Here is a 111,768-nt window from a genome sequence, read left to right as displayed (position 1 = left end):
GGATGGCGCGGTACCGGCGGCGCACTTCCGGCACCGGTGGCTGAATCGCCTCAGCCTGGCAGGTCGCACTTCATCTTGCCGTCCACGTAGTACGGCTTGGGTACGTTCGGGTTTGGGCTGGTCTTCTCGAAGACCACCTCGAACGAGGCAGCATCGGGCGTGCCCTTGCGCTCGGTACACGCGTCCTGCAGCTTCTTCCTGACCGCAGTGATACCGGCATCGCGGTTGGCACCCTCGGCGCTGTTGGTCAGATTCACGGTCTCGGCCGAGGCCAGTGGGCTCAGCGCAAGCAGGGCGCCGGTCAGCATCAGGGTGTGCAGCTTCGTCATGGTTCGTACCTGGCAGGTCTCCAATGAGTGCCCCAGCATAGGGCCGGGCCGTCAACGGCATGTGCCCGGCCGGGCGAGGCAGGGGGGGCGCGGCGCCACGGCGTAACCCGCGATGGCTGACAGCTGTCACTGGCTGCAACCCGGGCGGACGCGAATAGTGAGCGCCAAGGCGAGGGCACCTCGCCACCACTCAGCCACCACTCACCAAGGGGACCGCTCATGAACATGCTCCAGCACCTCGCCTCGCAGACGCCGATCTGGGTCTGGCTGCTCCTGGCCTTCCTGATCACCCGTGGCATCGCCGCCATGAAGCCGGCCGAGACCTCGTTGCAGAAGCTGGCGATCGTGCCCGCCCTGTTTGCCGTCTGGGGCGCGTGGTCGATCAGCCATCGCTTCGGCGCGTCGCTGATCGCCTGGAGCGAGTGGCTGGCCGGCATCGCCACGGGCGCGGCGCTTGCCTGGCTGCTGCTGAATCGATTGAAGCTGACCCTGGACCGCAGCACCCGCAAGCTCTGGCGCAGCGCCGACTTCAGCCTGCTGCCGCTGCTGCTGGTCACCTTCCTGGTGAAGTACGGCTTCGAAGTCGCATTTGCGGTGTCGCCGTCGCTGACCGCCCACGCCGGTTTCAGTGCGGCCTACCTGCTGCTGACGGGCGGGTTCACTGGCATCTTCATCGGCAAGTACGCCCGGTACCTGGCCTCGCTGCGGGTGGATGCGGCGGGCAAGGGACTGGAAACCGCAGGCTGATTGACCTGGTCGTGCCGGCCGCTGGCCGGCTTCCCCAGGCAGGGTTGTGCGGGGCCGGCGCAGTCGTCACGATGAACTGTGCATTGGGCGGGTTGTACTTCGCAGCCTGGCACGTCAGCGTAGTGGGTACCGCCAAGGTTCAGACAGGTCAAATGAAGGCTCCAGAATGAAGATGCTGACCTCTTCCCTCATGTTCCTGGGCTTGGTGGTTGCGGCAGGAATCGTTTGGATAACGTATCCGACCTCTCTCGAATCTGAGCTCAGAACATTCCGCTCACTTCCACCAGAAGCATTCAAGATGCTTCGTGACGATGCGATCGCCTTCGCTCGGGCGAACGCATCGAAAGGCATTACCATCGAAGCAGGCCCCCCGCAATCGAGCGTGTTCGAACTGCGGTGCAGAAAGGTTCCATTGCTCCTGGTCGAGAACGGGCATGACCTGCTCACCCTCGATATCTTTGGATACGCAGACCGACGTGCGCCAGGCATTGCCAAGCTTCAAGATCAGATGACATCGAGACTGATCCCGGAGGGTCAGCCCGGCAAGCCCGGCCCGATTTCTGGAGAGCCCTCGGGACTGGAAGCGCTCATCATGAAGCATCGAGACGGTATCGATATCACGCAGCAGTGCCATTGAATCCAGGGGCGATTGAAGTGCGCCAAACGCATTGATCTCCTGACTTCGAATCCGTCGCACCTTATGCACGCCGCCTGATCGACCAGGTGGGCGTGCCCGGCGTCGATGCCACCGATGGGCCGCCACTGGCGGTGGCTCTGCAGCAACAGCGCGGTGCCAGCAATCCGCGATCATCGGTGGGTAGCGTGACCACCCTGTTCAGCCTGGTGCGCATGATGTACTCGCGCGCAGGCGCCTACCCGGCCAACCAGCCCATGCTGTATGCCGAGGACTTTTCGCCCGATACGCGGCAGGGCGCCTGCAGCACTTGCCACGGCCTGGGACATGTCTACGAAGTGACCGAGGCGCATATCGATGGGGACCTGGCGAAGATCAGTATCAGTGGCGCACGCTTGCCCCAGGACAGATCGCTGTCCGACGCTTCGGTGACCAGGCAGGGTGCATCGCGGAAGCCCAGCCTGCGCAGCAGCCCAGTCAGACGTCCAGCGCCTTAGACGTTCCCACGCCACTGGCTCATCAGCATCTGAAGGAATCGCTCCGCCGTGGGCGAGAGCAGGGCGCCGCGTCGGCGGACGATGCCGATCGTGCGCGACACCACCGGGTTGCCGATCGCGCGTGTCACCAGGGTGGGATGATCCCCGTCCGGCGTGGCCATCTTCGGCAGCACCGACACGCCGATGCCGGCCTCGACCATGCCCAGTGACGTGGACAGGTGCGTCACTTCGTAGTGCCAGCTCAACTTGAGGTTCTCGCGCGCCAGTGCACCGTCCAGCAGCGTGCGGTTGCCGCTGGTGCGATGCACGGTGATCAACTGGTGCTCGGCCAGGTCGGCCCACTCCACCTTTCGCTTTCGGGCCAGCGGATGGTCACGCCGGCAGGCGAGCACGAAGGGGTCCTCCGCCAGTACGTCGAAATCGAGATTCGGGTCATTGGCGCCCATGAAGTTGATCCCGAACTCGACTTCGCCACGTTCCACGGCCTGCAGACCCTCCGTGGCCGGGATATCCAGAATGCGGAAGCGCACGTTCGGGTGCGCGTCGTGGAAACGCGCCATCACGCTGGGCAGGAAGTAGAACGCCGCCGTCGGCAGGCACGCGATGGTGACGGTGGCGCCGCGGGTGTCTTCGCGGCCGCGCAGCGAGAACAGCGAACCATCGAATTCCTCCAGCATGCGGCGCACCAATGGCAGCAGGTTCTCGCCGACAGCGGTGGTACTAACGCTGCGCGTGGTGCGCTCCAGCAGCGGCGAACCCACGGCCTGCTCCAGCTTCTGTATCCGCCGGCTGAGCGCCGGCTGGGAGACGTGCAGGATTTCAGCGGCGCGATGGAAGCTGCGTGTCTCCGACACCAGCAGGAATGCACGCAGGTCCAGGATTTCGCAATTGATGCTCATGGGGTATCAATCATCCAAAAATCAGCAATTCACAGATCAATTGAGGTCATGCCAGTATCGAATCACAGAGGGGTCATTCATCCCCTATACGCATCAATCTAGCACACGTATGACCAACGATCTGCTCAGCATTCCCTGCGTGCTCATGCGCGGCGGCACCTCCAAGGGCCCGTTCTTCCTGGCCAGCGACCTGCCGGCCGACACCGCCGAACGCGATCGCCTGCTGCTGGAAGTGATGGGCTCGGGCCATCCGCTGCAGATCGACGGCATCGGCGGTGGCAACGCGCTGACCAGCAAGGTGGCGATCATCGACCGCTCGAGCCGGGCGGACGCCGACGTGGATTACCTTTTCGCCCAGGTCCGGGTGGAGCAGCAGGTGGTGGATACCTCACCCAACTGCGGCAACATGCTGGCGGCCGTGGGCCCGTATGCCATCGAGCGTGGGCTGGTGCAGGCGCAGGATCCGCAGACTGAAGTGCGCATCCACAACGTCAACACCGGCAAGCTGATCATCGCCACGGTGGAAACGCTGGGCGGCCATGTGGTCTACCGCGGTGATACGCGCATTGCCGGCGCGCCGGGCTCGGCCGCGCCGGTCAGGCTTTCCTTCCTTGATGCCGCAGGTGCCCGCACCGGCAAGCTGCTGCCCAGTGGCCACGCGCAGGAAACCATCAATGGCGTGCCGGTCAGCCTGGTGGACTGTGCCATGCCGATGATGCTGGTGCGTGCCGAAGACCTGGGCGTGCACGGGGATGCCTCGCCCACCGAACTGAACGCGGACGCCGCGTTCATGCGCCGGCTGGAAGCGCTGCGCATCGAGGCGGGCGCCCGCATGGGCATCGCCGACGCCGGCAACAAGGTCATCCCCAAGCCGGTGCTGCTGTCGGCGCCGCAACACGGCGGCGATCTGCAGGTGCGCTACTTCATGCCGCACCAATGCCACACCGCACTGGCGATCACCGGCGCCGTCGGCCTGGCCACCGCCGCCGTTACGCCGGGCACGCTGGCCCACACTTTGGTCGGATGCCTGTCCGTTCCCGGCCGCATTACCCTCGAACATCCGAGCGGGGCCCTGGAGGTGGGCCTCAGTCGCAGTTCGGACGATGCGCCGGTGATTGCCAGCGTGGTCCGCACCGCGCGCCGCCTGTTCGACGGCCGGGTATATGCAACCTCGCCCGCGCCCGCCCGGGCCAGTACCACCCAAGACCGCCAATGGACGTCAGCGGCATGATCTGAAACCGGCCGGGTCGGCACAGGCGTGCCTGCCCGCCACCACAACGTAGATGCTTCACTCCTGGGAGGGATGATGTACAAGCAGTTCCTGATGGCCGCGCTGTGCGCGGCCGGCCTGGCCGCGGCCGGATGCAGTAACAGCGGGCGCACCGAAGGCGCGTCCGCCGGCGGTGGTGACAATGCACCGGTACGCATCAGCGTCGGCTCCTACAACCTCAACAACCTGCCGTTCTTCATTGCCGACGCCAAGGGGTATTTCAAGGACGTCGGCCTGCAGGTGAAGACCGAGAACTTCGCGCAGGGCGGCTCCAAGGTATTGCAGGCGCTGGTGGCCAATTCCACCGACGTGGCCGTCGGCTTCTACGACCACACCATCCAGATGCAGGCCAAGGGCAAGGACGTGGTGGCCTTCGTGCTGCTCTCGCGCAACTCCGGCCTGGTGATGGCCGGCCGCGAGGATGCCACCTTCGATCCGGCCCGCCCGGAGACCATCAAGGGCCAGAAGGTCGGGATCACCGCACCGGGCTCATCGTCGGATTTCTTCGTCCGTCACTTCCTCGCCCAGCACGATATTCCGGCTGACAGCATCTCGTTGATCGGCGTCGGCTCGGGCGCCGCAGCGGTGGCCGCGCTCGAGCAGGGCAAGATCGACCTGCTGGTCAACTACGACCCGGCCGCCACCCTGATCACTGAACGCAAGGTCGGCAGGATCCTGCTCGACGCGCGCAGCGACGACGGCGCCCGCCAGGTCTATGGCGGCCTGTACCCGACCTCGGTGATGTATGCCAATCAGAGCTTCCTGGACACGCGTCCCGAAGCGGCCGAGAAGATCGCCCGCGCCGAGCAGATGGCCTTGAAGTTCATCGCCGACAACAGTGCCGAAGACATCGTGGCGGCGCTGCCGGACAGCTACGTCTCTGGCGACCGTGCCACTTATGCGCGCGCAGTGGAGAACGCCCGCGCGATCTTCACCCGCGACGGTCACTTCACGCCGGCCGACCTGGAAACGCCGTTGAAGGTGCTGCGCGAGTTCAACACGGATGTGGCCAAGGCCAACATCGATCTGTCCAGGACCTACACCAATGCCTTCGTCGAGCGTGCCAACGCTGCGGCGCCGGCTGCCCAACCGTAAGCGGAGGTAACCCCATGGCCCTCAATGCCACTGTGCGCCAGCTCAATGGCGCGCCGCAGCTGGAGCCTGCACAGACCATGGTCGCCATCAACAAGGTGACCATGTCCTTCGGCGAATTCACCGCCGTTCGCGATGTCGACATCCAGGTAGGTGACGGCGAATTCCTCGCCATCGTCGGACCCACCGGCTGCGGCAAGAGCACCATCCTCAATTCCGTGGCGGGCCTGCTGAAGCCGTCGTCGGGCCAGGTCAGCATCGATGGCCGTGCCGTCAGCGGCGTGCAGGAGTCGGTCGGCTACCTGTTCCAGCAGGACGCACTGTTGCCGTGGAAGACGGCGTACCAGAACGTTGAACTCGGCCTGCGCTTCCGCGGCGTGCCCGAGGCCGAACGCAAGGCCAAGGCCAACGCGTGGCTGGCCAAGGTCGGCCTGGCCGGCTTCGAGCATCGCTACCCGCACCAGCTGTCCGGTGGCCAGCGCAAGCGCGTGCAGATGGCGCAGGCGTTGATCGTCGAACCGAAGGTGATCCTGATGGATGAACCGTTCTCGGCGCTGGACATCCACACCCGGCACCTGATGCAGAACGAGCTGCTGCGCCTGTGGCAGGAGGACCGGCGCTCAGTGATCCTGATCACCCATGATCTGGAAGAAGCGATCGCCCTGGGCGACCGCGTCGTGGTGTTGTCCTCCGGCCCGGCCAGTCGTGTGGTGCGCAGTTTCGACGTGGATCTGGAACGGCCGCGGAACGTGGCCGAAATCAAGCTGGATGACCGTTTCACCGACCTGTACCGCGACATCTGGGCCTGCCTGCGCGGCGAAGTGGAGAAGAGCTATGCACGCCAAGACTGACAAGTTCATCCAGCTGGCCCTGGTGGTCGCCGTGTTCGGGGGCTGGGAGGGGGGTATCGCGCTGGGCGTGATCGATCCGTTCTTCTTCCCGTCGCCGACGGCGATCGTGCAGCAGGCCTGGACCTGGCTGTCCGATACCTCGTTCTACCAGCACGTGTACATCACGCTGACCGAAACCGCGCTGGGCTACATCATCGGCACCGGCCTGGGCGTGGCGGGCGGCGTGTGGCTGGGCCTGAGCCGGCGCTCGGCGCGCATCCTCGATCCCTTCATCAAGGGCTTCAACGCGATTCCGCGCGTGGTGCTGGCGCCGATCTTCGTGCTGTGGCTGGGCCTGGGCCTGTGGTCGAAGGTGGCGCTGGCGGTCACGCTGGTGTTCTTCACCACGTTCTTCAACGCCATGCAGGGCGTGCGCGAGGTGAACCCGGTGGTGCTCGCCAATGCCCGCATCCTGGGGGCGAGCCGCAGCGACCTGCTGCGCCACGTGTATTTCCCGGCGGCCGCGAGCTGGATCCTCTCGTCGCTGCGTACCTCGGTCGGCTTTGCCGTGGTCGGCGCGATCATCGGTGAGTACCTCGGCGCCTCGGCGGGCCTGGGCTACCTGATCGCGCAGGCAGAAGGCAACTTCAACGCTGTGGGTGTGTTCGCCGGCATCATCATCCTGGCCGCCTTCGTGCTGGTCATCGACGCGCTGCTGGACGTGGTCGAGAACAAACTGATCACCTGGCGTCCCAACGCGCAGGCACAGGCCACCAGCTGACCCGGACGGGCTGAGCCCGTCTGCCGCGCCGCCGGACCGATCCGGCGGCGCGTGCTTCCTTCCCCGATCTTCCCCCGCACCACCGCAACGGGCCAGCGCCAGGCCAGGGGGCCGGCTGGCCGGAGAGAGCCCATGAACCCTCCCACCGTGCTGCCGCTGGCAGCGCTGTCGGTCGCGCTCGGCCTGCTGTTGGCCAGTGGCCAGGCCGACGCACAGTCCACGTCCTCGCTGCCCGCGCCGCTGAGCCAGGCCGAGCTGTCACGCCTGGTCCAGCAGCAGGCGCTGCAGATCCAGCAACTGGAAGCCCGCCTTCGCGCTGTCGAAGGCGGGCAGGGCAGTGCGACCGCACCGTCCACGCCGCCCGCGCCTGCGCTGGAGGCGCGGGTAGCCGCATTGGAATCCGGCCAGTCCAGGCTGCCGAAGGTCTCCTGGGGCAAGGGCGCACCGGAGTTCAGCAGCGCCGACGGCACGACGGTGTTCCGTCCCCGTGGCCGCCTGTTCGTCGATGCCTCCAGCACCGACGGTTCGGCGGTCGCCGACCGCAACGTTTCGGGTACCGAGATCCGTTCGGTGCGCCTGGGGGCCGAGGGGCGCTACGGCACCCTGGGCTGGGTCGTGGAGGGCGACTTCGCCGACAACGCGGTGGCGTGGAAGTCGGTCTATGCCACGCTGGACCACACGCTGTTCGGCGTGCCGGCCGACCTCACGATCGGCAACCGCTTGAATGATCGCGGTATCGACGGCTCGAGCAGCACCTCCAACACGCCGTTCCAGGAACGCAACGTGGTCGGCACGCTGCTGCTGCCACAGCGCGGCCTGTTTGGTGTCGGGCTCACCGAGCGGGTGTATGGAAAGGGCTGGCATGCCAGCCTGTCGGTGGCCGGCAACGATGTCAACAACGCCGGCACCGACAACGACAGCCAGACCTGGGCCACGCGCGTCCACTGGAACCCGCTGGACACCGCGGGCGCCACCCTGCATCTGGGTGCATGGGCCTTCCACGAGGAGATTCCCGCCGGCGCCAGCAGCGTGGTGCGCAGTTCGGCCATCGCCGGTCATTTCAATGATCTGGTCAGGATCACGCCGGGCACACTGCTGGGGGCCGAGCGCAGCACCGCCTACGGTGCGGAACTGGCCGGCTTCTTCGGCCCGGCATGGGCGACCGGTGAATGGGGTACGCGCAGTCTGCGGGGCAGCGATGCCAGCGGTCGCTATGACCGCGATCACGAAGCGTGGGCGATCTCGGCCGGTTGGTTCGTGGCGGGCGCCCAACCGTCCTACGTGGGCAAGACGGGTACCTGGGGAAAGGTGAAGGTTGGCGATCCGGTGACGCGCGGCGGCAGCGGCGCGTGGGAGCTGAAGGGCCGCTACGAGGACGTGGACTATGCCGAGCTGCCCAGTGGCGGTACCGGCCACGCGTGGACACTGGGCGCGAACTGGTACCTCAACGACTTCAGCCGGGTGATGTTCGAGGCGGTCCGCTGGCAGACCCGCCACCGCAACGGCAGTGCAGCGGGCAAGGACGAGGGCACGACGTTCAACACCCGCCTGCAGCTGGCCTTCTAGCGCCGGGTGCCGCCTGCCTTCGGGTCACAGCAGCAACAGTGCCCCGATCAGGGCAGGCGGCATCACCAGCGCGCCGACGCGCAGGAAGTCGAGCGCGCTGACATGCTCGCCCTCGCGACGCAGCGCCACCAGCCACAGCATCGTGGCCAGCGAGCCGGTCACCGACAGGTTCGGGCCCAGGTCCACGCCGACCAGCAGTGCAGCACGGGTCTGCGCCGGCAGGTCTGCCATCTGCCCCAGCGAACCGGCGGCCAGGCCGACCGGCAGATTGTTGGCCACGTTGCTGAGCAAAGCCGCCGCACCGCCTGCCAGCCAGCTGGCCTGGTGGGGCGACGCTTTGGCCATCGCCTGCAGCGCGCCGGCCGCACTCTGGATGACACCGGTCTGCGCCACCGCCTCCACCAGCACGAACAGACCGGCCACCAGCGGCAGCACGCCCCAGGAGACATGCCGCAGCAGCGGCAGCGGGCTATGGCGCTGGCGGATCACCACGATCGCCACGCTCAGCGCACCGGCACAGAAGGTCGCCAGGCCCAGCGGTCCGTTCAGTGCGGAGGTCACCAGCAGCACGCTGCCGGTGAACAGCACGCCCAGTGCGCTCAGCCGCCCGCCTGCCGTCAGCGGGCGATGCTCCGGCGCGGCCACCAGTGGCTGCGCGATCTCGCGCCGGTGCACCCAGCGCAGCACCAGGTAGGTGGCACCGATCGCCGCCGCGGAGGGCAATGCGAACTGCGCCAGCCACTGCAGCAGCGGCGGCATGTGCTGGCCGTACACCACCAGGTTGGCCGGGTTGGAGATGGGCAGCACGAAGCTGGCCGCATTGGCGATGAACGCACAGACGAACAGGTAGGGCAGGGGATTGGCGCGGGCGGCCTTGCAGGCGGCGTAGACGGCCGGCGTCAGCACCACGGCCGTTGCATCGTTGGACAGGAACACCGTCACCAGCGTGCCGACCAGGAACACCAGGTCGAACAGGCGTCGCCCCGATCCGCCGGCATGCCGCACCGCATACAGCGCCAACCAATCGAACAGCCCTTCGCGGCGCGCCAGTTCGGCCAGCACCATCATGCCGACCAGGAACAGGTAGACGTCGCGACCTTCGGCGACGGCGCCCCAGACAGTGTCCAGCGATACCGCGCCCAGCAACGGCAACAGCGCGGCAGCAGCCAGCGCCCACACGTACTCGGGGATGCGGAAGGGGCGGAACAGCAGGCCGACGGTGGCAACGGCGACCGCTGCCCAGATGACGAGGGAGGAATGGGAGGCGAGCATGGGGGTGGGGGCTTCAGCGGTGCCTGCAGCGACCCCGGCGCGAGGGGGCCTGGCGCGCGCGATCAGCGGATGGACGGCCGCTGCGGTCATCGCAGGTTCCGGGATCGCGGCATCATACCGTGCGGACCGGTACAGCGAACGCCGCTGCCCGGCACGTTCCGTGACAGCGGCGGTCCGCGACGGGCGCGCGGGCATCCGGGGGCCTGCAGGACGTGGCAGGCGCGGGGCGAAGCACAGCGTGCCCACGCGCGCTGAACGCCTTCTTGGAGCGTTCTTCACCTCCGGCCTGCCTAAAGTGGGGCCATTCCCAGGCAGGCCGTTTTTCGACGATGTTTGATTATCAGGACTGGACCTTCCATGCCAACGGGCGCACGGTGGTGGCGCGGGTGGAACTGGACGGCGACGGCGGCGGCATCATCAACCGCTACCAGGTGACGCCGGGGCCGGCGCAGTCCGGCCTGTGCATCAAGGTTGCGTCGCAGGACGAAGCCGCACAGAAGCTCGAGGCCGAAGTCAACAAGCTGCTGGGGCCGGAGTGGTAGCACCTGCGCGCTGCGATGCCGATCAATCGCCACGCGCGTGCGCGGTGGTACGTGCTGCCCTGCGCTTCAGTCCGAACAGGGGCCGCAACCAGGGGGACCGGCGGATGACCCCCTCATGCAGCAGCAGGCAACCGGCGATGGTGCCGGCGAGCAGCAGCGTTGGCTCCAGCCACGGCCCCAGCTGCAGCGGCTTGAGCCAGAACAGCAGTGCGATCAGCAGGCTCTGGTGCAGCACATACCACGGGTAGACGGCTTCGGTGCAGTACGGCAACCAGCGGAACGGCCTGTCCAGATAGTGCTTGCCCCAGCCCAGCACGGCCAGCAGCATGGCCCAGGCGTACAGCACTTCGCAGTACTGCGACTGCAGGCCCCAGAACCGCGGCGGCCAGCGCCGCAGCACCGAATCGACGGGCAGCCAGTGCCCCAGCGCTTCCAGCAGCAGGTACCAGGCCACCGCACCCGCAGCGATGCACAGCGACACCCGGCGAAGGGCCTGCACGCGTTGCCAGAAGCGTGGTTCGCGGCCCAGCAGATAGCCGGCCAGGAACACGGTGCCGTACTTGGCGTGCTGGTAGAGGTCCTCCACGAAGGTGTTGGTGGGCGGGTGGTCGGGCGCCAGCCAGGCCAGCCAGAGCAGCAGCACCAGCGCGGGCGTGCCGATCAGCACAGCGGCGGGTGCGCCGGCCAGCCCGGCACTCAACCGCCGCAGCGGCGCCGAATCCAGCAGCGGCAGGGCTGCCACCAGCGCCACCGTATAGGCCCACAGATAGGCCAGGTACCACAGGTGGTTCCAGGTGATGCCGAAGCGGTCCCCCGCGAAGCTACCGTCCGGCCACGGCCGCACCTGCCAGTAGCGCAGCAGGAAGTCCCAGAAGCCTGGCGCGACCATGCCCCGGCTGACACCCTCGCAGTAGGGTTGGATCGGCACCACCACAAACATGCCGAACAGCAGCGGCAGCAACAAGCGCCAACTGCGGATGAGGATGAACCGCCCCCGTTGCAGGCGCGGCCGCACCAGCGCGATGGCGACGCCGGAGATCAGGAACAGCAACGACATGCGCCAGCCGTTCAGCAGCCGCATCGGCCACTGCAGCGCGTCGGTGGTGAAGCTGCCTTTCAGATGGAAGCCCCAGTCACCCACGTACGCCATGCCGGTGTGATACAGGATGAGCAGTGCGAAGGCGAAGACGCGGAGCGCGTCGATGTCGTGGCGTCGGTTCATGGCAGGGCAGCAGCGGACAGGGGCAGCCAGCCTGCCGCCGCGACATGGTCCCATGGGGTGGGAAGGGCCTGCCTGCGGCCCGGTAGTGACCAACGGCAGGCGATCAGGGACCAGCGGCATCCCTAGAATGGCCCCTTCGTCGCGCGTTGCGCGCGTGGTAGGGAAACCGCATGCCTGTAGCTTCGACGCCGCCCTGGCGGCTCACGTTCCGCCTGGCCGTGTGGGCGGCGCTGCTGCTGTTCATGGCCCTGGCCAACAGCGCCGTGGAAGTGATGGACGCGCAGCGGCGCGGCGACGCCCTGGCGTTCTGGGAGCCGCTGACCTGGGAGCTCAGCAGCGTCGGCGTGATCCTGATCACGCTGCCGGCGATCTGGTGGGGGTGCAGGCGCTGGCCCCTGCATGCAGAGACCTGGCGGCGCCGCCTTCCGCTCTATCTGCTGGCCAGCATCGGCTGGTCGCTGCTGCACGTACTGGCCATGATGGCGCTGCGCAAGCTGGTCTACCTGGGTCTTGGTGCCAGCTACGTGGATGGTGCCGGCTGGGTCTCGCGCCTGGGCTATGAGTACCTCAAGGACGTGCGCGTGTTCTTCAGCATCGTGCTGCTCGAACACTTGATGAGCTGGTTCGGACGCCGCCAACAGGGTGAGGCGCATCTGCTCGCGGCGCCGGAAGACACGGCGCCGGTGGAGCCGGTTGAGCGGCCACGGCATTTCCTGGTGCGCAAGCTGGGCAAGGAATTCCTGGTGGCCACCGACGATGTGGAATATGCGCAGGCGTCCGGCAATTACGTGAACCTGCACGTGCGCGGGCATGACTATCCGTTGCGTACCACGTTGGCGGCGCTTGCGCTGCGGTTGGATCCGTCGGTGTTCCTGCGCTGCCACCGCAGCTGGCTCGTCAACCGCCACCAGCTGCGCTCGATCGAGCCTGCCGATGGCGGCGACGCGGTGCTGCACATGGCCGATGGCGCACGGGTGCCGTGCAGCAGGCGGCAGCTGCCCGTGCTCCGGCAGGCGCTGGCGGCAGGCTAGCGGGTGGGGCGCGGGACGGCTGGCATCGATTGCATCGGTGCGCGGTCGATTTGCTGCGCTGCATGGTGACAACGGTGAACCTGGGTGATTACTCTCCGCTGCAACGCGATGGTAGCGCTACCAGTGGGACGGGGATCCAAGGTCCTGGGGCTGCCTTCTTTGCCGCGTGTTTGTCCTGGCAGGCTTGAAAAGCAAGTGTAAGTCGCGGCGTGCTCCAGCACCCGCGCTGTTCGGTTTGGAATGCGGGCCACGCCCGTGCGTGCCCCTGGGAGGGGGCGGTACATCCATTCGATCGTATGTCAGAGGGGACTTTCATGAGCACTTGCAGTTTCCGTGGCACCCAAGGCCCGAGGATCGGTTCATGAGCCGCACGTTGGCGAAGCTCCGGTCCAGGGCGATGTTCACCTTCGTGGGCGGTGCCCTGGTCATCAACCCGGCCTTTGCGCAGGACGCTGCACCGGCAACCGGCCAGCCACCGCAGAGCCCGTCGCAGCCCACCCAGCTCGATGCCGTGCAGGTCACGGGCATACGCAACAGCCTGAGCCAGGCCATGGACATCAAGCGCGACTCGGCCGGCGTGGTCGACGCGATCAGTGCCGAAGACATCGGCAAGTTCCCCGACACCAATCTTGCAGAGTCGCTGCAGCGCATCACCGGCATCTCCATCGAGCGCCGTGATGGCGAGGGCGCACAGGTCACCGCGCGTGGCTTTGGTCCCCAGTTCAACATGGTCACGCTCAATGGCCGGCAGATGCCGGGTGCCGATGCCTTCGGTGCGTCCGGGCAGGTGGCCATCGGCGGTGTGGACGGCGGTACCCGCGCCTTCAATTTCGCGCAGCTGGCCGCCGAAGCGATCAATGGCATCGAGGTGTACAAGACCAGCCAGGCACAGGTGCCCAGCGGCGGCATCGGCGCGACGATCAACATCCTGACCGCCCGTCCGCTGGATCACGCTGGCATCGTGGCCAACGCCGGCGCGAAGCTGGTGTCCGACCGCAGCCAGCCGTTCGACAATGACCTGACCCCGGAGCTGTCGGGCATCTTCAGTTACAGCAACCCGGAAAAGACCTTCGGCGTCAGCCTCAGTGCCAGCCAGCAGAAGCGCAAGGGCGGTTCGGTGCAGGCCACGGAGAACTACTGGAACGTGCAGCCGTGGACGGGGTCGATGCCTGGCAACCCGGCCGTGGTGAATGCGCCGGCCATCGGCCAGCTCTACGCACGTCCCAACGACCTGCGTTATGCGTTCTCCGAGTTCGAGCGCGAACGCGTCAATGGCCAGGCGGTGCTGCAGTTCGCACCGACAGACAGCCTGACCCTGACCATGGACTACACCTACTCGACCAACGAGATCACCGAGAATCGTGGCGAGCAGGGCATGTGGCTGCAGAACAGCAACTACACCAATGTCCAGTTCGACACCTCCGGCGCGGTCGCCACCCCGGTCTACATCCGCGAGATCGCCGGCACCAAGGACTTCGGGCTGGAACAGCAGCGCAGCATGCAGGAGTACAAGCTGGGCTCGCTGGGCTTCAACGCGGTCTGGAATGTCAGCGACCGCTTCAAGCTCAGCTTCGATGCGCACAATTCGAAGAATGAAAGCCGCCCCAATGACCCGCTGACCGGCGGCGGCTCCATCTTCATGAGCATTGCCGGCACCAACAACTGCACCCGTGGCCCGCATTGCGGTGGCTCCTGGGTGCAGGAGCTGAACTTCAACAATGGCCTGCCGGTCGGCACCCAGGTCTGGTATCCCAGTACTGCCGATGCGATCGCCGGCACCAATGGCGTGGTCAACCCGGGCTTCCAGGAAGGCGAGATCGGCACCCAGGTGCTGCGCGTCAACGCGCAGACGCAGATCAGCGAGATCAAGCAGGCGCGTGTCGACGGCGAATGGAACTTCGACCACGGGCGCTTCCAGTTCGGCGTGGATGCCAACAAGTCCACCACCCACCGCATCCAGGCGGCCGAGGCTTATTCGACCCTGGGCGACTGGGGCGTGGCCAACGTGGACCGGGATACCGCCGGCGGCCTGATGGACCTGCTGCAGCCGGTCAGCATCGTCGGCCTGTTCGACGACTACAGTGCGAACAGCTGGCCGGCCTGGCGCGGCAATGCCGGGCAGCTGGCGCAATGGGCATCGCGCGAGTACGGCGTCGGCCTGGGCGTGAACCCGCAACGCGCGGCCGACAACTTCGTGGAAGAGAAGACCAAGGCGGCGTACTTCCAGGTGGAGCTGGACGGGGAACTGGGTGGCATGCGCACCAACACCCGCCTGGGCGTGCGCTATGAAACCACCGACGTGGTGTCGACCTCGGTCATTGCCGTCCCCGAGTCCATCGAGTGGCAGGCCAACAACGATTTCCGCATCGTGCTGTCCGATGAGCAGCAGCCCTTCACCGAGAAGGCGCGCTACAGCTACATCCTGCCCAACCTCGATTTCAGCATCGACCTCACCGAGGAACTGAAGGGCCGCGTTTCGTTCGGCAAGAGCATCGCCCGCGCGCCGTACGGCAACCTGTATGCAGGGCCCGGGGCGCAGCAGCCGTTCGGTTCGGTGCTGATCGATCCGTCGTCGCGCGCCTCGGGCAACTCGCAGAATCCGAGCCTGAAGCCGCTGGAATCGGACAACCTCGACCTGGGGCTGGAGTGGTACTTCGCCGACGCCAGCTATGTGTCATTGACCTATTGGAACAAGTCGGTCAGCAACTTCATCGGCAACACCGTCGTCCAGGAAAGCCTGTACGGCCTCACCGATCCGACCTCCGGGCCGGATGCGCGGGCGGCGCTGGACTTCCTGACCAGCGGCGCCTGCGTCGCCCAGGTCGGGCCGGCCAATGCCGCTGCCTGCTCGGCCAACGACACCTCGCTGTTCACCGCACTGGCGTTGCTGCGCAACAATCCCGCCGGCCTGGGTGCCTACAACGGCACCGATGCGCAGGTGCTGGCCACCGAGGCAGCCTACGACCTGCATGGGCAGGCCAACGATCCGCTCTACCAGTTCAACGTCAATCGCCCGATCAACCAGAACAAATCCAAGCTGCATGGCTGGGAGCTGGGCGGCCAGTACTTCTTCGGTGACACCGGCTTCGGCGTGCTGGCCAACTACACCGTGGTCAAAGGTGATGTCGGCTACAACAATGGCGGCGATCCGGGTATCGACCAGTTCTCGCTCACCGGCCTGAGCGACACTGCCAACGCTATGCTGATGTACGAGAAGTACGGGTGGTCGGTGCGCCTGGCATGGAACTGGCGCGACCAGTACCTGATCCTGGCCAACCAGGGCTCCAGCCGCAATCCGTACTATGTGGAGCCGTACGAGCAATGGGATCTCAGCGTCAACTACGCGCTGGATGACCACTGGTCCTTCAGCCTGGAGGCGATCAACCTGACCGGCGAGGATGTGCGGTGGCGCTCGCGCACCTCGCAGATGATCGTCAAGCTGGCCGACCAGAGCCCGCGCTACATGCTGGGCGTACGCTACAAGTTCTGAGCCTGGTTGCCGATGCGCCCGGCACGGCACCGCTGCCCGCCAGCGGTGCCGCGCCGGGACGGTGTCGCCGCACCTGTCGCGCCTGCGCTACTCTGCCGGCCAGCCACCCCGCACTGGACTGGATACCCTGATGGCCCGCTATGAAATGCTCAACAACATCGCGCATCGGGACCTGACGGTCGCCACCGGATTCGGGCCACAGTTCGGCGATGCGGTGGGCATGGTGCCCGCCTATCCCAGCGAGTTTGCCGAACTGCAGCGCGAGTATCCGATCTTCCTGCGCCGGGAGACCGGGACCGGGGCGTGGCAGTCCGTCGCCCTGCTGGGTTTCGAGCAGCACGAGAACCTGTACCTGCAGGACGGATGCTGGAATGCCTCCTACCTGCCCGGCGCGGCCGCAAAAGGGCCGTTCCTGATCGGCTTCCAGGAGCACTACGTGGACGGCCTGCTCACCCAGGACGCGGTGATGCACGTCGACCTGGACCATCCGCGTGTCACCTCCGGCGGCGGTGAGCCGGTGTTCCTGCCGCAGGGTGGAAACACGCCTTACCTGGACCACATCGCCGGGGTACTGCGCGGCATCCACGAGGGCAGCGCGTACGCGGCCGCAATGTTCGCGATGCTCGACGACAGCGGCCTGATCCAGCCGGTCACGCTCGACGTGCAGGTCGCGCCGCATCACCGGGTGAGCGTGAGCGGACTGCATGGCATCGACCGGGAGCGCCTGGCGACGCTGGACAGCGCACGCCTGGCTGAACTGAACCGCGCCGGCTACCTGGAAGGCGCGTACCTGATGCTTGCGTCGTTGCACAACATGCGCCGCCTGATTGCCGAGAAGCAGCGCCGCCTCCGCGCCCAGGACGGCGCGGCGCAACCGGCCAGGAACTGACCGGTGCGCGCGAACCTGCCGTTGCCGGTTCTGGAAGGCGTCGATCCTGCCGAGCTGCCGCTGGCTGCCCTGGCGGAGGCGGGTGAACCGGTCGTGCTGCGGGGCATTGCCAGCGGTTGGCCACTGGTGCAGGCGGGCGTGCGCTCGGCGCAGGACGCGATGGCCTACCTGCGCAGCGTCGATGCGGGCGGGCCCATCCAGTATTCGTTCGGCGGCGCCGAGATCGAGGGCCGCCCGTTCTACAGCGCGGACTACACCCGGCTGAACTTCGACGTGCGGCGCGGCGCGCTGGCGCAGGTGCTGGAGGAGATCGCCACCACGCTGCAGTCCCCGCGGCCGCCGACCTATTACGTGGCCTCGCTGCCGATCGAGCGGGCACTGCGGCCGGCATTCGCGCAGGTCAACGACGCCGGTCTGGCGAAGCAGGGCATCGATGCCACGGCCAGCATCTGGATCGGCAACCGGGTGACGGCCTCGTGCCACTTCGACACACCCGACAATCTCGCCTGCTGTGCAGTGGGGCAGCGCGAGTTCACCGTGTTCCCGCCCGAGCAGATCGACAATCTGTATCCGGGCCCGCTCGACCCCACGCCCGGTGGCCAGGTGGTGAGCGTGGTGGACTTCGAGCGCCCCGACTTCGAGCGGTACCCGCGTTTCCGGGAAGCGCTGGCGAACGCGCGCAGCGCCGTGCTTGGGCCCGGCGATGCGATCTTCATTCCGGGCATGTGGTGGCACCATGTGCGCAGCCTGGCGCCGTTCAACGTGCTGGTGAACTACTGGTGGCGCCGTTCGCCGGCCTGGCTGGGATCTCCACTGTCGGCGCTGCACCACGCGATGTGGGCCGTGCGCGACCTGCCGGCGCGCGAAAAGCAGGCCTGGGAAGGGCTCTTCCGGTACTACGTATTCGGCCCCGGCGAGCGCGCCGGGCAGCACCTGCCTGACGCCGCGCGCGGGGATCTGGCACCGTTCGACGAGCCGCGCGCGCGCCGCATGCGCGCGATGCTGCTGGGCAGGCTCAACCGTTGAGAAGGAGCGCCATAGTGGATACCGAGAGCACCCCCGCAGGACGCATCCGCAAGGTGGTCATTGCCGGCGGCGGCACCGCGGGATGGCTGGCCGGCTGTGCGCTGGCGCACCAGTTCCGTGACCAGCTGGAGATCACCCTGGTCGAGTCCGAGCAGATCGGCACCGTCGGCGTCGGCGAGTCCACCGTGCCGCCCATCCGCACCTTCCACCGCTTCCTGCAGATCGACGAGCAGGACTTCCTGCGCGCGGTGGCCGGCACCTTCAAGCTGTCGATTTCATTCGAGAACTGGCGCCTGCCGGGGGACCGCTTCTTCCACCCGTTCGGCACCATCGGCCACGGCACCTGGGCGGCACCGTTCCATCACTTCTGGCTGGACAGCCTGCGCCGCGGCATGCCCTCGGACCTGGGTGACTTCTGCCTGGAGAGCATTGCCTCGCGGGGCGACCGCTTTTCGTTGCAGACCCAGCCGCAGGCCAGCTACGCCTACCACTTCGATGCCGGGCTGTATGCGCGGTTCCTGCGCCGCAGGGCCGAGGGCCACGGCCTGCACCGGATCGAAGGCAGGATCGCCCAGGTCCGGCAGCATGCGCATGACGGATCGGTGCAGGCGCTGGTGCTGCAGGACGGGCAGGTGATCGAGGGGGATCTGTTCATCGACTGCACCGGCTTCCGTGGCCTGCTGATCGAGCAGACGCTGGGCACCGGCTACGAGGACTGGCACGAGTGGCTGCCGTGCGACCGGGCCGTGGCCGTGCAGACCGAAGCGGTTGCGCCCCCTGTGCCCTATACCCGGGCGATCGCCCACGAAGCGGGATGGCGCTGGCACATCGCGCTGCAGCACCGGGTCGGCTGCGGGCTGGTGTATTCCAGCCGCCACCTGTCCGATGACGAGGCCACAGCGAAGCTGCTGCGCGATGTGGTGGCACCTCCCTTGCGCGACCCGTGGCAGGTGCCGTTCCGCAGCGGGCGTCGGCTGAAGGCCTGGAACAGGAACGTGGTGGCCCTGGGGCTGGCGAGCGGTTTCATCGAGCCCCTGGAATCGACCAGCATCCACCTGACGATCAGCGCGGTGGTGCGCCTGATCCAGTTGTTCCCGTTCGATGGCATCCGCGCGTCGCTGGTGCAGCTGTACAACGATGTCAGCCGGCAGGAAATGGAGCACGTGCGCGACTTCATCATCCTGCACTACCACGCCACGCAGCGCACCGAGCCGATGTGGAAGGCATGCCGCGAGATGCGCGTGCCCGAATCGCTGCAGCAGCGGTTGCAGGCGTGGCGCGAGCGTGCGCACGCTTGGCAGGACCCCGGCGAGCTGTTCCGCGTCGAGTCCTGGACCAGTGTGCTGCTCGGGCAGGGCATTCCGCCAGGCCCGCCGCATCCGCTGGCGCGGGCGGTGAGTGACGCCGATCTGCGCACCCTGTTGAAGGGCATCCAGCAGCCGGTGCAGCACGCCGCGGCGCAGATGCCGACCCAGGCAGAGTTCATCGCGCAGTACTGCAGGTCCGGCGCAGACGTGTGGCGTTCGATGGCGACGCCCGCATAGCAGGGTTTTGCGTTGCAGCACGCTTTTTCCGCTGCAGCTGGTTACAGTGCGGAAACACCGCAGGCGATGACGCATGCGGTGGCAACGCGGGGGCCGGACAGCACGCCCCCTTTTTGAGTCCACGGAATGTTAGCGCTACCTTTTTGTTGATCGGAGGCGGTTTCGATGGGTCTGGTTGCAGGGATCGATGCAGGGACGCAGAGCCTGAAGGTGCTGGTCTACGACCCGCAGGCGCAAACGGTGGCCGCCGCCACCAGCGCGCTGCTCACGCTGGACAGCGCGGCCGACGGCAGCCGCGAGCAGGCGCCCGCCGATTGGGTAGCGGCCCTCCATGATTGTTTCGCCCGGATCGATCCCGCGCTGCGCGCACGCATCGTCGCGATGGCGGTCTCCGGCCAGCAGCATGGGTTCGTGCCGGTGGATGCGGCAGGCGAGGTGCTGGCGCCGGCCAAGCTGTGGTGCGACACCAGCACCTCGGCCGAATGCGCGCAGATCATGGACGCCGTGGGTGGGGTACGCCGCACCATCGCGCTCGCGGGCAACCCGATCCTGGCCGGCTATACCGCATCCAAGCTGCCCTGGACCCGGACCCACCGTGCCGACGCCTACGCACGGCTGGCGACCATCCTGCTGCCGCATGACTACCTCAATTTCGTGTTGACCGGCCAGCGGTTCTGCGAGCATGGCGATGCGTCCGGAACCGGTTGGCTGGACGTGCGCACACGCACGTGGTCGCAGGCGTTGCTGCGCGCGACCGATCCTGATCGCGACCTGGCCGCCTGCCTGCCGCCCATCGCATCACCCGATGCGCTGTTCGATATCGCGCCTGCTGCGGCAGCCGCGCTGGGGCTGCCAGCGACGGTGAAGGTTGCCGTTGGCGGCGGCGACAACATGATGGCCGCGATCGGCACGGGCTGCGTCACCGAAGGACGCCTGGCGATGAGCCTGGGAACGTCTGGAACGCTGTTTGCCTACTCCGGATCGCCGGTGATCGATGCCGACGGCGCCTGGGCCGCGTTCTGCTCGTCCACGGGGGGATGGCTGCCGCTGATCTGCACCATGAACTGCACCGTGGCGACCGAACAGGTCGCCCGTGCCTTCGGCTTCAGCACGCGCGACGGCGATGCGCACCTGCGCGCGACGCCACCGGGAGCAGGCGGGCTGGTGATGCTGCCCTTCCTCAATGGCGAACGCACGCCGGACCTGCCGCTCGGCAAGGGCGTGCTGGCCGGCCTGGACACCGCCAATTTCACCCCGGCGCACCTCTACCGCGCCGCCATGGAGGGCGCGACCTACAGCCTGAAGTACGGCTACGACGCCTTCGTCCGCGCCGGCATGCAGTTCGATCGCATCGTGCTCACCGGCGGCGGCAGCAACAGCGCGGCCTGGCGTCAACTGGTGGCCGATGTGTTCGGCCTGCCCGTGGAGGTCCCGGTGCAGTCCGAAGGCGCGGCGTTTGGCGCGGCACTGCAGGCGCTGTGGGCGCTCGCCCGATCGCAGGGCAACCCCAGTTCGATCAGCGACATCACCGCACGGCACGTCACCGTCGATCCCGCGCTGTCCGCGCGCCCGGATCCGGATCGCAGCGATGCCTATGCACGGGCCTACGCACGCTTCCTCAGTCATCTTGATGCCATCACGCCGCTGCAGCGCGGCTGATGGCTCCTCCACGACACCCCGTACAACGACAGGAGCACGCACCATGAGCACGCAGCTCTTCATCGGCGCCAAGGAATACTTCCCCGGCATCGGCCGCATTCCGTTCGAGGGCAAGGGCTCGGACAATCCGCTTGCCTTCAAGGTCTACGATGCCCACCGGGTCATCGGCGGCAAGACCATGCAGGAGCACCTGCGCTTCGCCGTGTGCTACTGGCACACCTTCTGCAATGCCGGGCACGACCCGTTCGGCCCGGGTACCCGGCAGTTCCCGTGGGAGGCGGGCTCGCCGCTGGCCACGGCCGAAGCGAAAGTGGACGCGGCGTTCGAGTTCTTCACCAAGCTGGGCGTGCCGTACTGGTGCTTCCACGACATCGACCTGGCGCCGGATGCCGATGACATCGGCCAGTACCAGAAGAACCTCATGCACATGGTGGGCCTGGCCAAGGCGCGCCAGGACGCCACCGGCGTCAAGCTGCTGTGGGGCACGGCCAACCTGTTCTCGCACCCGCGCTACATGAACGGTGCATCGACCAATCCCGATTTCGCCGTGGTCGCGCGCGCCGCGGTGCAGGTCAAGGCTGCACTGGAAGCGACGGTCGAGCTGGGCGGCGAGCATTACGTGTTCTGGGGCGGACGCGAGGGCTATGCATCGCTCGCCAATACCCAGATGAAGCGCGAGATCGAGCACTTCGCGCGTTTCCTCACCATGGCCCGCGACTACGGTCGCAGCATCGGCCTGAAGGGCAACTTCCTCATCGAGCCCAAGCCGATGGAGCCGATGAAGCACCAGTACGACTTCGACAGCGCCACGGTGGTGGGCTTCCTGAAGGAGCATGGGCTGGACAAGGACTTCAAGCTCAACATCGAGGCCAACCACGCCACGTTGTCCGGGCACACCTTCGAGCACGATCTGCAGGTCGCCTCGGATCATGGCCTGCTCGGCAGCATTGATGCCAACCGCGGCAACGCGCAGAACGGCTGGGACACCGACCAGTTCCCCAGTGATCTGTACGACACCGTGGGCGCGATGCTGGTCGTGCTGCGCCAGGGTGGGCTGGAGGGCGGGTTGAACTTCGATGCCAAGGTGCGCCGCGAGTCGACCGACCTTGAGGATCTGTTCATTGCCCATATCGGCGGCATGGACGCCTTCGCACGCGGGCTGGAGGTCGCCCATGCACTGCTGACCGAGTCGCCGTGGGAGCAATGGCGCAAGGAGCGCTACGCGAGTTTTGACAGCGGCGCCGGCCAGGAGTTCGAGCGCGGCACGCTCAGCCTGCCGGACCTGGCGGGCCTGGCCGCCCGCCTCGGCGAACCGCGCCAGGCCAGCGGCAAGCAGGAGCGTTACGAAAACCTGCTCAACCAGTACCTGCTGCGCTGAGCGTGGCAGGCAGGCCAACGGCGGCAACGGTGCACTCAAGGGGACGGGGATGAACCAGGCAGCAGGCAGCGGGGAGAACACCCGGCTGATCGTACTGATCAGCGTGGTAGCGACGATTGGCGGTTTTCTGTTCGGCTTCGACAGCGGTGTGATCAATGGCACCCAGGATGGCCTGCACCAGGCGTTCCGGTCCGGCGAATGGATGCAGGGGTTCGAGATCGCGTCGATGCTGCTGGGCTGTGCGGTGGGCGCGTTCAGTGCCGGCCGCCTGGCCGACCGCCTCGGCCGTCGCAACGTGCTGATCCTGTCGGCGGTGATGTTCCTGCTGTCGGCACTCGGTGCCGGGGCGGCGGTCTCGTCGGGCTGGTTCATTGCGGCGCGTGTGGTGGGCGGATTCGCGGTCGGCGCGGCGAGCGTGATCTCGCCGGCCTACATTGCCGAGGTCGCTCCGGCCCGCTATCGCGGCCGCCTGGCCACGGTGCAGCAGATCGCCATCATCACCGGGCTCACCGCTGCCTTCCTGTCCAACTACCTGCTGGCGGCCGCAGCGGGCGCGTCGACCGAGCCGCTGTGGGCCGGGCAGGCCGCCTGGCGCTGGATGTTCTGGATGCAGGCCGCGCCGTCGCTGGTGTTCCTGCTGCTGTTGCTGACCATTCCTGAGAGCCCGCGCTACCTGGTGGTGAAGCGGCGCAAGGACGACGCGCTGCGCGTGCTCACCCGGCTGCTCGGCAGTGACAAGGCCCGCGCCACGCTCGAAGAGATCGATGCCTCGCTGTCCAACGACCACCATCGCCCGCGCCTGTCCGACCTGAAGAGCAGGGCGACCGGGCGGATCCGCCCGATCGTGTGGGTCGGCGTCGGCCTGGCCTGCTTCCAGCAGCTGGTCGGCATCAACGTGGTGTTCTATTACGGCGCCGTGCTGTGGCAGGCGGTCGGGTTCTCCGAGAACGACGCACTGCTGATCAACGTGCTGTCCGGCGCGCTGAGCATCGGTGCCTGCGTGGTCACGGTGCTGCTGATCGACCGGATCGGCCGCAAGCCGTTGCTGTGGTTCGGCTCGGCCGGGATGTCGCTGTCACTGGCACTGGTGGTGGTGGCCTTTGCCAGCGGTTCGCTGGCCGACGGGCACCTGCAGCTGCCCGGTCGCATGGGCACGCTGGCACTGGTGGCGGCCAATGCCTACGTCGTGTTCTTCAACCTGTCCTGGGGGCCGGTGATGTGGGTGATGCTGGGCGAGATGTTCCCGAACCAGATCCGCGGTTCGGCCCTGGCGGTCGCCGGCGCGGCGCAATGGACGTCCAACTTCGTGGTGACGGTGACGTTCCCGATGCTGCTGGCTGCGGCCGGGCTGGCGGCCACCTACGGCATCTACCTGGTGGCGGCGATCATTTCGGTGATCTTCGTGGTCCGGCATGTGCACGAGACCAAGGGCAAGGAACTGGAGCAGATGGAAGGATGAGCACCATGGCATTGCAGACCTCCGTATCCCGCACCGGCGCCCTGGTCGCCGTGCTGGCGCTGGCATTGCTGGGCTGCCACGGCCAGGACCGGCCCGCCGCCACTGCGGCAACCGGCAGCGACCCGTGGCCGCAGGTCACCTGGCCACTGGCCGAGGATCCTGCCCTGGAGAAGCGGATCACCGACCTGATGGCCGGCATGACGGTGGAGGAAAAGGTCGGCCAGCTCGTGCAGGGCGACATCGCCAGCCTCACTCCCGATGACGTGCGGCGCTACCGCCTCGGTTCGATCCTGGCCGGTGGCAATTCCGACCCGGGTGGCCGCTACGACGCGTCACCGGCCGAATGGCTGGCGCTGGCCGATGCGTTCTATGACGCGTCCATGGATACCTCCAACGGCGGCAAAGCCATTCCAGTGCTGTTCGGCATCGATGCCGTGCATGGGCAGAGCAACATCATTGGCGCCACGTTGTTCCCGCACAACATCGGGCTGGGTGCCACGCGCAATCCGGAGCTGCTGCGGCAGATCGGTGGCATCACCGCCCTGGAGACCCGCGTCACCGGCATGGAGTGGACGTTCGCGCCGACCGTTGCGGTACCCCAGGATGATCGCTGGGGCCGCACCTACGAGGGCTACTCGGAATCGCCCGAGGTGGTGGCCAGCTACGCGGGGGCCATGGTGGAGGGATTGCAGGGCAGGGTAGGGACGCCCGAGTTTCTCGATGGCCGTCATGTGATCGCGTCGGTGAAGCACTTCCTCGGCGATGGTGGCACCACCGGCGGCAAGGACCAGGGTGACACGCGCATCAGCGAGCCCGACCTGGTGCGCATCCATGCGGCCGGATATCCCCCGGCGATCGCCGCCGGCGCGCAGACGGCCATGGCCTCCTTCAACAGCGTCAACGGTGAAAAGATGCACGGGCACCGGCATTACCTCACCGACGTGCTCAAGGGGCGCATGCAGTTCGGTGGCTTCGTGGTCGGTGACTGGAACGGCCATGGCCAGGTCAAAGGCTGCACCACCACGGACTGCCCGGCCACCATCAACGCTGGCCTGGACATGGCGATGGCGTCGGACAGCTGGAAGGGCTTCTACGAGACCACGCTGGCAGCGGCGAAGGACGGGCGGATTTCATCGCAGCGCCTGGATGACGCGGTGCGCCGCATCCTGCGCGTCAAGTTCCGGCTCGGCCTGTTCGAAGCGGGCCGGCCGTCGTCGCGGGCCGTTGGCGGCCAGTTCGCACTGATCGGCGCGCCCGAGCATCGCGCGGTGGCCCGCCAGGCGGTACGCGAATCGCTGGTGCTGCTGAAGAACCAGAACGGCCTGCTGCCGCTGTCGCCGAAGCAGCGGATCCTGGTGGCCGGCGACGGCGCCGACGATGTCGGCAAGCAGGCCGGCGGCTGGACGCTCAACTGGCAGGGCACCGGTACCACCCGCAAGGACTTTCCCAACGCGGACTCGATCTACGAGGGCATCGCGCGGCAGGCCACGGCGGCCGGCGGTGAGGCCGTGCTTGCCGTTGACGGCCGCTACGCGGTGAAGCCCGACGTGGCCGTGGTGGTGTTTGGCGAAGACCCCTATGCCGAGTTCCAGGGGGACCGGCCCACCTTGGCCTACAAACCGGGCGACGAGACGGACCTGGCGCTGCTCAGGCGGCTCAAGGCCGAGGGCATCCCGGTCGTTGCGGTCTTCCTGAGCGGGCGGCCGCTGTGGGTGAACCGGGAAATCAACGCCGTCGATGCCTTCGTGGCCGCCTGGCTGCCGGGCTCGGAAGGCGGCGGCATCGCCGATGTGCTGCTGCGCGGGGCCGATGGCCGCGTGCAGCACGATTTCAAGGGCAGGCTCAGTTTCAGCTGGCCGCATACCGCCACGCAGTACGCCAACAACGTGGGCCAGAAGGACTACGACCCGTTGTTCGCATTCGGCTTCGGCCTGACCTATGCCGACAAGGGCGACCTGCCCGTGCTGCCCGAGGCGTCGGGCCTCACCGGCAACGAAGGCGCGTCCGGCGTGTTCTTCGCGCGCGGTGACGCGGGCCCCGGCATGGCGCTGCGGATCGAGGATGCGGCAGGGCAGGGGTTGAACGTGACCCGCGTGCCGGATGCCTTGCCCGACGACCGGTTGAAGATCACCGGCGTGGATCACCTGGCCCAGGAAGACGGGCGGCGGCTGGCGTGGTCGGGCAACGGCGAGGCTGTCGTCGCGCTGCAGTCGCACACGCCACTGGACCTGCAGCGCGAGGCCAACGGTGACCTGATGCTGTTGACCACGTTGCGCGTTGATGCGGCGCCGCGTGGCCAGGCATGGCTGTCGGTAGGCTGTGGTGCCGGCTGTTCGGCGCGGATCGCCATCGCGGCCACCTTGGCCGCCATGCCGGCGGGCCAGTGGACGCGGGTGGGTGTTCCGCTGAAATGCCTGGCCGCGGCCGGTGCGAAGCTGGATGCGCTCGACCGGCCCTGGGCGCTGGCCACGGCCGGCGCCATGACGCTCTCGGTGTCCCGCGTCGCCCTGGGGGCATTGAACGAGGCGCAGGTCACGGTGCGCTGCGATGCGCGATGATCATTCGCACCGCAGCCATCGCTGCCGGTACATGCACCGCGAGGCCGCGCGCGTGAGCCAGGCGCGAGCGCTATCGGGGCTTGGGCGGCGCGGCGACCGAATCACGTGCGATCAACCGGTGCGGCACCACGTGGTCGCGCAGCACGGGCGTGTCGCCACTGGGACGGCGGATGGTGCGCAGCAGGATGTCGATCGCCGCGTTGGCCATGAAGGCGATCGGCTGGTGGATCGTGGTCAGTTCCGGCCACACGGTGGTTGCGGCCGAGGTGTCATCGAAGCCGACCACCGACAGGTCGCGCGGGACGTCCAGTCCGCGCCGATGCGCCACCGAAATGGCGGCCGCGCCCATGTCGTCGTTGCTGGCGAAGATCGCCGTCGGCGGCCGGCGCTGGGACAGCAGTTTTTCAGCCGCGGCCAGGCCGGACCGGTAGGTATAGTCGCCTTGCTGGACCAGGCCGGGTTCCACCGCCAGCCCCGCCTCGCGCAGCGCCGTGACGAAGCCGTCGTAGCGCAGCGCACTCGCGCTCAGGTCAGTGCGTCCGCGGATGAAGCCGATACGGGTGTGCCCCTGGCGGAGCAGGTGCTCGGTCATTTCCCTGCCGGCGCTGAAATCGTCGATGCGGACACAGGACAGGGCGTCGCTCAGGCGACCCGATGCGATGGCCACCACCGGAATGCCTGCCTTGACCAGTTCGCTTACCGCGGCCTGCGATTCGCACAGGGGCGGCGGCAGGATCACCCCGTCGACGCGCCCGGCAAGCGCACGCGCCGCCTTGCGCTCGGACTCGGCATCCAGGTTGTCCCAGTAGTCGATGACCAGCTGGAGCGCGGAACTGGACGCGACGCGCAGCAGCCCCACCAGCAGCTCGCGCAGGTAGGCGCCGCTGGGGTTGGTATAGATCAGGGCAATGCGCGTGTGCTGCGCGGCGGCCAGCGAACTGGCGGCAAGATTGGGCGTATAGCCCAGCTCGCGCACGGCGCGCAGCACGCGCTCGCGGGTGACATCACGCACCTTGCCCTGGTTGATCACCCGCGACACGGTCATCGGCGAAACGCCGGCAAGGGCCGCAACCTCGTCGATGGTCACGCCTGCGGTTCTGCGGCGAACCGACTTCTTCGGCTTGTCCAATGCACGATCCCTTTGGTCTTGGTGGCGCTGCCGCGCCGGTGCGCGGGACGATGATGAACCGTCGCGGGCCCGGCCGTAGTCTACAAAGGCGCATGTTAACGCCGTTGTTCCGCGCTGTCGGCAAGCGGCTGTGCGCCCTCCTGGCGCTGCTGGCGTGCGCCGGCGGCGTGCACGCGGAGGACGGCTACGCGTTGTGGATGCGTTACGTGCCGGTTGCCCCGGCGGTCGCCGCCGAGTACCGGCTGCAACTGTCGGAGGTGGTTGCGCCGGACCGCACGCCGGTCCAGCGTGCCACCCGCGATGAGCTGGCGCGCAGCCTGCCAGGCTTGCTGGGATCGGCTCCGCCGATGCGGACGGCGATCAGCGCCGGCCATGCGCTGGTGCTGGGTACGCCGCAGTCCTCGGCCCTGGTCGCCGCGTTTGGCAAGGAGATCGCCACGCTGGGCGACGACGGGTTCCTGATCCGGCGGGTCCGGATCGACGGACGCGATGTGCTGCTGGTGGCGGCGCGCGGGGACGTCGGCGTGTTGTATGGCACGTTCCATCTGCTGCGCCTGCTGCAGCGTGGCACGTCGCTGCTGGGGCTGGAGGTGCGTGAGTCGCCACGGGTCGCCCTGCGTGTGCTCGACCATTGGGACAACCTGGATCGCTACGTCGAGCGCGGCTATGCGGGCAGCTCGCTGTGGGACTGGCAGACCCTGCCGCACTGGCAGGATCCGCGCTACACCGATTACGCGCGGGCCAACGCCTCGCTCGGCATCAACGGCACCGTCCTGAACAACGTCAATGCCAGCGCCCTCAGCCTGTCGCCGGCCTATCTGGCCAAGGCGGCCGCGTTGGCCGACCTGTTCCGTCCCTACGGCATCCGGGTGTACCTGAGCGCGCGTTTCAGTGCGCCCATCGAGTTGGGCGGGCTGGCGACCGCCGATCCATTCGATCCAGGTGTACAGCGCTGGTGGCGCGACAAGGTCGATGAGATCCATGCGCTCATTCCGGATTTCGGCGGCTTCCTGGTCAAGGCAAACTCGGAGGGGCAACCCGGCCCGCAGGACTACGGTCGTTCCCACGCCGACGGTGCCAACCTGCTGGCCGACGCACTGGCGCCGTACAACGGCGTGGTGATGTGGCGGGCCTTCGTGTACTCGCACGAAGTGCCCGATGATCGCGCCAAGCAGGCCTACAGCGAATTCGTCGGGCTCGACGGTGCCTTCCGCCCGAACGTGATCCTGCAGGTGAAGAACGGCCCCATCGACTTCCAGCCGCGCGAGCCGTTCCATCCGCTGTTCGGCGCCATGCCACGCACGCCGCTGATGCTGGAACTGCAGATCACCAAGGAGTACCTGGGCTTCGCGACACACCTGGTGTATCTGGGAACGCTCTACCAGGAAGTGCTGCAGGCCGATACCCATGCCCGCGGCGAAGGCTCCACGGTCGCCCGCGTGGTTGATGGCTCGCTGGAGGGGCATGCGCTGACCGGCATCGCCGGCGTCGCCAACATCGGCGTGGACCGCACCTGGAGCGGCTCGCATTTCGACCAGGCCAACTGGTATGCGTTCGGGCGACTGGCCTGGGATCCACGGCAGTCCGCGCGCGGCATCGCCGAGGACTGGGCCGCGCTGACCTTCTCGCCCGACCCGCAGGTGACCGGCCCGATCGTGCGGATGATGATGGACTCGCGCGAGGCGGCGGTGGATTACATGACGCCGCTGGGCCTGCATCACCTGATGGCGCGCGGCCATCACTACGGCCCTGGCCCCTGGGTGGACGGGGGCCCGCGCGCGGACTGGACGTCGGTGTACTACCACCGCGCAGGCCGCGACGGCATTGGTTTCGACCGCAGCGCCCGCGGAAGCAACGCGGTGGGCCAGTATGCGCCGCAGGTGGCCGAGGTCTATGGCGACCCGGCGCGGGTGCCCGAGCCGCTGCTGATGTGGTTCCATCATGTGCCGTGGGATCACCGCATGCGCTCGGGCAGGACGCTCTGGGACGAACTGGTCGGGCGCTATTCGCGCGGCGTGCGCCAGGTGCAGTCGATGCAGGCGACCTGGGCAGGCCTGCGCGACCGGATCGATCCGCAGCGGCATCGGCACGTTGCTGCGTTCCTGCAGATCCAGCGCGACGAAGCGCAATGGTGGCGTGATGCCAGCGTGGCGTACTTCCAGTCACTCAGCGGACGGCCGCTGCCAGCCGGCGAACGGCCACCGCCGCATCCGTTGGCGTACTACCAGGCGTTGCAGTTTCCTTTCGCACCCGGGGATGGGCGATGAGCCGGATCGGATGGGCCGCGCGTGCGGCGGCGATGATGGTGCTGGCGTGGCCTGCCGTGCCGGCCGCGGCCGCTGAAACGGCAGGGTTGCTGGACCCGCTGTTCCAGGACCACGCGGTCCTGCAGCGTGACCAGCCGATCGCCGTCTGGGGCCAGGCCCGGGCCGGGGAGGTGGTGTCGGTGACCTTCGCCGGCCAGGCGGTGACCACCCACGCCGACGCCACGGGCCGCTGGCAGGCGACGCTGCCTGCCACCGGCGCAGGCGGGCCATACACCCTGGAGGCCGCCGCCGGGCCCCGGCGTGAGTCAGTGCGCGATGTGCTGGTCGGCGACGTCTGGTTGTGCGCGGGCCAGTCGAACATGGAACTTCCGGTGTGGCGCTCGCTCAACGCAGCCAGCGAGATCGCCGCGGCCACGATCCCACGCATCCGGCTGTTCACTGTGCCGCACGCCGCGGCCGTGCAGGCACAGGCGCATTTCAATGGTCGTGTCGCATGGTCGCCGGCAACGCCCGATGCGATCCGCGACTTCTCGGCAGCCTGCTTCTACTTCGCCCGCGAGCTGCAGCGCACGGTCGACGTGCCGATGGGGCTGATCCAGGCGGCGTGGGGCGGCTCGCGGATCGAGGCCTGGACCCGTGCCGATGCACTTCGAGGGCAGGGCGGCATGGACGAGTCCCTTGATATCCTCGCGCGGTCCGCGCGTGATCCGCTGGCGGCACGCGCAGCCTGGGGCCGCTACTGGCAGCACTGGTGGGCCACGCGTGAGGGCGCGCTGCCCGGCGACGCGCCCTGGCGCGCGGACACCGATGACCGCGGATGGTCGCGCGCACCGGCGGCGTTGGGGGCGTGGGAGCGGTGGAACGTGCCCGCGCTTGCCGACTACAACGGCATGGTCTGGTATCGAACGCAGGTGATGCTGAGCGCTGGACAGGCTGCACGCGGCGCGACCCTGGAGCTGGGATCGGCCGACGAGGCGGACGTGACCTGGGTGAACGGCGTTGCCGTGGGCAGCCAGTACGGCGCCGGCGAGAGGCGCTACCCGTTGCCCCGCGGCCTGTTGAAGACAGGCTTGAACAGCGTTGCGGTCAACGTGCTCGACACCTACGGCGAAGGTGGCCTGGCGGGCCCCGCGACGGCACACGGCCTGCGGCTCGACAACGGTGAGCGGGTGGTACTGCAGGCGCCGTGGAAGTACCGGGTGGCGCCGGGCCAACAGGCGCCGCCATTTGCCCCCTGGCAGGCCGCCACCGGGCTGTCGACGCTGTACAACGGGATGATCGCGCCGCTCGGCGGCGTCGGGCTGCGCGGCATGCTCTGGTATCAAGGAGAATCGAACACCGGCGAGGGCGCGACGTATGCGCTGCGCCTGCGTGCGCTGCGCGACGACTGGCGGCGGCAGTTCGGCGCACGCCTGCCCCTGTTGCTGGTGCAGCTGGCCGGTTATGGCCAGCCACCGGTTGCGCCGGCCGACAGCGGCTGGGCGCAGGTGCGCGAGGCGCAGCGGCGGGTTGCGGCCGAAGATGCGCAGAGCGGGCTCGCCATCGCCATCGACATCGGCGATGCCTACGACATCCATCCACCGAACAAGCAGGAGCTCGGGCGCCGCCTCGCGCGCGTGGCGCGCCACGTCGTATATGGCGAGCAGGACGTGGCCCCTTCAGGTCCGCGAGCGGTCACCGCGGTGCGGACGCCCGCGGGCGTGGCCATTGCGTTCGAGGACGTCGACGGCGCACTCACCGCGACCGGCGCGGTGGGTCCGATCGGCTTTGAATTCTGCGGGTCGGAGCGCGATACCCGCCACTGCGAGTACGGCGACGCTGCACTGGAGGGGCACCGGGTGCTGCTGCGCGGCCCGCTGTCGAGGCGTGCAACGCATGTCCGCTACTGCTGGGCCGATGGCCCGGTGTGCACGCTGCGCGATCGCAGCGGGGCGCCGGCAGGCCCCTTTGAACTTCCCATTGCCGAAGCCGAGACGCGACGATGATGACGTTGTCCAAGCAGTCCCCTCCGGCCCGCGACAGGGCCGGCCTGAGGTCACTGGTGCGCCCCCTGCTGGCGGCGGCACTCCTGCTGTCGGCCGCAACCAGCCCGGCCAGCGCGCCGGCGGACGCACCGCCGGTGTACTTCGACTGGTTCGAATATCGCGGCCACGACGCGGCGTTCGACACGCCGCTGCCGGCCGGCCACTACCGCAATCCAGTGCTGGCCGGCTTCCATGCCGATCCCAGCATCGTGAGCGCGAACGGCCGGTTCTACCTGGTCAATTCCAGCTTCACGTACTTCCCGGGCATTCCGGTGTTCGAGAGTGCCGACCTGGTGCACTGGAAGCAGATCGGCAATGTGATCGAGCGGCCGACGCAGCTGGACTTCGACGGGTTGAGCGTCTCCCGCGGCATCTTCGCCCCCACCATCGAGTACCACGATGGGGTCTTCTACGTGGTGACCACGGCCACCGACAGTGGCGGCAACTTCATTGCCACCGCGCGCGACCCGGCCGGGCCATGGTCGGACCCGCACTGGCTGCCCGGCATCGACGGCATCGATCCATCACTGTTCTTCGATGACGACGGCAAGGTGTACCTGATCAACAACGACGCGCCGCCCGGCACACCCCGCTATGACGGCCACCGCGCGATCTGGATGCAGCAGATCGATCTGGCCGCCTTCCAGCCGGTGGGGCCGCGACGGGTGCTGGTCGACGCGGGCGTGGAGCCGGCGAAGAACCCGATCTGGATCGAAGGCCCCCACATCTACAAGCGCCAGGGCTGGTATTACCTGTCCGACGCCGAAGGCGGCACCGGGCCGCAGCACTCGCAGGTGGTGCTGCGCAGCCGCACCGTGTGGGGCCCGTATGTCCCCTACGCGGGCAATCCGATCCTGACCCAGCGCGAGCTGCCCGACGACCGACCGCTGCCGATCACCAATGCCGGCCATGCCGACCTGGTCGAAGGCCCGGATGGTTCGTGGTGGGCGGTGTTCCTGGCCAGCCGCAACTATCAGAAGCGCCACTACAACACCGGGCGCGAGACCTATCTGCTGCCGGTGCGCTGGCAGGACGGCTGGCCACGGATCCTGCCGACCGACGAGGCCATCCCCTACGTGGTCAAGGCGCCGTCGTGGATGCAGGGCGAGGCATCCCAGGCTCCCTCGACCGGCAACTTCGTCGAGCGCGACAACTTTGATGGCCCGACGCTTGATCGGCAGTGGCTGCGCGTGCGGGTGCCCAAGCATGCCTGGGCCGACCTGGCCACGCGTCCGGGAATGCTGGCCGTGCACCCGCTTGCCGAGGACCTGGACACGCTGCGCAATCCGGCGTTCCTTGGCCGACGCCAGCAGCACCTGCAGTTCGAGGCGAGCACCGCGATGAGCCGCCCCGGGCCTGGCGTGGCGGCCGGCCTGGCCGCGTTCCAGAGCGAGGCGTACTGGTATTTCCTGGGCGTTCGCAGCCTGCCGGACGAGCGGCTTGCGCTGTTCCTGGAAGTCCGTGACGGCGGTGGCAGTACGCGCACACTGGCCACCCGCGAAGTGCGGGCACCGGAGGCGTTGCGGCTGAAGATTGCCGGCAACGAGGGTGACTACACGTTCTCGTTCGACACCGGCGACGGGCAGGGCTGGCAGCTGCTCGCAGGCAAGGTGGATGGCACCGTTCTGAGTACGGACCGGGCAGGCGGCTTCGTAGGCGCACTGCTGGGTCCCTTTGCGCGCGATGAGCGCACCGGGAGGAGCAAATGAAGTTGCCGTCACTGTCCATCGCCGCCCGTCGCTGCAGGTTGCACGGCCTGCCGGTCCTGGCCGTCCTGGCATGCATGGCGACCGTCGCGTCGGCGGCATCGCCGCAGCCCTGGCTGGATCCTTCGGCCAGCTTCGAGCAACGGGCCGCCGCACTCGTCGCGCAGATGACGCTGGAAGAGAAGGCCGCGCAGATGCAGAACGCTGCGCCGGCGATCGAACGCCTGGGAGTGCCCGCCTACGACTGGTGGAACGAGGGACTGCACGGCGTGGCACGGGCAGGGCAGGCCACGGTGTTTCCGCAGGCAATCGGCCTGGCCGCGACCTTCGACGTGCCGTTGATGAGGCAGGTGGCCACGACCATCAGCGACGAGGCCCGCGCGAAGCACCACCAGTTCCTCCGCGAAGGCGCGCACGGGCGTTACCAGGGGCTGACCTTCTGGTCGCCGAACGTCAACATCTTCCGCGACCCGCGCTGGGGTCGTGGACAGGAAACCTATGGCGAGGATCCCTACCTCACCGCCCGCATGGGCGTGGCCTTCGTGCGCGGCCTGCAGGGCGACGATCCGGTCTACCGCAAGCTGGACGCCACCGCCAAGCATCTGGCGGTGCACAGCGGCCCGGAAGCCGACCGCCATCACTTCGACGCACGCCCGAGCCGTCGTGACCTCTACGACACCTACCTGCCGGCGTTCGAAGCGCTGGTCAAGGAAGGCGATGTGGATGCGGTCATGGGCGCCTACAACCGCGTGTACGGCGAGTCCGCCAGCGCCAGCCGCTTCCTGCTGCGTGATGTGCTGCGGCGCGACTGGGGCTTCAAGGGCTACGTGGTCTCGGACTGCTGGGCCATCGTCGACATCTGGAAGCACCACCATATCGTCGCCACGCGCGAAGCCGCCGCGGCGCTGGCGGTCAGGAACGGCACCGAGCTGGAATGTGGCCAGGAGTACGCCACGCTGCCTGCCGCAGTGCGCCAGGGGCTGATCAGCGAAGCGGAGATCGACGATGCGGTGACACGCCTGTTCACCGCACGGATGCGCTTGGGCATGTTCGATCCGCCGGAGCGGGTGCGCTGGGCGCGCATTCCGGCGTCGGTGAACCAGGCCCCGGCCCATGATGCGCTGGCTCTCAAGGCCGCGCAGGCGTCGCTGGTGCTGCTGAAGAACGACGGCATCCTCCCGCTGTCGCGCGACCTCAAGCGCATTGCCGTGGTCGGACCCACCGCCGACGACACCATGGCACTGCTCGGCAACTACTTCGGCACACCGGCGGCGCCGGTCACGATCCTGCAGGGCATACGCGAGGCGGCCAAGGGCGTCGAGGTGCGCTATGCCCGCGGCGTGGACCTGGTGGAAGGGCGCGACGATCCCGGTGCCACGCCGCTGATCGAGCCAACCTTCCTGCGGCCATCGGCGGACTCGCCCGAGCGTGGCCTGCGCGGCGAGTACTTCCGCACGCCAGACCTGTCCGGCACTCCGGCCCTGGTGCGTACCGACGCGCAGATCGGCTTCCGTTGGGACCGCGGCTCGCCGACCGACAACCTGCTGGCGCGCGGCGAAGCGGCACCGGGGCAGGGGATCCCGAACGACCGCTTCAGCATCCGCTGGAGCGGCCAGCTGCTGCCGCCGGTGTCCGGCCGCTATCGTCTGGAGGTGGCCGGCGACGATGGCTACCGGCTGTATCTGGACGGCAAGCGCGTGATCGATCACTGGGTAAACAGTGACCGGCTGCATGCCGAGGGCATTGAACTCGACCTGCAGGCGGGGCGGGCCTATGAGCTGAAGCTGGAGTACTACGACGACCAGCGCGATGCCGGCGTGCGCCTGGGCTGGCGCATGCCCGGCGCCAAGGCGCCGTTCGATGAAGCGCTCGATGCCGCACGCGATGCCGACGTGGTGGTGTTCGTCGGTGGCCTTACCGGCGATGTCGAAGGCGAGGAGATGACCGTCAACTATCCCGGCTTTGCCGGCGGTGACCGCACCGATCTGCGGCTGCCTGCGCCCCAGCGCACCCTGCTGGAGGCCCTGCACGGCACCGGCAAGCCGGTGGTGATGGTGCTCACCGGCGGTTCGGCCATCGCCGTGGACTGGGCGCAGGCACACCTGCCGGCGATCCTGATGAGCTGGTACCCGGGCCAGCGCGGCGGCACTGCCGTCGGCCAGGCGCTGTTCGGCGACATCAATCCGGCGGGTCGCTTGCCGGTCACCTTCTACAAGGCCGGCGAAGTGATGTCGGCGTTCGACGACTACGCCATGGAGGGCCGCACCTACCGCTACTTCCGCGGTACCCCGCTGTATCCGTTCGGCCACGGGCTGTCGTACACGCGGTTCGAGTACGGAGGCCTCCGCCTGGATGCGGATGCGATCCGCGCCGACGGCCACCTGCGCGTGCAGGTGGACGTGGCGAACGCCGGCAGCCGCGCCGGTGACGAGGTGGTGCAGCTGTATGTACGTCGCGAGCGCGGCAGCACGGGCGACGCCGTGCAGGAGCTGCGCGGCTTCCAGCGTGTCCACCTGGCTCCGGGCGAACGCCGCACGGTGGCATTCACCCTGGAGGCGCCGCAGGCGCTGCGCCACTATGACGACGCCCGCGCCGCGTACGTGGTGCGGCCGGGTGCCTACGAGGTCAGGGTCGGGGCGTCCAGTGCGGATGTGCGTGCGCAGGGCAGGTTCACGGTGGTGCCCACGCATGACTGATCGTCACCGCCGGCCACTCCCATCCGTTCAGATCCCTTTTCCAGGACGTCCGCTGCATGGCAAGCACTGAACACGCGCTATCGGTACGCGAAAAGCTCGGCTACAGCCTGGGCGATCTCGCGGCCAACCTCATCTTCCAGACCCTGATCACCTATCTGGCGTTCTTCTACACCGACGTCTATCGCCTGCCGGCTGCTACGGCGGCAACGATCATCTTCGTGGTCGGCCTGCTTGGCGCATTCGTGTTCACCCCATTGATCGGCATCGCGGCCGACCGCACGTCCACGCGCTGGGGGCGCTTCCGCCCGTGGATCCTGTGGACGGCCATTCCGTTCGGCGTGCTGTCACTGCTGGCGTTCAGTACACCGGACCTGGGCGAACGTGGCAAGGTGGTCTACGCGCTGACCACCTACGCGCTGCTGGTCTGCGTCTACGCTGCGAACAACCTGCCGTACTCCGCGTTGAGCGGTGTACTGACCGGCAGCATGGCCCAGCGCAACAGCCTCTCGGCCTACCGGTTCGTGGCCGTGATGATCGCGCAGTTCATCATCCAGGTGCTGTTGATGCCACTGGTGCTGATCCTGGGGGACGGCGACCGGGTGCGCGGCTTCGAACAGGTGATGACCGCGTTCGCCATCATCGGCACGTTGTTCTTCCTGATCACCTTCGCCACCACCCGTGAACGCATCGTGCCGACCCGCGAGCAGAGTGGCGGCGTATTGCAGGACCTGTCCGACCTGCTGCACAACCGGCCGTGGCAGGTGATGCTCGCGCTGACCGTGCTGGTGTTCATCAACCTGGCGCTGAAAGGCGGCAGCTACATCTATTACTTCCAGTACTACATGAGTGAGGCGGCACTGGCCGCATTCCTGCAGGGTTCGGGTTTCAATGGGCTGATCAGCGGCTTGAACGCCGGCCTGGCCCGTGCCGGCTTTGCGGCATTCACCTGGCCCACGGATGCCGCCACCTCGGCTTTCAGCCTGTTCAATGCCTGCGGCATCCTCTGCATGATCCTGGGCATCGGCCTGTCGCGACGGCTCGCCGACCGCTTCGGAAAGCGCGATGTCTTTGGCGGCGCGCTGTTCGTCTCGACGTTGTTCCTGCTCGCCTTCTACTTCTTCCCACCCACTGCGGTCTCCGTGGCCTTCGGCGCCTTCATGCTGCATGGCTTCTGCTACGGCATCACCATCCCGCTGCTGTGGGCGATGATCGCGGACGTAGCGGATTACTCCGAGTGGAAGAACCACCGCCGCGCCACTGCGATCATCTTCTCGGCGATGCTGTGCGGCCTGAAGATCGGCCTCAGCGTGGGCGGTGCACTGGTGGCCGCCATTCTTGCCCACTACGGCTACCAGGCGGGCCTGGCACAGCAGCCCGAGGCGGTGGTGGAAGGCATACGGCTGACCATCAGCGTCTACTGCGCCATTCCTTTCCTGCTCGCGGTGGCGCTGCTGTTCGCCTACGAGATCGACAAGCGTGCCGAAACCCGCATCGAACAGGATCTCCTGCTGCGTCGCCGCTCCGCCGACGCCTCCGCTTAACTCCAAGATGACGACCATGATCGACCTCTCTGCCGGTGAAGACGGCCGGGCCCGTGAAGCCCGTCTGGCGCAGCTCGCCACGCATGCCATTTCGCAACCGTTGGTGACCCACATCTACACCGCCGATCCCTCGGCACATGTATTCGAGGGGCGCGTATACATCTATCCGTCGCATGACATCGACGGCGGGCAGCCGTTCGACGATGAGGGCGGCCATTTCGGCATGCAGGATTACCATGTGCTGCGGATGGATACGCCCGACAGCGCCGCCGTCGATTGCGGCTGCGTGCTGCACGTGCGCGACGTGGCCTGGGCCCGCAAGCAGATGTGGGCGCCTGATGCCGCCTGTCGCGACGGCCGCTACTACCTCTACTTCCCGGCCAAGGATGCCAGCGGTCGCTTCCGCATCGGCGTGGCCATCGGTGAGCGTCCCGAGGGACCGTTCGTTGCCCTCGCAGAGCCGATGAAGGGGGCCTACTCGATCGACCCCGCCGTGTTCGAGGACGACGACGGCAGCCACTACCTGTACTTCGGCGGCATCTGGGGCGGGCAGCTGCAGAAGTATCGTGACAACCAGTACGACGACGCCCACCAGGAGCCCCAGGGCAGCGCACCGGCCCTGGGCCCGCGCGTGGGCCGGCTGGACGCGGGCATGACCGAGCTGGCCGAAGCCACGCGCGAAGTACAGATCCTGGATGAGCATGGCCAGCCACTGCGCGCGGATGATCACGCGCGACGCTTCTTCGAGGGGCCCTGGCTGCACAAGTACCATGGCCGGTACTACCTCTCGTATTCCACCGGCAATACGCACCTGCTGTGCTATGCGGTGGGCGACAGCCCCTACGGGCCGTTCACCTATGGCGGCGTGATCCTCACGCCCGTCGTGGGCTGGACCACGCACCACTCCATCTGCCAGTTCGAAGGGCAGTGGTACCTGTTCTATCACGATGCCCTGCTGTCGGGCGGCGTCACCCACCTGCGCTCGGCCAAGTGCACGCCGCTGCACATGGAGCCGGACGGCAGCATCCGCACGATCGATCCCTATGGTGCGTGAGCGCGTGCCGGCTGTGGACGATGCGCTCGCCGCGCTGCCGGCCGGTGAGCTGCACTGGCTGAGGTGTGGCGACCTGGAGGTCGCGCTGGCGACAGGAGCAGGCGGGCGCGTGGCGCACCTGCGCTACCGCGGCATGGAGTGGCTGGTGGATGCGCAGCAGGCGGGTCCGGCCGCAATCGCGTGGGGCTGCTACCCGATGGTGCCGTGGGCCGGGCGCATCCGCCGGGGAAAGTTCCGCTTCGATGGCGCGCCGCACGCGCTGCCGCTCAATTTCGGCGGGCATGCCATCCATGGCGTGGGCTTCACGCGGCCCTGGCAGGTCGAGCGCATGGAGGCGGCCACGGCCACGCTGTCGCTGGCGCTGCCGTGCGACAGGTACTGGCCGTTTGGCGGCATTGCAACGCAGGAGGTCGCTCTGCAGCCTCACCGCCTGCAGCTGCGTCTTTCGGTCCAGGCAGGCGAGCGCGCGATGCCGGCGGTGCTGGGCTGGCACCCCTGGTTTCTCAAGCCAGAGCGGCTGCTGTTCTCGCCCCGCGCGATGTACCCGCGGGACGGGGAGGGCATCGCCACGCTGCCCGCAGTCGATCCTGTTCCCGGTCCCTGGGACGATTGTTTCATCGCCGACAGTGACATCACCCTGCTGCGTGGTGGCCAACGACTGCGACTGCGGTCGGACCACGACCATTGGGTGGTCTACGACGGCGCGTCACACGCAACCTGTGTCGAGCCGCAGAGTGGCCCGCCGGATGGCTTCACCCTGGCGCCGCATCGGCTGGAGCCGGGGCAGCGGCTGGCGTTGACGTTCGAACTGGCGTGGTCGGTCGACGGCGCTTGAGCCGGGCGCACGGACGGATATGGCGGGGTCCTGCAGGGTCTGGTACATACTTCTGTGACCTCCAGCAGCAGACCGGCCACCATGAATCCTGCCAACAGCGGGCGCTCGACCGCGCCGCCGCGTCGCCTCTTCCCGATGTGGGCACTGGGTCTTGCCTGCCTGTGGGCAGGCAGCGCATCGGCGGCCGCGGCCCCGCAGGCACGTACGTGGTTCGTCACTGGAAGCGAGCTGGTGTCGCTGTTGCAGGGAAACGCGGCGGACGGATTCTGCGCCGGCGAGCAGTGCCGCTCCCAGTCCAGCGCCCGCGCCAGCGCGTATATCCAGGGTGTCGCCGATGCCAGTCGTGGGCATTGGTGTGGACAGGGCCAGATCCTGCCGCACGAACTGGTGGATCGCGTTGCCACGCACCTCCGGCAGCTGCCGCAGCGCCGTCTGCATGAGGATGCGTCGGTGCTGGTGGTGGAAGCGCTCGAGCAGGCCCTCCCCTGCGGCCCGGCAGCGAAGTGAGCCGGTGCAGCGTCCGGCCGGCCGTGCCCGGCGCAGCTGTCAGCCGCGCGCAGGCATCCTGAAGCGCTCCACCTGCGCCGCACCGGAATTGGCGAGCAGGGCCATGGCACGCCGTTTCGCGGCAGGCAGCCCGGCAACGGCCTCTGGCGCCACCCGCACCTCGAATTCCCTGGCGTTGGCATCCAAGGCGGTGGCCAGGACACAGGAGTCCGCCGTCATCCCGCTGAGCCAGAGGCGGCGCACGCCCAGTTTGGCCAGCAGGATCGGCAAGGGGCTGGCCAGGAAGGCAGAGTGCTTGGGCTTGAGCACGAAATAGTGGTCGGCAGTGGGAGACAGCATCGTGGCAATCCGGGCGGCCGGGCCGCCATCCTGCACGCACTGCGCCACCTGCTGGCGGAAATCCTGCTTCCACTCCGAAAAGTTGTCGTTGGCATAGATCACCGGCCACTGCCGTGCGTCGAAGCGATCGCGCAGGCGCCGGATCTGGCTGGCCGCCGCCTCCGCGCTGGGGACCAGCTGCGCTGCCCCGGGAAAATCAAAACGACTGAACATGTCGATGATCAGCAACGCGGTCGCTGGGTGCGTCTGCATGGCTCAATCTCCGGTCTGCGCATGCGGCGCCTCGACCGCCTTGGACTGCGGTGAATCCTTTTGGCGCAGGAAGATCGTCAGCACCACCAGGGACAACACGGCCAGGAACTCACTCTGCCAGTTCTGCATGGATTCGAACCAGAACGTGCTGCTGGCCAGGTGTTCGAGGAAGCCGGGCCCGGGTAGGCCCTGCAACTGCTGTTCGGCTTGTTCGGCCCGCCAGCTCCCCAGTGCATGCAGCGTAAAGCTGAGCAGGAACAGCAGCCCGAATGCAATGGCCAGCGAGTGGCCGTAGAGAACCTTCCACACGCCACCGCGCCTGACCGGCCATGGCGTGGGACCTGGCTCGACGCGGCTGTGTTCCTGCGCCGGATCGAACGGCCGCGACTCGGCCGAGCCCCGCTGGCGCAGGCTGACCGTGAGCAGCACGTACATCCCCATCTGCAGGAATTCGCTTTCCCAGTTCTCGAACGTGGCGCTGACGAAATGACCCGTGGCCAGGTAGTGCCAGAGATCGAGCGGCGCGCGGCCGTGCTCGACCAGCTCCTGGTTGTGCACGTGGTGCCCCGCTATCGCCTGCCCGATGATGAACACTGCAGTGAGCGCAAGCAGTACCAGCGACAGACCATTGCGTTTCCACATGCAGCACCTCGTTCAGGTCACTCCGGAAGGCATGTCATGGAGCGTGCTCGGGTCGCGGACAAGCATCCGTGAATCCTGCGCATCCAGCGCGTGAGACGGACTCAACGCCGCCCGGTGGGATCGGGATCGGGCCGCTCGTAGTCTTCCGGCACGGCCTTGGGGCCATCGCCATCGTCAGGCATGTCGTGGTCCTTCCACCTGGCGTGGTCATTGCGCGGCTTGTCCGGCGTATGCGCCTTCGACTGATCGTCCACGTCTGTGGTTGGATTGAAAGGCAGTTTGTCGTTCATGTGCAGTTCCTGCGGCGGGAACCTGAAGCCTGCCGCAGGCCGGGTTAACGCGACGACGCTGCGCAATGAACACCGTGCACACCCGGATGTCACTGCCACGGGATGAGGGCATTGCGATGCTGGACCCCCGACCTCCTGGAGCAGCACGATGCAGGCATTGACCTACCACGGCCGCAAGGATGTGCGCGTCGAGACTGTGCCCGACCCGGTACTGGCCGCCGAAGATGACCTGATCCTGCGGGTGACCGCCACCGCAATCTGTGGGTCGGACCTGCACCTCTACCGGGGCAAGATTCCCGATCTGCACGACGGCGATGTCCTCGGCCACGAATTCATGGGCGTCGTGGAAGAGGTCGGCAGCGGCGTGACCCAGGTGAAGCCGGGCGATCGGGTGGTGATCCCGTTCGTGATCGCCTGTGGTGAGTGCTTCCACTGTCGGCTGGCCGAGTATGCTGCGTGCGAAACCACCAATCCGGGCAATGGCGCGGCGCTGAACCAGAAGGGCATACTGCCCCCGGCGGCACTGTTCGGATACAGCCACCTGTACGGGGGCGTGGCCGGCGGCCAGGCGGAATTCGTCCGCGTACCGAAGGCCAACGTGGGCCCGTTGCGCATTCCGGACGGCGTGGCCGACGAGCAGGTACTGTTCCTGTCCGACATCCTGCCCACCGGCTACCAGGCTGCACTGAACGCGGGCGTCAAGGCAGGCTCGACCGTGGCGATCTTCGGCGCAGGGCCGGTCGGGTTGATGAGTGCCGCCTGCTGCCGCCTGCTGGGCGCCGAAACCATTTTCATGGTCGATCACCTGCATTACCGCCTGGACTACGCGCGGCGTGCCTACGGGGTGACGCCGATCGACTTCAGGGAGATCGAGGATCCGGCCGACTACATCCTTACCCAGACCAGCGGCCGGGGCGTGGATGCCTGCATCGAGGCGGTGGGCTTCGAGGCCGAGGGCAGTGCGCTGGAGTCAGCGTTGACCGCTGTAAAGCTCGAAGGGAGCAGCGGTGTTGCGATCCGGCAGTGCATTGCGGCAGCACGTCGCGGCGGCGTGGTCAGCATTCCGGGGGTCTATGCCGGTTTCATCCATGGATTCCTGCTGGGTGATGCGTTCGACAAGGGGCTCACGTTCAAGATGGGGCAGACCCATGTGCAGGGCCTGATGCCCGAGCTGCTTGACGCGATCATGGAAGGAAAGCTGGACCCGGGTGACATCATCTCGCACCGGATGCGCCTTGCCGATGCAGCGCAGGGGTATGCCCTGTTCGATGCCAAGGATGACGACTGCCGCAAGATCGTCTTGACGCCCTGAGCCCGGGGCGATGAGCGCGATCATCATGGCCGGCGTCTACGCTCTGTGGCTGGCGGCCGGTGCGCTGGACTTCCATTTCCACCGGCGCACCGACCTGCCACATACCTCGGGGCTGCGCGAGAGCGTGCTGCACGGGGTCCAGCTCGTGCTGATCGGCAGTGGCGTACTGGCCTGGCTGCTGCTGGCCAACACCTGGTCACTTGCCGCCCTGCTGGCCGTGCTGGTCCTGGCCCACGCAATCGCCGGCTACCTGGATACGGCCAGCGCTGACCGGCGGCGGCGGATCAGCCCGGCCGAGCAGCATGTGCACAGCGTGCTGGATGCCGCGCCGTGGATTCTGCTGGTCTGGGTCGGCTGGCACGCGCAGCCGCAGTGGGCATTCCGTGCGCAACCTGCGGCGCCCGAAGTGGCGGCGCTGCTCGTAGTGCTGGCGCTGGGCCTGGTGGTCCTGCCGTGGCTATCGGAGTTGCTGCGCTGCATCCGCGCCCGGCGAGACCGTCGGCAGGCGGGTGCGTGAGGATCGTCGCGCAGAGTATTCATGCGCCGGCCACACCTCCAAGACAGTGATGTGACCGCCTGCCGCCTACGGTCATTGCCTGTCCCCACTGCAGATCCCTTCATGCAGGATGTGTCATCGCCTACGCCGCTGGCCAACCGCGCCCGCCAGGTGCTGGTCCAGCAGCCCGAACTGCCGTTGCCGGGAAGCGGCCGCACGCTGCAGCGCTGGCAGGCGCTGGCCGCCTGGGGGGCAGAGGACCTCTGCCTGGCCAAAGTGCTGGAAGCGCACCATGACGCGCAGGCGATCCTCGCCGAACTGAAGGCGCCTTCCGCAGCAGAGGGCAAACTGCTGGCGGTATGGGCAGCCGAGGGGCCGGCCAACACGCTCCGCATTGACAGCGAGGGCAGGCTGCGCGGCGACAAGCCGTGGTGCTCCGGAAGCGCCTGGGTGGACGCGGCGCTGGTAACGGTCCGCAATGCGCAGGGCGTATGGCTGTGCCAGGTGTCGGCCGGGCAGTGGAACACGCTGGAGGGCGAGCCGTGGCCGGCCGTCGGCATGGCCGGCATTCCGTCCACCACGGTGCGGTTCGACGGTGCGCAGATGGCGCTTGTCGGCACGCGCGACGACTACCTGCAGCGCCCCGGTTTCTGGCACGGCGGCGCGGGCATCGCCGCGGTCTGGCTTGGTGCGGCCGTCGCCCTGGCCGAGCGCATGCGGCCGGCCTGCAGCAGGGGACACCGCGCGCGGTTGCTGGGCGAAGTGGACCTGGTCCTGGGCCCGGCCACGGCGCTGCTGCGCGAACTGGCGGCGCGCATCGATGCGGAGCCGGGATCAGCGCATCGGGAGGACGTGGTGCGCGTGCGCTGCGTGGTCGAGCGCGCGGCGACGCGCGTGCTCGATCTGGCAGGTCGGGCGCTGGGGCCGGCGCCGATGTGCCTGGAGCAGGCGCATGCCCGTCGCTGGGCCGACCTGACGATATTCATGCGGCAGAGCCATGCCGACCGCGATTGGGAATGGCTGGGTGAGCGGCGCGCCACCGAGGAGGCAACATGGGCGCTGTAGCCAGCACGCCCCTGCAGGGGGCCGGCACACAGGAGCAGGCCTGGTTGCGCTGCCAGTGGCTGTGGCAGCATCCGGCCACTTCGGCGGCCACACTGCTGGCCGGCTATGAGCGGGTGGTGGTGGTCGCACCCCATCCCGACGACGAGATCCTTGGCTGCGGCGGCCTGCTTGGCCACGCCGCGGGCCAGGGCATGCAGGTCCGCGTCGTCGCGGTAACCGATGGCGAGGCGTGCTATCCACACGAGCGCTGGTGGACGCCGGAGCGCCTGCGCTCGGCACGGCGCGCCGAGCTTGCCTCAGCGCTGGGCGAGCTCGGCATCCAGGCCGGCTCCGCGTTCCACCTTGGCATTGCCGACGGCGCGGTCAGTGCGCACGAACAGGGCCTGGAGGACTGGCTGCAACAGTACCTGCAGCCGCGCGACCTGGTACTGGCACCCTGGCGCTTCGATGGGCACCCCGACCACGAAGCGGCAGGCCGTGCTGCCTGCCGGGCCGCGCGTACGGTGGGCTGCCGGCGCCTGGAGTATCCGGTGTGGGGCTGGCACTGGCTGGACCCGGCCTGTGCGCACATGGCCTGGGAGGCGCCCGAACTGCTCGACATCACCGACGTCGTGGCCGCCAAGCGCAACGCGATCGCCCACTTCCGCACCCAGACCGGCGCAGTGCCGAGGCTGCACAGCCCGCCGGTGCTGCCAGCCCATGTATTGACCCGATTCTTCCGGAACCACGAGGTTTTCCTGGCATGAGCGCGCAACCGTACTTCGACGAACTGCATGAGCAGGAGGACCCCTTCGGCTACCGCAGCCGATGGTATGAGGAGCGCAAGCGAGCGCTGCTGCTGGCCAGCCTGAGCCAGCGCCAGTTCCATCGGGGCTGGGAGCTGGGGTGCTCCAACGGGGTGCTGACCGAGGCCCTGGCGGGCCGCTGCGAGCGGCTGCTGGCCACCGACATCAGCCCGCGTGCGGCCTTCCGCGCCCGCCGCAACCTGGCCCACCTGCCGCATGTCCAGGTCCACTGCGCCAGCCACCCCGAGCAATGGCCGCCGGGTCGCTTCGACCTGATCGTCTGCGGGGAGATGGGCTACTACCTCGGCACAGGCGCACTGCAGGCGCTGCGCGCGGGCATCGGCCAGGCACTGCGCGATGACGGGCTGCTGGTGGCCTGCCATTGGCTGCCGTCCTTCCCCGGACGCGCGAGCCGCACCGAAGTCGTGCATCGATGCCTGGGCGAGGGGCTGCAGGAGGCCTTCCACTATCGTGACGCGGACTTCCTGCTGCAGGGCTGGACGCGCGGCGCGCTGTCGCTGGCCCGCAACGAGGGACTGCGGTGATCGGTGTCCTGGTGCCGGCACACAACGAGGCGGCCAGCATGGCGCGCTGCCTGCAATCGATCCGAAGGGCGGCGCTGCATCCCGGGCTGCGCGGCGAGGCGGTGCAGGTGGTGGTTGCACTGGACGATTGCTCCGATGCGACCGGGTCCATCTGCCGGCAGCAGCGGGTCGATACAGTGCGGCTGCAGGCACGCTGCGTCGGTGTTGCCAGGGCAGCGGCTGCGGCCCAGTTGCTGCAACAGGGAGCGCGCTGGCTGGCCAGTACCGATGCCGACAGCGAGGTGCCTCCGGAATGGCTGGTCGCCCAGCTGGAGGGCCGCTGCGACGCCTTCTGCGGACTGGTGGACATCGCGAGCACTTCCCGGGACGGCAGGCGCCTGCGTCGCGCGTTCCGGAAAGGGCAGCCTTGGGGCGACGATCACGGGCGCATCCACGGCGCGAACCTCGGTGTCTCTGCCCGCGCCTATCGTGCCGCGGGGGGCTTTGCGGCCCTGCGCTGCGGTGAAGATGTCGCGCTGGTCAACCGGCTGCAGTGCCTGGGCGCCGACGTCCGCTGGGCCGGTGCGCCCGTGGTCATGACCAGCGCGCGCCTCGTGGGGCGCGCCACCGGAGGATTCGCGACCTACCTGTCCGGGATCGAGGGGGCGCGTGCCGACGTGCCACTCGGAACCCTGCACGCGCATGAAGAGCTGGTCAACACGGTGCTGAATTGGGGATAGCGTGAGGCCTGCACGCCTGTCCTTTACGGCCCCGCGACGCCGCGGGCCCTAGAGTGAAGGGCTGAGAGAGCAGGAGTGCCGCCATGCCGAACAGAGCGATCGTCTACGTCAGCGAGGCCGTCGACGGATTCACGCCGGAGCGCCTGCACACCCTGATGGAGGATGCCGCCCGCTTCAATCGGGGCGCAGGCGTGACCGGCGTGCTGCTGTTCGACGGGCAGCGCTTCCTGCAGTACATGGAGGGCCCTGCCGACGGGCTGGATGTGGCCTATTCCCGCGTCACCGGTGCCAGCAGCCATACCCACCTGATCGAACTTGCGCGTGGCCGCGTCGGCCAGCGGCGGCTGCCGTTCTGGCCAATGCGCTGCCTCTCCGTTACCGCGGACCAACTTCGCGTGATCGCGGGCGCTGACTGGACCAGCTTCATCCAGCGCGCAGCATCGGAACAGTCCGACGCGACGGCGATGGACAAGCTGCTGCTGATCGTCGAACCCTACGCGAAGGCCGCCTGAATCCAGCGGGGTGTTACTGCGGCGTGCGGCCGGGGAGAGGGTGGAGCGAGCCGGGTTGTGAATCGCCTCATGCCCGCCTACAGCGCGCCCGGCATCCTGCAGGCGCAGGACATTTCCTGCGCCAGAAGGAATCAACGTGCCCCTCCGCGCAATCGCCTACGCAAGTGAGGCGATACCGGGGCTTTCCATGGACCATGTGGACGACCTCAGCAGGGCCGCTGCCCGCTTCAACCTTGAAGCAGGCGTGACGGGAGTGCTTCTTTACGATGGGCACCGCTTCCTCCAGTACATCGAGGGACCGGAAGACAGCATCAACGTGGTGTACAGCCGCATCCTCCGTGCCCGCAGCCATTGCGAACTGCTTGAGCTGGGCCGGGGCAGGGTGTCCGGCCGGTTCTTTCCGTACTGGTCGATGCGGCTGCTCTGGACCGACCCCGCCGACATCCGCAGCGTCGCCCGCGGCAACTGGAGCGGGCTCTCCCGTGGCGGGGCGCTGCGTCAGCTGGGCCAGGTGGTAGCTCCACACCTGGCGTGACCGCGGCGTTTGCCGCTCAATGCGTGGTCGGGGGCGCGCAGGCGTCACCCACCACCTGCTGGACGGCTTCCTGCAACCGGTCGATGTGGAAGGGTTTGGCCACGAACGTTGCGCGGCGGTGGCGCAGCGGTACCAGCTGGTCATAGACCGCAGACACGAACAGGTAGGGAATGCCGAGTTCCGCCAGCCGATCGGCAACCGGGAACACCACGCCATCGCGAAGCTCCACATCCAGCACCGCGCCATCGAACCGTTGCGTATCAAGCAGCCCCAGCGCATCGAACACGCTGTAGGCGTGGGTCACCCGGCCGCCGCCGTCTTCCAGCGCCTGTTCCATCAGTGCAGCAAGGTCGAGCTGGTCTTCAACCAGCAGCAGGTTGCACCTGCGCTGGTTCATTTCCGATTGCATGCGCGCATGCCTGTATTGCCGTGGGAACTGCAGTGTGTGCTGTGGCGCATCAACGGCGCGCGTGGAGCGTGTCAGCCCGGTGCGAAGCCGCCTTGCGCAGGTTGCCCGGTGCGTCGATGCGGCGTGGAAGGCGCTGCGCCTTTCTTGACAGCGCGTTGGCGGCGGGCATGGATACTGCCGCCGTCCCCCAGCACTGGAGCCACCACCATGCCCCGATCTGCAACCCATGCCACCGCCCCCTGCGCATTGCGCGTGGAATGCATGTCCCTGGATTGCGGCGGCGCTGCGATCGTCGTGGAGCTGGATCGCATCCCCGAACGGGCATGGATGAAGTCGCTGAAGCGCACCCTGCAGGAGGATGACGTGCTGGAGGGTGCCCAGGCCAAGTTCGATGGGCGCTTTGTCTACGTCGTGGGCGTGGAAGGTGGCGCGCACCGTGCGCAGCATCGGGTGATCCAGGCATTGAAGGCGTCCGCAGGCGGGCGCGCACCCGCAGCAAGCCCCCGTCGCGACGGCGGCAGTGCAGTAGTGTCCGGCGCGATGCCCGCCTGAGTGCGCGGCAGGCGTTGCCACGCACCAGCGGATGTTATGACGGCATCAGCGCCAGGTGCAGCGCGCACGCCCGGCGGCTCACGCCGGCCGACGAGGCAGTGATTGCGGCCTCGCCACCATGGTCTCCGGAGGCATGTCGCCCCACTACCGGAGACCGTGATGGCAGACCAGAACACCGTCCGCAGCGAGCGCCTGCTGAAATGGCTGCAGGACGCCTACGCCATGGAGCAGGAGGCGGAGACCATGATGAAGGCCATGGCTTCGCGCATCCAGAACTATCCCCATCTTGCCGCACGTATCGGCCAGCACGTGCAGGAGACGCAGCAGCAGGCCGCCTCCCTGCGCGAGTGCATTGAAGCACTTGGCGGCAGCGTGCCCACCGCCAAGGGGCTGTTCGCGAGCATGACCGCAGCGATCCACGCCGCCGGCAATACCCTGATGGAAGACGAAGTCGTCAAGAGCGTCGGCATCTCCTTTGGCTTCGAAAACACCGAGATCGCCACCTACCGGGCGCTGGTGATCGCGGCCGAGCGGGCCGCCGCGTCGGATATCGCGGCCGTGTGCGGCCAGATCCTGCAGGAAGAGATCGCCATGGCGCGTTGGCTGGAAGACCACCAGGACAGCCTGGTCGGCGCCTTCCTCAACCGTGACGAAACGCCCGGCGCCCAAGCCAAGCGTTGATCCCGATCCCGCCTGCCAGACACAGGAGACAGTCCCATGTTCTTCCACCACAAGAAACTGATGTACACCGTGCGCGTGCGCGAATCCAACCCGCAGCTTGCCAGCCTCATGCTGGAACAGTTCGGCGGCCCACAAGGTGAACTGGCCGCCGCGATGCGCTACTTCACCCAGGGGCTGGGCGAATGCGATCCTGGACGCAAGGACCTGCTGATGGACATTGCCACCGAAGAGATCAGCCACCTGGAGATCATCGGTACCATCATCGCCATGCTCAACCGCGGCCCGAAGGCCATCCAGTCCGAGGGGCTTGCCGAAGCCGAGGACATGCGCCTGCTGGGCCAGAACAGCACCAGCCATACCGAGCAGCTGCTGTACGGGGGCGGCCCGGCACTGGTCAATTCGAGCGGTGTTCCCTGGACGGCGGCCTACGTCGATTCGATCGGGGAGCCCACCGCCGACCTGCGCTCGAACATCGCCGCCGAAGCCCGCGCCAAGCTGGTCTACGAACGACTGATCACGGTGACCGATGATCCGGGCATCAAGGACGCACTGTGCTTCCTGATGACGCGCGAAATCGCCCACCAGAAGTCCTTCGAAAAGGCATTGCACAGCATCCAGCCCAACTTCCCACCGGGCAAGCAGCCGGGTGACCCCGCCTTTACCGACCTGTACATGGACATGTCGCAGGGCGACGGCGCTGATGACCTGCTGGGCAGCTGGAACAGCGGCGAGCTATGGGAGCGGGTCAGCGACCGCGAGGCACAGGCCGCTGTGGACGGCGGTGACGGCAGCGCCACGGTGGGCCTGGACCCACGCGAGCAGGCGGCGGTGCAGGCCATGACCCTGCGAACGCTTTCCGATCCCGAAGCACGGCCGACAACCGGTGCCGAACTGGGCGCCGGGCCGGGCGCCGGCGCGCTCGACCTGCCGCCACGGGAGCCTTGACGCAGAACAGGCCGGGGCGGGCGTCCGCCCCGCGCCTCGCAAAAAAAGTGGGCGGACACGCTGTCCGCCCACTTGGGGTGCAACCGGTCAGTCTCGATCAACGCTGCTGGCCACCGCGGTTGTTGTTGCCGCCACGTTCCTGCTGTTGCTGCCGCCCCCCCTGGTTGCCCCCCTGGTTGCCGCCGCCATGGCTGTTCTGGCCGCCTTCGCGGCCGATGTCGGCCATGTGCTGGCGATCCTGGCTCACCGCTTCGCCGCCCTTGCGACCGGCTTCGCGCGCTTCTTCAGAGCTGAATTCATGGGCGTTGCCCGATTCATGCGCGGCGCGGCCGCCCTTGGCGGCGATCTCGCGCTGCTTGTCTTCGTCCATCGAAGCGAAGCCGCGGTTGCTGCTGCCCTGGTTCTGGTTCTGGTTGGCCATGGAAAGTCTCCTTGGAGTGAGCCGCCCGATTGGCGGCAGCGACCATCTTCCAGATCCGCCGCTAGACGGCGGTGGCACCACCGCCAACGTCGTGTCATGCACAGGCGCGTGCTTCCTCATGCGTTCTCCACGAAAGGACATCCGTCAGCAGGCGACACGGCATGCCGGCCGTGGTGCCGTTGCCGGGTGTCAACGCAGCGCGGCGTTGGCACGTCCAGGTTCAACGCCGCCTCCACGCCAGTGTCACCACGCGTTTGATCGGCCTCGCTAAGGTAGAGCCATCTGCAACAACCCGGTGCTGTCATGCCTCTTCGTGCCATTGCCTATGTAAGTGAAGCCACCCGAAACCTGACTGCAGAGCGGCTGCAGCAGCTTGTCACGGACGCGATGCTGTTCAACGAGTCGGTTGATGTGACCGGCGTCCTCCTGTTCGACGGCACGCGCTTCCTGCAATACCTCGAAGGCCCGGAGGCCGGTGTCGGCGCGGCGTACACCCGCATCCTGGCGGCCAGCAGCCACAACGGACTGGTCGAACTCAACCGGGGCAGGGTGGGGCGGCGGCAGTTCCCGCACTGGCGCATGCACAGCGTGCGCGTGGATGAGCTGGCGCTGGGGAAGATCGCGATTTCCGACTGGACCGGCTTCGTGCGCAGCGCCTCCGCGCTCGCGCCTGGCACCAGTGCGCTTGATCGATTGCAATCGGTGGCGCAGGCGCCGGCAGGTGCCGGCGATGGCCGGTTGCTGGAACCGGACGGACCGGTGGCACGATGAGCGCAGCCGATGCCCCGGGCACGCCAGGACAGGTACGCATCGGCTGCGCAGGCTGGTCGCTGTCGCGGGCGGCGCAGGCGGCGTTCGGCGCAGGCGACAGCGTGCTGCAGCGCTATGCCACCCGCCTGTCGATGGTGGAGATCAATTCCTCGTTCTACCGCCCGCACCAGGCGGCGACCTACGCCCGTTGGGCGGCCAGCGTGCCCGCGGGTTTCCGCTTCGCGGTGAAACTGCCACGCGTGATCAGCCATGAACGCCGGCTGCGCGACACGATGCAGCCGCTGGCGCTGTTCCTCGATGGCGTGATGGCGCTGGGGGACAGGCTGGGCCCGCTGCTGCTCCAGCTGCCGCCCAGCCTGGCGTATGAGCCGGCAACCGTGACCGAATTCCTGCACGGACTGCGCGCACGCACCTCGGTTGATGTCGCCTGCGAACCGCGCCATCCCAGTTGGTTCACTGCGGACGTCGATGCGCTGCTGAGCGACCATGGCATCGCACGGGTCGCGGCTGACCCGGCCCGGGTACCCGCAGCAGCGGTCCCGGGCGGTGACCGCACGTGGAGCTACTGGCGCTGGCACGGGCAGCCGCAGATCTATCGCAGCGCCTACAGCGAACAGGCGCTGGCGGGGCTGGCCCAGCACCTGCATCGCGAAGCCGCCGCACAGCGCCGTGCCTGGTGCGTACTGGACAACACCGCGCTGGGCCACGCCACCGGCAACGCCCTGCACCTGCAGGCACTGCTGCAGGAGAACGCGAATGCCTGAGGGCCCCTCCATTGTCCTGCTGCGCGAGGCCGCCAGCCACTTCAAGGGTCACGTCGTGCGCGGCGTCTCCGGCAACAGCCGCATCGACCTGTCACCGCTGCAGGGACGCAGGGTCAAGGCGATTTGCAGCTGGGGGAAGCACTTCTTGCTGGAGTTCAGCCAGGTCACGCTGCGCATCCATCTGATGATGTTCGGCAGCTGGCGCATCGACGAACGGAAGCCGACCCCTGCACGGGTGTCGCTGGCATTCGACAACGGCGAACTGAATTTCTATGCGTGTTCGGTGCGGATGATCGACGAGCCGTTGGACGACGTCTACGACTGGCGGGCGGATGTGATGAACGACGCCTGGGATCCAAGACTGGCCCGGCGCAAGCTGAAGGCACTGCCGGACACCCTGGTCTGTGATGCGCTTCTGGACCAGACGATCTTCGCCGGCGTCGGCAACATCATCAAGAATGAGGTGCTGTTCCGGATCGGCGTGCATCCGGCCACGCGACTGGGCGACCTGCCACCGCGCAGGCTCACCGCCCTGATCACCCAGGCCCGTGCCTACAGCTTCGACTTCCTGGAGTGGAAACGGCGCTTCGAGTTGAAGAAGCACTGGCAGGTGCACACGCGCAAGGTGTGCCCGCTCTGTGGTGGCCCGATCAGAAAGCTGTACATGGGTACAACGCGGCGGCGCACGTTCTTCTGTCCAAACGACCAGGTGCTCTACCCACCCTGAGGCCGCCTTCCGTGGCAGCCGCGGGGCGTGCGATGCGACTCAGGCGGCCTGCGCGGCCTTGGCATTGCCGCCGCCCTTGGCCAGCAGGGTCAGCTTCTCGTCGGTCGCCTTTTCTTCCTCCAGCGTCTCCAGCAGCAACGGCAGGGCATCCTTGTAGCCCAGCTGCTTGGCCAGCGCGGCGATGGTGCCGTAGGAGGCAATTTCGTAATGCTCGACCTTCTGCGCGCCACCGATCAGGGCAGCGTCGCGCACCGGCCCCTTGTCGATGCTGTCGATCACCTCCTTGCCTTCCTCGACCAAGCCTTCCATCGCCGCGCACTTGATGCGCTTCAGGCGGATGCCGAGCACCTCGACCACCTGGTCGATGCGTTCGATCTGCCCCTGGGTCTCCTCCAGGTGTGTTTCGAACGCTGCCGCCAGATCCGGATTCTCGGCCGCACGGGCCAGGCGCGGAAGCGCCTTGGTCAGCTGCTTCTCGGCGCTGTAGATGTCCGAGAGCTCGTGGATGAACAGGTCTTCCGCCGTCTTGATAGCCATACTGGGCTCCGCAGTGAGTGGAGTAGCCAGCGTAGGGTCTGGCCGGTTGCGATCAGGCGGGGAAGGAGTGAAGGCGGCATGTGAACGCCCCCGCGGACCCTGCGCGCTGCCTTCACGAAGCGGCGTCTTTCGCGCAGGGGTGCAGCGCCGTGCCGGCGGCCTTCGCCATGGCTTCACAGCGGCATCGCTCCGTGCGCATGGAATGGCCGGTACGGTCAGTCCACCCCCGATCACGCTGGAGACTCCCAATGAGCGATGACAAGAACAACGCCGGCAGCCCGGACCGGGACCGCATCAACGTCAATGAGGATTACGAACTGCGGTACTGGACCACGACGCTGGGCGTGTCCGCCGAAGAGCTTCGCGCGGCCGTCGCGGCGGTCGGGCCCACGGCGGTTGCTGTCCGCAAGCACCTGGGCAAATAGCGCGGAGCTGGCCATGTCGCTGGTCGAGTATCGCCGCAAGCGTCGTTTTGACCAGACCCAGGAGCCCGAGCCGGGCAAGACGCTGCCGAAAGGCCAGCGCGCCATTTTCGTGGTGCAGCTGCATCATGCCAGCCGCAGGCACTATGACTTCCGCCTGCAGGTTGGCGATGCGCTGAAGAGCTGGGCCGTGCCGAAGGGCCCCAGTTACGACCCGAAGGTCAAGCGCATGGCGGTGGAAGTGGAAGACCACCCGGTGGACTACGCGGCGTTCGAGGGTGAAATTCCCAAGGGCCAGTACGGCGGCGGCCATGTCGCCCAGTTTGACCATGGTGTATGGGCCACGCAGGGCGATCCGGAAGCCCAACTGGCCAAGGGCCATCTTCGCTTCGAACTGTTCGGTACCAAGCTGAAAGGCGGCTGGCATCTGGTTCGGTCGGGAAAGTCCGCGCGCCAGCCGCAGTGGCTGCTGTTCAAGGAGGACGATGCCTTCGCCAGCGACCTTGAGGCAGACGACCTGCTGGCCGATGTCGCTGCGCCGCCACCGGAGGATCTGAAGCGCGCCGGGGCCGGCAAGGCCGCGAAGAAGCGGCTGACGGCGGTGCCTGCCACACGCACCCGGCGAAAGAACTGGTCGAAGAAGGCCCTTGCGCTCAGCAGGGCAAGGAGGGCAGCGGCGCCATCCGGGCCGTTCGAACCGCAGTTGGCCAGGCTGGGAGAGGCGCCGCCCCAGGGCGAGCAGTGGGTCCACGAGATCAAATGGGACGGATACCGGATCCTTGCCACTGTCGTCGAGGGCAACGTGCAGCTGTGGTCACGGAACGCGCTGGAATGGACCGACAAGCTTCCCGAGATACGTGACGCAGTCGCGGCCCTGGGCCTGACGTCGGCGGCGCTGGACGGCGAGCTGATCGCCGGCGCCGGCACCAAGGAGGACTTCAACCTGCTCCAGGCGACGCTTTCCGGCGAGAAGCAGGGCGTCCTGACGTATGCACTGTTCGACCTGCTGCATCTTGATGGCGTGGACGTCGCCGATGCGCCCCTGCTGGAACGCAAGGCCTTGCTGCAATCGCTGCTTGAGGGGCGGGGCAGTCCCCTGGCCTTCAGTTCGCATGTGCAGGGAGAGGGTGAGGAGGCCTACCGCCTGGCCGGTGAGCAGCACTTCGAGGGCATCATTTCCAAGCGCGGCGATCGCAGCTACCACAGCGGCCGCAGCGAGGACTGGCGCAAGACGAAGCAGCTGGCCAGCGACGAGTTCGCGGTGGTGGGCTACACCGCACCCAAGGGCAGCCGCACCGGCTTTGGTTCGCTGCTGCTGGCCCGGCCAGACGCAACGCATGGCTGGCTCTACGCCGGTCGCGTCGGGTCCGGGTTCTCGGATGAACTGATTGGCGACATCAGCAAGCGCATCAAGGGCGGCGGCGGCGGCAGGCCGACCGCGCATGTGCCCACGCAGGACACCGACCTGCGCGCCGCGACCTGGTTCGAACCGCGTTTCGTGGTCGAGGTCTTCTACCGCGGGATCGGTGGGCAGCAGCTGTTGCGCCAAGCGTCGCTGAAGGCGGTGCGGACGGACAAGGACGTCGCCGACCTCGCCGATTCCGACCGCGCCGGAACGGTCCCGGCCGCAGGGCGGTCGCATGCGCCCTCGCGGCGGAGGCGCCAGGTGGAAAGGGCGCCGGCAGCGGACCGCGCGCCACCCGGGCTGTCTTCTCCCGGCAAGATCCTGTTTCCCGGCGACGGTTACACCAAGCAGGATGTATGGGATTACTACGCGGCAGTGATGGAGCACCTGCTGCCCGAAGTGATTGATCGTCCGCTGTCGATCATCCGATGCCCCAGTGGCACCGCAAAACCCTGCTTCTTCCAGAAACACCATACGGCAGGGCTGGCGCTGGTCGATTCGGTAAGGCTGAAGGAGGAAAGCGGCATCAACGCCCATTACCTGGTGATGCGGGACGCAGCCAGCCTGCTTGAACTGGTGCAGTTCAACGCGTTGGAGTTCCACCCTTGGGGCAGCCACGCCGAGGCGCCCGACAGGGCCGACCGGGTGGTGTTCGATCTGGATCCCGGACCGGATGTTCCCTTTGCCGAAGTCAAGAAAGCGGCAACCGACATCCGAGAACTGCTGGCGCAGCTGGAGCTGGAATCGTTCCTGCGCGTCTCCGGCGGCAAGGGCCTGCACGTGGTCGTGCCGCTCAACCCAGGGTGCGATTGGGACCTGACCAAGCGTTTTGCGAAGGGTTTCGCCGATGCATTGGCACAGTCCGAACCGCAGCGGTTCCTGGCAACCGCCACCAAGAGCCTGCGCAACAAGCGGATCTTCGTCGACTATCTGCGCAATGGGCGCGGTGCAACGGCGGTCGCGTCCTATTCGTTGCGTGCCCGGCCGGGCGCGCCGGTGGCGCTGCCGATCGCCTGGGGCGATCTGTCGAAACTCCAGCGCGCCGATGCGTTCACAATCAAGGACGTGCCCGCAAAGCTCAGGCGGCGACGCAAGGATCCTTGGGCCGGCATCGCGGGAGTGAAGCAGAATCTCGCGCGATGGGCACAGGCCGACCCGTAGCCGGGCCGCGCTGCATACCGTTTGTCTGCCAGAAGCCGACCCATTCGCAGAATACACAGGGCCGGAACATTTCGTCGGCGTGGTTGGCCTATGCTTGCAATACGGAATCTGGGGGGATTCGCTACCGGAGCAGCCAATGCCTATCAGGGCAGTCGCATACGTAAGTGAAGCGGGCCCAGCCGTGGCCGGTGACCCGTTGGGCCTGCGCAGCGGCAAACTGGACGATCTGGTCGACGATGCCGCCCGCTTCAACCGGAACGCCGGCGTCACCGGGGTCCTGCTGTTCGATGGCAGCCGCTTCCTGCAGTACATGGAGGGGCCCGAGGACGGCTTGCGCGTGGCGTACTCGCGGGTACTCGGCGCTACCAGCCATACAGGGCTGATCGAGTTGCAGCGCGGCAGGGTGGGTAACCGGCGTCTGCCATTCTGGCCGATGCGCTGGCTGCCGACACAACCGGCGGAGTTGAAGCGCCTGGCCTGCGCAGACTGGCTGGGATTTGTGCAGCATGGCGACGACGACGGGGTGGCTGAGACGGCGATGAATGTCCTGGCCAGGTTGGTCGAGCCCTACGCCATCGCGGCCTGAGGTTCGGTCTATCGCCCGCCATAGCGCGCTGCCCAGGGAATCTCGCCGCTGCACGAGTCGAGGTGCCCGGTGCGCATCACGCAATACAGGCGGGCATCCGGGTCCGCACTGGCTGCAATGTAGTCCAGTGCCTCGGCGAGCATGAGGATGAACTGCGGCTCGGGATAGAACGCTGCCCAGGTGGGCAGCATTTCCTCCAGTTGCGCGATCATCAGGTCGATTTCCAGGTGCGTGCTCACTGCCTGATCCTCCGTGCAGCCACGTTAGCGACCCTGCTGCAAGCCGATGGTCGCGGTTCGCACCGGCGACGCAGGCATCGCGTCCATGCCGCACTCACGCGGTCTTGATGCCCGCCGCGGCCCTGCCAGGTGCGTGAGCATTGCCTGCACGGGCACGCCACCGTTGTTTCACCCGGCAGGGCGTATCAGGAAAGGCTCTCCGCTGAACCTGACAAGGATCGATTTCATGACCGACCCATTCCCGCGTGCAAGCTTGTGGTCAGCGGATTCCGATCCGCACGGCTTCCGCCCCCTGGCCGGGACCACGCAGGCGGACGTGTTGGTGGTCGGTGCAGGCATGACCGGCCTGTTGACCGCCGCCCGCCTGGCCGACAGTGGCCTGGACGTGGTGGTGGTCGACGCCGGCCCGATCGGCGGGCGAAACACGGTGATGTCGACCGGCAATCTTTACGCTCCCGTCTCGCGGCTGGCAGACCTGATCGCGCGTTGGGGCGGTGACACGGCACGCCGTGTCGTGCAGTGGCGGCAACACGCGCTGCGCGCCATCGAAGCACTGGTGCACCGCTACGATCTGCGCTGTGGTTTCGAGCGCGTGGCGATGCAGTACGGCATGCAGGAGCGTTCGCGCGAGGTCACGGCACAGTTCGAGCGCGAGCTCCAGGCCTACCAACGCGTCGGCCTGCATTGCGAGCACCGCCAATCCGGGCTGCCGTTCGCCTTGGGTCACGCCTTCCGAGTTGCCGACCAGGCGCAGTTCGATCCGGCGGCGTTCTGCAGGGAATTGGCCCGTCATCTGGTGGGCCGCGTGCGCATCCACGACGGGACGCGGATCACCCGCATCGAGGCCTCGGCGGGCGTTGCGACGGCCCCTGGCGCCCGCATCCATGCCAAGCACTTTGTGCTCGCCACCCATTCGCCAGCAGGATTCAACCTGGTGCAGGCCGAGATGGAGGTGTACCGCGAGTACGGCGTAGCCGTACCGGTGGCCAATCCGCCTGCGGCAGGCATTCACTGGATCGCCGACCGGCACCGCTCGCTGCGCGGGGTGCATGGCGCTGATGGCCGCGACTGGCTGGTGCTGGTCGGTGAGACGCACCGCACCGGCGAAACCCCGGCGATGGACCCGGCCCAACAGCTGATCGCCGACGCGCGCCGCAACTTCAGCGTGCAGGGCGAGCCGCTGTGCTGGTCCGCGCAGCAGTTCCGGGCTGCGGATCAGCTGCCCTACATCGGCAGCAGCGCGCACGACAATGTATGGGTCGCTACCGGCTATGGGCCGGACGGCTTGACCTGGGCGGGCGTGGCCGCGCGCGCGATCACGCAGGGGATCACCGGAACGACCAGCGAGATCGAGCAGCTGCTCAGCCCGATGCGTTTTACTCCGCTGCGCTCGGCTGCAGGCTGGGCCCGCACCAACGCCACGGTCGCGCGGCACATGGTGGGCGATCGCCTTGCAACGGCGCCGTCGCGCGCTCCCAGCGAGCTGGGCCGCGGGTGCGGTGGGCTGCTGGACGTGGACGGAGAGCGCACCGCGGTCTATCGCGATGATGACGGCCAGCTGCACGCAATGTCGGCGCTGTGCCCGCACCTCAAGTGCGTCGTCCAATGGAATGGCCATGAACGCACCTGGGACTGCCCGTGCCACGGCAGCCGCTTTTCCGCCACCGGGGCGCTGCTGGAAGGCCCCGCCACGCAGGGCCTCACACCGGCATCGCTGTAGGCCGATTGGGCCGCAGCGGTTGCCTCAGGCTTCGGCGGCTGCATCCGCTTCGCAGGGCATGCAGCGCTCCTTCTTGGACTTGATGTCTGCAGCGGTCTTCGCCAGTGCCTCGTAGCGCTGGCGTATTTCTTCAAGATGGGCCGGCTCCATCGATTCCAGGTTCAGCAGCTCCTGGTTGGCGTCCTTGCTGACCCGGATCAGCTCATCCAGCTTGATGTGCAGTGCAGCGGTGTCGGCGTTCTGCGTATGCTGGATCAGGAACACCATCAGGAACGTCACGATGGTGGTGCCCGTGTTGACCACCAGCTGCCAGGTGTCATTGAAGTGGAAGGCCGGCCCGCTGGCGGCCCAGGCGATGATCACCCCCAGTGCCGCGACGAACGCCCCAAGACTGCCGGACAACCGCGCCGTGGCCGCCGCGACGCGCGCAAAGCCGCGCCGAATCACTGCTCACCTCCGCCGGCCTCCTCATCCGTCCGGCGGTCTGGCAGTTTGACCCGCTCGCCCAGGCGCGCGGCCTGCTCATCGGGCGTCGGGGCCGCGACGAAGGGCGAGATCGGGTCGCTAGCCGGGAACGTCTCCTGCAACGCCTCTTCATGATTGCGGTGGTTATGCAGCTTGGCCTGAAGCGGGCTGACCCGATCGGTGCGCTGTGCTTCCGGGTCCGGGTGGGGCAGGTCTTTCTGATCGCGTTGCATGATGCATCTCCAGGTTGAGCGCCACTGTGGAAGTGGCGCGCCAAGCATAGGAACCGGGCCGTGAGCGGCCCCATCAACGACGCGGCAACGTGACGTCAACCCTTCAGCCAACAGGCGTTAACAATCAGGCGCAGTGCGGGGTCGGGGATCCGCGACGCGCTGCTGCCGAGCAGAACGGGAGTGAAGGATCCTCACCCCGTTCACCCCGTCGCGGCGACAATGGGGCCTCGGTGCGCCGTTGCGCGTGCCGCTCACTGCCAGCAGGATCACGAAGATGTCCCACACTCCCTTTGGCGAATCGTCATGTGCGGCCGCGGCCAGCGGCTGCATCGAGGTCCGCGGCGCGCGCGAGCACAACCTGAAGCATGTCGATGTTTCCATTCCGCGCAACGCCCTGGTGGTGTTCTCCGGGGTGTCCGGGTCCGGCAAGTCATCGTTGGCGTTCGGCACGATCTTCGCCGAAGCCCAGCGCCGCTATTTTGAATCCGTCGCACCCTATGCGCGCCGCCTGATCGACCAGGCGGGCGTGCCCGACGTGGATGCCATCGACGGCCTGCCGCCGGCGGTGGCCCTGCAGCAGCAGCGTGGTGCCAGCAGCGCACGTTCATCGGTGGGCAGCGTGACCACGCTGTCCAGCCTGGTACGCATGATGTATTCGCGTGCAGGCGCGTACCCGGCCCATCAGCCCATGCTGTACGCCGAGGACTTCTCGCCCAACACGCCGCAGGGGGCCTGCAGCACCTGCCATGGGTTGGGCCACGTCTACGAAGTGACCGAAGCGCTGATGGTGCCGGACCCGTCGCTGAGCATCCGCGAGCGCGCCATCGCCTCCTGGCCGCCGGCCTGGCATGGCCAGAACCTGCGCGACATCCTGGTTACCCTGGGCTACGACATCGACGTGCCGTGGAAGAAGCTGCCGAAGAAGGACCGGGAGTGGATCCTGTTCACCGAGGACACGCCGACCGTGCCCGTCTATGCCGGCTTCACGCCTGCCGAGACGCGTGCTGCACTCAAGCGCAAGCTGGAACCCAGCTACATGGGCACCTATACCGGCGCCCGCCGCTACGTGCTGCACACCTTCGCCACTACCCAGAGCGCGCTGATGCGCAAGCGTGTATCGCGCTACATGGAAGGCAAGCTGTGCCCCGCCTGCCAGGGCAAGCGCCTGAAGCCCGAAGCGCTTTCGGTCACCTTTGCCGGTCTGGACATCGGTGAATTCATGCGGCTGCCGCTGGATCAACTGGCCGGGCTGCTCGAGCCCATTGCGCAGGGTGACTTCAGTACACACGGCCACGGCGCACGCACGCGCAGGAGTGCGACGCCCCGCGATCGCGCGAAGCGCGCAGCGCGTGGCCACGCGACCCACGAAGGCGCCCCCGACGTGCTGTTGACCTCGGCCCTGTCCGAAGAAAAGCGCCTGGCGGCACAGCGGCTGGCTGGCGGCGTCATGGCACGTGTGCGGCAGCTGCGCGACCTGGGCCTGGGCTACCTCTCGCTGGACCGCGCCACGCCCACGCTGTCGGCCGGCGAGCTGCAGCGCCTGCGGCTGGCCACGCAGCTCAGTTCCCTGCTGTTCGGCGTGCTGTACGTGCTCGATGAGCCCTCAGCGGGCCTGCATCCTGCCGACAGCCAGGCGCTGTACGACGCGCTGGACCGCCTGCGCGATGGAGGCAACTCGGTGTTCGTCGTTGAGCACGATCTGGAACTGATGCGGCGTGCACAGTGGCTGGTGGACGTGGGGCCGCAGGCGGGCGAGCACGGCGGGCGGGTACTCTACAGTGGCAAGCCCGACGGCCTGCGCGGCATCGAGGCGTCGCGCACCGCGCAGTACCTGTTCGACCAGGTGCCTGCGCCTGCCAGCCGGCAACGTAGCGCCGGCAGCTGGCTGGAGCTCAAAGGCATCCACCGCCACAACCTGCAGGGCGTGGACGCGCAGGTGCCGCTGGGAGTGCTGACCGCGGTGACCGGCATTTCCGGCTCGGGCAAGTCCAGCCTGATGGCGCAGGCCCTGCCTGAGCTGATGCTGCTGCACCTGGGGCACGAGCCGGTGGACGACAGCGCCGACAGCGCGCCGGCCGAGGGACCCACGGTGATCGAGGCTACCCGGGGCCAGCTGGCCGGCGATGTGGACGCCATCCAGCGCGTGGTGCAGGTGGACCAGAAACCGATCGGTCGCACGCCCCGGTCCAACCTGGCCACCTACACGGGCCTGTTCGATCACGTGCGCAAGCTGTTCGCCGCGACCCCGGACGCGCGACGTCGCCGCTTTGACGCCGGCCGCTTCTCGTTCAACGTGGCCAAGGGCCGGTGCGAGACCTGCGAAGGCGGGGGATTCGTCAGTGTCGAACTGCTGTTCATGCCCAGCGTCTATGCGCCGTGCCCGGCCTGCCATGGTGCCCGCTACAACGAGGCCACGCTGAAGGTGCTCTGGAACGGCCGCAACATCGCCGAGGTCCTGCAGATGACGGTCGACCAGGCACAGGCATTCTTCGCCGGTGAAGACGCCATCGCCCGGCCGCTGCAGCTGCTGCAGGAGATCGGCCTGGGCTATCTCAGGCTCGGCCAGCCGGCCACGGAGCTTTCAGGGGGCGAGGCGCAGCGCATCAAGCTGGCGACCGAGCTGCAGCGCAGCCAACGCGGTCGCACGCTCTATGTGCTGGACGAACCCACCACCGGCCTGCATGCGTTGGACGCAGACAGGCTGCTGGTGCAGTTGCAGCGGCTGGTGGACGCGGGAAACACCGTGGTGATGATCGAGCACGACATGCGTTCCGTCGCACAGGCCGACTGGGTGATTGACGTCGGCCCGGGCGCAGGCGGCGCGGGCGGCGCCATCGTGGCGAAGGGTACGCCACGCCAGGTGGCCCGCGCCAAGGGCAGCAGGACAGCGCCGTTCCTCGCCAGGGAACTGGCGCTGTAGCGACGCCATGCCCGGCCAGCGCACTGCGCCACGCCGGGCGGCTGCAACGCGTTCGCTGATCAGGCGCCACCCAGATAGCGCTGCGCCGGCTGCGCGCGCGAAAGGCCCGGTGCCATCGCCTTGCGTGCGTGCTCGAAGGCGTCCCACTCAGCGATGTCCGGAAGCGCGGGAATGGTCACGACTTCACCCTGTGCCAGGCCGGCCAGCGACGCGTCCACCATCGCTTCGGCGCTCATCACGATGCCCTGTGGCAGGTGCTCCACCGGCAGGCCGGAAAGGTGCCAGAAGTCCGTTGCGGTGGCACCCGGCAGGACAACCTGGACACGCACGCCCTTGTCGGCCAGTTCATGGTGGAGCGACTGCGAGAACGCCAGCAGGAACGCCTTGCTTCCCGCGTAGACCCCGTTGAGCAGCTCCGGTGCCAGCGCGACGATGGAGGCGATGTTGATGATCGTGCCCCGGCCACGGGCCACAAACACCGGCGCTGCGGCGTAGGCCAGGCGCATCGCGGCGTTCACGTTGAGCGTGATCAGGCGCTCCATTTCGCCGATGTCCGACTGCAGCAGGGGCGCCGTAGCGCCGATGCCGGCATTGTTGACCAGCACCTGGATGTCCGCTCGGCCTTGAATGACCTTTTCAACCTCGGCACGCCCGTCGGAGGTGGTCAGGTCCGCGGCGACGATGTCCACCGTGCGGCCGCTACTGCGGGCCAGCGCTTCGGCCAGTTGGCGCAGGCGGTCGCCGCGTCGCGCGACCAGGATCAGGTCATGGCCGGCGTGGGCCAGGCGATCGGCATAGATCGCCCCGATGCCGGACGATGCGCCAGTGATGAGGGCGGTGCCGTGATGGGTAGGGTCGTTCACAGGAGTCGGTCCAAACCGGCGGGGGTCGCCGGGGTCAGGGCAGACTCTAGGCTGGCTTGTGCAGGGCGTAAATGTCGTATATACCTCGTTTCAGGTCACGCCGGAAAACCCGCCATGCTCAGTGTTGGATGTGACCTGCCGGCCGGATTCCAGACCATGGCGATCGCCGCAGCGTCCGCCTTCGAACTGGCCAATGCCACCGAAGGCGCGCGCCTTTACGATCTGCACATGCTGTCCGAACAGGGCGGGCTGGTGCCCAGCTCGCTGGGCATGGCCATGCAGACAGCGCCGCTTGCGCAGCTGCCGCTGGATACCATGATCGTGGCCGGCCTGCTGGAGCCAGCCCCGTCCAGCGGCACGCTGATCGATTCGATCCGCCACGCGGCCGCACGCACGCGCCGGACCGCGTCGGTGTGCACCGGCGCATTCCTTCTCGGCGAAGCGGGGTTGCTGGACGGGCGCCGCGCCACCACGCACTGGTTCCACGCACGTACGCTCAGGCAGCGCTTTCCCGCCGCGCAGGTGGAGGAAGATCGCATCTTCATCACCGATGGCCCGATCTGGACCTCCGCCGGCATGAGTGCGGGGCTGGACCTGGCGCTTGGCATGATCGAGCAGGACTTCGGTGCGGATCTGTGCAGGGCGGTGGCCCGGAAGCTGGTGATCTACCACCGCCGCGGAGGCGGGCAGTCCCAGCATTCGGTGCTGCTGGAGCTGGATGCGCGGTCCGATCGCATCCAGAACGCGCTGGCTTTCGCGCGCGGCAACCTGCGCGCCACCTTGTCCGTTGAAGAACTGGCGCAGGCCGCGCATCTGAGCACCCGCCAGTTCAGTCGCGCGTTCCGCGAGGAAACCGGGCAATCCCCCGCCAAGGCAGTGGAGGGCCTGCGCGTGGAGGCCGCGCGTGTGCTGATCGAGCAAAGCCGTTACACGATGGATGAAGTCGCGACTGAAACGGGCTTCGGTGATACCGAACGCATGCGACGTGCCTTCCTGCGCGCCTTCGGCCAGCCCCCGCAATCGCTGCGGCGCAACGCACGCGGCGGGGCGGACTGAGTCTCTTCGTGCGCGCCTGGGGCGGTCGTTGGCCGTTCCAGGCACGCCGCGCGCACCGGGCGGCGCTGAAGGCGCACGCCAGGCAAATCTAGGCCCGGTCCGATAGAGCGCTCCGGGGGCCTTACCTAGGATTCTCTCCGCCAGCCGTGCACCGGCTCGCCGGACAGGACCTTCTCCCCAAGTGTCCGATCCGTCCCCGGCCACCGCCGCTTCGGCGGCGGTGGTTTCTTGCCGCCCGCGTGCGGATCACATCTGTGAAGAAGAACACCACCATCATGAAGCTCATTCCGATCGCTTCCGCTGCAAGCCTGCTGCTGGCCGCTTCGGCCGCCAGCGCCCAGTCCTATGGCTCGGGCACCATCGAGTTCACCGGCGAAGTCACCGACCTGACCTGCACCATTTCCGGTGGCGCCGGCGCCATCGGCACCACCAACGTCACCGTTCCGATGAGCGCGGTGCAGGCCAACCAGCTGGCAGCGGCCGGCGACGTTGCCGGTGAACACCCGTTCCAGCTGATCATCGGTGGCCCCGGCCAGGGCACGTGCCTGGATGGCAAGGTCGCCGAGCTGTACTTCGACCCGGCTGCCGGCCAGGTCGACGCCAGCAACGGCAACCTGCGCAACCAGGAAGCCAACGCGCCGGCAGCCAACACCCAGATCCAGGTGAAGTACAAGAATGCCGTGGTCGACCTGCGCGATCCGTCGTTCAAGACCGATCCGGTGACCATCACCAACAACACCGCCACGATCGACATGGCCAGCCAGTACGTCGCCAACGGTGGCGCTGCGGCCCCGGGCTTCGTGCAGTCGTACGTCAACTACAAGGTTGTCTACAACTGATCGCAGGAGGTCGCCGGCAGGCGCTGGCGGCCTCCTTCCTTTCCCGTTCCGAGGTGACCCATGAACGCCCTCCATCGCATCATCGCTGCTGCATTGCTGTCGCTCGTCGCGCTGGCTTCGCCGGCGGCCCATGCGTCGGTCGTGATCGGCGGTACCCGCGTGGTCTATCCCGCGCAGGACAAGGAAGTCACGCTCAAGTTCATCAATGAAGGCGAGCGCGCGACGCTGGTCCAGGTCTGGCTGGATGATGGCGATGACCAGTCCACGCCGGATACCGCCAAGGCCCCCTTCGTGGTCGCGCCACCGGTGTTCCGCCTGGACCCGAAGAAGCAGCAGACCACCCGCATCATGTTCACCGGCGCGGGCCTGCCGGCCGACCGGGAAACGCTGTACTGGTTGAACATGCTGGAAATCCCCCCGAAGAATGGCACTGCCAGCGCCAACATCCTGCAGTTCGCCTTCCGCACCCGCATCAAGGTGTTCTACCGGCCGTCGAACCTGGCAGGGGAGCCGGTGCTGGCTTACCAGAAGCTGCGCTGGACCCTGCACACCGGTAAGGACGGCCTGGTTCTGCGTGCCGACAATCCGACCCCGTTCCACGTCAACTTTGCCAACGTCAGCCTCGATGTCGGCGGCCAGGAGCAGGGCGGGCAGGGCGGCGGCATGGTCGCGCCGTTCTCACAGGCCGAGTTCCCGCTGAAGGATCTGCGCGCGCGCCCGTCGGGCCAGCTGAAGGCTGCCGTTACGGTCATCAATGACTTCGGCGCGCTGGTTCCCACCGAGGCCGTGTTGCAGCCCTGAGCCGCGCACCGCCACCGCACCGCACCGCCGGAGAATCCATCATGAACGCCCGTTTCCGGGCGCCGGCTGCCGGCGCCCGCCGGTTCCAGCGCGCCCGCCTGCCGGGTGTGGTGGCCGCCATCCTGTTTGCCCCGGCCGTCGCGAGCGCCGGCAACGAAAGCCCGGACGATGTCGAGTTCGACGCCGCGTTCCTGCCGGTGGGGGCGTCCTCGCGCCTGGACCTGCAGCGGTTCTCGCAGGAAGACTACGTTGCGCCCGGCACCTACCGGGGGGACGTGCGTCTGAACGGCCAGTGGCAAGCGCGTGCGGACATTGTCTACCGCGAGGTGGACGGCGTCTCGCGGCTGTGCCTGGACCCGGCCGCGCTGAAGCGCTACGGCATCGCGCCGGAGCGCCTGCACGCCGACCAGGCCCGGCAGCCGGCCCTGGCCTGGCCGGACGAACCCTTCTGTGGTGACCTGGGCGAGCGCGTGCCCGGTGCCACGGCGTCCTTCGATGCAGGCAGCCAGACGCTGGATCTGCAGGTGCCGCAGCTGTACCTGCGCAGCGAAGCGCGCGGCCATGTCGACCCCAGCGAGTGGGATGCCGGCGTGGCGGCGCTGTCGCTGGGCTACAACGCCAACGTCTATCGCTACAGCAATGGCGCTGCCCCGACCTACTCCGGGTTCCTTGGCCTGAACGCCTCGGGCCGCGTGGCGGGCTGGCAGCTGGTGCACCAGGGCGCGATGACGCGCGGTGGCAGCCAGTCGCAGCGCTACCGGTCAGCGGCCGCCTACCTGATGCACGACATCGTGCCGTGGAAGGCGCAGCTGATGGTCGGCGACACGTCCACTGCGGGCGATCTGTTCGAGAGCGTGCGCCTGCGTGGCGCCCGCCTGGGCAGCGACGACCGCATGCTGCCGCAGTCACAGCGCGGTTTCGCACCGGTAGTGCGTGGCATCGCCGAGACCAACGCCCGGGTGATCGTGCGCCAGCGTGGCAACGTCCTGCTGGAAACCAGCGTTGCACCTGGACCGTTCGAGATCAACGACCTGTTCCCGACCGGGTATGCCGGCGATCTCGACGTGGAAGTCGTCGAAGCCGACGGCCGCTCACGGCGGTTCACGCTACCGTACTCGGCGGTGCCGCAACTGCTGCGTCCGGGCCAGTCACGGTGGTCGGTAGCGGCCGGTCGTGTTGCGGAGGCCTCGCTGCTCGATGCGCCGGACGTCCTGCAGCTGCAGTACCAGCGCGGCCTGTCCAATGTGGTCAGTGCCTACGGCGGCGCCGTGGTGGGCGACAACTACCACTCGGTGCTGGCCGGTAGTGCGGTCAATACACGATTCGGTGCGCTGGCAATGGATGCGTCGTTGTCACAGGCCCGTGTAAACGGCCTGCCTGAGCTGTCCGGCAGCAGCTTTCGCGTGGCCTACAATCGAAGCATCGCCAGCACCGGCACCTCGTTTGCCATCGCGGCCTACCGCTATGCAACGCGTGGCTACGTGAGCGTGCGCGACTGGGCCAGCCTGCGTGACGCACAGGCACGTGATCTTGGCATCGACGCGGTGGCGCGCCAGCGCAACCGCATGGACCTGAGCGTCAACCAGCGCCTGGGGGAGCGCGGAGGCCAGCTGTTCGTCATCGGGACGCGGCGCGACTTCTGGAACACGGCAGGCCGCCAGCTTGACCTGAGCGTGGGCTACAGCAACCAGTGGAAGTCGCTGAGCTACAGCCTGAACTTCCAGCGCACGCGCGATTCGATCGATTTCATGCCGGGCTTCCTGCAGGATCGCATTCCCGGCGCGGATGCCGCGCCGCGTCCACAGATGGCGCGGGCTGACAATCGCCTGATGCTGATGCTGTCGGTGCCCTTGGGGCGCACGCCCCGTGCGCCACAGCTCAATGCCACCCAGACCCGCAGCGACAATGCCGATCCCTCCACGCAGCTGTCAGCCAGCGGGCTGTGGGCCCGCGACGACCGAGTCAATTACGGCGTGTCACTGGCGCGTATCGGCGGTGGCAACGCCCTGGATGTCAACGGCGGCTATCGCGGCGGCCGCGGCCAGGTGGCGGCCAATCTCAGCCGGGGGCCCGGCTATACCCAGATGGGCCTTGGCGCGTCGGGCGGGCTGGTGCTCCACGCGGGTGGGCTGACCCTGTCGCCGCCGCTGGGCGACACGGTCGCGCTGGTGCACGCGCCCGGCGCGGCGGGAATGCGGGTGGAGAACAGCGGCGGATCCCGCGTGGACAGGCGTGGGTTTGCGGTGGTCCCGTACCTGACGCCGTACCAGCTGAACACGATTTCGCTCGACCCCAAAGGGGCCGGCTACAGCGTGGAGCTGCAGGAAACCGCACGCGCGGTGGCGCCGCGTGCCGGCGCGCTGGTGAAGCTCGATTTCAGTACGCGCGCCAGCCGTGGGCTGATGGTCGACACGCAGACCGAAGACGGGCGCCCGCTACCGTTCGGCGCGGAGGCCACCGATGCCAGCGGCGCCACGGTCGGCGTGGTGGGGCAGGGCAGCCGCCTGCTGCTCAGTGGCCTTCAGTCGTCCGGGCCGGTGCAGGTGCAATGGGGCGAGGGCGCCGACCACCAGTGCGTGGTGGACGTGCAGATTCCGGACGGCCCTGTCAGCGGCCAGTACGCCGTGCTCAGCGCGCAATGCCGATCCCCCGTCGTCCATGCCAACGGTGACGCGCCGCCCGCGCGCCGGGTTACCACCACCTTCCAGGAGAACGCACCGTGATTCGCATGCCTCTGGTCGCGCGATTGATCGCGCTTGTCCTGTTGATGGTCGCAGCGCCTGCGCTTGCGCAGAACTGCCGCCTCAACGCTGGCACCACCACACTCACCAACATTGCCAACCTCAGTGGCAGCATCACTGTCGGTCCGGATGTGCCGGTCGGCACCGAAATCTACCGGGCCACCTATTACGCCGGGCCCACCAACCAGATCTACTGCACACCGGGCAGGGCCGATCGCATCCGCCAGTACACCGCGCTTCCGTACGGGCCTTCGGGCTACGTACACGGGCGCTACGGAACCGTATACAACACGAATCTTCCCGGCGTCGGCGTGGCGGTCTGGTTCAGCGGCAACCCGTTTCCGATGCTGGTTTCCGCGGAGGTGACCACGGGCACGCTGATCGACCTTGTTCAATCCTTCGACGTCAGCCTGATCAAGACCGGACCGATAACGGCCGGCACGATCACTGGCGCGAACCTGCCGCGCTTCGAATACCGCATGACCGGCGCCAACAGCGCACTCCAGCTCTGGAACGGTTGGGTGCAGGGCTCGCTGTCCATTGTTGCCCGCACCTGCACCGCTGCAGACGTTTCGGTGAATCTTGGCGATCACCGCGTGACGGAGATCCCCACCGTCGGCAGCGGGACACAATGGGTCAACGTACCGGTAACGCTGAGCAATTGCCCGGCGTTCTATGGCCGCTACCGCGGCAACCTCACCACGGGAACGGTACAGACGGCCAATGGGCGCGTCGACAACACCCTCCGCTTCCGCGTGGATCCGGTCACGGCCGTGGCGGATAGCGCCCGCTCGGTGATGATGCTGCAGAGCGACGGCGTGAATACCACGGCCACCGGCATCGGCATCCAGATCGGGACCGCGGCCGACGAGTCGGTGGGCTTTGGCAGCATGCGTGATTCCGGGCTGGCGTTGAGCGAAACCAACAACGCGTCCTACACGCTGATGCTGCGTGCGCGCTATGCCCGCTACGCCGCTGCCGCCTCATCGGGACAGGCGAACGGGGCCGCCACCATTACCCTGGAGTACTACTGACATGCACGCGCGATGGCTGCTGCTGGCGCTGCTGTGCGGGGCCGCCATGCCGGTGGCGGCGGCGGACCTCACCGTCCGCTTCACCGGTAGGTTCCTGGCCGGGACCTGCCAGCTGAGCGTGCAGGACGTCGATCTGGGCACGTTCCAGGCAACGTACTTCGCCACCAGCACGCAGTCACCCGCGGTGGCCTTCGTGCTGGAGCGCAAGAACTGCAGTGACGACCTGCGAACGCTGCACGTCCGCTTCGTCGGCACCGCCGACAGCAGCAATGCCAGCTACTTTGCCATCCCGGCCACCGGCGGTGTGCGGGGATTGGCCATCCGACTGCAGAGTGCCACCGGCACGCTGTATGCACCCAACCAACCCGCGTTTGACTGGCCCACCAGCGGCGGCTCGGCAGGCCAGCTCGATCTCGGCGCATTACTTGTCCGCACCGGCAATGTCACCGCCGGTGCGATCCGTACCCCCATCACTGTCCAGGTCACCTACAACTGAGGTCTCCCATGTTCCGTCCGCTTCTCTCCCTGAGCCTGCTGCTTTGCGCTGCCACGGTGCACGCGCAGGACAGCCAGGCCTTCACCATGTCCGGCGAAATCCTGCCAGGCGTCTGCAAGGTCGCATTCCCCGATGTGGATCTGGGCTCCCATCAGGCGTCATTGTTCACCGGCAGCTATGCCACGGCCTATGTGGACTTCAGTGGCACCGTCAGCGACTGCGACGCGCAGGTGCTGCGGGTCGCCATGACCTTCACCGGTGCGGCCGACAGCAGCAACGCGTCGCTGTTCCAGGGGGTTCCCGGCGTAGGCATCGAACTGGTGCGCGTGGTCGGTGCCGTCAACGTGCCGATTGCACCGGGTGGCCGTACCCAGTACACCACCGCCGCCGGCGTGTATCCGTACCGTGCGCGCTTCCGGCAGTCCGCTGCAACGGTGGGCGCGGGCCGCGTGACGCGTCCCATCACCGTTTCGCTCACCTACAACTGAGGCTGCAGCCGATGTGCACTGTCGCCCTCCGCCTGCCTCCCATCCTGCTGGCGCTGGCCTCGCTGCTCGCTGCAGGCCACGCGGCCGCGCAGACGACCACCACGTTCAACCTCACCGGCACCATTCTGCCGGGCGTCTGCCGCATCGCCGTGGCCGACGTCAATCTGGGCAGCTATCAGGCAACACTGTTCACCGGCGCGTATACCTCGCCGTTCCAGCCGGTGAATGTTGTGGTCAGCCAGTGTGACCCGCTGGTGACCCGGGTTGCCCTGCGTTTCGATGGCACCGCCGACACCAGCAATGCCCAGCTGTTCCAGGGTGTGCCTGGCATCGGCGTCGAGCTGCAGTACACCAGCAGCGGGGCCCGCGTCGCCCCTGGCGGAACGGCCCAGATGGCCACGGCTGCGGCGACGCACGCATTCCGCGCACGCTTCGTGCAGAGCCGCGCAACGGTATCGGCCGGTACGGTCAGCCGACCGATCACGGTAACCATGACGTACAACTGATCACGCGGGTGGGGGACGGCAACCGAGGCCGTCCCCTCGCGTTTCAGGCGCAGGACCGGGCTGCTGCGCGCAGCGGCGCCTCGCTAGCGGAGGCTGTCCGCGCTGTGCGATCCATCGCCCTGCTCCTCTGCAGCGCTTTCCTCACGCAGCACGCGTGAGCGTTCCGCCACGATCTCATCCATCTCGACACGCAGCGCCCGGGTCTCGGCAGACAGGCTGGCAACGTTGAGCCGCAGGCCATCGATATCGGCCCGGTTGCGCAGTCCGTCCTCGTTGGCCTCCAGGGTTTGCCTGACGCGCAGGGATACCGGGGCCGCCAGCCGCGCGGACAGCCGACCTGCCAGATTGCCCTGGGCATTGTTGATATAGGCCGGGACCAGCGCCACCACGTCGATGACATAGCGATGCTCGGCACGCACCACGGACATGTGTTCAATCGACGCACGGCGATCGCCCAGGTACCGGGTAACCACGGCGCGGGCTTGGTTTGCGGCCCAGGTCTGCTGCCCGATCTCGCGCAGGGCCAGTCCCAGCGGCAGCGCCAGCAGAATGAACGTGGTGGCGATCACCCCCGCTTGCCAGGCGGTGTGGCGAGGTGAGTTCTCCATCCCGAACCCGTACCACTTGGCAATCAGTGTCACGCTCAGGGCAATCGCCAGCAGGTTGGTCATGAAAAGGAACATCGCGCCCCCAGCCACGCGCATGTCGCCCGTCGCCAGCCCAAACGCGACCACTGCCAACGGCGGCATCAGGGCGGTCGCAATTGCAACGCCCACAATGGCCTCTCCCTTCCGGGTAATCACTGCATAGCCGCCGGCCAGCCCTGACAGCAGTGCCACCAGCAGGTCGAACAGGGTGGGTTGCGTGCGTGCAAGGATCTCACTGGTCGCCTCGCGTAGCGGCGACAGCCATACGATGCACATGGCGGTCAGCAGCGCCAGCGCCATGCCCACAAGCAGCGCAAGCAACGCACGGCCCATCATCCGGAAATCGACCACGCACAGCGAAAAACCCAGCTGCACGATGGGGCCCATCAGCGGCGAGATCAGCATCGCACCGATCACGACGGCCCCCGAGGACTGAAGCAGCCCCAGGATCGCGATACCGCAGGACATCACTGCCATGAACGTGAAGCGCGGGCTGAGCCCGCCACCGTCACTCACGTTGGCGATAACGGCATCGTGGTCGACGGCGGCAAGCATGCGGTTGCGCCACCGGCTCCAGCCATGGTGGGCGGATGCCAGGACACTCACCAGCAGCGTTGGCACGGCACTCATCGATCCGCTCCCGGCTGCGCGGGTGAATGCAGCGCTTCGGCCCGTTGCAGCCGGTGGAAGTAGTCCAGAAGGGCCAGCGCCTCTGCGAGGCAGGTACGGCCGCCAAGCAGCTGACGGCCGCGCATGACATTCCAGTGGCCGTACTCGGTGTAGATGAGGGTGTGTCGGGAAAGATCTGCCATGGAGATGCCTGGGAACAAAGAGGGTCGAACACCTATCGTCAACCAGCGTGTTGCAGCAGCCCATCGGACGACGCCCATTCCGCCAGGGATCCGACGCGTGACGCGAACGTCCACGTACCCACGCCAGCCGTGCGGCCGCGTTGCGCCACAGCGCGGCAGAAAGTCAGCCGCGTCCTATGTGGCTGTCTGCCAGGGGCCGATAGGGTGGCCGCTCCCTTTCACTTTCTCCGGTATGGCCCGCATGTTCCTTGGCGGGCGCATCCACAGCGACAATGTTCCGCTTCTTCCGCTCCGCACACCTGCGCCAGGACGCCTCGCCTGATGCTACCGACGATTGCGACCTCGCTGCGCTCCGCAAGTACCAGCGCGGCGTGCTGCTGGGCGGCGGCTGCCTGCTCAGCATCGCCATCGTTGCCGGGCTGATCGCGCTGGCGCTGTTCCACGCAGATGGCTTTGCGGCGCGGCGGTCGGAAGCGCTGCAGCGCAGCCGTGCCATCGTCGAGGCCCACCTGGCGGCGTCGGATGCGGCCCACCTTCGGCTGTTGAGCATGGCCGAGTACGCCTGGCGACATCGCCCGGACAATGATGCGCGGACGCTGGAAGTGGACCGTGCCAACTACCTCCGTGCCGGACAGCGGGCCGTCATGACCGCTGGCACCGAGAGCGTGCCGCAGACGGTGCTGGGTGCCGGCACCGATGCCTGGCCCGTTGACCGCCTGGATCGCTATCTCATGCTGGCGCACTCGCTGTCGATCATCCGCCGGCTGGGCGGGGCCGGCGGCCGGTCCAGCGAATCGGAGTCGAGCTTCTTTCTTGATCCGCGCGGCCAGCTGCTGGTACTGGGCGAGGGCATGAGCGAACAGCATCTGCTGTCGGCCACGGGAGAAAAGGACCGTGCGCAGCTCATCGGCCGGCTCGCGGCGCTGTCCCGCACCGGCGTCGACGGCGCGGAGGCGTATGGCACGCACGCCACCCGGATGGAACTGGTGCGCCATCCGGTGTCGGGGGCTCCGGCGATCGCCAGTGCCCTGGTGGCGCGTGACGGTGCCACCGTGATCGGCACGTTCGTCACGCTGGAATCAACGACACCGCTGTCCCGGGCAATGCGCATCGCCGATGGTGGCGTGTCGTTCGTGCTGACCGGCGACGGCCGCGTGGTGGCGGGCACCGGCAGCCCCAAAGCGCTGGATCTGGGCGAGGTGACCCGGCATCTTCTGGACGCGGAGCACAAGGGGCGCACGCTGGCCACCTTCCGCCAAGGGCTGCGTTTCTTCCAGGTAGTCCGTGTCGAGGAAGCCGACTGGGCACTGGTCAGCACGTACTGCATCGCCGATGTCATTGCCGATGGGCAACGCCTGTACATCGCTGCCGCGTCGTTGGCGTTCGGCCTGTTGCTGGGTCTTTGGACGCTGCTGGCCTGGCTGCATTGGCGCGCCTTCGGGCCCGCGCTGGCACGCGCCGCGCGCGTTTACCAGGGCGAACAGCTCAGCCGCGCGTTGATCCAGCTGTCACCGGTGGGACTGTGCCTGCTCGATCGCCACAGCGGTGACCCGGTGGTGCAGAACGACATGATGCGTCAGCTCGCCGCCGCCGCCGAGCGACGCGGCGCCATGCTCTACGCCCGCATGGTCGACCAGGCCTCGGCGATCCTGCTGCTGCCTGATACCACCATCGCCGAGTTCGAAGTGTCGGTGCCGGATCCCCACGGCCAGGCGCCTGTCGTGCTGCTGGTGGGGGCGACCAGTGCCAGCTATCAAGGGCGCATGGTACTGCTGTGCGCTGTGCGCGACCTGAGCGCGCGGATCGAACTGGAGCAGCAGCAGAAGCAGGCGCGCGAGTCGGCGGAGGCCGCCAGCCGCGCAAAGAGCCGCTTCCTGGCGGCCATGAGCCACGAGATCCGCACGCCGTTGCATGGCATCCTGGGTCACCTGGAGTTGCTCGGCCGCTCTGCGCTGGACGACAACCAGCAGGCACGGCTTCGGCGAATTACCCAGGCTGCGGACTCGCTGCTGCAGATCATCAACGACGTGCTGGATTTCTCCCGCGCGGAATCCGGGCACCTGGACCTGGTTGCGGAGACCTTCGAACCGGTGACGCTGCTGGAGCGGGTCGCGCTGCTGTTCTCGCCACTGGCCGAAGCAAAGGGCCTGGTATTGGACGTCATGGTCGATGATGCAGTGCCGGCCAGGCTGGTCGGGCCGCAGGCACGCATCGAGCAGGTCCTGCGCAACCTGGTCAGCAATGCAGTGAAGTTCACCCCGTCCGGTCGTGTCGAACTGAGGGCTGACTGGGTGCCCGATACGGACGGTTCCCAGCTGCAGCTGCAGGTCATCGACTCCGGCCTCGGCATGACGGAGACGCAGATGGCAAGGCTCTTCCAGCCCTATGTGCAGGCGGACGCCAGCATCATCACCCGTTTTGGCGGGTCTGGGCTGGGACTGTCACTGTGCCGTGAACTGAGCAGCTGCATGGGGGGGCACCATCCATGCCAGCAGCACGCCCGGCGTCGGCAGTGTCTTCACCTTCTGCATACCGGTCCAGGCGGTTCCGGCTACCGGGACGCTGCCCTTGGCTGACCGCTCGGTGCTCCTGAGCTCCTCGGCCAGTGGTTGGCGGGACGAGCTGCGGCGCCGGCTTGAACGCTGGGGCGCCACCGTGATCATCGTGAGCGAGGCCGACGCCTGGCCCGCCGAACACTGGGAAGCGCACGTTCCGCTCGTTGCATTCGAGAGAAGTCCCGCGCGGACGGAAGTGGCGTCGCGGGCGGGACGGCGGCGGGTGATCCTGGTATCTGCCGACGGTCCGCTGAAGCCGCAGGTTCGGGGAAATGCGTGGCGCGTGTCCTGCTATTCCAGTGATGGCCTGCTGCAGGCCCTGCTGGTTTCCTCGCAGCGGGGCGTGCCGACACTGGCGGTGGAAAGGGGCATGCACTAGATTCATGGCCACCCCCTTGCCCGTGCGCGGGAATGCCATGCCTCCGGCCTCGCCTGACTTGCCTTCCGCCCCGTTGCAGGCACTCCACCGTTCACAGCGCCGGCTGCTGTTGGGGGGAGGGGGGCTGATCACGCTGCTGGTGCTGTTGACCACAGCGGTGAGCATCTTTGCCGGCGTGGGCGAATTCCATGACCGCGAGCGCCAGAAGTTCTTCGAGGCCCGCGGCGCGATCGATTACTTCCTGGTGCAACGTGACCGTGCGTATGCAGGAAGCGTGAACGCCAACGACGTGATGTGGAGCGGGCAGCGGGAAGAACTGCGGCGCCTGGGTCAGCCGATGGTGGCCAACTACCTGTCGCAGGGCATGCGGACGGTGGTCCGGGCAGAAGGTCCGGCATCGGTGCCGTGGCTGGTGCTGGGCGATCCCGAGCGGCCGATGCCACAGCCTGAGCTGGAAGCCTATCTGGGCATGATCTATCAGTACTCGCTGTACACGACTGCGGCGATCAGTTCGATGCAGGGGAACAGCCCGGCCATGGTGTATGGCTATGACCCGCAGGCGCGGCTGATGGCACTGCCCGGCGTGGTTGACGAGGCGCAGCTGCTGCGGGGGCTGCGCGCAGATTCGCGGGCACAGGCGTTCGCACTGTTGAAGGGCATCGAGCGCCACGCGCCGCTGCAATCTCCAGATCCCGGTCCGATGGAAAGCGCCGCCAAGGGCCATCGCCTGGCCTCGCTGTTCGGGCGGAACCCGCTGGATGGCCGGCCCTCGCTGGTGGGTATTCTCACCCTCGCCGAGGGCACCACGCCCTATTTCCGGCGGGTCACCTTCGAGCCGATCAGCAGCATCGGCTCGCGCCTGGAAGCGACCGCCGCCGGCAGCTATCTGCTGACCGGGCCCACCGGTGAAGTGGTGCTGGCAAAGGGCCCCCTCAGCCGGGAGGCCAATGCGCTTGGCCCGCTGCTGGCGCAGCAGGACACACGCAACGTGACACGGCTGTCGTTCCAGCATCTGTTTGCGGTAAGCGGGGGGTTGTCAGGGACGGACTGGCGCTTCACGCGTCTTTACGACTGGAGCGCGCTGTGGCGCGACCAGGGGATGGCCATCGTTGCGCGGCTGCTGACGGCACTGTCGATCATCGCAGCACTCTGGCTGCTGCTCTGGCGGGTGGAGCGCAAGGTCATGGCGCCGGCCCTGGCCGAGGCATCGCGCGTCTACGAAAGCGAAGCGCTCAGCCAGACCATCATCGGCACGGCGCCGGTGGGCTTGGCACTGCTCAGCTGCGATGATGGTGCTCCCCTACTGCAGAACCAGGTCGCACGCGAACTGGCGACGCAGCCGGCGGGCGATTCGACGACCCCGGCGCTCTATGTCGCGCTGGTGCAGCAGGCGCATGCCTTGCCCGGTGCGCGCAAGGAGTTCAACTGGACGCTGCACGACGCGGGTGCAGTGCCGATCCAGCTTCAGGTGGCGTTGGCCATCGCACGCTATCGCGACCAGACCGTGTGGGTCTGCGCGCTGCGTGATGTCACGGCGCAGATGGAACTGCAGCAGACCCTGGAGCGCGCCCGTCGCGATTCCGAGGATGCCCGCGCCGCTGCGGAGGCGGCCAACCGGGCGAAGAGCGCCTTCGTCGCCACCATGAGTCACGAAATCCGCACGCCGCTCAACGGCATCCTCGGCCATCTGGAACTACTGGCACGCTCACCGTTGCAGCCTGCGCAGCAGGAACGCCTGCAGCGCATCCGGCTGTCGGCGGACTCACTGATGGCGATCATCAGTGATGTGCTCGACTTCTCGAAGATCGAGGCCGGGCAGTTGGATGTCGACCCGGCGCACTTCAACGTTCGTGAACTGATCGAGCAGGCCACGCTGCTGTATGCGCCCGAGGCGCACAAGAAGGGCGTGAAGCTGTTCTACATGATCGACGCCGAGCTTGAGGATGCCTACCGGGCAGATGCGCATCGCATCAGGCAGATCATCAACAACCTGCTGAGCAACGCGGTGAAGTTCACCGAGTCCGGGCGCATCACGCTGCACGCCGGGCTCGGGAACTGCCTGCAACCGAACCAGAGCGTGCTGCGGCTGCGGGTCGTGGATTCCGGCATCGGCATGTCCGACGAGCAGCTTGCGCATCTGTTCCGTCCCTTCGAGCAGGGCGATGCCAGCGTGTCCCGGCGTTACGGTGGCAGCGGGCTGGGGTTGGCGCTGTGCAGGCAACTCGCCCATCTGCTGGGTGGCAGCATCCAGGCCGAAAGTACGCTGGGCGTCGGCACCGTGTTCACCCTGGAGGTGCCGGTTCACCCTGTCGATGCGCCGCACGGCGGTGAGCAGCCGCTGTCGGGCACCACGGTGACGCTGCTTTCGGCAGCGCCGGAGTGGCGGCAGGAAATCGGGCAGGTCCTGCAGCGCTGGGGCGCAGGGTTGACCGTCCTTGATCGTCCGGCCGCGCTGCCCACCGATGCCGCAACGACAACGTTGCTGATTTTCGGCGAGCGCCGCGCATGGCCGGAGGAGGATGAGCAGGCGCTGTGCAGCCTCCACGCCCGGCTGGTGCGCGCGTACCCGAGCGGCCCCCTGGCCCCCGAACGCCGTCCTGATGGCGTGCACGTCACCAGCTATTCCAGCCCGGCGCTGCTGCGCGCGTTGTTGCAGGATGCGATGGGAGCGGACGCGCCATCGCCGGTCGCCGCGCAGGCGCGGCCGCCGGCGGGACGGGGAAGGGTGCTGCTGGTGGAGGACAATCCGGTGAACCGCGAGCTGATCCAGCAGCAGCTGGAGGAGCTCGGCTGGCATGTGGGCACCGCCGAGGATGGCCAGGCCGCACTGAGCCTGTGGCCGTCGGACAGCTGGGACGTCGTGCTGACCGACATCAACATGCCGGTGATGGACGGTTACGAGCTGGCCCAGACGCTGCGTGCACGCGGGGAAAAGGTGCCGATCCTGGCGATCACCGCAACCGCGCTGGCCAGCGAGCGGGAGCGCTGCCGGCAGGCGGGCATCGATGGGCTGTTGCTCAAGCCCCTGGATCTGGAACGGCTGTCGGCGGCGTTGGACCGCTACGTTCCTGCCAGCAACCACAAGGCACCCGCGCCGGCCGCGGGGCAGGGGCTGCCGCTGAAACTTCCGGCCCTGTTCGTCGAAAGCGGCGCGCGTGATCTTGACGTCCTTGCCGCCGCGCTGCGGGAAGGGCGGCAGGCCGCGCTGCTGGACAAGGTCCATTCCCTGAAGGGCGTGCTGTTGATGATGGGGGAACGTCCGCTCGGCGAGCGCTTCGGGACCGTGGAGCATCGCCTGCGCGAGCACGACACAGTGGATGAAGCCGAGCTGCAGGCGCTGCTCGCGTCCCTGTCCGCGCTCATCGACAGCTATCGGGAGGGCCTGCCGGACGGCTCGTGAGCGAACGCCGATCAGTCCGGGTCGGGGCCGTTTGAACGCAGGCCGAGTTCCGTCGCGAACTTGAAGAGATCGGCTTCCTTGTCGATGCCCAGCTTGGCCATCCCGATCCGCTTCTGCGTGCTGATGGTCTGCTTGCGCCTGTCCAGGCGCTCGGCGATTTCGTTGATGCCAAGCCCCGACACGAACAGCGTCAGCACTTCACGTTCCCGTGGCGAGAGCGCTGTCTTCCTTGACGCTGCGGCATGGTGTGGCAAGATCTGCGCGACCGACGGCGAGAGGTAGCGCCGGTTGGCCCAGGCCGCAGCGATGGCCGCCGGAACATGGCTGGTGTCATCGGCCTTGCTGAGGATATGGGTGATGCCGCGCTGATAAAGTGACTGGATGACCACCGGCTGGTCCATGCCCGTCATCACGATCACACGCAGGTCAGGGTAGCGTTCGCGGAGTGTATCCAGCAGGGCGAGGCCGTCGCCGTGCGTGCCGCCCGGCATGGCGTAGTCGGTCACCACGACATCACATGCGGTACTGTCCAGCAGCGCCACCAGCTCCGAGGAGTCGGACGCCGTTCCAATGCACTGCAGCGTGGGAACTGCATCGATTGCGGCCTCGATTCCCATGCGGATGACCGGATGGTCGTCTGCAATGGCTACACGAATGATCGGATGAGACATGCAACAGCCCCGCGCTGAAGTTGGCCCGCCACACCGGCGAACCGCCGCCGCAACTATAGGCCAGGCGACCGCGTGGTGGCACGCTCGGCGATACCTGCAACCAAGAGGATGACTGTATGGCCTTGAACCTGGTCGTTGCCGACGACCATCCCGTGATGCTGGCCGGCATGGAAATGCTGCTGCGCTCCGAACCCGGCATCGCGGTCGCTGGCCTGGCCAGCGACTCGACCGGACTGGTTGCGCTGCTGAGCGCCGCACCGGTGGACGTGGCCGTCTGTGACTTTTCGATGCCGAACGGACGCTACGGCGACGGCGTGACCCTGCTCAGATTCCTGCAGCGGCGGTTTCCCAACCTGAAGCTGGTGGTGCTCACCGGCATGGAGAGTCCGCTGGTCCTGCGCTCCATCCAGGCCGCCGGGGTGACGTGCATCGTGAGCAAGAGCGATTCGCTGGAGCACGTGGTTCCTGCGGTGCATGCGGCCCGGTCCGGCCAGCCGTTCGTCTCTCCGGCCATTGAGCGTTTGCTCGCCCACGTGGCCGAAGCACCTGCCAGTGGTGCGTCCGCACTGTCAAAGCGGGAAACAGAAGTGCTGCGCATGTTCGCCGAAGGATTGACCATCCGGGAAATCGCCGAGCGGGTAGGGCGCAGCAGCAAGACCGTCAGCACGCAGAAAATGGCGGCCATGCGCAAGCTTGGCCTGGAGCGGGACGCGGACGTGTTCGAGTACGCACTGGCGCATGGGCTGGTCCAGGCATCACAGAGCGCCCGTGCAGGCGCCGGTGGAGAATCGGACTGATTCAGGCATTGTCCGATGGTCTTGCGCTGCAGCGTTCGTATTCTCGGTGGGGCACACCCCTGTAACCGGTGACCACGTGCCCGACCCCAATTTTCTGGTAACGCTGCTGCTGCTTCGATTCAGCGAGCTTTCCGCCAGCTCGCAGGCAAGCTTCCTGGACGGCCTCAATCAGTACCTGTTTGCCTCGCCGCAGTTGCGCCGAGCGCTGCGCCGCCAATGGCAGGACCGCTGCAGTGACAGCGAAGCGGGCCAAGCGGCGGGCCCGGCACGGGGCCCTGCAAAGCAGAACGCTTCTCAACACGATTCTTGACGTCTGCCATCACGCATGGCCGCTGCAACGCATCCTGGTGGCACCTGCCGGGGCGGGCGGCGCACGCCCGCAGCGCCTCGGGCAGGCCTGCAACGCCGCGTCCCCCGCTTTTGGGACGAGTCCGATTCGACTCGCGGGTGGCCCTCACTAACCTCGCAAGTGTCCGCTGAGTGCTTCCCCTTCGGTTGCTCCGAACGCTCCAGGAAGCCCTCCAGCCTCCATTTCACTTCGAGGAGAGCCTCATGAACAAGATTCATTCAATCGTCTGGAATGCGGCCGCCGGTCGATGGGTCGTCGCCTCCGAATTCGCCACCCGTCGCCGTCGCACCCACGCGGGCAGCCGTACCGTGCTTCGCCCGCTGCAGCTGGCCGTCGCTGTCGCGCTGGCATGGGGCGGCGCCGCAGGTGCAGAGACGCTGCAGTTCCCCGGCGCCCCGGTTGATGTTGCCGATGGCACGCGGGTTGTCGAGGACATCATTGTTGCCAATGGCGCCACCGGCGTCGTCGTTGGCAACGGCGGTACGCTGGTCCAGCAGGGAAATACCTTCTACATCGGCGGCACCGCGAACCGCGCCACCCAGAACCTGGACCTCAGCGGGCTCTCTCATTACGTGTTCGACAATGCCAGCCTCGACTTCAACGTCGGTGGCCGCGTCATGGGCGGCTCACGGGATCAGACCGGGGCTACCACCGGTACGGTCGTGCTGGCTTCGGATACCAACCTCATCCGCGCATCGCACCTTGGCATTGGCGATGTCGGCCGCAACATCAGTGCAGCGGCGACCAATCAAGGCACCGTGCGCCTGGGCCAGAACAACACGATCAACGCCGACAGCATCACGCTCGGCGGCAACCAGAGCGGCGGCACCCTGGTCTTCCAGGACTCGGTCACGGACGGAACCCTCACGCTGCGTGGCTCCGACGGGGAGAGCGCCGTAGGCACCTGGAACATTGGTACGGGAAACAGCAGCAATTACACCGGTGCCACCGGCACTGTCGACCTGCGCCGAGGCGTGCTTGATGCAAAGGTGGACGCGCTGAACATCGCGGGCGCGCCCTATGGCGATGCCACCGCAACGGGCACCCTCAGCCTGGGCCGGGGCGTGCTCGAAGCCAACACCATCATGATCGGCGAACGCAGCAGCACCGCTGGCAACGGCGGTTCGAACGGTCGCCTCTCCATTGGCGAGGGCGGCACCGTGCTTGCCAATGCCATCACCCTGGGCAACCGCACCGGCACCCGAGGGACCGTGTCCTCGAACATCACCCTCGACGGCGGTGCGCTGCATGCTGGCAGCATCCTGGCCGGCGCCGGCGCTGGCACGCGCGTGATCACCTTCAACGATGGCGTGCTGGGCAACCGTGCCGCAGGCCAGGACACGCAGGTTGATGTTCCGGTGGTGCTGGCCGCGAGCGGCGAGCATGCGTTCCGCGTCGATGGCAATGATGCCGTGATGACCGTCAGCGGGCAGGTCAGCGGCAATGCAGGCACCCTGACCAAGACCGGCGAGGGCGTGCTGGCCCTGACCGGTGCCAACACCTACAGCGGCTCGACGCGCGTCGATCAGGGCCTGATCCGATTCCAGTCCGGCAGCAACCTGGGCACCGGCAGCATTGTCCTGGATGGCGGCGGCCTGCAGTGGGCCGCAGGCAGCGACGAAGACATCTCCGCGCGACTGGAGGTGCTGGGGACTGCGGGCGCGGTGCTGGACACCAACGGCAACGCTGTCACCTTGGCCACGGCGCTGCACGGCGAAGGCGGCCAGCTGATCAAGCGCGGCGAAGGCGCGCTCACCCTGACCGCAGACAACACCCACACCGGCGTGACCCACATCGAACAGGGTGAACTGGTGCTGGGCGATGGCGGCGCAGCCGGCAACGTGGCGGGCGACATCGTCAACAACGCGCGGCTGACCCTCAACCGCGGTGACCGCATGTCCCTGTCCGCCAACATCGCCGGCAGCGGCGAGCTGCTGCAGGCAGGTGGCGGCACTGTCGTGCTGTCCGGCGACGTCGCGCACAGCGGCGGCACCCGGGTGGCGGCCGGCACCCTGCAGATCGGTGACGGCGGCTCGCGCGGCACGTTGGGCGGCGATGTCAGCCTGGCCGGTGGCACCTACCTGGACGTGGACCGCAACGATACGTTCCAGCTCTCGGCGCGTGTCGCCGGCGATGGCGCGCTGCGCCAGATCGGATCGGGCACCACCGTGCTGGACGCTGACCACCGCTACGCCGGCGGCACGTTCATCGTGGCCGGTGCGTTGCGCCTGGGCAACGGTGGCACCAGCGGCAGCGTGACTGGTGCAATCGACAACCACGGCTGGCTGGAATTCAACCGCAGCGACGACGTGCTGCTGGACAATGCGGTAAGCGGAACGGGCGGCCTGGTGCAGATGGGCACGGGGACCCTGCGCATCGCCGATGACCAGGCCTACACCGGTGCCACCCGCGTGCTTGCCGGTGCACTTCAGGTCGATGGCAGCATCCGGTCGGCAACCGAAGTGGCCAGCAATGCCATGCTGAGCGGCAACGGCACCATTCACGGTGACGTGGTCAACGCCGGCGTGATCCGCCCGGGCAGCGGGACTGACTACGGTCGCCTGACCATCCAGGGCAACTACGTGGGCCAGCAGGGGCAGCTGGAACTGAACACCTGGCTAGCCGACGACGCATCGCCCAGCAGCCAGCTGGTGATCGATGGCGGCAGCGCCAGCGGCAGCACCACCGTGCGCGTTCACAACACCAGCGGCACCGAAGGCCACACCGTCGGGGACGGCATCCTGGTGGTTGCCGCCATCAATGGCGCCACCACGTCGGCCGATGCCTTCAAGCTCGGAAACTATGCACGAAACGGCGCATTCGGGTATGGCCTCTTCCGCGGCGACCTGGAAGGCAAGTCGGCCGAAAACTGGTACCTGCGCAACGCCTTCGTCGTGCAGCCGCCGGTCGATCCGACGGACCCGGTCAATCCGACTGACCCGATCAAGCCGGTCGATCCGACTGATCCGGTCAATCCGATCGATCCCATCAACCCGGTCAATCCGACCAACCCGGTGCCTCCGGTGGCCCTGCCCATCTTCGGCCGCGAGCTGGCGACCTACGGTACGGTCCAGCCGCTGGCGCGCGAACTGGGTGCACTGGCGATGGGCAACCGGCGCGACAGGGCGCAGGCCGCCGCTGCGGGCGACAGGCCGCATGCTGCCTGGGTGCGTGTGGCAACCCGCGACCTGCACAACCGGTACGAATCCATGGTTGCGCCGGAAGCCAAGGGCAGGCTCAACGCGCTGCAGGTCGGAAGTGATTTCTGGCAGGCCGCCCCGTCGGCAGGCGCCCGCTGGCAGGCGGGCGGCTACCTGTCGCACGCGAGCAGCAATGTGCAGGTCGACGGCATCTATACCAATGATGAGCGGACCCGCTATGTGCGCGGGGCGACCGGCAACGTCGAACTGCAGGCCACCAGCGCTGGCTTGACCCTGACCGGCACTGGCAGCCGAGGCGGCTATCTGGATGCCGTCGTCCAGCTGACCCGCTACGGCGGTTCCGCCAACGCGGGCCCGGTTCGCCTCAACACCCGTGGCGACGGCTACCTGGCATCGCTCGAGGCCGGCTATCCGTTTGTCATGCAGGCCGGCACCGGGCAGTTCACGCTGCAGCCTGAAGTCCAGCTGGTCTGGCAGAAGGTGCGTTTCGATGCAGGGCAGGATGCTGCAGGGCAGGTGTCGCTTGGCAGCACCCAGGGGCTGAGCGGGCGATTGGGCATCAACGGCAGCTGGCAGTTCCAGAGCGCGGGCGGCGTGCAGTGGGCGCCGTACCTCGCCGCCGATGTGTGGCATGAATCGGATGCGCGCTCGGCAGTGACGTACGCCGGCAAGGACCAGATTCCCCTGGAGGCGGGTGGAAACCGAGCGTCGTTGAGCGCTGGCGTCAACGTCCGGTTGAATGAGCGCTTCAACCTGCAGATCTCTGGTGGGCGCGAGCGCTCCATGGGCAACGGCAGTGGTGCCAGCCGGGAAGGCGCGTTCGGCAACCTCGGCCTGCAGGTGCGCTGGTAAGGGCGAGCCGCCGGTGTCCGCCATCAGATGCGGCGACCCCGCATCTGATGGCGCGCCAGCGAGCACCGCAGTCCAGCAGGCATCCAGGGGCGTGTCTGCTGCCCGGGCTGATTCGTGGGATGATGCACCACTGCGCCCGACTGCCACTACATGCACACACTGACCGATCCCCACCTCCTGAAAGACATCGCTGAGATCGGTCGTATTGAGGCAGTGCCGCGCATCCTTGAGACCGTCGCCCATATCACAGGCTCAAGATTCACCGCGATTGCCCGGGTGACAGAAACCACGTGGACGGCCTGCGCCACCCTGGATACCCTGGGGTTCGGGCTCGTTCCGGGCGGGCAACTGGTCCTCGAAACCACCCTCTGTGACGAGATCAGGCAGTCATCGACCTCCGTGGTGTTCGCGCGCGCCAGTGCACACCCGCTGTATTCCGAACACCATACGCCCAGGATCTACGGGCTGGAGAGTTACGCCTCCGTGCCGATCCATCGGCCGGATGGCAGCTTCTTCGGCACCCTGTGTGCCATTGATTCGTCGCCGGGCAACTTCGATGAGGCGCACGTCCAGCGATCCATGGAGCTGCTTGCCGACCTCGTTGGCAACTACCTCGACAAAGAGGATCAGCTGCTGGAGGCAGAGACAGCACTTTCAACGGCACAGCGTGTTTCCGATCTGCGCGATCAGTTCATCGCGGTACTGGGCCATGACCTTCGCAGCCCGCTGCAGGCCATCAGCGTGGCCGCCGATTCTCTGGAACGTGAGGCAACATCCGAGCGCCAGCAGCGGATGCTCGCGCACATCGCTGCCGGCGTCACCCGGATGGATGGCCTCATCGGTGATGTGCTTGATTTCGCCAGGGGGCGGCTGGGAGGAGGCATTCCGGTCTCGCTCCAGGAAAGCCACACCTTGCAGGCGGAGCTCGAACAGGTTGCAGAAGAAGTGGCGATCGCTACCGGTCGGCAGGACATCAACGTCCAGATGCGGATCGAGGGCAGCGTGGTCTGCGATCCCGGCAGGCTGTCGCAGCTGCTGGCCAACCTCCTGACCAACGCAGCCCAGCACGGCGAGCGCTCCGCACCTGTCACGCTGAGAGTCCAGGCCGCATCCCATCGCCTCACGCTGGATGTGCATAACGCCGGCTGCATTGCGCCTGAGCGGCTGGGGACGATTTTCAGCCCGTTTTCGCGTGAGCAGGGCGAACTGCCCAGGCCAGGGCTTGGCCTGGGCATCTACATTGCATCGGAAATTGCCAAGTCCCACGGCGGAACACTGGACGTGCGGTCGAGTGAGAGCGACGGCACTATGTTCACATTCCAGATGCCGACCGCGGCGCGCACATGAAGGTGGGCGCCAGGCAACAGGAGGGCTCCGGCACGGCGCCGGAGCCCTCGCCAGTCACTTTTCCTGCAGGAACGTCAGCAGGTCCTGGTTGACCTTGTCCTTGTGGGTGTCGGTCAGGCCATGCGGCGCACCCGGGTAGACAATCAGCCTGGCGCCCTTGATCAGTTTTGCTGACTGGCGGCCAGAGATATCGATCGGCACGATCTGATCGTCGTCACCGTGGATCACCAGGGTAGGAACATCGAACTTCTTCAGGTCGGCACGGAAATCGGTGGCCGAGAACGCGGCGATCGAGTCGTAGGTGTTCTTGTGGCCGCCCTGCATGCCCTGCGCCCACCACGCATCGATCAGCGCCTGCGACACCTTCGCGCCTGGGCGGTTGAAACCATAGAACGGGCCCGACGGAATGTCCTTGTACAACTGGGCGCGGTTCTCCATCTGTGCCTTGCGGATGCCATCGAACACTTCGATCGGCAGGCCGTTCGGGTTGTCGGCGGTCTTCAGCATGAACGGCGGCACCGAGCTGATCAGCACGGCCTTCTTCACCCGCCCGGTGCCGTGCCGGCCGATGTAGCGCGCCACTTCGCCGCCACCGGTGGAGAAGCCCACCAGGGTCACATCGTGCAGGTCCAGTGTATTGATCACCGTGGCCAGGTCATCGGCGTAGTGATCCATGTCGTTGCCGTCCCACGGCTGGCTGGAGCGGCCGTGGCCGCGACGGTCGTGCGCGATGACGCGGTAGCCATGGTTGGCCAGGAAGATCATCTGCGATTCCCAGCTGTCCGAATTCAACGGCCAGCCATGGCTGAAGGTCACGACCGGGCCGTCCTTCGGGCCCCAGTCCTTGTAGTACAGCTGCACGCCGTCGGCGGTGGTGATGTAGCTGGCGGTGCGCGCGATGGCGGTGACCGGAGCCGGCTTGGCCGGTTCGGCGGCCTGCGCGGACAGGCCGGCCTGGACCGAGAGGGCGACGGCGGCAACCGCCAGCGTACGGGCGAAGGTGTTCATGCGGGAACTCTCATGGGTGGGTGGTGAGACGTACTTTGCGCCTGTGATCAGGCGCCAGGGTGATGACGTGTCCGGATTTCTTGATAGATCGTCTTGCATGGATGTGCGCGCCCCCATCGCTCGCGATTGCCTGTTGACAGTGTAGAACGACCGTTCTACCTTGCAGCCATGAGCAAGGTCACCACCAACACCCAACAGAAGATCCTGGCCACGGCCGAGGCGCTGATCTACCAGAACGGGATCCATGCCACCGGCATGGACCTGCTGGTGAAGACCTCGGGCGTGGCGCGCAAGAGCATCTACCGCCACTTCGAGAACAAGGACGACGTGGCCGCCGCCGCGTTGAAGGCGCGCGATGTGCGCTGGCTGGCCTGGTTCCGGCAGGAGTGCGATAAGGCCGACAGCCCAGAAGCGCGCATCCTCGGCATGTTCACCGCGTTCAAGAGCTGGTTCCAGTCCGAGGGCTATCGCGGGTGTGCGTTCATCAATACCGCGGGGGAGGTCGGCGACCCGGCCGATCCGATCCGGGAAATCGCGCGGAATCACAAGCAGAAGCTGCTCGATTACACGCTGGAACTTACCGAACAACTGGATGTGGAGCAGCCGGCGGACCTGGCCCGCCAGCTGCTGATCCTGATGGAAGGCGCCATCACCCTGTCGCGCGTGATGGGTGATCTCGACGCCGCAGACACCGCGAAGGATGTCGCGAAGCTGTTGTTGGAACAGGCCAAGCGTTAGCGCCTGGGTACGCCAGATCCTTTGAAGCAACCCGTATATCCATTTCGATTGGAGGTCTCTCCGTGTCCGCTGAACAACCCCGTCCGCCGCTTCCTCCGTTCACCCTCGAATCGGCCACGAAGAAGGTGCGCCTTGCCGAGGATGGCTGGAATTCCCGCGATGCCGACAAGGTGTCACTCGCCTATTCGCTCGACACCCAGTGGCGCAACCGTGCCGAGTTCACCAACGGCCGGGAGGAAGCCCGGCAGTTCCTGGCACGCAAATGGAACAAGGAACTCGAGTACCGCCTGATCAAGGAGCTCTGGGCCTTTACCGAAAACCGCATTGCGGTCCGCTACGCATACGAATGGCGCGACGACTCCGGCAACTGGTTCCGTTCCTATGGCAACGAAAACTGGGAATTCGGCGAGGACGGCCTGATGCAGCGCCGTTTCTCGTCCATCAACGACCTGCCGATCAAGGAAAGCGACCGCAAGTTCCATTGGCCGCTGGGGCGTCGCCCGGATGATCACCCGGGGTTGTCGGAGCTGGGCATGTGATTCCCGCTGAGGCGCCTTTCGAAGCGTGCTCAGGTACGATGGGGCGGCCGGCATCTGCGCCGGCCGGGGCAGGGGTGCAATGGACATGCAGGCAGGGGGCGGCGTCGATCCGCCGGCAACGACCGATTCGCAGGAACTGACCTTCCACTGGCTCTACCAGCGGGTGCAGGGGCTGGTTGAGCACAGCATCTACCCGAAGGCGGGCAGGGTGGAGACGTGGGCGTTCCGGGTGGGCGCACTGGCGGCCGCCATCGGCATTCTCGGTAGCCAGCTGCCTGATCGATGGCTTCCGCTTACGGCTGCACTGTTTTTGGTCAGGGTCTGCCTGGCGGTGGAAATCGGAGGTTTTGTCATCGGCGGGTTTCTCGCAGCCCGCCGCGGACTCCGGCAGTTCGTACAGCCACGGCTGTCGCACGCGCAGGAAATGGATGGCGAATTTACACAGTGGCAAGCGGTGATCGGCGAGCTTCGGAAGTTTCCCAGAGTCGAGCGTGAGCGCCGCCTCAAGTATGTCAGCCACTTGCGATCCAGCATGATCGAGCGCATGGGATTAATGTACGGAGGGCTGCAGCGCCTTGGGCCATTCCCACTCTTGATTGCCCTCTATCTGCAGTTCCGCCAATGGAGATGGGGTGACTGGAGCAGCGCCTTTGATGTTGGCGCGCTGGGTGCTTTCATCATCTACGCCCTCGTACTGCTATACCTCACAGGATGGCTATTGATCGGGCTGCGTTCGCGCCTGGATACCTACGTCGCCCTGCTTGAAGGCTCCATCCACGAACCCGAACCCTCGCAACCAACGTCCCTGTAGAGCCGAGCCACGCTCGGCTACTGCGGGCGACATCGCGCCCCATCAGGTACCTCAGCAGCAACAACCCGCAGCGCCCGCTCCATCAGAACAGGCTCAGGCACCCCGGCCAGCGCCTGCTGCAGAACGCCCAAAGGTTCCATCTGCCATTGAAGAAGGGCCCGCAACTGCACAACGGCCGGCGCCCGCTGCCGGGCATCCAGTGATACCCGCAACAGCAGATAATTCGGGTGCCTCTCCAGCCACAGCACCGGAACGTCGCGGCAATAGATTTGCAAAGCGGCGCCCTCACGCTGATCGACGAATTGATAGCCCTGTCGTGACCGAGCTTCCACGAACTGCATCGCTTGGCGGCGCAGTTGCAGGAAGCGATCGTCGGGGATGTTCTGGAACCCGATGGGCGAAGGCACGGGCGGGGCAAGCCACTGCGTTGGCGACGCGACTAGCGCCACGAGGCACAGCGCCGTGGCCGCCCATCGGCACCCTGCCACTCACCCTTCCGGATGGAGGCGCGTACTGGCGTGTGCGGCGAGGCCGAGTCCGGCCATGATCAGGCCCTCCATCACCCGCGGACCGACGTACTGTTCCAGTTCGCCGTTCTCGCGGGCACGCTGCGCGGCCAGCAGGATCTCCAGCACCACGCGTAGCCCAGCCAGCGAGCAATCGGTATCCGCCAGCGCGATGCGTCGGCCGGGCATCTGATGGCGTTCAGGCCAGGGCTGGCCATCCGAGGCGGCGCCAGAGCCGATGCTGTGCAGCAGGGCGATGAGCGTGTTCGGGTCCAACGCAGAGCCATTCGCGGAGGCGTCGTGGATCGGGTGCGGGGCAGGGGAGTGGGGCGGGTTCATGACTGGCTCCTTGCGTGCATGCAGAAGCCGCCACCGATAAAGGTGGCGGACGGTGCGGGGCTCGAAATCCGGTGTGCAATCTTCCCGGCGGGCACAAGGCCCCCACGCACCGCCCGCCATAGCCGGCCGACGGATTGCCAGCCGGCACCACAGAACGTGGTGCCGGCTGGCAAGCGCATACTTCTCTTGCACAACCGAGGATTTCGAGGCCTCGGCCACCCGTTTTCGGTGGCATGAACAGGAATACCCCTGGCTGTGCACGATGCCAACGCAGTAGGGCTGATGCCGACACCACTTTCAACATTTTCAGAATCGTTGCATGCGGCGCAATGAGGCTGGGGCCTTGCACCGCAAGGCTGTTGTCGATGTCGTGGGTGCACGCCTGGCGGGTGTCGGCATTCGCCCGGCGGGGTCGTGAGCGAGGCAGATGCGACAGGACTACCAAAGGTCGCCAGGCTCGCGTTCAGTGACCAGTTGCTGCGCCACCAGTCGTTCGACTTGCGGGCAGCGAGCGGCTGCGTCGTTTCCTCGTTCACCCGCGCTCGATCCCGGCGCGGGCGCTGGGCGACTGGGCTGCCGCGAATGCCTGATCATCCATGTGACGGCTGGAACGCAAGTGTTGATGGTGTGCCAATAGGTAGTGGCGCCCGATCGTGACGCATCACATTAACAGCCTTCAATCCCGTCGAGGGGCGAAGCCTGTGGAGCCATCGAAGTCTCACGGGTACTTACATCTTAGGCGCTCGACCTCCCGAGGGTCGCGCTATTCGGTGAGTCGCGGGTCGTGGCAGACTAGCCGCCATGAAAAGCGATCAAGCTGCCATGCCCGGACGGACACGAGTGGTTGATTCAGTGTTCGAATTCGAACTGCAAGGCCGAACGCTCTACGTGGACGCGGAGCACGTATCCCAATGCGTAGAGCTGTGGCGAACTGGGCGGTACACGCAACTCGGCATTTCGGATCGTGAGAACCCTGGCCTCAAGAGCATCGATTTCATTGAGGCCTTCTTTCCTGTAGCCGATCTCCACTTGATGCTGTTTGACAGAGTCGATTTGTCTGTCCTGCGCGGGAACGCTGAGTGGCTGGAGCACTTCTTCACCAACGCTGGGCCAAACGCCATCGACGACATTAGGCCCTTCACGAGGCTCGAATCGCTGGGGCAACCGTGGACCAGAGAATTTCGCGTCGACGCAGGCCTTGACCGTTTGAAGGGCTTGGCACTGGGCGGGTTCAGATCAGCATCAGGTGACGTCTCGGAGTTGTCCGTCCTGCCCGCACTGGAGAAGCTCTCGCTCTATTCCAATCGGCTGCAGAGTCTGAAAGGGCTCGAGACGATGCGGGGCCTACGCGAACTCTCCGTCAGTTACGCGCCGAAGCTCGAATGCATCGATCCGATCGGTGACCTTAAGGAACTTCGTGACCTGCGTTTCGAACACTGCAATATCGTCCGCGGTTTTGCGGATCTGGTGAGGGGTGAGCACCTGCTCAACCTGACGTACATGAAATGCTCACCTCTCGATCACGTGCGGTTCGTCGGTCGCTTGTGTTCTTTGCAGAGCTTTGTTTTCCTGGAAACGGACGTGCTCGATGGCGACATGACTTCCCTTGTGGATCATCCGACGCTGGCGCACGTAGCATTCACAAGGAAGAAGCACTTTACGCTCAGCGAACGCCAGGTCCTTGAACGTCTTGGTGATCGGGAAGGTGGGGTTAGGGCCCGGATAGCCAAGCTGAATCTCAAGAAGGCCGCAGCGGAAGCCGCAGCGCAAGCTGCAGTAGGAGCGCAGTAGTTCCGCCGCACAGTGGGCGGCCTGTGCTCGTTACGCAAGCTTGTTGTGCGGGGATGGCACGTAGGACGCAAGCGTCTGCCGCAACTCACTGTAGATTGAGATATCGAGGCGACGTCGTATCGGATCGTTTGGCGCAATTCGCCAAATCCTCCCTGGAAAGCGAGACATCGCTCGACAATCTCAAATAGTGCGAGGATTCGGGATGTTCATCGGGGGTGCCGCGGGTGCCCATTTCCAGCGCATGCAGGACAATTTAGGGGAGCTGCACTGCGCCCAACATCACCTATCCAGCTTCCACCACGCAACCAGCGCTGCAAATGCCGGCGACGGCTGCCGACGGTTCGGGTAGTAAAGGTGATAGCCGGGGAAGGGGACGCACCACCTGTCCAGCACTGCCACCAACCTGCCTTGCGCGATGTGCTCGGCCACCAGCGGTTCCGGTGCATATGCCAAGCCCAAGCCATCCAGTGCGGCATTGATAACGTGGGTCATGCTGTTGAAGACCAACGGCCCGTCGCCGCGCACGGTGAATTCCTTGCCCTTCTCTTCGAACTCCCACGCATAGATGGCACCGTTTGGGCGATGTCGGATGTGGATGCAGCGGTGGCGCGTAATGTCGGCAGGCTTCTTCGGCTTCGGATACTTCTCGAAGTAGTCGGGTGAGCCCACCACGACCAGACGCCAATCGGGGCCGACCCTGACAGCAACCATGTCCTTGCTCAGTGCCTCTCCGAGCCGGATGCCCGCATCGAAGCGCTGCTCCACCACATTGGTAAAGCCGTAATCTACGTAGAACTCAAGCGTAATGTCCGGGTATGCGTCCAGGAATCCGGCAAGCCGCGGACGGATGATGGTCTCCATGGAGTCATCCGTGCAGGAGATTCGTAGCGTTCCAGCTGGGCGGTCGCGCAGGTCACCCAGCGCCTCCACGCTGGCACCGATGGCCTCGAAATGTGGTGCGATGGAGCGCATCAGGCGCTCGCCCGCTTCAGTGGGAGAGACATTGCGCGTGGTCCGCGCGAGCAGGCGAATTCCCAGGCGCTCTTCCAGCAGGCGCATCGAATGGCTCAGCGCAGAGGGCGTTACCCCAAGACGAACCGCCGCCTTGGTGAAACTCTGCTCCTGCGCCACTACCAGGAACGCTTGCAGGTCATGGGTCTTCACGGTGCTCATGGATCAATTGTGAGCGCAACTCAGTAATGCATCAACTTTCAACCGGCTTATCGATATAGGGGCTGGGGCCTATCGTGGCGACCCGTGTCCCCAACCGAGGCCATACGCCCATGAAACGCACCACGCTGTTACTGGCGCTGCTCGCCAGCCTCTACGTTCCAGCTTCGGCCATGGCCGCTGACGCACCGGTGCCGGCCCCGCCCCATGGATCCGACAACTTCTACCGCAGCCCCACGGTCAAGGGGGAGCGCGTGAGCTTCCACAACCAGTACGAGATGCAGGTGGTGGGTACGCTTTACCGCCCTCAAGGCCTGCCCGACGGCAGCCGCGCCCCCGCAGTGGTCGTTGGCCACCCGATGGGCGCAGTGAAGGAGCAGAGTTCCCAGCTCTACGCGCAGAAGCTGGCCGAGCAGGGCTTCGTCACGCTGGCGATCGATCTTTCCTTCTGGGGCGAGAGTGGCGGCGCAACGCGACACCTGGTGGCGCCGGAAATCTATTCGGACGACATCAGTGCGGCCGTGGATTTCCTGAGCACGCAGTCATTTGTGGACCCGGACCGCATCGGCGGCTTGGGCATCTGTGGCAGCGGCAGCTTTGTAATCAGTGCCGCCAAGATCGACCCACGCATCAAGGCCATCGCCACGGTCAGCATGTACGACATGGGTGCGGCGGCACGGCAGGGGCTGAACAGTGGCCAGTCGCTGGAGCAGCGCAAGGCGGTGATCCAGTCCGCGGCAGATCAGCGTCTGGCCGAATTCAAGGGCGGGGCGCCGGTGTTCGTGCCTGGCACCGTGAACCACCTCGATGCTGACACGCCCGCCATCCAGCGTGAGTTCTTCGACTTCTACCGCACCCCGCGCGGCGCCTATACGCCAAAGGGTGACAAGGCCGAACTGACAACCCAGCCGCTCTTCAGCAGCCTGGTCAAATTCATGAACTTCTATCCCTTCAACGACATCGAGACGATCTCGCCCCGACCAATGCTCTTCGTCTCCGGCGACGTCGCGCATTCCCGCGAGTTCAGCGAGGACGCCTACCGAAGGGCAGGGCAGCCCAAGGAGATCTACTGGGTAAAGGGTGCCGGCCACGTGGATCTGTACGACCGCATCCAGCTGATTCCCTTTGACAAGCTGGCCACGTTCTTCCAGCGCGGCCTGGCCGGGAAATGAGCCGCACCGACGCCCCCGCACATCGCGCCAACTGGGGCGGCGTGCTCGCAATGACGCTGTGCGTCTTCGCGTTGATCGCCTCGGAATTCATGCCCGTGAGCCTGCTCACTCCCTTGGCGGCAGACCTGGGCGTGAGCGAGGGCCTTGCCGGCTACGGCATTGCCATTTCGGGTGTATTTGCGGTGTTGACCAGCCTGTCGATCTCGCGATTGGCGGGTAGCGTGAACCGCCGAACGTTGCTGTTGTCCCTCACGGCGTTGATGGCGGTGTCGGGACTGGTGGTAGCGCTGGCCCAGAACTATCCGGTCTACATGACAGGTCGTGCGCTGATCGGCGTAGTGATCGGCGGTTTCTGGTCATTGTCCGCCGCAACCGCGATGCGGCTGGTACCGGAGGCCGAGGTCCCGCGAGCCTTGGCGATATTCAACAGTGGCAACGCAATTGCAACGGTCATTGCGGCACCACTGGGCAGCTATCTTGGCAGCATGATCGGATGGCGCGGCGCATTCCTCTGTCTTGTGCCGGTGGCAGCTGTCGCCCTGGCCTGGCAGTGGGTTTGTCTGCCGTCCATGGAAGCGGAGGAGGGTCGATCACACGGCGGAGTCGTCGTGTTGCTGCGACGACGCGCGGTGGCACTGGGCATGATGGCCTGCGCTGCGTTCTTCATGGGGCAGTTTGCCCTGTTCACCTACGTGCGGCCGTTCCTGGAGCGTGTCACGCATGCTGGGGTATCTGCCGTTCCGTGGGTTCTGCTGGCGATCGGAGTGAGTGGTTTCGTGGGCACACTTGCCATCGGGGCATTCATCAGGCGCGGGCTCTACCGCACGCTGGTGATTCTTCCCGCTCTCATGGCGCTGATTGCCGTCACTCTGGTTCCACTCGGGCCCCACCTTTGGCCGACCGCCGCACTGCTCTCGGCGTGGGGTCTGCTGGCCACATCCGCACCGGTCGGCTGGTGGAGCTGGCTGGCGCGCACCTTCACCGACAATGCCGAGGCCGGCGGCGGGCTGATGGTTGCGGTGGTTCAGTGCTCCATTGCGCTGGGTGCCACCCTCGGCGGGCTGCTGTTCGACAGCCTTGGCTTTGCCAGCACGTTCTTGGCGAGTGCGGGCATCCTGTTGTTTGCCGCGCTGCTTGCCTACGCCACTGCGGCTGAAGAGGTGCACACGTCAGCTGCGGCGATTGCCACAGGGGCTCCGAAGCGATGACACGCCTCACTTCGATAACGGCGAAGCTGCTCGTGCTCCTCGCTGCTTTTGGGGCGGTAGCAGCTTGCTCAGCCGCGCCCGATCATCCAGCCGTCGCTGCCGCCAGAACTGAGGCCAATCAGGAGAGTCATCCCATGAAAATTCGACTGATCATCAATGATCAAGTGCTGTCAGCCACCCTGGAGGACAGCCTTCCTGCACGCGAGTTCATTGCTCAGTTGCCGCTGACCCTGCAACTAGAAGACTACGCCGCGACTGAGAAGATTGCGCAGCTGCCGCGCAGTCTGAACGTGGAGGGCGAGCCGGAGGGAATCACGCCCGTGGCAGGTGATATGGCCTTCTATGCGCCTTGGGGAAACCTGGCGATTTTTCACAGGCCTTTTGGCTATTCAAAGGGTCTCGTAAGGCTGGGTCGCATCGAAGGAGGGCTGCAGCTCCTTCGCAAGGATGGGCCCAGGGAGGTCCGCATTGAGTCTTTCTAGAGGCTGGCTGCACACCTTGGGGTTCAGCCATCTCGCCATTCTGCTGGGTACGGCGATGCTGGCTACCGTCCCTGGTCAGATGGCTTTCGCACACGAAGGAATAGCGATGCACACCAAATCAAATCAAGCCCCCACAACTGAACTGGATCCGCGCCGGAAAGCCATCATTCCGATCGGCGCCTTCGCAGCGGCCGGCGACTTGGATGGCCTTCATCAGGCGTTGAACCAGGGCCTGGACGCGGGATTGAGTCTGGCCGAAACGCGAGAGGTCCTGATGCAGCTCTACGCTTATGCGGGGTTTCCTCGGAGCCTGAACGCGTTGAGCGAACTGATGAAGGTGGCGGATGCGCGTAGACAGCAGGGCATCCAGGATGACGCCGGCCGCGAGCCCCGCAAGCCGATTCCCACAGGCGATGCCTTGCTCGCTGCAGGCACGGCAAACCAGACCAGGCTGGCCGGCGCTCCTGTCTCAGGGCCTTTGTTCGATTTTGCCCCGCAAGCAAATCAATACCTCCGTACGCACCTCTTCGGCGACATCTTCGAGCGCGACAATCTTGATTGGCAAAGCCGCGAATTGGCTACGGTCAGCATGCTGGCCGCCATGTACGGGGTGGAGCCCCAATTGCAGTCCCACATTGGGATCAGCATGAACATCGGCCTGCGGCCGGAGCGGCTATACGATCTGGCCGATGTGCTTGAGGAGCGCGTCAGCCTCGATGCTGCCGAACGTGTTCGCGTCGCGATTCAACGTCAGCTTGAGGTTCGAAAAGAATGATGGTCGGGAAAGTGCTCCTTCGGCCTGCCTTGCGCGATGTGCTCGGCCACCAGCGGTTCCGGTGCGTATGCCAAGCCCAAGCCATCCAGTGCGGCATTGATGACGTGGGTCATGCTGTTGAAGACCAACGGCTCGTCGCCGCGCACGGTGAATTCCTTGCCCTTTTCTCCGAACTCGCAGGCATGGATCGCTCCGTCCGGGCGATGCCGGATGTGCATGCATCAGTGAGGAAGTGGCGCGGATCGGTGTCAGTGGCGCACTCTTGCCAGAGGCGGCGTTGAGGATGACCGGCCAGCAGGCTCGGCCGATGATGCCGGCGCGCCTCCGACCGACTTCACAGGCCTGTACCCCGCAGTTGGGCATAGTGCCCCTTGGGTAGTGTGAGCGCGTCCATCCAGCCACGGGATTTTCCCGAACGCCAGGAGGTCACTGTGCCAAGTTGTGATGAAGGAATGAAGTTGACGCGTCGCCAGGTGATCGCCGGCGGCGTCACGACCGTGGCAATGTCCGCCGCACCGGGGGCGTCATCGCTCGCCGCCGAACTGGCGACGCCCCCACCGCCCAGGCCGCCGGTCATCAGCACGGTGGCCTTGACCGTCAACGGCAAGCGGCGGGAGCTTGAGCTCGACACGCGGACCACGCTGCTCGATGCCCTGCGCGAACATCTGAAGCTGACCGGAACCAAGAAGGGCTGCGACCACGGTCAATGCGGTGCCTGCACCGTGCTGGTCAACGGTGAGCGCATCAATGCCTGCCTCAGCCTGGCGGTGCAGCACCAGGGCGATGCCATCACCACCATCGAAGGGCTCGGAACCCCCGATGACCTGCATCCGATGCAGGCCGCCTTCATCAAGCATGACGGCTACCAGTGCGGGTACTGCACGCCGGGGCAGATCTGCTCGGCGGTGGCGGTACTGGACGAGATCAAGCGGGGTGTCCCCAGCCATCTACAGGCAGACGTCAGTGCACGGCCCCGCGCCACCAACATGGAAATGCGCGAACGCATGAGCGGCAACCTCTGCCGCTGCGGGGCCTATTCCAACATTGCCGAGGCAATGGAAGAGGTCGCTGGCGTGACCTCTACAGGGAGGCGCTCATGAGGGCCTTCAGTTACGAACGCGCCAAATCCCCGGCGGAGGCCGCCAAGGCCGTCGCCGGTACCGAGGGCGCGAAGTTCCTGGCCGGAGGGACCAACCTGCTCGACCTGATGAAGCTTGAGGTCGAGACGCCAGCGCACCTGGTCGATGTGCAGGACATCGGCCTGGACAGGATCGAAACCACCGACGAGGGCGGCCTGCGCATCGGCACGCTGGTCACCAATACCGCGCTGGCCTCGCATGAGCGCGTGCGCCGCGACTACGCGGTGCTGACCCGCGCGATCGTGGCAGGCGCTTCCGGGCAGCTGCGCAACAAGGCCACCACCGGCGGCAACCTGCTGCAGCGCACGCGCTGCCCGTATTTCTACGACCCCCATCTGCCCTGCAACAAGCGCCTGCCCGGATCAGGCTGCGGCGCACTCGAGGGGTTCTCCCGGCAGATGGGCGTGATCGGCACCTCGGACAGCTGCATCGCGACCTATCCGGGCGACATGGCGGTGGCCCTGCGGGTGCTGGACGCCTCGATCCAGACCGTCAGCGGTGACGGCAGTACGCGCAGCATCCCGATTGCCGATTTCCATCGTTCCCCCGGCGACAGGCCGCAGCAGGACAACGTGCTGCAGCGCGGTGAGCTGATCACCCACGTCACGCTGCCGAAGCCTCTGGGCGGTCGGCACGTGTACCACAAGGTACGTGACCGCGCGTCCTATGCGTTCGCACTGGTGTCGGTCGCCGCGGTCGTGCAGCGAGACGGCTCGGCGCGGTTCGCCTTCGGTGGAGTTGCGCCGAAGCCGTGGCGCGTCGAGGCAGCCGAACCGCTGCTGCGCGACGGCGTAAAGGCCGCGGCCCGGCAGGTGTTCGCCGGTGCCCGTCCGACGCGGGAGAATGCGTTCAAGATCGCGCTCGCCGAGCGCACCCTCGCAGCCGTGCTGGTGGAAGGAGAGCGCTGATGCCCCTTGAATTCAACGCCCCCGCCGGCGACAACCTGTTCGACAAGGCCAAGGTCGTCGGCAAGTCGACGCCGCGCATCGACGGTCCACGCAAGACCACCGGCACCGCCCCCTATGCCTACGAGCGCCACGACGTGGCCCCAAACCAGGCCTACGGCTACATCGTCGGTGCGGGCATTGGCAAGGGGCGCATCATTTCGATGGATGCCTCCCGCGCACGTGCCGCGCCCGGCGTACTGGCGGTCATCACCGCACCGGAAACCAAGCCGGTCGGCAAATCGAACTGGAACAACGCGCCGTTGTTCGGCGGACCCGAAGTGGCCCACTACCACCAGGCCATCGCGTGCGTGGTGGCAGAGACCTTCGAGCAGGCCCGCGCCGCCGCGGCGCTGATCCGCACCCGCTACGAGCGCAGCAAGGGCCGCTTCGATTTCCCGGCCCTGGCACCGTCCGCACCGCTGGCAAAGGGGCGTGACGGCAAGCCCGACCGGCAGGCGTTGGGCGATTTCGACACCGCCTACGCGAGCGCCGCGGTCAAGCTCGACGAGACCTATCACACCTCCGACGAAAGTCATTCGATGATGGAGCCGCACGCCACCATCGCCGCCTGGGAGGGTGACACGCTCACGCTGTGGACGGCGAACCAGATGATCGACTGGGCCAGGCAGGGCATGGCGACGATCCTCGGCATCGATCCTGCCAAGGTGCGCGTGGACTCGCCCTATATCGGCGGCGGCTTCGGCGGCAAGCTGTTCATCCGTGCCGACGCGGTGCTGGCCGCGTTGGCGGCCAAGCAGGTCGGGCGACCGGTGAAGATCGCGCTGCAACGCCCGTTGATGCCCAACAACACCACGCACCGGCACGCCACCCTCCAGCGCGTGCGGATCGGCTGCGGAAAGGATGGCCGGATCTCCGCCATCGCCCATGAGAACTGGTCGGGCAACATCAACGGCGAGGATGGCGAAAACGGTACCCTGCAGACGCCCAAGCTCTATGCAGGCGCCAACCGCCTGGTGGCCAACTACATCGCCACGCTCGACATGCCCGAAGGCAATGCGATGCGCGCACCGGGCGAAGCACCGGGCCACATGGCGCTGGAAGTGGCGATGGACGAAATGGCCGAGAAGCTGGGCCTCGATCCGATCGCGTTCCGCATCCTCAACGAGCCCGAGGTCGTGCCCGGCGACCCGTCCAAGAAGTTCTCCGGCCGCAACCTGGTGCGCTGCCTGCGCGAAGGCGCGGAGCGCTTCAACTGGAACAAGCGCAACGCCCGGCCGGCGCAGGTCAGGGAAGGGCATTGGCTGGTCGGCATGGGCGTGTCCGCGGGCTATCGTGGCGCACCGACGATGAAGTCGGCGGCGCGGGTCCGGCTTGACGGCCAGGGCGGGGTGATTGTCGAGACCGACATGACCGACATCGGCACCGGCTCCTACACGATCATCGCGCAGACGGCAGCCGAGACCATGGGCGTGCCGCTGGACCAGGTCCAGGTCACTCTCGGTGACTCCCGTCATCCTGCCTCTGCCGGTTCCGGCGGCCAGTGGGGCGCGGCAAGCTCCACCGCGGGCGTGTACGCGGCGTGCGTCAGCCTGCGCCGCAAGGTGGGCGAGAAACTCGGCTTCGACGGCGACACCGCAGGCTTCGCCAATGGCCGCATCCAGGCGGACGGGCGGACCATCAAGCTGGCAGAGGCGGGCACACTGTCGGCGGAGGACGGCATTGCCTTCGGCGACTTCAAACAAGGCTACGACGTCGGCACCTATGCAGGGCATTTCTGCGAGGTCGCCGTGCATGCCTACACTGGAGAAACGCGCATTCGTCGCATGCTTGCCGTATGCGATGGCGGCCGGATCCTCAATCCGCTGTCTGCACGCAGCCAGGTCATCGGCGGGATGGTGATGGGTGCGGGCGCGACCCTGATGGAGGAGCTGGTGGTCGACAAACGACTTGGTTTGTTCATCAACCACGACCTGGCCGGCTACGAGGTTCCCGTGCACGCCGACATTCCGTACCAGGAGGTGGTCTTCCTCGACACGCTGGATCCGGTGATCTCGCCGATGAAGGCCAAGGGTGTGGGTGAACTGGGCATCTGCGGGGTTGGCGCCGCGATCGCCAATGCGATCTACAACGCAACCGGCGTCCGCGTGCGCAGCTATCCCATCACCCTGGACAAGCTGTTGCCCGGCTTGCCCGGCTTGCCCGGCTTGCCCGACGTAGGCTGACGGTGCGCATGGACCGACCCGCAGCCTCGCCCGCGCTGGAGGCTTCAGCGGCAGGCGGAGGGGAGCCCGGCGATCTTGCCGAGGACCTGTCCGCAGCGCCGGGCTTCCTCGCCGAAGGCAGCCCGCGCGGCGTGCTCGAGACGGCCTTGACGCGCGTGCGTGCGGGGGAGCACGCCGTGCTCGCGCTGGTGCTGGAAACCGATGGCTCCACTTACGCCGGTGCCGGCGACATGGTGCTGTTCTGCAACGGGAGCCAGGTCGGCTGGCTGAGCGGCGGATGCCTGGAGCCCGAGCTCGCGCGACGCGCGGAGCAGGTAAGTGCGGCAGGGCGGGTCGACTGGATCGAGATCGACACCCGCAGTGACGACGACCTGTTGAGTGGGTCTGCGCTCGGCTGCCGCGGCCGGCTGCGGATTGCGCTCCTGCCATTGCGTGCCATGGCCGGCATCGACGCCGTCATCGAGGCTTGGTTGCGCGAGGGCGTGTCACTCCAGCGCGACCTTCGTACGTCGGGGCAGGTCGTTTTCCGTGCCGGCCATCACGAGCAGGCGTGGCAGCTGCATCCGATGGAGGGTACGCAGCCCTTTGGCGAGGGTGCGTGGCATTTGCCGTTGCCCCGGCTTCCGCGGGCCCTGGTGTTGGGGGGCGGTCCCGAAACGCCCTTCCTGGTTCCGTTGCTGCGCGGCCTGGGGTGGCGGGTCAGCGTGGCCGAACGGCGAGCGCGCTGGGCCCCAGCCGGGCAGTGCGCGGATGCGCATCTTCAGACCAGCCCGGCCGAGGCCCTTCATGGCGACCGTTGCGACGCGGCACTGGTGATGCATCACGATTTCGAACTGGACCGGGAGACGCTGGTGGCCCTGGCTGATACCAACGTCGCGTTCATTGGACTGCTGGGTCCGCGGCGAAGGCGCGAGGACCTGTTCAAGCTGCTGACACCGGATCAGCGCCACCGGCTTTCCCCGCGACTTCGATCACCGGTCGGCCTGAACGTCGGTGGCCGAGGGCCAGAGGCGATTTCGCTCAGCATCGCCGCGCAGCTGCAGCAATGGCGAAGCGCGCACGGCAGGTGACTGACGCGCATGCGGTCATCGTGCTTGCTGCTGGCGGGAGCACCCGACTTGGCCAGCCCAAGCAGCTTCTCACCCGGCAGGGCGAGACCCTGGTACATCGCGTGGTGCGGTTGGCGCGTGAGCTCGCGCCAGCGCAGGTACTGGTCGTGGTGGGCGCGAACGCACAGGCAGTGACATCCAGCATTGCCGGGTTGGATGCCACTCCGGTAGCCAACCACCACTGGGAGCGTGGCTTGGCGAGCAGTCTGCAGGTTGCCGGCGCACACCTGCTGCCCACGGTGACCGCGGTGATGGTCGTGGCGTGCGACCAGCCTGCAATCGAGCGCTCCCATCTGCAGGAGCTGCTTTCGGGTGCCCGCGCCGCAGCGTCAACGTGCGCGGGCACCCGCCACGGAAATGCGCTTGGCGTTCCCGCAGTCGTGCCGCGCGCCTGGTTCACCGCTGTCGGTGCAGCCGGTGACCGCGGCTTCGGAGCGCGCCTGCGGCAACTTCCTGTCGATACGGTGCATGTCCTGCAGGCGCCGGAACTGGCCCTGGATATCGATACGCCAGAAGATCTTGCGCGTGCGCGCGATGCGGGCTGGATCGATGCCGGGAGGTGACCCGCATGATCACTGGGCCAATGCCTGTCGCGCAGGTGACTAGTGGGGGCCACATCGCGCGCCCTCAGGCACCTCGCCCCCGAACATCTGCAGCACCCGATCCAACAGAACAGGTTCCGGCACGTCAGCCAGCACCTGCTCCAGATAGCCCACCGGCTCCAGCTGCCATTGAAGCAGCGTACCAAGCTGCACAACGGCGGGCGCCCGCTGCTCCGCGTCCAGTGAGACCTGCAACAGCAGATGGTACGAGCGCCTCTCCAGCCACAGCACGGGTGTGCCGCGGCAATGAACCTGGAACTCGGCATCTCGGTGCCGCTCTACGAACTGGAAGCCCTGCCGTGGCCGAGAGTCCACGAACTGCATCGCCTGGCGGCGCAGTTGTAAGAATCGATCGTCGTTGATGCTTTGGAACGCGACAGGCGAGGGCGCCGGCGTTGCCGGCCACTGCGCCTGTGCCGCAACCACCACCACAAGACAGAGCGCGTTGGCCGCCCAGCGGCACCACGCCACTCAGCCCTCCGGATGCAGTCGGGTACTGGCGTGTGCGGTAAGGCCGATTCCGGCCATGATCAGGCCCTCCATCACGCGCGGGCCAACGTACTGCTCCAGCTCGCCATTTTCGCGGGCGCGCTGCGCGGCCAGCAGGATCTCCAGCACCACGCGGAGGCCCGCCAGCGAGCAGTCGGTATCCGCCAGGGCGATGCGTCGGCCGGGCATCTGATGGCGTTCCGGCCACGGTTGGCCATCGGAGGCAGCGCCCGAGCCGATGCTGTGGAGCAGGGCGATGAGGGTGTTCGGGTCCAGTGCGGGGCCGTTGGCGGGCGCGTCGTGGATCGGGTTCGGGGTAGGGGAGTGGGGCTGGTTCATGGCAGGGCTCCTTGCGCGCATGCAGAAGCCGCCACCGATAAAGGTGGCGGACGGTGCGTGGTTCGAAACCCCGTGTGTGGATGACCGGGCAGGCGCAAGGCCTCCACGCACCGCCCGCCATAGCCGACTGACGGATTGCCAGCCGGCACCGCGCGAAGCAGTGCCGGCTGGCAAGTGCGAGCAACATCCACACAACCGGGGTTTCGAATCCCGACCACCGATGCACGGTGGCAGGGCAAGGAATACGCGGACCTATGCGTGATGCCAATGCAGTAGGGCCGATCCCGTCACCACATTCAACATTTTCAGAATCGTTGCATATGGCGCAGCGAGGCCGGATCTTTGCGCTGCAAGGCTAACGGCGATGTTGGCTCTGGATGCCCGCGGACTGTCGGCATCCGCCCGCCGGGGTCATAAGGGAGGCAATTGCGACAGTTTCGCCAGGAGCGAACAGGCGTCAGCAACCCTTCAACGCAGCCTTGGTTCGCTCCAGCCATGCGGCATTGTGGCTGCGCGCGTAGCGCGACCAGTGTTGAGCATCGTCGATGATGCTGGCGAACAGGCTGCGGGCTTGCTCGCGATCGTCGGGTTGCGGCTGCGCCATCAGCCATTCGGCGTAGAGGCAGCGAGCGGCCGCATCGTTTCCGCATTCCACGGCGCGCTCGAATGCGGCGCGGGCGCCGGGGGCTTGGGCGGTTGCCAATGCCTGCGCGTAAAGCAGCGTCTGTTCCGGCTTGCGGCGCACGTCCGGGTGGCGTGCGAACAGGCCGTCCAGCGTCTCCACCGCAAGCGCAGCGTGCCCGGACTCGAGGCGGGCACGGGCAAGGCCGGTCAGGATGTAGGGATCGTCGCCCAGCGGCGAGCTGGCTGCCTGCTCAAGCAGGGTTCTGGCTTCCTCGGCCTGGCCGGCATCCAGCAGCGTCATGCCCAGGCGAACCCGATTCTGCACGGTCGGCGTGCGCGCCAGTTCGGTACGGGCGTTGCGAAGGTCCTGGCCCGGGTCCATGAGCTGCTTGGCGGAACGGACGACCTGCCGGGCGCCGCGCGAGTGCCGGACTTCAGGGAAGTAGATCGCCAGGAAGTAGACAACGCTGCCGAGCAGCGGGAACGAGAAGAGCAGAATGAGCCAGTAGAGGCTCTGGCCCGAGCGGATGGCGTGCACCGCGAAGTAGATGGCTGCCAGTACGTGGAGTCCGATTCCGATATAGGGCATGTGTGCCGCCTCGTCCTTGTGAGGGGTGGAACTATAGTTGGGGAGGGGTGGGGCGCCAATGGGCGGGGCGATCGGGCGTGACGCGTCACGTTAATGGGGGTGATTCCTGCGACGCACCTTGCTGCATGTCACTATCAGATGGGACGGCACATCGCAGAACTGCACCTCCAACTTATCAACCCATTGTCTAGCCTGGATCGACCTTTGCCCGGAGATGATCAAATGAGGCCGTACAACATCGCCCTTTCGGCGGTCGAGTCCTTTTACTCAGTCGAAACCGGTGATTGGCCCGGAATGATTGAATTGTTCGAAGAGCGGCTCGAACAGGTACAGGTGTACAGGGAAGGCGTAAGGCGGGAGCTCTACGAGAGCTTGAGCGATTCCGAATTTTCCTGGAAATTGGCACTCTGGAATGACGATTGCCATGTGGAAGAGTTTGATGCGGAGGAAGATGCGCGATCTTTCATTAGGGATGCAGTACTGCGCCTGGTTGAGCGCACTTTTACCAAGCTTCAGACCCCGCCGATTGTTTGAGGCAGCGCGACATTGTGGAGTTTCGGGCTACGGGCGGCGGCCAGGTGCTTGATCGATTCACCACTGAGCAGTTGTGGGCGCTGGGGTGGTCGGTTAAACGCACCGAATTTGGCGTGCTGCTGAGCGCTAAGGGGCACGAGATCATTGCCACGACTTGGCCCGTAGACCCGTTTGGCGAGCAGTCCGATGCTACGACCGCGCGCATAAAGGCTGCGGCGGGGTCGCCTGTGACGAGCGCGAGCGAGACACAGCCGACCACCGCCGCGGCGAACGGGAGCACCCTAATTGCAGTTGGGAAGCGCCCCTTGGGCACGTTCCCGGAGACGCCTCCGTATCCGGCAAGCTTCTAAATTGCGTGAGTAATGCGCAGAGCACGGGGATGTCTCTTACGGTGAGGAAGTGCCAAAAATCACTCTTTCCGCACTAAACATGATCAGAGGCACATACTGAGCCACAATGTCCTCTGAAGCCGACAGCGGCACGTGACACTCCTCGCGGGAGTAGCGATCCGTTGAATGAACGATGGCGTTTCGAATGTGCTTCAGCGCTTTCGCCACGTTTCCGATTACGTGGCCGGGTTGTTTCGATACAACCAGCTCTTCCCCGAAGACGCGTCTCTTCTTCGTATAAACGTTCTCGCCCCACTCCCGTTCAACCCTCTCAATGAGTGAGATCATCTCGCGCTCTTCGACGTATCTGTCAAGCACGTTTCTCAGTAGCTCAGTTTCGTCACTCCTTCGCTCATCGCCCTTGACGATCGACACGACCTTGTCAAGCGTTGCCGTCGTCGTTTTGAAGGATGGATCGTTCAGAACGACCGCTAGACGTGCATGCAGTTTGGTTTCTGCAACCCTGAGGAAGTAATACTCAAGACAGTTGTAGAACGCCAGAAAGGATTGACTGGGATAGGGTGACGACTTCGCAACCTTATAAAAGCTCACCACGTTGGTGTCGTAGGAAGCTTTCGGAATCTGCAAGCCCCCCTCACCAGACGATCGGTCATTGAAGCTCCAGTACTTCCGGGGCTGCCATATTTCCAAGCATTCGTCCATCTGCATTGCAAGGGCGAATAGCGAAGACCTGATTGACCCAATTGCCGTTTCCTCCAAGTTTGGAGGGATGGCCTTTCCTTTCCGCTTGAAACAACCCGAGTATGTCCTTGGTACCAATTCGCTAACAGAAATATTCCTAAGCTGAGTACTGCCAATTCGATTCAGCATCCTCTCGATATGCTGCGCCGGAATAGCATCCGCCTCTAGCAGACTCATGGCGAAGGCGTTAGTCGACGGCCCGATTACAACCTCGTCCCCATTTGCGGAGGCTAGGTTGATTGGATCACGGGAGCGAGGGCCCTGCGAGAGTGCGAGCGGTACAAGCTGCACCTCAATTGAGTTGTTGACCTGAAGAATCCTAGTCTCAGGCTTGAAAGATCGACTCCGGGCGCCCTGCATTCGGGAGTAGTCCGCCTCGAAGGTCGGGTCAGCTTTAATGGTGAGGTCGTGCTTTCCCTCTCGCACCAACACAATTGAATCCGCTGTGAGGCTCACACTCAAGCCATGCTTCACAAGCTTGTTATAGAAAACCTCGAGAAACGTCATCCCGCCCCCATACAGGTCTGTGTCCAGGCGATTGTACTCGGGCGTGGGGGCAGCGCCCCTGCGGAAGCGCCTCACACGCGCTGGCGAGGTATCGGCCCCGGTAAGGGTAGGGCTGCCGCCACCGGAACGGCGTCAATTCCAGCCAACGCCACCGCCGAACGCTGCTTGCGCCGGGTCATCACATCCCGCAGATTGACGACAGTGGCGGGATGATGATGGATTCTGGCATCTTGATTGCGCACGTCTCTGGAACTATTGATCGACCACACCGAGCGTGCAGCCTCCATCATACGGCGAGGCGTGATGCGTCACGTAAATTGACGGCATCGAGTACCATCCCTCCAATCTGGAGGGGAATATGGACATTCGACTTGCGGCGATGTGTGCATTGCTGGTCATGACCAGCGTGGCGTCAGCACAGCAGATTCATTCAGCGAGGGGGCCAGCGCCAAAGCCGATTCCGGCAGCGCCCAAGGCCGCGTATAACTCGATGGCGAAGACGACAACACCATTCAACTGTGAACAGTACCGCTGGCCGAACCATCCTCATCCGGGCATGAAACCGCTCTGTGATGGGATTGAGGCCAATGCGTTACAGCAGGAGTCCAGGCAGGCGGGACGCCCAAGTCCATCTGCCGAGGTGGTGGCGCTACCTGCGATGGGTACGGATGCAGCCAAACGCTCAGGAATGGCGTGCATTGGCGGTCAGGCGATGCGTAGGCTGCCAAACGGGTGGGAACAGGTATCCTCGCGTTCTGGCGGCTGGTTGCGCTGCCGGGAGCAGTGATCCGGGGTGTTGGGGGCAGCGCCCCTACGGAAACGCCTCATCCGCGCTGGCGAGGCCTCGGCCCCGATCCTGGTAGGACTGCCGCTGGTGGCTCGGCGTCAGGGCCAGCCATCACCACCGCCGACCGCTGTTTGCGCCGGCTCACCACGTCCAGCAGATTGACGACAGTGGCAGGACGATCCCACGCGACTGCAGCACGTTTGTTCCCACGTATTGAGCAATGGGAATCTGGCGCCGAGCGTGCAGCTTCCATCATCCGGCGCCATTCCTGCGCTTGGCAGGCGGTGAGTGACAGCCAGGCCAGATCTTCGGGAAGCAGCTCGCGGCCTTCGGGTGTGATCAGGCGATCACCGAGGAAAGAAAAACCGGCCCAAGGGCCGGTCAAGTCGATACGGTGGTGCGGGTCAAACTCAATCATGCCGCGATTGTCTGCCGCACCGAAAACGCCCGGCCTCTAACGCATTGATTTTAGAAGATATGGATGGGGTGAGCTTAGCCTCTTCCTGGCAGCTTCCGTCCACCAAAGATGCCCGATATTTCCGGAAGTCCACCAAAGATGCCCGATATTCCCGGAAGTTCACCAAAGACGCCCGGCATTTCCAGAAGTACATAAATAACGCCCAACAGTTCCGGAAGCCCATAAAACACGCCCACGACTGCCGGGGGTTCATTAGAATTGCCAATTAGCCCACGCGGCGGCAAAGCCTCCCCTTGTGTTGCGTACTCGCATGAAGGCTACTGCCGTTCGCAGTCCGGCACGAGACAGTGCCGTTGCCCCAATGATGGCAAAAATTGCTAAGAACTGCCTGCCTTAGGATTTCTACTGGATTCTAGCTGTTTTTCGAGGTGTCACCCAGGCGACCCGGACTTCTCTCAAGGAACGGGCGGAACCCTGAAGCTCGATGACCGGATACCCACCTGAAGGCAGTACATCCTTCGGATTCAGCTTGAACACCCTTGCAAGCGTCAACGCCAAGCCTTCCTCATAAGCGGTTGCCAGAACCCACACAAGCGCGTCGACCAAGGCGGATCTTCCCTTAATGCTGTCCAATACCGAAGCGACGATTACGGAAGGGGACCTATCCGGCTTGTCGTTCGCGATACCAAAGGCCGCAGCGGCCAGCTCCAGCGCTGTGCCGCACGCTAACGTTACCATCGGGTCGACAACCGAGAGATTGAGCCAAGTCGCGCCGCTGGCAGAAACACCATAGGGAGCTAGGAACGACTCGTGCCGCTCTACCTCAGTGGGCCCTTGGGTGTCGTAGTGCGTTGAGCGGAAGCTCAGGACAGATAGGCCTTCAAGTCCGACCCTGGCGCATGCCGCTGCAGTGGCCCGCGTCAAAGCATCGTAGGCCATCAATGGGAGCGGAGCGCACATGAGGCCCGAGTTGCCGCCAATCATTGCCCAGCCCCAGAACGCCCCTGGCTCCGGATCGTCAGCGGATGGCTGGAAAGCCTCATACCTTACGTGAGCATTGCCATCGTCCTGGTGGACGGGCGGCATAGGAGTCGTTCTATCAATCAGGCGCGCCAGAGCTGAAGGCCAGCTTTGCGCATCACTGGGGAAGTGAATCACTCGGCCTGCCCGCTGGCGTGATGCCCAATGAAGGTAGTCATCCACCCACTGCGACACTTCACGAGCGGGAAATTGCCTGACGTCCAGTAGCGCTGTGTGGGCGTCGATTGGCTGAAATCCACAAGTACAAGTCCCGAGACCACCGGAGTGGTCAAAACTGGTGCCCAGCGTCCTTCCGCATGCCTCGCAGTGGCTGATGAGCTTCTCGCCATGCCAAGGGCACGCAGAGATGGAAGGAAGGAGAAATAGTGAACAATGGTAGCCGTGAAGTGCGCATGCGGGGCACCGCATATATGGAAGCTCACTACCCGCGAGAAGTCGAAGTGATTGAACTGGAAGCCACGCGGCCGGATTCCATAGATTCTTCGTTGTGACGTCACGGACTTCGATGGCTGACGCAAAAGTATCCTGCACCCGGCCCGGCAGAAGCAAAGGGCGGAGCATGGAGCGCCCAGTCTTACGCCTCACCCCCATGATCATGAGTTGCTCACTTGTTGGCATGCCCAGTGCAACGATCCGCTGCAGCACGCCGTAGCCCGATATGTATGGATAGAACTCATGCTCTGCGCCGACAATCCGAGGCGTAGAAGGATTTACGGCGCGAGAGCTATTCATTGCTTCCCCCTACCTGGTTTGCCGTATTCTGTATCTTCTCAATGATGGCGATTGCCTTGTCGGACATCTTCTCGCGCATGCGAATGAACTCGGTTCGCAGGTACCCGACATGCACAAGCGCAGCACGGACGTCAGATGGAGTGAAGCGTTCGAAACTCTGCTGAAACCAAGCGTTCGTTAGCAGATTCCGCACGGTCGATGTGAAGGAGCACATCGGCCAGCCACTATGTTCGGGAAGTCCCACCTCCCTCCGGAGGGCGGACACAGCATCGCAAATCATCTCCGTTTCAGATTCCAGCCGCCATCCGCGATCAAATGCGTCGGTGGCGAAGTATCTAGAAAATGGCATGTCCTCTGTCGGCCACCATGCTGCGCCGTCGTAGCGCGACAGGGCATGCCTGACCTCATCTCGCGCCGCAAGAGGAAGAAATGGGGCTGAGTCCAGAAACCACCGGCGAACAACATGTGACGGATGGTGCTGCCACATGTCGCCAAGCTCGATGCCCTGCTGGTCACTTTGGTACACAAAGACCAAAAAGAGAGTAAGCCTGTCCTTGCTCATCAAGTTATCAAGATCTTCTAAGCACTGAAACTCAAGATTGGTGAGCCGTTGAGCACTGTCGATGAACAATACGTACCTGCGTACGTCGGCGTGCCCACACGCGGCGCGCATGTGATTGTGTATTCGTGCCCTCAGCTCGTGAGGCCTGGCCGATGACCAGCGCGGCATTCCCAGTTGATGTGAAAGCGCGTGCCAGAAGCTCAGCGGGCTCCTGCATGCATCTGAGGTTGCGACGATTGCCCTGGCCACACCTGCGCGGCGTCCGTCCTCCACGAGCCAGCGCCAGTCGGTTTCGACTAGATAGTCTTGCGCCGTGGATTTGCCAACCCCGCTCTCTGAATAAAGAGAGCACCCATGATGACCCTGCTGAATGTTGTACAGAACGAAATCCGCCATGCGTTCGACAGGCTTCGTGTTGATACGGTAGCCAGACTCAATGAAAAGTGGATGGTCGGGGTCAAGGCGACGGACGGCCATGATGGCCTCCGCAAGGTCCGATCTAGTCATCAAGATTCACCTTGCCTCCCCGGGGGACTCTTACCGGGATGTGAGCTGGCTGGGACCGAATGTCGGGCAGACGGCCGAAGTGCAACTGCTGCAAGCGCGCAAGTTGGTCGACTGCGGGTTGGGACGTGTCTGCAGTAGATCGAAGATGCGCTATGAAGGCATCAATTGCACACTCCACGCCAGCGATTGAGAAATCACTGCGCTGTTTGGACCAACGACAGATGATCCTTCGCGTCCTCTCGTCATGCGGCGCGCGCGACCAAGGCGCTCGCGCGGTAGCCACTCCGAATGGCACGGTGGCACTTTGAAGT

The 111,768-nt window shown here is 66.4% G+C and carries 105 protein-coding genes and 1 pseudogene (2 of these 106 cut by a window edge); 76 read left to right on the top strand and 30 right to left on the bottom strand.

Features of this window, described 5'->3' with window-relative positions:
• Nucleotides 1-44: the 3' end of a methylenetetrahydrofolate reductase gene (locus tag AC5P9I_RS05325; protein ID WP_049467246.1), read on the top strand. The gene continues 826 nt to the left of window position 1, outside the view; 44 of the gene's 870 nt are visible here — the last part of the coding sequence; the start codon falls outside the window, past its left edge; the stop codon is at nucleotides 42-44.
• Nucleotides 45-50: 6 nt separating this feature from the next.
• On the opposite strand, the gene AC5P9I_RS05320 is transcribed toward AC5P9I_RS05325, so the two are convergent.
• Nucleotides 51-329, bottom strand: a complete 279-nt coding sequence (locus tag AC5P9I_RS05320) for a hypothetical protein (RefSeq protein WP_049467248.1) — start codon at nucleotides 327-329, stop codon at nucleotides 51-53.
• A 219-nt stretch (nucleotides 330-548) separates the two neighbouring features.
• On the opposite strand from AC5P9I_RS05320, the gene AC5P9I_RS05315 reads away from it, so the two are divergent.
• The 3 genes and pseudogenes from AC5P9I_RS05315 to AC5P9I_RS05305 all read left to right on the top strand — a co-directional run.
• Nucleotides 549-1,076, top strand: coding sequence for a DUF6622 family protein (locus tag AC5P9I_RS05315; protein ID WP_049467250.1), 528 nt, complete (start codon nucleotides 549-551; stop codon nucleotides 1,074-1,076).
• Between the two features lie 166 nt (nucleotides 1,077-1,242).
• Nucleotides 1,243-1,713, top strand: a complete 471-nt coding sequence (locus AC5P9I_RS05310; RefSeq protein WP_049467252.1) for a hypothetical protein — start codon at nucleotides 1,243-1,245, stop codon at nucleotides 1,711-1,713.
• Nucleotides 1,714-1,757: 44 nt separating this feature from the next.
• Nucleotides 1,758-2,060, top strand: a pseudogene (locus AC5P9I_RS05305) (excinuclease ABC subunit A); the annotation flags it as partial.
• Nucleotides 2,061-2,203: 143 nt separating this feature from the next.
• Here AC5P9I_RS05305 and AC5P9I_RS05300 read toward each other — a convergent pair.
• Nucleotides 2,204-3,106 (bottom strand): LysR family transcriptional regulator, encoded by a 903-nt coding sequence (locus AC5P9I_RS05300; RefSeq protein ID WP_130768007.1) that lies wholly within the window; start codon nucleotides 3,104-3,106, stop codon nucleotides 2,204-2,206.
• 109 nt (nucleotides 3,107-3,215) lie between these two features.
• Here AC5P9I_RS05300 and AC5P9I_RS05295 point away from each other — a divergent pair, with 109 nt between their 5' ends.
• The 5 genes from AC5P9I_RS05295 (at nucleotide 3,216) to AC5P9I_RS05275 (ending at nucleotide 8,645) form a co-directional block, all read left to right on the top strand.
• Entirely contained in the window at nucleotides 3,216-4,337 is a 1,122-nt protein-coding gene (locus AC5P9I_RS05295; protein WP_187756613.1) for a 4-oxalomesaconate tautomerase, read from the top strand.
• A gap of 75 nt (nucleotides 4,338-4,412) precedes the next feature.
• Nucleotides 4,413-5,471: an ABC transporter substrate-binding protein gene (locus AC5P9I_RS05290; protein WP_074725166.1), complete on the top strand. Its 1,059-nt coding sequence runs from the start codon at nucleotides 4,413-4,415 to the stop codon at nucleotides 5,469-5,471.
• 14 nt (nucleotides 5,472-5,485) lie between these two features.
• Entirely contained in the window at nucleotides 5,486-6,319 is an 834-nt protein-coding gene (locus AC5P9I_RS05285) for an ABC transporter ATP-binding protein (RefSeq protein WP_049467258.1), read from the top strand.
• Nucleotides 6,303-7,079 (top strand): ABC transporter permease, encoded by a 777-nt coding sequence (locus tag AC5P9I_RS05280; protein WP_005409726.1) that lies wholly within the window; start codon nucleotides 6,303-6,305, stop codon nucleotides 7,077-7,079. Before AC5P9I_RS05285 ends, AC5P9I_RS05280 begins: the two co-directional genes overlap by 17 nt.
• Nucleotides 7,080-7,211: 132 nt before the next feature.
• A complete protein-coding gene (locus AC5P9I_RS05275; RefSeq protein ID WP_187756612.1) occupies nucleotides 7,212-8,645 on the top strand; it encodes an OprO/OprP family phosphate-selective porin in 1,434 nt (477 codons plus the stop codon).
• Nucleotides 8,646-8,669: 24 nt separating this feature from the next.
• On the opposite strand, the gene AC5P9I_RS05270 is transcribed toward AC5P9I_RS05275, so the two are convergent.
• Nucleotides 8,670-9,917 carry an arsenic transporter gene (locus tag AC5P9I_RS05270; protein ID WP_053463126.1) on the bottom strand — a complete coding sequence of 416 codons (1,248 nt, stop codon included), beginning with the start codon at nucleotides 9,915-9,917 and terminating at the stop codon, nucleotides 8,670-8,672.
• Nucleotides 9,918-10,246: 329 nt separating this feature from the next.
• Between AC5P9I_RS05270 and AC5P9I_RS05265 the strand changes: the two genes are divergently transcribed.
• Nucleotides 10,247-10,459, top strand: a complete 213-nt coding sequence (locus AC5P9I_RS05265) for a hypothetical protein (protein ID WP_049467263.1) — start codon at nucleotides 10,247-10,249, stop codon at nucleotides 10,457-10,459.
• Nucleotides 10,460-10,481: 22 nt separating this feature from the next.
• Here the strand turns inward: AC5P9I_RS05265 and AC5P9I_RS05260 are convergent, their stop codons facing one another.
• Entirely contained in the window at nucleotides 10,482-11,681 is a 1,200-nt protein-coding gene (locus tag AC5P9I_RS05260) for an acyltransferase family protein (RefSeq protein WP_130768009.1), read from the bottom strand.
• Between the two features lie 170 nt (nucleotides 11,682-11,851).
• Between AC5P9I_RS05260 and AC5P9I_RS05255 the strand changes: the two genes are divergently transcribed.
• From AC5P9I_RS05255 to AC5P9I_RS05215, 9 genes are all read left to right on the top strand, one after another.
• Nucleotides 11,852-12,712, top strand: coding sequence for a LytTR family DNA-binding domain-containing protein (locus AC5P9I_RS05255; protein WP_130768010.1), 861 nt, complete (start codon nucleotides 11,852-11,854; stop codon nucleotides 12,710-12,712).
• Nucleotides 12,713-13,073: 361 nt separating this feature from the next.
• Nucleotides 13,074-16,202, top strand: coding sequence for a TonB-dependent receptor (locus AC5P9I_RS05250; protein WP_074725161.1), 3,129 nt, complete (start codon nucleotides 13,074-13,076; stop codon nucleotides 16,200-16,202).
• Between the two features lie 130 nt (nucleotides 16,203-16,332).
• Nucleotides 16,333-17,091 (top strand): SapC family protein, encoded by a 759-nt coding sequence (locus AC5P9I_RS05245; protein WP_130768011.1) that lies wholly within the window; start codon nucleotides 16,333-16,335, stop codon nucleotides 17,089-17,091.
• 3 nt (nucleotides 17,092-17,094) lie between these two features.
• Complete coding sequence (locus tag AC5P9I_RS05240) at nucleotides 17,095-18,117, top strand: cupin-like domain-containing protein (protein WP_130768012.1); 1,023 nt, start codon at nucleotides 17,095-17,097, stop codon at nucleotides 18,115-18,117.
• Between the two features lie 11 nt (nucleotides 18,118-18,128).
• Entirely contained in the window at nucleotides 18,129-19,661 is a 1,533-nt protein-coding gene (locus AC5P9I_RS05235) for a tryptophan halogenase family protein (RefSeq protein WP_495217315.1), read from the top strand.
• 165 nt (nucleotides 19,662-19,826) lie between these two features.
• On the top strand, nucleotides 19,827-21,320 hold the full coding sequence (gene xylB / locus AC5P9I_RS05230; protein ID WP_187756611.1) for a xylulokinase: 1,494 nt from the start codon (nucleotides 19,827-19,829) through the stop codon (nucleotides 21,318-21,320).
• Nucleotides 21,321-21,363: 43 nt separating this feature from the next.
• Nucleotides 21,364-22,698, top strand: coding sequence for a xylose isomerase (xylA, locus tag AC5P9I_RS05225; protein ID WP_130768014.1), 1,335 nt, complete (start codon nucleotides 21,364-21,366; stop codon nucleotides 22,696-22,698).
• A gap of 49 nt (nucleotides 22,699-22,747) precedes the next feature.
• Nucleotides 22,748-24,157 (top strand): sugar porter family MFS transporter, encoded by a 1,410-nt coding sequence (locus tag AC5P9I_RS05220; protein WP_049467277.1) that lies wholly within the window; start codon nucleotides 22,748-22,750, stop codon nucleotides 24,155-24,157.
• On the top strand, nucleotides 24,154-26,715 hold the full coding sequence (locus AC5P9I_RS05215) for a glycoside hydrolase family 3 protein (protein WP_187756610.1): 2,562 nt from the start codon (nucleotides 24,154-24,156) through the stop codon (nucleotides 26,713-26,715). The genes AC5P9I_RS05220 and AC5P9I_RS05215 overlap by 4 nt, the downstream gene beginning before the upstream one ends.
• A 70-nt stretch (nucleotides 26,716-26,785) precedes the next feature.
• Here AC5P9I_RS05215 and AC5P9I_RS05210 read toward each other — a convergent pair whose 3' ends face one another.
• Nucleotides 26,786-27,844: a LacI family DNA-binding transcriptional regulator gene (locus AC5P9I_RS05210; protein ID WP_187756609.1), complete on the bottom strand. Its 1,059-nt coding sequence runs from the start codon at nucleotides 27,842-27,844 to the stop codon at nucleotides 26,786-26,788.
• Nucleotides 27,845-27,936: 92 nt separating this feature from the next.
• Between AC5P9I_RS05210 and AC5P9I_RS05205 the strand changes: the two genes are divergently transcribed.
• The 8 genes from AC5P9I_RS05205 (at nucleotide 27,937) to AC5P9I_RS05170 (ending at nucleotide 40,474) form a co-directional block, all read left to right on the top strand.
• Nucleotides 27,937-30,111 carry an alpha-glucuronidase family glycosyl hydrolase gene (locus AC5P9I_RS05205; RefSeq protein WP_130768017.1) on the top strand — a complete coding sequence of 725 codons (2,175 nt, stop codon included), beginning with the start codon at nucleotides 27,937-27,939 and terminating at the stop codon, nucleotides 30,109-30,111.
• Nucleotides 30,108-32,096: a sialate O-acetylesterase gene (locus AC5P9I_RS05200; RefSeq protein WP_187756607.1), complete on the top strand. Its 1,989-nt coding sequence runs from the start codon at nucleotides 30,108-30,110 to the stop codon at nucleotides 32,094-32,096. The genes AC5P9I_RS05205 and AC5P9I_RS05200 overlap by 4 nt, the downstream gene beginning before the upstream one ends.
• Before the next feature lie 53 nt (nucleotides 32,097-32,149).
• Nucleotides 32,150-33,844, top strand: a complete 1,695-nt coding sequence (locus tag AC5P9I_RS05195) for a glycoside hydrolase family 43 protein (RefSeq protein ID WP_130768189.1) — start codon at nucleotides 32,150-32,152, stop codon at nucleotides 33,842-33,844.
• 74 nt (nucleotides 33,845-33,918) lie between these two features.
• Nucleotides 33,919-36,537, top strand: coding sequence for a glycoside hydrolase family 3 protein (locus tag AC5P9I_RS05190; RefSeq protein WP_235645174.1), 2,619 nt, complete (start codon nucleotides 33,919-33,921; stop codon nucleotides 36,535-36,537).
• Nucleotides 36,538-36,593: 56 nt separating this feature from the next.
• Nucleotides 36,594-38,078, top strand: a complete 1,485-nt coding sequence (locus AC5P9I_RS05185) for an MFS transporter (RefSeq protein WP_130768019.1) — start codon at nucleotides 36,594-36,596, stop codon at nucleotides 38,076-38,078.
• A gap of 16 nt (nucleotides 38,079-38,094) precedes the next feature.
• The gene (locus AC5P9I_RS05180; protein WP_130768020.1) at nucleotides 38,095-39,132 is read left to right on the top strand and encodes a glycoside hydrolase family 43 protein; all 1,038 of its coding nucleotides are present in this window, start codon (nucleotides 38,095-38,097) and stop codon (nucleotides 39,130-39,132) included.
• Nucleotides 39,122-39,967 (top strand): aldose epimerase family protein, encoded by an 846-nt coding sequence (locus tag AC5P9I_RS05175; protein ID WP_130768021.1) that lies wholly within the window; start codon nucleotides 39,122-39,124, stop codon nucleotides 39,965-39,967. Before AC5P9I_RS05180 ends, AC5P9I_RS05175 begins: the two co-directional genes overlap by 11 nt.
• An 81-nt stretch (nucleotides 39,968-40,048) precedes the next feature.
• Nucleotides 40,049-40,474, top strand: coding sequence for a Rap1a/Tai family immunity protein (locus AC5P9I_RS05170; protein ID WP_235645084.1), 426 nt, complete (start codon nucleotides 40,049-40,051; stop codon nucleotides 40,472-40,474).
• A gap of 39 nt (nucleotides 40,475-40,513) precedes the next feature.
• Here AC5P9I_RS05170 and AC5P9I_RS05165 read toward each other — a convergent pair whose 3' ends face one another.
• From AC5P9I_RS05165 to AC5P9I_RS05155, 3 genes are all read right to left on the bottom strand, one after another.
• Complete coding sequence (locus tag AC5P9I_RS05165) at nucleotides 40,514-41,065, bottom strand: cysteine hydrolase family protein (RefSeq protein WP_130768022.1); 552 nt, start codon at nucleotides 41,063-41,065, stop codon at nucleotides 40,514-40,516.
• 3 nt (nucleotides 41,066-41,068) lie between these two features.
• A complete protein-coding gene (locus AC5P9I_RS05160) occupies nucleotides 41,069-41,707 on the bottom strand; it encodes a DUF6766 family protein (RefSeq protein ID WP_049467295.1) in 639 nt (212 codons plus the stop codon).
• Nucleotides 41,708-41,808: 101 nt separating this feature from the next.
• The gene (locus AC5P9I_RS05155) at nucleotides 41,809-41,997 is read right to left on the bottom strand and encodes a hypothetical protein (RefSeq protein ID WP_130768023.1); all 189 of its coding nucleotides are present in this window, start codon (nucleotides 41,995-41,997) and stop codon (nucleotides 41,809-41,811) included.
• 148 nt (nucleotides 41,998-42,145) lie between these two features.
• Here AC5P9I_RS05155 and AC5P9I_RS05150 point away from each other — a divergent pair, with 148 nt between their 5' ends.
• The 8 genes from AC5P9I_RS05150 to AC5P9I_RS05115 all read left to right on the top strand — a co-directional run bounded on the left by AC5P9I_RS05150 (nucleotide 42,146) and on the right by AC5P9I_RS05115 (nucleotide 47,966).
• Nucleotides 42,146-43,309: a zinc-dependent alcohol dehydrogenase gene (locus AC5P9I_RS05150; protein ID WP_130768024.1), complete on the top strand. Its 1,164-nt coding sequence runs from the start codon at nucleotides 42,146-42,148 to the stop codon at nucleotides 43,307-43,309.
• A 10-nt stretch (nucleotides 43,310-43,319) separates the two neighbouring features.
• A complete protein-coding gene (locus AC5P9I_RS05145) occupies nucleotides 43,320-43,826 on the top strand; it encodes a hypothetical protein (RefSeq protein ID WP_130768025.1) in 507 nt (168 codons plus the stop codon).
• A gap of 102 nt (nucleotides 43,827-43,928) precedes the next feature.
• A complete protein-coding gene (locus tag AC5P9I_RS05140) occupies nucleotides 43,929-44,870 on the top strand; it encodes an acyl-CoA dehydrogenase middle domain-containing protein (RefSeq protein WP_130768026.1) in 942 nt (313 codons plus the stop codon).
• Nucleotides 44,858-45,616, top strand: coding sequence for a PIG-L deacetylase family protein (locus AC5P9I_RS05135; RefSeq protein ID WP_130768027.1), 759 nt, complete (start codon nucleotides 44,858-44,860; stop codon nucleotides 45,614-45,616). Before AC5P9I_RS05140 ends, AC5P9I_RS05135 begins: the two co-directional genes overlap by 13 nt.
• Nucleotides 45,613-46,200 carry a class I SAM-dependent DNA methyltransferase gene (locus AC5P9I_RS05130; protein WP_130768028.1) on the top strand — a complete coding sequence of 196 codons (588 nt, stop codon included), beginning with the start codon at nucleotides 45,613-45,615 and terminating at the stop codon, nucleotides 46,198-46,200. The genes AC5P9I_RS05135 and AC5P9I_RS05130 overlap by 4 nt, the downstream gene beginning before the upstream one ends.
• Complete coding sequence (locus AC5P9I_RS05125; RefSeq protein WP_130768029.1) at nucleotides 46,197-46,919, top strand: glycosyltransferase family 2 protein; 723 nt, start codon at nucleotides 46,197-46,199, stop codon at nucleotides 46,917-46,919. Before AC5P9I_RS05130 ends, AC5P9I_RS05125 begins: the two co-directional genes overlap by 4 nt.
• A gap of 83 nt (nucleotides 46,920-47,002) precedes the next feature.
• Nucleotides 47,003-47,431, top strand: coding sequence for a BLUF domain-containing protein (locus AC5P9I_RS05120; protein WP_057494793.1), 429 nt, complete (start codon nucleotides 47,003-47,005; stop codon nucleotides 47,429-47,431).
• A gap of 136 nt (nucleotides 47,432-47,567) precedes the next feature.
• Nucleotides 47,568-47,966 (top strand): BLUF domain-containing protein, encoded by a 399-nt coding sequence (locus tag AC5P9I_RS05115; RefSeq protein WP_130768030.1) that lies wholly within the window; start codon nucleotides 47,568-47,570, stop codon nucleotides 47,964-47,966.
• 16 nt (nucleotides 47,967-47,982) lie between these two features.
• Here AC5P9I_RS05115 and AC5P9I_RS05110 read toward each other — a convergent pair whose 3' ends face one another.
• A complete protein-coding gene (locus tag AC5P9I_RS05110) occupies nucleotides 47,983-48,375 on the bottom strand; it encodes a response regulator (RefSeq protein WP_053463150.1) in 393 nt (130 codons plus the stop codon).
• A gap of 207 nt (nucleotides 48,376-48,582) precedes the next feature.
• On the opposite strand from AC5P9I_RS05110, the gene AC5P9I_RS05105 reads away from it, so the two are divergent.
• The 3 genes from AC5P9I_RS05105 (at nucleotide 48,583) to AC5P9I_RS05095 (ending at nucleotide 50,553) form a co-directional block, all read left to right on the top strand.
• Entirely contained in the window at nucleotides 48,583-48,927 is a 345-nt protein-coding gene (locus tag AC5P9I_RS05105; RefSeq protein ID WP_231353088.1) for a hypothetical protein, read from the top strand.
• A 159-nt stretch (nucleotides 48,928-49,086) separates the two neighbouring features.
• A complete protein-coding gene (locus tag AC5P9I_RS05100) occupies nucleotides 49,087-49,608 on the top strand; it encodes a ferritin-like domain-containing protein (protein WP_130768031.1) in 522 nt (173 codons plus the stop codon).
• 36 nt (nucleotides 49,609-49,644) lie between these two features.
• Nucleotides 49,645-50,553: a manganese catalase family protein gene (locus AC5P9I_RS05095; protein ID WP_130768032.1), complete on the top strand. Its 909-nt coding sequence runs from the start codon at nucleotides 49,645-49,647 to the stop codon at nucleotides 50,551-50,553.
• Nucleotides 50,554-50,650: 97 nt separating this feature from the next.
• On the opposite strand, the gene AC5P9I_RS05090 is transcribed toward AC5P9I_RS05095, so the two are convergent.
• Nucleotides 50,651-50,974, bottom strand: coding sequence for a KGG domain-containing protein (locus AC5P9I_RS05090; RefSeq protein WP_046430680.1), 324 nt, complete (start codon nucleotides 50,972-50,974; stop codon nucleotides 50,651-50,653).
• 303 nt (nucleotides 50,975-51,277) lie between these two features.
• On the opposite strand from AC5P9I_RS05090, the gene AC5P9I_RS05085 reads away from it, so the two are divergent.
• Genes AC5P9I_RS05085 through AC5P9I_RS05075 form a run of 3 tightly spaced genes read left to right on the top strand, consistent with a single transcriptional unit; the run spans nucleotide 51,278 to nucleotide 53,236 of the window.
• Nucleotides 51,278-51,745, top strand: coding sequence for a BLUF domain-containing protein (locus tag AC5P9I_RS05085; RefSeq protein WP_049469393.1), 468 nt, complete (start codon nucleotides 51,278-51,280; stop codon nucleotides 51,743-51,745).
• Entirely contained in the window at nucleotides 51,742-52,509 is a 768-nt protein-coding gene (locus AC5P9I_RS05080; protein WP_103282329.1) for a DUF72 domain-containing protein, read from the top strand. Before AC5P9I_RS05085 ends, AC5P9I_RS05080 begins: the two co-directional genes overlap by 4 nt.
• Nucleotides 52,502-53,236, top strand: a complete 735-nt coding sequence (locus AC5P9I_RS05075; RefSeq protein WP_130768033.1) for a DNA-formamidopyrimidine glycosylase family protein — start codon at nucleotides 52,502-52,504, stop codon at nucleotides 53,234-53,236. The genes AC5P9I_RS05080 and AC5P9I_RS05075 overlap by 8 nt, the downstream gene beginning before the upstream one ends.
• Nucleotides 53,237-53,275: 39 nt before the next feature.
• Here AC5P9I_RS05075 and AC5P9I_RS05070 read toward each other — a convergent pair whose 3' ends face one another.
• Nucleotides 53,276-53,773, bottom strand: a complete 498-nt coding sequence (locus tag AC5P9I_RS05070; protein ID WP_005416567.1) for a YciE/YciF ferroxidase family protein — start codon at nucleotides 53,771-53,773, stop codon at nucleotides 53,276-53,278.
• 248 nt (nucleotides 53,774-54,021) lie between these two features.
• Between AC5P9I_RS05070 and AC5P9I_RS05065 the strand changes: the two genes are divergently transcribed.
• From AC5P9I_RS05065 to AC5P9I_RS05055, 3 genes are all read left to right on the top strand, one after another.
• Nucleotides 54,022-54,198: a DUF3606 domain-containing protein gene (locus AC5P9I_RS05065; protein ID WP_064485350.1), complete on the top strand. Its 177-nt coding sequence runs from the start codon at nucleotides 54,022-54,024 to the stop codon at nucleotides 54,196-54,198.
• Nucleotides 54,199-54,211: 13 nt separating this feature from the next.
• The gene (gene ligD / locus AC5P9I_RS05060) at nucleotides 54,212-56,761 is read left to right on the top strand and encodes a DNA ligase D (RefSeq protein ID WP_130768034.1); all 2,550 of its coding nucleotides are present in this window, start codon (nucleotides 54,212-54,214) and stop codon (nucleotides 56,759-56,761) included.
• A 136-nt stretch (nucleotides 56,762-56,897) separates the two neighbouring features.
• The gene (locus AC5P9I_RS05055; protein ID WP_049469403.1) at nucleotides 56,898-57,347 is read left to right on the top strand and encodes a BLUF domain-containing protein; all 450 of its coding nucleotides are present in this window, start codon (nucleotides 56,898-56,900) and stop codon (nucleotides 57,345-57,347) included.
• An 8-nt stretch (nucleotides 57,348-57,355) separates the two neighbouring features.
• On the opposite strand, the gene AC5P9I_RS05050 is transcribed toward AC5P9I_RS05055, so the two are convergent.
• The gene (locus AC5P9I_RS05050) at nucleotides 57,356-57,586 is read right to left on the bottom strand and encodes a hypothetical protein (RefSeq protein WP_049469405.1); all 231 of its coding nucleotides are present in this window, start codon (nucleotides 57,584-57,586) and stop codon (nucleotides 57,356-57,358) included.
• A 226-nt stretch (nucleotides 57,587-57,812) separates the two neighbouring features.
• Between AC5P9I_RS05050 and AC5P9I_RS05045 the strand changes: the two genes are divergently transcribed.
• Nucleotides 57,813-59,306: an FAD-dependent oxidoreductase gene (locus AC5P9I_RS05045; protein WP_197591000.1), complete on the top strand. Its 1,494-nt coding sequence runs from the start codon at nucleotides 57,813-57,815 to the stop codon at nucleotides 59,304-59,306.
• Between the two features lie 24 nt (nucleotides 59,307-59,330).
• On the opposite strand, the gene AC5P9I_RS05040 is transcribed toward AC5P9I_RS05045, so the two are convergent.
• On the bottom strand, nucleotides 59,331-59,753 hold the full coding sequence (locus tag AC5P9I_RS05040; RefSeq protein WP_049469411.1) for a low affinity iron permease family protein: 423 nt from the start codon (nucleotides 59,751-59,753) through the stop codon (nucleotides 59,331-59,333).
• A complete protein-coding gene (locus tag AC5P9I_RS05035) occupies nucleotides 59,750-60,004 on the bottom strand; it encodes a hypothetical protein (protein ID WP_049469414.1) in 255 nt (84 codons plus the stop codon). Before AC5P9I_RS05035 ends, AC5P9I_RS05040 begins: the two co-directional genes overlap by 4 nt.
• Before the next feature lie 274 nt (nucleotides 60,005-60,278).
• Between AC5P9I_RS05035 and AC5P9I_RS05030 the strand changes: the two genes are divergently transcribed.
• The gene (locus tag AC5P9I_RS05030) at nucleotides 60,279-62,924 is read left to right on the top strand and encodes an excinuclease ABC subunit UvrA (protein ID WP_235645081.1); all 2,646 of its coding nucleotides are present in this window, start codon (nucleotides 60,279-60,281) and stop codon (nucleotides 62,922-62,924) included.
• A gap of 59 nt (nucleotides 62,925-62,983) precedes the next feature.
• Here the strand turns inward: AC5P9I_RS05030 and AC5P9I_RS05025 are convergent, their stop codons facing one another.
• Nucleotides 62,984-63,787, bottom strand: a complete 804-nt coding sequence (locus AC5P9I_RS05025) for an SDR family NAD(P)-dependent oxidoreductase (protein WP_049469420.1) — start codon at nucleotides 63,785-63,787, stop codon at nucleotides 62,984-62,986.
• Between the two features lie 114 nt (nucleotides 63,788-63,901).
• Between AC5P9I_RS05025 and AC5P9I_RS05020 the strand changes: the two genes are divergently transcribed.
• From AC5P9I_RS05020 to AC5P9I_RS04985, 8 genes are all read left to right on the top strand, one after another.
• Nucleotides 63,902-64,843 (top strand): GlxA family transcriptional regulator, encoded by a 942-nt coding sequence (locus AC5P9I_RS05020; RefSeq protein ID WP_130768035.1) that lies wholly within the window; start codon nucleotides 63,902-63,904, stop codon nucleotides 64,841-64,843.
• A 254-nt stretch (nucleotides 64,844-65,097) separates the two neighbouring features.
• Nucleotides 65,098-65,682 (top strand): fimbrial protein, encoded by a 585-nt coding sequence (locus AC5P9I_RS05015; protein ID WP_088476134.1) that lies wholly within the window; start codon nucleotides 65,098-65,100, stop codon nucleotides 65,680-65,682.
• A 60-nt stretch (nucleotides 65,683-65,742) separates the two neighbouring features.
• Entirely contained in the window at nucleotides 65,743-66,483 is a 741-nt protein-coding gene (locus tag AC5P9I_RS05010) for a fimbrial biogenesis chaperone (protein WP_088476133.1), read from the top strand.
• 41 nt (nucleotides 66,484-66,524) lie between these two features.
• Nucleotides 66,525-69,206 carry a fimbria/pilus outer membrane usher protein gene (locus AC5P9I_RS05005; protein WP_088476132.1) on the top strand — a complete coding sequence of 894 codons (2,682 nt, stop codon included), beginning with the start codon at nucleotides 66,525-66,527 and terminating at the stop codon, nucleotides 69,204-69,206.
• Between the two features lie 5 nt (nucleotides 69,207-69,211).
• Nucleotides 69,212-70,258, top strand: a complete 1,047-nt coding sequence (locus AC5P9I_RS05000; RefSeq protein WP_197585522.1) for a fimbrial protein — start codon at nucleotides 69,212-69,214, stop codon at nucleotides 70,256-70,258.
• Between the two features lies 1 nt (nucleotide 70,259).
• Nucleotides 70,260-70,754 (top strand): fimbrial protein, encoded by a 495-nt coding sequence (locus AC5P9I_RS04995; protein ID WP_176422027.1) that lies wholly within the window; start codon nucleotides 70,260-70,262, stop codon nucleotides 70,752-70,754.
• Between the two features lie 8 nt (nucleotides 70,755-70,762).
• The gene (locus tag AC5P9I_RS04990; RefSeq protein WP_088476129.1) at nucleotides 70,763-71,242 is read left to right on the top strand and encodes a fimbrial protein; all 480 of its coding nucleotides are present in this window, start codon (nucleotides 70,763-70,765) and stop codon (nucleotides 71,240-71,242) included.
• An 11-nt stretch (nucleotides 71,243-71,253) separates the two neighbouring features.
• On the top strand, nucleotides 71,254-71,748 hold the full coding sequence (locus tag AC5P9I_RS04985; protein WP_088476128.1) for a fimbrial protein: 495 nt from the start codon (nucleotides 71,254-71,256) through the stop codon (nucleotides 71,746-71,748).
• 83 nt (nucleotides 71,749-71,831) lie between these two features.
• Here the strand turns inward: AC5P9I_RS04985 and AC5P9I_RS04980 are convergent, their stop codons facing one another.
• Nucleotides 71,832-73,025 carry a DUF389 domain-containing protein gene (locus AC5P9I_RS04980; RefSeq protein ID WP_176422026.1) on the bottom strand — a complete coding sequence of 398 codons (1,194 nt, stop codon included), beginning with the start codon at nucleotides 73,023-73,025 and terminating at the stop codon, nucleotides 71,832-71,834.
• Nucleotides 73,022-73,207, bottom strand: coding sequence for a hypothetical protein (locus AC5P9I_RS04975; RefSeq protein WP_172412152.1), 186 nt, complete (start codon nucleotides 73,205-73,207; stop codon nucleotides 73,022-73,024). Before AC5P9I_RS04975 ends, AC5P9I_RS04980 begins: the two co-directional genes overlap by 4 nt.
• A 272-nt stretch (nucleotides 73,208-73,479) precedes the next feature.
• On the opposite strand from AC5P9I_RS04975, the gene AC5P9I_RS04970 reads away from it, so the two are divergent.
• The 3 genes from AC5P9I_RS04970 to AC5P9I_RS04960 are packed head-to-tail and all read left to right on the top strand — an operon-like array spanning nucleotide 73,480 to nucleotide 79,541.
• Nucleotides 73,480-75,783 (top strand): histidine kinase dimerization/phospho-acceptor domain-containing protein, encoded by a 2,304-nt coding sequence (locus tag AC5P9I_RS04970; protein WP_187756600.1) that lies wholly within the window; start codon nucleotides 73,480-73,482, stop codon nucleotides 75,781-75,783.
• Nucleotides 75,776-76,141 (top strand): hypothetical protein, encoded by a 366-nt coding sequence (locus AC5P9I_RS04965; protein WP_187756599.1) that lies wholly within the window; start codon nucleotides 75,776-75,778, stop codon nucleotides 76,139-76,141. Before AC5P9I_RS04970 ends, AC5P9I_RS04965 begins: the two co-directional genes overlap by 8 nt.
• A gap of 58 nt (nucleotides 76,142-76,199) precedes the next feature.
• Nucleotides 76,200-79,541 carry a hybrid sensor histidine kinase/response regulator gene (locus AC5P9I_RS04960; protein WP_235651438.1) on the top strand — a complete coding sequence of 1,114 codons (3,342 nt, stop codon included), beginning with the start codon at nucleotides 76,200-76,202 and terminating at the stop codon, nucleotides 79,539-79,541.
• An 11-nt stretch (nucleotides 79,542-79,552) separates the two neighbouring features.
• On the opposite strand, the gene AC5P9I_RS04955 is transcribed toward AC5P9I_RS04960, so the two are convergent.
• A complete protein-coding gene (locus AC5P9I_RS04955) occupies nucleotides 79,553-80,212 on the bottom strand; it encodes a response regulator (RefSeq protein ID WP_130768040.1) in 660 nt (219 codons plus the stop codon).
• Between the two features lie 116 nt (nucleotides 80,213-80,328).
• On the opposite strand from AC5P9I_RS04955, the gene AC5P9I_RS04950 reads away from it, so the two are divergent.
• From AC5P9I_RS04950 to AC5P9I_RS04935, 4 genes are all read left to right on the top strand, one after another.
• The gene (locus tag AC5P9I_RS04950) at nucleotides 80,329-81,009 is read left to right on the top strand and encodes a response regulator (protein ID WP_130768041.1); all 681 of its coding nucleotides are present in this window, start codon (nucleotides 80,329-80,331) and stop codon (nucleotides 81,007-81,009) included.
• A 76-nt stretch (nucleotides 81,010-81,085) separates the two neighbouring features.
• On the top strand, nucleotides 81,086-81,319 hold the full coding sequence (locus tag AC5P9I_RS04945) for a hypothetical protein (protein WP_130768042.1): 234 nt from the start codon (nucleotides 81,086-81,088) through the stop codon (nucleotides 81,317-81,319).
• A gap of 242 nt (nucleotides 81,320-81,561) precedes the next feature.
• Nucleotides 81,562-85,371 (top strand): autotransporter outer membrane beta-barrel domain-containing protein, encoded by a 3,810-nt coding sequence (locus AC5P9I_RS04940; protein ID WP_130768043.1) that lies wholly within the window; start codon nucleotides 81,562-81,564, stop codon nucleotides 85,369-85,371.
• Between the two features lie 150 nt (nucleotides 85,372-85,521).
• Nucleotides 85,522-86,718, top strand: coding sequence for a GAF domain-containing sensor histidine kinase (locus tag AC5P9I_RS04935; protein ID WP_130768044.1), 1,197 nt, complete (start codon nucleotides 85,522-85,524; stop codon nucleotides 86,716-86,718).
• Between the two features lie 54 nt (nucleotides 86,719-86,772).
• Here the strand turns inward: AC5P9I_RS04935 and AC5P9I_RS04930 are convergent, their stop codons facing one another.
• Complete coding sequence (locus AC5P9I_RS04930) at nucleotides 86,773-87,726, bottom strand: alpha/beta fold hydrolase (RefSeq protein WP_130768045.1); 954 nt, start codon at nucleotides 87,724-87,726, stop codon at nucleotides 86,773-86,775.
• 168 nt (nucleotides 87,727-87,894) lie between these two features.
• Between AC5P9I_RS04930 and AC5P9I_RS04925 the strand changes: the two genes are divergently transcribed.
• The 3 genes from AC5P9I_RS04925 (at nucleotide 87,895) to AC5P9I_RS04915 (ending at nucleotide 89,814) form a co-directional block, all read left to right on the top strand.
• Entirely contained in the window at nucleotides 87,895-88,464 is a 570-nt protein-coding gene (locus tag AC5P9I_RS04925; RefSeq protein ID WP_130768046.1) for a TetR/AcrR family transcriptional regulator, read from the top strand.
• A 62-nt stretch (nucleotides 88,465-88,526) separates the two neighbouring features.
• Nucleotides 88,527-89,003: a nuclear transport factor 2 family protein gene (locus tag AC5P9I_RS04920; RefSeq protein ID WP_130768047.1), complete on the top strand. Its 477-nt coding sequence runs from the start codon at nucleotides 88,527-88,529 to the stop codon at nucleotides 89,001-89,003.
• A gap of 79 nt (nucleotides 89,004-89,082) precedes the next feature.
• Nucleotides 89,083-89,814, top strand: a complete 732-nt coding sequence (locus AC5P9I_RS04915) for a hypothetical protein (RefSeq protein WP_130768048.1) — start codon at nucleotides 89,083-89,085, stop codon at nucleotides 89,812-89,814.
• A gap of 17 nt (nucleotides 89,815-89,831) precedes the next feature.
• Here AC5P9I_RS04915 and AC5P9I_RS04910 read toward each other — a convergent pair whose 3' ends face one another.
• The gene (locus AC5P9I_RS04910; RefSeq protein ID WP_223224787.1) at nucleotides 89,832-90,221 is read right to left on the bottom strand and encodes a hypothetical protein; all 390 of its coding nucleotides are present in this window, start codon (nucleotides 90,219-90,221) and stop codon (nucleotides 89,832-89,834) included.
• Nucleotides 90,222-90,302: 81 nt separating this feature from the next.
• On the bottom strand, nucleotides 90,303-90,659 hold the full coding sequence (locus AC5P9I_RS04905; RefSeq protein ID WP_080473189.1) for a hypothetical protein: 357 nt from the start codon (nucleotides 90,657-90,659) through the stop codon (nucleotides 90,303-90,305).
• Between the two features lie 801 nt (nucleotides 90,660-91,460).
• Between AC5P9I_RS04905 and AC5P9I_RS04900 the strand changes: the two genes are divergently transcribed.
• On the top strand, nucleotides 91,461-92,450 hold the full coding sequence (locus tag AC5P9I_RS04900) for a leucine-rich repeat domain-containing protein (protein ID WP_176422003.1): 990 nt from the start codon (nucleotides 91,461-91,463) through the stop codon (nucleotides 92,448-92,450).
• A gap of 279 nt (nucleotides 92,451-92,729) precedes the next feature.
• Here AC5P9I_RS04900 and AC5P9I_RS04895 read toward each other — a convergent pair whose 3' ends face one another.
• Entirely contained in the window at nucleotides 92,730-93,623 is an 894-nt protein-coding gene (locus AC5P9I_RS04895) for a LysR family transcriptional regulator (protein ID WP_088475915.1), read from the bottom strand.
• Between the two features lie 110 nt (nucleotides 93,624-93,733).
• On the opposite strand from AC5P9I_RS04895, the gene AC5P9I_RS04890 reads away from it, so the two are divergent.
• The 4 genes from AC5P9I_RS04890 to AC5P9I_RS04875 all read left to right on the top strand — a co-directional run bounded on the left by AC5P9I_RS04890 (nucleotide 93,734) and on the right by AC5P9I_RS04875 (nucleotide 97,257).
• On the top strand, nucleotides 93,734-94,792 hold the full coding sequence (locus tag AC5P9I_RS04890; RefSeq protein ID WP_088475914.1) for an alpha/beta hydrolase: 1,059 nt from the start codon (nucleotides 93,734-93,736) through the stop codon (nucleotides 94,790-94,792).
• Nucleotides 94,789-96,000, top strand: a complete 1,212-nt coding sequence (locus AC5P9I_RS04885) for an MFS transporter (protein WP_130768050.1) — start codon at nucleotides 94,789-94,791, stop codon at nucleotides 95,998-96,000. The genes AC5P9I_RS04890 and AC5P9I_RS04885 overlap by 4 nt, the downstream gene beginning before the upstream one ends.
• Nucleotides 96,001-96,134: 134 nt before the next feature.
• Entirely contained in the window at nucleotides 96,135-96,482 is a 348-nt protein-coding gene (locus AC5P9I_RS04880) for a cyclophilin-like fold protein (protein WP_197585521.1), read from the top strand.
• A gap of 106 nt (nucleotides 96,483-96,588) precedes the next feature.
• Nucleotides 96,589-97,257 carry a carboxymuconolactone decarboxylase family protein gene (locus AC5P9I_RS04875; protein ID WP_088475917.1) on the top strand — a complete coding sequence of 223 codons (669 nt, stop codon included), beginning with the start codon at nucleotides 96,589-96,591 and terminating at the stop codon, nucleotides 97,255-97,257.
• Here AC5P9I_RS04875 and AC5P9I_RS04870 read toward each other — a convergent pair.
• The gene (locus AC5P9I_RS04870) at nucleotides 97,233-97,475 is read right to left on the bottom strand and encodes a type 2 periplasmic-binding domain-containing protein (protein ID WP_088475911.1); all 243 of its coding nucleotides are present in this window, start codon (nucleotides 97,473-97,475) and stop codon (nucleotides 97,233-97,235) included. The genes AC5P9I_RS04875 and AC5P9I_RS04870 overlap by 25 nt on opposite strands.
• A 234-nt stretch (nucleotides 97,476-97,709) precedes the next feature.
• Here AC5P9I_RS04870 and paoA point away from each other — a divergent pair, with 234 nt between their 5' ends.
• Genes paoA through AC5P9I_RS04845 form a run of 5 tightly spaced genes read left to right on the top strand, consistent with a single transcriptional unit; the run spans nucleotide 97,710 to nucleotide 103,198 of the window.
• Nucleotides 97,710-98,357 (top strand): aldehyde dehydrogenase iron-sulfur subunit PaoA, encoded by a 648-nt coding sequence (gene paoA / locus AC5P9I_RS04865; protein ID WP_495217305.1) that lies wholly within the window; start codon nucleotides 97,710-97,712, stop codon nucleotides 98,355-98,357.
• On the top strand, nucleotides 98,354-99,304 hold the full coding sequence (locus tag AC5P9I_RS04860) for an FAD binding domain-containing protein (RefSeq protein ID WP_053504691.1): 951 nt from the start codon (nucleotides 98,354-98,356) through the stop codon (nucleotides 99,302-99,304). Before paoA ends, AC5P9I_RS04860 begins: the two co-directional genes overlap by 4 nt.
• Entirely contained in the window at nucleotides 99,304-101,526 is a 2,223-nt protein-coding gene (gene paoC / locus AC5P9I_RS04855) for an aldehyde oxidoreductase molybdenum-binding subunit PaoC (RefSeq protein WP_130768051.1), read from the top strand. The genes AC5P9I_RS04860 and paoC overlap by 1 nt, the downstream gene beginning before the upstream one ends.
• An 8-nt stretch (nucleotides 101,527-101,534) precedes the next feature.
• Nucleotides 101,535-102,596 carry an XdhC family protein gene (locus tag AC5P9I_RS04850; protein ID WP_187756597.1) on the top strand — a complete coding sequence of 354 codons (1,062 nt, stop codon included), beginning with the start codon at nucleotides 101,535-101,537 and terminating at the stop codon, nucleotides 102,594-102,596.
• On the top strand, nucleotides 102,572-103,198 hold the full coding sequence (locus tag AC5P9I_RS04845; protein WP_130768053.1) for a nucleotidyltransferase family protein: 627 nt from the start codon (nucleotides 102,572-102,574) through the stop codon (nucleotides 103,196-103,198). Before AC5P9I_RS04850 ends, AC5P9I_RS04845 begins: the two co-directional genes overlap by 25 nt.
• A gap of 39 nt (nucleotides 103,199-103,237) precedes the next feature.
• Here the strand turns inward: AC5P9I_RS04845 and AC5P9I_RS04840 are convergent, their stop codons facing one another.
• From AC5P9I_RS04840 to AC5P9I_RS04830, 3 genes are all read right to left on the bottom strand, one after another.
• The gene (locus AC5P9I_RS04840; protein WP_187756596.1) at nucleotides 103,238-103,708 is read right to left on the bottom strand and encodes a hypothetical protein; all 471 of its coding nucleotides are present in this window, start codon (nucleotides 103,706-103,708) and stop codon (nucleotides 103,238-103,240) included.
• Nucleotides 103,709-104,065 (bottom strand): hypothetical protein, encoded by a 357-nt coding sequence (locus AC5P9I_RS04835; protein WP_064238537.1) that lies wholly within the window; start codon nucleotides 104,063-104,065, stop codon nucleotides 103,709-103,711.
• 457 nt (nucleotides 104,066-104,522) lie between these two features.
• Entirely contained in the window at nucleotides 104,523-105,278 is a 756-nt protein-coding gene (locus tag AC5P9I_RS04830) for a tetratricopeptide repeat protein (protein ID WP_187756561.1), read from the bottom strand.
• Between the two features lie 222 nt (nucleotides 105,279-105,500).
• Between AC5P9I_RS04830 and AC5P9I_RS04825 the strand changes: the two genes are divergently transcribed.
• Nucleotides 105,501-105,812, top strand: a complete 312-nt coding sequence (locus tag AC5P9I_RS04825; protein WP_187759018.1) for a hypothetical protein — start codon at nucleotides 105,501-105,503, stop codon at nucleotides 105,810-105,812.
• 386 nt (nucleotides 105,813-106,198) lie between these two features.
• Here the strand turns inward: AC5P9I_RS04825 and AC5P9I_RS04820 are convergent, their stop codons facing one another.
• Nucleotides 106,199-107,410: a hypothetical protein gene (locus tag AC5P9I_RS04820; protein WP_197590999.1), complete on the bottom strand. Its 1,212-nt coding sequence runs from the start codon at nucleotides 107,408-107,410 to the stop codon at nucleotides 106,199-106,201.
• 358 nt (nucleotides 107,411-107,768) lie between these two features.
• On the opposite strand from AC5P9I_RS04820, the gene AC5P9I_RS04815 reads away from it, so the two are divergent.
• On the top strand, nucleotides 107,769-108,197 hold the full coding sequence (locus tag AC5P9I_RS04815; RefSeq protein WP_197590998.1) for a hypothetical protein: 429 nt from the start codon (nucleotides 107,769-107,771) through the stop codon (nucleotides 108,195-108,197).
• A 37-nt stretch (nucleotides 108,198-108,234) separates the two neighbouring features.
• Here AC5P9I_RS04815 and AC5P9I_RS04810 read toward each other — a convergent pair whose 3' ends face one another.
• The 3 genes from AC5P9I_RS04810 to AC5P9I_RS04800 form a co-directional block, all read right to left on the bottom strand.
• On the bottom strand, nucleotides 108,235-108,615 hold the full coding sequence (locus AC5P9I_RS04810; RefSeq protein WP_197590997.1) for a DUF3653 domain-containing protein: 381 nt from the start codon (nucleotides 108,613-108,615) through the stop codon (nucleotides 108,235-108,237).
• Nucleotides 108,616-110,380: 1,765 nt separating this feature from the next.
• Nucleotides 110,381-111,427, bottom strand: coding sequence for an ATP-binding protein (locus AC5P9I_RS04805; RefSeq protein ID WP_072167141.1), 1,047 nt, complete (start codon nucleotides 111,425-111,427; stop codon nucleotides 110,381-110,383).
• Nucleotides 111,428-111,449: 22 nt separating this feature from the next.
• A protein-coding gene (locus tag AC5P9I_RS04800) for a hypothetical protein (RefSeq protein WP_262103264.1) crosses the window boundary here: on the bottom strand, nucleotides 111,450-111,768 show its 3' end. Its footprint extends 1,532 nt past the window's final position; the window shows 319 of its 1,851 coding nt (coding positions 1,533-1,851); its start codon lies beyond the right edge, outside the window; the stop codon is at nucleotides 111,450-111,452.

This window comes from Stenotrophomonas sp. YJH_SMC_29 (genome assembly GCF_059371235.1).
Note: the sequence above shows the minus strand (reverse complement) of the source record. Positions and strands in the feature narration are given on the sequence as shown.

What these genes read in the sequence shown, in the direction of transcription:
- AC5P9I_RS05320 (WP_049467248.1), bottom strand. Translation starts at nt 329, where the DNA reads ATGACGAAGCTGCACACCCTGATGCTGACCGGCGCCCTGCTTGCGCTG.
- AC5P9I_RS05315 (WP_049467250.1), top strand. Translation starts at nt 549, where the DNA reads ATGAACATGCTCCAGCACCTCGCCTCGCAGACGCCGATCTGGGTCTGG.
- AC5P9I_RS05310 (WP_049467252.1), top strand. Translation starts at nt 1,243, where the DNA reads ATGAAGATGCTGACCTCTTCCCTCATGTTCCTGGGCTTGGTGGTTGCG.
- AC5P9I_RS05300 (WP_130768007.1), bottom strand. Translation starts at nt 3,106, where the DNA reads ATGAGCATCAATTGCGAAATCCTGGACCTGCGTGCATTCCTGCTGGTG.
- AC5P9I_RS05295 (WP_187756613.1), top strand. Translation starts at nt 3,216, where the DNA reads ATGACCAACGATCTGCTCAGCATTCCCTGCGTGCTCATGCGCGGCGGC.
- AC5P9I_RS05290 (WP_074725166.1), top strand. Translation starts at nt 4,413, where the DNA reads ATGTACAAGCAGTTCCTGATGGCCGCGCTGTGCGCGGCCGGCCTGGCC.
- AC5P9I_RS05285 (WP_049467258.1), top strand. Translation starts at nt 5,486, where the DNA reads ATGGCCCTCAATGCCACTGTGCGCCAGCTCAATGGCGCGCCGCAGCTG.
- AC5P9I_RS05280 (WP_005409726.1), top strand. Translation starts at nt 6,303, where the DNA reads ATGCACGCCAAGACTGACAAGTTCATCCAGCTGGCCCTGGTGGTCGCC.
- AC5P9I_RS05275 (WP_187756612.1), top strand. Translation starts at nt 7,212, where the DNA reads ATGAACCCTCCCACCGTGCTGCCGCTGGCAGCGCTGTCGGTCGCGCTC.
- AC5P9I_RS05270 (WP_053463126.1), bottom strand. Translation starts at nt 9,917, where the DNA reads ATGCTCGCCTCCCATTCCTCCCTCGTCATCTGGGCAGCGGTCGCCGTT.
- AC5P9I_RS05265 (WP_049467263.1), top strand. Translation starts at nt 10,247, where the DNA reads ATGTTTGATTATCAGGACTGGACCTTCCATGCCAACGGGCGCACGGTG.
- AC5P9I_RS05260 (WP_130768009.1), bottom strand. Translation starts at nt 11,681, where the DNA reads ATGAACCGACGCCACGACATCGACGCGCTCCGCGTCTTCGCCTTCGCA.
- AC5P9I_RS05255 (WP_130768010.1), top strand. Translation starts at nt 11,852, where the DNA reads ATGCCTGTAGCTTCGACGCCGCCCTGGCGGCTCACGTTCCGCCTGGCC.
- AC5P9I_RS05250 (WP_074725161.1), top strand. Translation starts at nt 13,074, where the DNA reads ATGAGCCGCACGTTGGCGAAGCTCCGGTCCAGGGCGATGTTCACCTTC.
- AC5P9I_RS05245 (WP_130768011.1), top strand. Translation starts at nt 16,333, where the DNA reads ATGGCCCGCTATGAAATGCTCAACAACATCGCGCATCGGGACCTGACG.
- xylB (WP_187756611.1), top strand. Translation starts at nt 19,827, where the DNA reads ATGGGTCTGGTTGCAGGGATCGATGCAGGGACGCAGAGCCTGAAGGTG.
- xylA (WP_130768014.1), top strand. Translation starts at nt 21,364, where the DNA reads ATGAGCACGCAGCTCTTCATCGGCGCCAAGGAATACTTCCCCGGCATC.
- AC5P9I_RS05220 (WP_049467277.1), top strand. Translation starts at nt 22,748, where the DNA reads ATGAACCAGGCAGCAGGCAGCGGGGAGAACACCCGGCTGATCGTACTG.
- AC5P9I_RS05215 (WP_187756610.1), top strand. Translation starts at nt 24,154, where the DNA reads ATGAGCACCATGGCATTGCAGACCTCCGTATCCCGCACCGGCGCCCTG.
- AC5P9I_RS05205 (WP_130768017.1), top strand. Translation starts at nt 27,937, where the DNA reads ATGTTAACGCCGTTGTTCCGCGCTGTCGGCAAGCGGCTGTGCGCCCTC.
- AC5P9I_RS05200 (WP_187756607.1), top strand. Translation starts at nt 30,108, where the DNA reads ATGAGCCGGATCGGATGGGCCGCGCGTGCGGCGGCGATGATGGTGCTG.
- AC5P9I_RS05190 (WP_235645174.1), top strand. Translation starts at nt 33,919, where the DNA reads ATGGCGACCGTCGCGTCGGCGGCATCGCCGCAGCCCTGGCTGGATCCT.
- AC5P9I_RS05185 (WP_130768019.1), top strand. Translation starts at nt 36,594, where the DNA reads ATGGCAAGCACTGAACACGCGCTATCGGTACGCGAAAAGCTCGGCTAC.
- AC5P9I_RS05180 (WP_130768020.1), top strand. Translation starts at nt 38,095, where the DNA reads ATGATCGACCTCTCTGCCGGTGAAGACGGCCGGGCCCGTGAAGCCCGT.
- AC5P9I_RS05175 (WP_130768021.1), top strand. Translation starts at nt 39,122, where the DNA reads ATGGTGCGTGAGCGCGTGCCGGCTGTGGACGATGCGCTCGCCGCGCTG.
- AC5P9I_RS05170 (WP_235645084.1), top strand. Translation starts at nt 40,049, where the DNA reads ATGAATCCTGCCAACAGCGGGCGCTCGACCGCGCCGCCGCGTCGCCTC.
- AC5P9I_RS05165 (WP_130768022.1), bottom strand. Translation starts at nt 41,065, where the DNA reads ATGCAGACGCACCCAGCGACCGCGTTGCTGATCATCGACATGTTCAGT.
- AC5P9I_RS05160 (WP_049467295.1), bottom strand. Translation starts at nt 41,707, where the DNA reads ATGTGGAAACGCAATGGTCTGTCGCTGGTACTGCTTGCGCTCACTGCA.
- AC5P9I_RS05155 (WP_130768023.1), bottom strand. Translation starts at nt 41,997, where the DNA reads ATGAACGACAAACTGCCTTTCAATCCAACCACAGACGTGGACGATCAG.
- AC5P9I_RS05150 (WP_130768024.1), top strand. Translation starts at nt 42,146, where the DNA reads ATGCAGGCATTGACCTACCACGGCCGCAAGGATGTGCGCGTCGAGACT.
- AC5P9I_RS05145 (WP_130768025.1), top strand. Translation starts at nt 43,320, where the DNA reads ATGAGCGCGATCATCATGGCCGGCGTCTACGCTCTGTGGCTGGCGGCC.
- AC5P9I_RS05140 (WP_130768026.1), top strand. Translation starts at nt 43,929, where the DNA reads ATGCAGGATGTGTCATCGCCTACGCCGCTGGCCAACCGCGCCCGCCAG.
- AC5P9I_RS05135 (WP_130768027.1), top strand. Translation starts at nt 44,858, where the DNA reads ATGGGCGCTGTAGCCAGCACGCCCCTGCAGGGGGCCGGCACACAGGAG.
- AC5P9I_RS05130 (WP_130768028.1), top strand. Translation starts at nt 45,613, where the DNA reads ATGAGCGCGCAACCGTACTTCGACGAACTGCATGAGCAGGAGGACCCC.
- AC5P9I_RS05120 (WP_057494793.1), top strand. Translation starts at nt 47,003, where the DNA reads ATGCCGAACAGAGCGATCGTCTACGTCAGCGAGGCCGTCGACGGATTC.
- AC5P9I_RS05110 (WP_053463150.1), bottom strand. Translation starts at nt 48,375, where the DNA reads ATGCAATCGGAAATGAACCAGCGCAGGTGCAACCTGCTGCTGGTTGAA.
- AC5P9I_RS05105 (WP_231353088.1), top strand. Translation starts at nt 48,583, where the DNA reads ATGCCCCGATCTGCAACCCATGCCACCGCCCCCTGCGCATTGCGCGTG.
- AC5P9I_RS05100 (WP_130768031.1), top strand. Translation starts at nt 49,087, where the DNA reads ATGGCAGACCAGAACACCGTCCGCAGCGAGCGCCTGCTGAAATGGCTG.
- AC5P9I_RS05095 (WP_130768032.1), top strand. Translation starts at nt 49,645, where the DNA reads ATGTTCTTCCACCACAAGAAACTGATGTACACCGTGCGCGTGCGCGAA.
- AC5P9I_RS05090 (WP_046430680.1), bottom strand. Translation starts at nt 50,974, where the DNA reads ATGGCCAACCAGAACCAGAACCAGGGCAGCAGCAACCGCGGCTTCGCT.
- AC5P9I_RS05085 (WP_049469393.1), top strand. Translation starts at nt 51,278, where the DNA reads ATGCCTCTTCGTGCCATTGCCTATGTAAGTGAAGCCACCCGAAACCTG.
- AC5P9I_RS05080 (WP_103282329.1), top strand. Translation starts at nt 51,742, where the DNA reads ATGAGCGCAGCCGATGCCCCGGGCACGCCAGGACAGGTACGCATCGGC.
- AC5P9I_RS05075 (WP_130768033.1), top strand. Translation starts at nt 52,502, where the DNA reads ATGCCTGAGGGCCCCTCCATTGTCCTGCTGCGCGAGGCCGCCAGCCAC.
- AC5P9I_RS05070 (WP_005416567.1), bottom strand. Translation starts at nt 53,773, where the DNA reads ATGGCTATCAAGACGGCGGAAGACCTGTTCATCCACGAGCTCTCGGAC.
- AC5P9I_RS05065 (WP_064485350.1), top strand. Translation starts at nt 54,022, where the DNA reads ATGAGCGATGACAAGAACAACGCCGGCAGCCCGGACCGGGACCGCATC.
- ligD (WP_130768034.1), top strand. Translation starts at nt 54,212, where the DNA reads ATGTCGCTGGTCGAGTATCGCCGCAAGCGTCGTTTTGACCAGACCCAG.
- AC5P9I_RS05055 (WP_049469403.1), top strand. Translation starts at nt 56,898, where the DNA reads ATGCCTATCAGGGCAGTCGCATACGTAAGTGAAGCGGGCCCAGCCGTG.
- AC5P9I_RS05045 (WP_197591000.1), top strand. Translation starts at nt 57,813, where the DNA reads ATGACCGACCCATTCCCGCGTGCAAGCTTGTGGTCAGCGGATTCCGAT.
- AC5P9I_RS05035 (WP_049469414.1), bottom strand. Translation starts at nt 60,004, where the DNA reads ATGCAACGCGATCAGAAAGACCTGCCCCACCCGGACCCGGAAGCACAG.
- AC5P9I_RS05030 (WP_235645081.1), top strand. Translation starts at nt 60,279, where the DNA reads ATGTCCCACACTCCCTTTGGCGAATCGTCATGTGCGGCCGCGGCCAGC.
- AC5P9I_RS05020 (WP_130768035.1), top strand. Translation starts at nt 63,902, where the DNA reads ATGCTCAGTGTTGGATGTGACCTGCCGGCCGGATTCCAGACCATGGCG.
- AC5P9I_RS05010 (WP_088476133.1), top strand. Translation starts at nt 65,743, where the DNA reads ATGAACGCCCTCCATCGCATCATCGCTGCTGCATTGCTGTCGCTCGTC.
- AC5P9I_RS05005 (WP_088476132.1), top strand. Translation starts at nt 66,525, where the DNA reads ATGAACGCCCGTTTCCGGGCGCCGGCTGCCGGCGCCCGCCGGTTCCAG.
- AC5P9I_RS05000 (WP_197585522.1), top strand. Translation starts at nt 69,212, where the DNA reads ATGCCTCTGGTCGCGCGATTGATCGCGCTTGTCCTGTTGATGGTCGCA.
- AC5P9I_RS04995 (WP_176422027.1), top strand. Translation starts at nt 70,260, where the DNA reads ATGCACGCGCGATGGCTGCTGCTGGCGCTGCTGTGCGGGGCCGCCATG.
- AC5P9I_RS04990 (WP_088476129.1), top strand. Translation starts at nt 70,763, where the DNA reads ATGTTCCGTCCGCTTCTCTCCCTGAGCCTGCTGCTTTGCGCTGCCACG.
- AC5P9I_RS04985 (WP_088476128.1), top strand. Translation starts at nt 71,254, where the DNA reads ATGTGCACTGTCGCCCTCCGCCTGCCTCCCATCCTGCTGGCGCTGGCC.
- AC5P9I_RS04980 (WP_176422026.1), bottom strand. Translation starts at nt 73,025, where the DNA reads ATGAGTGCCGTGCCAACGCTGCTGGTGAGTGTCCTGGCATCCGCCCAC.
- AC5P9I_RS04975 (WP_172412152.1), bottom strand. Translation starts at nt 73,207, where the DNA reads ATGGCAGATCTTTCCCGACACACCCTCATCTACACCGAGTACGGCCAC.
- AC5P9I_RS04970 (WP_187756600.1), top strand. Translation starts at nt 73,480, where the DNA reads ATGTTCCGCTTCTTCCGCTCCGCACACCTGCGCCAGGACGCCTCGCCT.
- AC5P9I_RS04955 (WP_130768040.1), bottom strand. Translation starts at nt 80,212, where the DNA reads ATGTCTCATCCGATCATTCGTGTAGCCATTGCAGACGACCATCCGGTC.
- AC5P9I_RS04950 (WP_130768041.1), top strand. Translation starts at nt 80,329, where the DNA reads ATGGCCTTGAACCTGGTCGTTGCCGACGACCATCCCGTGATGCTGGCC.
- AC5P9I_RS04940 (WP_130768043.1), top strand. Translation starts at nt 81,562, where the DNA reads ATGAACAAGATTCATTCAATCGTCTGGAATGCGGCCGCCGGTCGATGG.
- AC5P9I_RS04935 (WP_130768044.1), top strand. Translation starts at nt 85,522, where the DNA reads ATGCACACACTGACCGATCCCCACCTCCTGAAAGACATCGCTGAGATC.
- AC5P9I_RS04930 (WP_130768045.1), bottom strand. Translation starts at nt 87,726, where the DNA reads ATGAACACCTTCGCCCGTACGCTGGCGGTTGCCGCCGTCGCCCTCTCG.
- AC5P9I_RS04925 (WP_130768046.1), top strand. Translation starts at nt 87,895, where the DNA reads ATGAGCAAGGTCACCACCAACACCCAACAGAAGATCCTGGCCACGGCC.
- AC5P9I_RS04915 (WP_130768048.1), top strand. Translation starts at nt 89,083, where the DNA reads ATGGACATGCAGGCAGGGGGCGGCGTCGATCCGCCGGCAACGACCGAT.
- AC5P9I_RS04905 (WP_080473189.1), bottom strand. Translation starts at nt 90,659, where the DNA reads ATGAACCCGCCCCACTCCCCTGCCCCGCACCCGATCCACGACGCCTCC.
- AC5P9I_RS04900 (WP_176422003.1), top strand. Translation starts at nt 91,461, where the DNA reads ATGAAAAGCGATCAAGCTGCCATGCCCGGACGGACACGAGTGGTTGAT.
- AC5P9I_RS04895 (WP_088475915.1), bottom strand. Translation starts at nt 93,623, where the DNA reads ATGAGCACCGTGAAGACCCATGACCTGCAAGCGTTCCTGGTAGTGGCG.
- AC5P9I_RS04890 (WP_088475914.1), top strand. Translation starts at nt 93,734, where the DNA reads ATGAAACGCACCACGCTGTTACTGGCGCTGCTCGCCAGCCTCTACGTT.
- AC5P9I_RS04885 (WP_130768050.1), top strand. Translation starts at nt 94,789, where the DNA reads ATGAGCCGCACCGACGCCCCCGCACATCGCGCCAACTGGGGCGGCGTG.
- AC5P9I_RS04880 (WP_197585521.1), top strand. Translation starts at nt 96,135, where the DNA reads ATGAAAATTCGACTGATCATCAATGATCAAGTGCTGTCAGCCACCCTG.
- AC5P9I_RS04875 (WP_088475917.1), top strand. Translation starts at nt 96,589, where the DNA reads ATGCACACCAAATCAAATCAAGCCCCCACAACTGAACTGGATCCGCGC.
- AC5P9I_RS04870 (WP_088475911.1), bottom strand. Translation starts at nt 97,475, where the DNA reads ATGCACATCCGGCATCGCCCGGACGGAGCGATCCATGCCTGCGAGTTC.
- paoA (WP_495217305.1), top strand. Translation starts at nt 97,710, where the DNA reads ATGAAGTTGACGCGTCGCCAGGTGATCGCCGGCGGCGTCACGACCGTG.
- AC5P9I_RS04860 (WP_053504691.1), top strand. Translation starts at nt 98,354, where the DNA reads ATGAGGGCCTTCAGTTACGAACGCGCCAAATCCCCGGCGGAGGCCGCC.
- paoC (WP_130768051.1), top strand. Translation starts at nt 99,304, where the DNA reads ATGCCCCTTGAATTCAACGCCCCCGCCGGCGACAACCTGTTCGACAAG.
- AC5P9I_RS04850 (WP_187756597.1), top strand. Translation starts at nt 101,535, where the DNA reads ATGGACCGACCCGCAGCCTCGCCCGCGCTGGAGGCTTCAGCGGCAGGC.
- AC5P9I_RS04845 (WP_130768053.1), top strand. Translation starts at nt 102,572, where the DNA reads ATGGCGAAGCGCGCACGGCAGGTGACTGACGCGCATGCGGTCATCGTG.
- AC5P9I_RS04835 (WP_064238537.1), bottom strand. Translation starts at nt 104,065, where the DNA reads ATGAACCAGCCCCACTCCCCTACCCCGAACCCGATCCACGACGCGCCC.
- AC5P9I_RS04830 (WP_187756561.1), bottom strand. Translation starts at nt 105,278, where the DNA reads ATGCCCTATATCGGAATCGGACTCCACGTACTGGCAGCCATCTACTTC.
- AC5P9I_RS04825 (WP_187759018.1), top strand. Translation starts at nt 105,501, where the DNA reads ATGAGGCCGTACAACATCGCCCTTTCGGCGGTCGAGTCCTTTTACTCA.
- AC5P9I_RS04820 (WP_197590999.1), bottom strand. Translation starts at nt 107,410, where the DNA reads ATGACGTTTCTCGAGGTTTTCTATAACAAGCTTGTGAAGCATGGCTTG.
- AC5P9I_RS04815 (WP_197590998.1), top strand. Translation starts at nt 107,769, where the DNA reads ATGGACATTCGACTTGCGGCGATGTGTGCATTGCTGGTCATGACCAGC.
- AC5P9I_RS04810 (WP_197590997.1), bottom strand. Translation starts at nt 108,615, where the DNA reads ATGATTGAGTTTGACCCGCACCACCGTATCGACTTGACCGGCCCTTGG.
- AC5P9I_RS04805 (WP_072167141.1), bottom strand. Translation starts at nt 111,427, where the DNA reads ATGGCCGTCCGTCGCCTTGACCCCGACCATCCACTTTTCATTGAGTCT.